Raw genomic sequence first — 107094 nt, 5'->3', positions numbered from 1 at the left:
AAACCCTGTCACCTGCACCATCTCGCCGCCCGCAGCCGACAGCAGCAGACTGTTCTGATCGGCGACGAAGCGATGCGCGTAGCTCAGTTTGACCGAGTCAATGACGCTGAAGTCCGAGCCACCTTGCGAGGTGAAGGTGAGCTGGTTGTTACCTTCTTGGAGCATTCGTTGGCTGATGTGAAACTGCGCCACCTGATGCTGCTGGCCGGTAAACGACATCGCGCCGATCTCCTGGCCGTTGAGCTGAAGGCGGACGGCGTGTTCGGGGCCGGTCGAAGAGCCGAGGCCCTGCAAGGCGACTTCGAGCAGGGCGTCATCCGAGGCTGCCTGGTTGAGCTTGGCGACCGAGATGGGTTGATTGAAGGGCGTCGGCGAAACGATGGCGCCGAACCAGTTTTCAGCCTCACCGTTGTTGATTGAAGGGAAGTAGAGGAAACGGTCGCGCCGCTCGACGGTTGAAGTAAAGCTGCGATTACGGGTTTCGCGGCCTTTGCCGACCGAGACGACTGAGATGCGGCGACCTGGCAGCGCGCCGTTGGTGAGATAATAAGCACGGCGATTGGTCGAAGGGGTATCGAGGCCCTGAGCGTAGAATTCGATGAAATCCGTTGGCTCAAGTCTGCCGCCGAGGCCGCCGCTGACGATGAGCGGGACTTCCTGGGCGTCGGTGAAGAGTTGCAGGAAGCGCGGGTCTTTTGAAGTATCAAAGCCGGCGGCTAGAAGTTGCGGCTGGGTGATGCGATACCAGCCGGGTTTGCCGATCAGAATCTTCGCGCCGGCCTTTGCGGCAATCCCCCATTGCGCATTCAAGCTCGCAGACGACAGGCGTGCGGCTCGGCTCTGTGTCGTCGAGCTTCCGACCGAGATGTTTTCGACGACGGCACCGGGCGCGTTGCTGCGCAATTGACTGAGCATGAGCGATTGCGATTGCGCCGGCAACTGGCTAACGTCAACCGGGCTGACCGGCCCGTGCATCACGCTCTGGCCGTTCGCGTCAACGTCTTCGAGCCAGTAGAGCGGCCAGTCTTTTGTCGAAGCGAGCTGATCCATCCAGGCATAAGCAAAGCCCGCGGTGAATGGCGCTTGCTCGCCACCCAGCAAGGCCGTGCCGCCGATCAGCGAGGTGTTGAGCCGCGTGCGTTTGCCGTCCAGGTCGCGATAGAGATTGAAGCCGAGATTGCTCACCTCATAGCCGGTCTGCCATTCGATGAGCGTGCGACCGTCGGCAGAGCGCTCGGCTTTAAAGTCGGCGAGGTCCACCCGTGTCACGATGCTCGGGGCCACGACGCTGCCGCAATTCGACAGGTCGATGCCATAACCGGTGGTGATCGTCGTGTTGCCCTGGTCGTCAACAATCACAATCTTGATCCAGTAAGTGCCGGCGGGCAGGCTGCTGGTGGTCCACGAAGTCGTCCACCGATTGACTGTGCCGGTGACCGGCGATGTCACAGGACTGTTGATCTGTGTCCAGGTCGTCGTGCCATTGAGCCTGTAGGAAAACGTTAGGCTGGCGATGGTGTCAATGACCGTCGCGCTAGCGCCGGAACCGGTGACGGTCAGGGTGTCAATCGTAGTGGCGGTCAACGCGACGGGGCTGCCGTTGGTGCCGCCGCCGCACGCCTTCGTGTAGCTGCTGAGGCGCGGTTTTTGTTCTATCGTGCCCGACAGCGTCACGATGTCGCTGAACGGCATCGGGGTCGTCGTCGCCATCGTGAAGTCGCCCAGGCCGACGAAGTCTTTCTGCGTCGGGTTCTGGGTCGTGGCCGAGGTCGTGAACGCCAGAGCAAAGGGCGTTGTCGGCGTGATCGCCTGCGCGCCGCTGCAATCCTTGAAGGCCGTCAGCGGCACTTGATAGTCGAGCAGGTAGCCGCCGCCGCTTGCTGTCACGTCGGTCACTAAAACATTGCCTGTGCTGCCAAGCGTGATGGCCCGGCTGAAGACTGTTCCCTGGCCATTGCTGGCGCAGCTTGAACCGTTCGGGATGTCCTGCTCGTTGGCGTCGCCGTAATAAACATAGATAGTCGTGCTGTTGCCGTTGACTTCGACGAAGAATTCTTTATAGCCATCGCCATCGGTATCTAATAACGTGCACCAGGTTTTCTGGACCATCACGTTGCCGCCCGTGCCGCGCGGGTCGCCGCGCAGCCGCAGGCGAAAGAAGAAGACATGATTGGTCGAATCATAATAGTAATAGGATGACCCAAGATTGCCCGACGTGCCGTTGAAGACATCGATGCCATCAGGATTGACGCCCGTGCCGCCGGTTGACAGATCGTTATTGGCCGTCGATTTGTCCTGTATGGCCTGGCCGAGCTGCGTATAGCCAATCCATGACCCTGACGACGGCCAGGGCGCGGGGTAGGTCTGCGCCGCCGCCGCGCCCGATATGAGTAATAGACAGACCGTCAGTCCCAACAGTCGCCTTGCGGGCGCGGCCAGGGCGAAAACCCGGTCAGAGTTGGCTTTGAAACCCGCCGTTAAGAGTCTGGCATAGAGCGCCATGGCGCGCTTCCCCCAGGCCCCCAGGCAGGGGTAAGACAGATGTGGCTTAAACAAGAGTGTTTCTCCTTACGCGTCGCCGTTCTAATTCTTGAAGACGGCTTTTTTTGAAAACACCGCAAATGCCAGCGCAGTATTTGGGCCAGCCGCGCGCCGAACAGGGCCAGAGATAGCGCGACGGCAAATCGGCTTAAGGGCAAGTGAGGAAGTCGGCAGACAGGTCTTCGATGTCGCTTAAGGTTCCGCTTGTGCATCAGGGGTGGAACCTGGCGAACCGCCGCCATTATCGCGCAAGCGCGACGACAGTCAATAGTTTTCTTAAGTGGCGCGCCTTTGGCTAACCGGTTTGGGTGGCGCGGCTCTGGAAGCATCCTGACCAGGCAGGCGCGCGGCACGCCTTGAATCGTTATGGCAATCCGTTGCGGCGGCGCGCGCGTATTAGGGGGCGGCAGTTCGTTAGAACCTGCCTCGGCAAAGCGTTGCGCAATCCGTTATCATGGCGTGGCTTTGCGCCATGAGACAACAATGGCGCGGGCTGCGCTGATCGGCTATTATTTCTATTTGCGTGGCCGAAACGAACCGGCAAATAATAAGAAGGTAGTAAATGGACGTTGTGACACCTATGCTGTGCTTTATCCCCCCATATCTTCGTAAGCTGACGCGGGCGCTCGTCGTGTTAGCGCTCGTGCCGGCGCTGGGCTTCAGCGTCATCGCCCGGCAAGCGCGCTCGACCGCGAGCCTGCGCGTCACGGCGCACGACGAAGCCGACCGCGCGGTCACCGCCGTCGTTGTCGAATTGAAACGCGGCGATGCCGTCGTTATCAAAACTGCAACCGACGAAAAAGGCGTCGCCGAATTCAGAAATCTCGCGCCGGGCACTTATGATGTCTTCATCTCGAAAGAAGGGCTTGAGACCCTCAATCAAACCGGAGTGACGGTGCAGGCCGGCGCGCCCGTCGAGATCAACTTCACCGTCGTTCCCAAAGTCAATCTCACCGACACAGTAACCATACAGGCCGGCTCCGACACGCATGTTGAAAAGACGGCCTCGGTCGCAAGCGAGCTGGCGCGCAACATAGTCAAAGAGCTGCCGGTCAAACCGGCGACCGTCAAAGACACGCTGCCGCTGGTTCCCGGCGTCGTGCGCTCGCCCGAAGGCGAGATCAAGATTTCCGGCCAGGGCGAGCACCGCAGCGCGCTGATCGTCAACTCGGCTGACGTCACAGACCCGGCGACCGGGCAGTTCGGCGTCACCGTGCCGGTTGATAGCGTCGAAACGATCAATGTCTTCAAGACGCCTTACCTGGCGCAATACGGTCGCTTCACCGCCGGCGTCGTCACGGTCGAGACCCGGCGCGGCGGCGACAAGTGGGACTTCGAGATCAACGACCCGCTGCCCGAGTTCCGCATCTGGAGCGGCCAGTTGCGCGGCGTCCGCGAAGCCTCGCCGCGTCTGGTCTTCAACGGCCCGCTCATCAAAGACAAGCTCTACTTCTCGGAAGGCGTCGAGTACGATCTGGTCAAGCGGCCCGTGCGGACGCTGCCCTTCCCGTTCAACGAGACCAAGAACGAGTCGGTGAATTCGTTCACGCAGCTCGACTACATCCTGTCGCCCGTGCATACGTTGACCGGGACATTCCACGTCGCGCCGCGCCACATGAGCTTCGTCGGATTGGAGTTCTTCAACCCGCGCGAGGTGACGCCGACCCTGAGCGCTCACGATTACACCGGCACGCTAATTGACCGCCTGGCGATTGGCGGCAACCTGCTTGAAAGCACGCTGGCCGTCAAGCGTTTCAGCGGCGGCGTCTGGGGCCAGGGGCCGCTTGAGATGACGCTCGCGCCGACGGGCAACAGCGGCAACTATTTCAGCGATCAGGCGCGCCGCGCGTCGCGCATCGAAGCGATTGAGACCTACTCGCTGGCGCCGATCCGCGCCATGGGCGCGCACAATCTGAAATTCGGCTTGACGTTTGCGCGCACGACGAACCGCGGCGACTTCCGGGCGCGGCCCGTGAATATCGTTGACGCCGAGGGGCGGCTGATTAAACACATAGACTTTGCCGGCAGCGGCCAGCTCTTTGACCGCAACGACCTGGAGGCAGACTTCTTCGCGCAGGATCATTGGGTGCTGAACCCGCGCCTGTCGGTTGATGTTGGCACGCGCTTCGAGCGCCAGGGGATCACCGAAACCATGCGCGTTGCGCCGCGCGTCGGCATCGCGCTGACGCCGTTCCGCAATCAGGAGACGGTGATTCGCGGCGGCTATGGCCTGTTTTATGACCGCGTGCCGCTGATGGTCTATTCGTTCAACCGCTACCCGGAGCAAGTAGTGACGACCTATGGGCCGGACGGCGAAATCATTGACGGCCCGCGCCGCTTCAGTAACATCACAGACCGCGCCGAGGACAGCAAGCTGCCGTTCATCTTCAGCAAAGATATCGCCGGCAACTTCGCGCCTTACAGCGCGACCTGGAACGTCGAGGTTGAGCATCCGGTCACCAAACAACTGCGCGTCCGCGCCAATTACTTGCAGAGCAACACCTACGGCGTCATCACGATCACGCCCGGCGTGGTGCAGGGCGAAGACGCGCTGGTGATGCGCGGTTCGGGACGCGCCGGCTACCGCCAGCTTGAGCTGACGGGGCGCTGGCAGATGCCCGAAGGGCAGCAGTTGTTCTTCTCGTATGTGCGCAGCCGCACGCAAGGCGACCTGAACGAGTTCAACAGCTACCTCGGCAACTTCCCGTTCCCTGTGGTGCGGGCGAACCAGTACACCAATCTTTCCGCCGACCTGCCGAATCGTTTCCTGACCTGGGGGCTGATCAAGCTGCCCGGCCATGTGCGCATCTCGCCGATGTTGGAATGGCGCAACGGCTTCCCCTACGCGGTGACCAACGCGGCGCAGGATTATGTCGGGCTGGCGAACACGACGCGCTTCCCGCCTTTCTTCTCGTTCGATTCAAGAGTCTCGAAAGACTTCAAGGTGAGCGACAAGTATGCGCTGCGGCTGTCGGTGAGCGGCTTCAACCTGACCAACCATTTCAACCCGTACAGCGTCCACGGCAACATTGACGACCCGCGGTACGGCGTCTTCTTTGGCAATTACAAACGTCGCTTCCGGCTGGATTTCGACGTGCTGTTTTAACAAGGCAAAAGTAAAAAGGCAAAAGGCAAAAGGGCGGAGCCGGAGTGAATAGATAATCAAGAGCTATCTATTCACTCCCCGTCTTACTTTTGCCTTTTTACTTTTTACTTTTTACTTCATAATCGTCGCCCGAAGGAGAACCCTATGACTGCCGCTTCATCCACGATTACGCGCCCGCGCCCGAAGCATTCTGTGCTGGCATGGCTCACGGTGTTGCTGTTGGCCGCCGTGATGCTGGCGATGGTCGCCATCCCTGTCTTTCTCATCATGCCGTTCAAGAGCCAGACGCCGCGCGCCCTTGACATCGCCTACCAGCTCAAACGCTGGTCGCCGCTGGCAACCATCTTCGGGCTTGTCGCAATGCTGGCGTTGAGCGTTTATCTCTGGCGCGGCGGGCGCTGGTTCAAGCGCACGGTGCTGATTCTGCTGGTCGCGCTCGCCGGCCTGTTGACATGGTTTGCGCGGCAGAACCACTTTGAGTGGATGTTCCACCCGCTGCCGGTGGCGGCTTTCGCTAACGTCAGCGACGCCGGCTTCATCAACAACGACGATCAAGTGATGGCCATAACCGTCAACGATGAAGCGGCGGCCTACCCGATTCGCCAGATGGCTTATCACCATGTCGTCGAGGACACGGTGGGCGGTGTGCCCATCGTGGCAACCTACTGAACGCTCTGCCACACCGGTCTGGTGTGGGAGCGCAACGTCAAAGGCCGCACGCTGAACTTTCACCTGAGCGGCATCAATAACCAGAACTTCATCATGCGCGATGAAGAGACCGGCTCGTGGTGGCAGCAGGTCAGCGGCCAGTGCATCGCCGGGCCGCTCAAGGGCGAACAGCTCCAGCTCGTCGCTCATGACGAGCTGCCGTTCGCGCTCTGGAAGCGCGAGCAGCCCGCCGGGCGCGTGCTGAAACCTGACGAGCGCGTCGCCGCGCAGTACGAGCCGGTAGACTGGGAAGACCGTTACGCCACGCTCCGCGTCGTCACGCCGGTCAACCCCGACGATCAGTTGAAGCCGCGCGATCTCGTCATCGGCGTCACCGCCAGCGGCGCCGCGAAGGCTTATTCGATGGCGCGGCTCGAACGACAAGCGCCGGTCAACGACACGCTGGGCGGCACACCACTGGTCATCATGCTCGACACCAGCAAGAAATCGGTGCGCGCTTTTGAAAGCACTGTGGACGGCCGCGCGCTCGCCTTCGTGGTGAAGCCGGGCACGGCGCAATTCACCGATGCCGAAACCGGCAGCACCTGGGAGTTCACCGGTCGCGCCGTGAGCGGCCCGCTCGCCGGTCGCCGGCTGCGCCCCGTCAATGTGTTGAAAGATTACTGGTTCGACTGGAAGATCTACCATCCTGACACAGCGATCTATTGACAGTGACAAGTGACGAGTGACAAGAGAACAGCGAATCCTTCTTGTCACTTGTCACTCGTCACTTGTCACCCTCTTCAATTTCTCTGCCGCCGCCCGCCGAATAATGCTAAAATGCCGGAACCGCAGGGGAGCCCCGCTGGACGGTCGAGGGAATGACTATGAATCGCATCGAGTTTACATTGAATAATCAACCGCGCGCGGTCGAAGTCGATACGGACGCGTCACTATTAGAAGTGCTGCGTGACCATTGCGGCATCATCTCGCCGAAAGATGGTTGCAGCCCGACCGGCCAGTGCGGCTGCTGCACAGTCATCATTGACGACCGCGCCGTCGTTGCGTGCGCCGTGCCGGCGAAGAACGCCGCCGGCAAGCGCGTCCAGACGCTCGAAGGGTTTTCAGAGCTAGAGCGCGAGACCTTCGCCGATGCGTTCATCACCGGGGGCGGCTTGCAATGCGGCTTCTGCACGCCCGGCATTGTCGTGCGCGCCAAGCATCTGCTCGACAAGACGCCGGAGCCGTCCGACGATCAGATCAACCGCATGCTGAGCATGCATCATTGCCGCTGCACCGGTTACGTCAAGATCGCTGATTCGATCAAGCTCGCGGCCTGCGCGCTGCGCGGTGAAGCGATGCCCGATTGCGATCACAGCGGCAAAGTCGGCTCCAGCCTGCCGCGTTACGAAGCGCGCGAGCTGGCGCTCGGCGAGCGGCCTTACGTTGACGACATGACGTTCCCGGACATGCTGCACGGCGCGGTTCTGCTTTCCGAGCATCCGCGCGCCCTGGTCAAGCGCATAGATACATCGAAAGCCGAAGAGATTCCCGGCGTCATCCGCATCGTCACCGCCGCCGACACACCGGGCCAGCGCCATCAAGGATTGATCTACAACGACTGGCCGATATTTATTGAGGAAGGCGAAGAGACGCGCTATGTCGGCGATGTGATCGCCGCGGTCGCCGCCGTTGACCGGCGCACGGCGCGGCGCGCGGCGCAGGCGATTGTCGTCGATTACGAAGTGCGCCCGCCGGTCGCGACGACGGAAGCGGCTTTGCAAACCGACGCGCCAAAGATTCACAAGAAGGGCAACCTGCTGAGCAAGTCCGAAATCCGCCGCGGCGATGTGGACGCCGCCTTGCGCGATTCGGCCTTTGTCGCCTCGCACACGTTCCAGACGCAGTTCATCGAGCATATGTACCTGGAGCCCGAAGCCTGCATCGCCATGCCTGAAGGCGACGGCTTGCGGGTCTACACACAGGGCCAGGGCGTCTTCGACGACCGCCGGCAGATCGCTTCGTTTATGGGGATGCCGCAGGAACAGGTCAAGGTAACGCTGATTACCAACGGCGGCGCGTTCGGCGGCAAAGAGGACATGAGCGTACAGGCGCAGACCGCCTTGCTCGCCCACCTCACAGGCAAGCCTGTGAAGCTGACCTTGAGCCGCGAAGAGAGCTTGCGCCTGCATCCCAAGCGCCACCCGATCAAGATGGACTACACGGTCGGCTGCGACTCGGAGGGCCGATTGACCGCGGTGCGCGCTTTCATGGTTGGTGACAAGGGCGCGTATGCGTCGGTCGGCACCAAGGTGTTGGAGCGCGCTGCTGGCCATTGCACAGGGCCGTACAAGGTGCCGAACATCGAAGTCACATCGCTTGCGGTCTACACCAATAATCCGCCGTGCGGCGCGATGCGCGGCTTTGGCGCTAATCAATCGGCGTTCGCGATGGAATCGATACTCGACATACTGGCTGAACAGGTCGGCATTGACGGCTGGGAGATTCGCTACCGCAACGCGCTCGACCTCGGCGACATCTTCTGCACAGGTCAGCCGCTCGAAGTCAGCGTCGGCATCAAGAAGACGCTCGAAGCGGTGCGCGATATTTATCGCGGTGCGAAGTACGCCGGCATCGCCTGCGGCGTCAAGAACACAGGCATCGGCAACGGCCTGCCCGAATACGGCAAGGCGATGCTTGAGGTACGCGACGACGGCACGGTGGCGATCTATACGGGCTACACGGAGATGGGACAGGGGTTGTTCACGGTCTTGCAGCAGACGGCCTGCGAAGAGACCGGCCTGCCGCCGAGTGTTTTTACCTTCGTCGCCGCCGACACGAAATACGACCTCGACTGCGGGCAGACGACCGCCTCGCGTGGCACGGTGCTCGGCTGTCGCGGCGTCCAGGAAGCGGCGCGCAAGCTGCGGCGCGATCTTGACGAGAAGCGCACACTGCGTGATCTGGCAGGCAAAACGTATTACGGCGAAGTGCTGATCGATGACACGACTTCGCTGGAGATGAACGCCGCGAAGCCAAAGACCCATTTCGCCTATGGCTTCGCCACACAGGTCGTCATCCTCGACGACGACGGGCGGGTCAAGAAAGTCGTCGCCGCACACGACGTCGGGCGCGTCATGAACCCCGTGCTTCTCGAAGGCCAGCTCGAAGGCTCGATTCACATGGGCTTAGGCTATGCGCTCACCGAAGAGTTCCGCGTCGAAGGCGGCGTGCCGCAGACGATGACCGTGAATTCGCAAGGCTTGCTGCGGGCGCGGCATATGCCGGAAGTCGAGTTGATCATGATCGAAGATCGACACCCCGACGGGCCTTATGGCGCCAAAGGCGTCGGCGAAATCGGCCTGGTGCCGACGGCGCCAGCAGTCGCCAATGCGTTGTACAGGTACGACGGCATTCGCCGCTTCACGCTGCCGATGAAAGATTCGCCGGCGGCGCGCGCCATCACCGGCAAAGCGGCGAGCCGTCAGGGGTGACTCGCCCCGCAAAGCGCCGAGTCTGCGCGGCGAATCGCCCGTTCTCAGCGGCGGGCGGACGAGAAACCTCAGGGTCGGCCTATTTGTGATTTGACACATATAACAAAACGATGTACCTTCTACTCGCGTCCTGGGTTTCGGCGAGAACGAGCCTCGGGGGTCTGCACGACAGCAAAATCTCCGCTACCTCAGCTCTTCTCGTCGTCAAGTAACTTCACAGCACTTCGATCAAGGGAACGAACATGAAATCAAAACGCGGCGTTGGCCCGGATGGGGCACTATTCAATCCACAGGAATCGTCGGAAGAACCGGCGGCCCCGGCCGGCAAGCCCAAAGAGGCGCCGGCCCCCGGCCTGCCTGTCTCCGAGGAAGAGTACCAACGCCTAAAAGAGGCCGCCAAACACGCGCCGCCGGCGCAAGTCGAGCATGCACAGGAAGACCGCCCGGTGAAGAACAAGAAAGGCGGGCCGCGTCGCCGCTAACGGCGGCGGATCCCACTTGAGTCCGGCCTTGGTAATTGGCAACGGGCTGAAATCCCGCATCTCCCACCTGCCTGAGAGACGAAATGCAGTGCTCGCCGCCGCCGCGGAATAGTCGGAAAAGGAGAACGCTATGGCAAAGAGCAAATCATCTGCTAAGAAAACATCGAGCAAGAAGACATCGAGCAAGAAGAGCGCCAGCAAACGGGTAGTCGGCAGTGATATTCCAGAGCTGCGCGGCAAGTCCGGCAAAGGCAAAGAATTTGAACCCACTCAGGAATCGCTGGAGGCTTTGAACGCCTCGCTCCCCGAACTGAAGGAGCCGCGCCCCTACACCAGCCGCTACCCTATCCCTGACGCGCAGTTCGAGAGACTCAAAGCGGCGGCCCGCAAGGCGAAGATACCTAAGGGGGCGGCGACCATCGCCAAGGATAGAGGCAAGAAGGAGGAAGTGGCGGCGGCGGCGGTCACCGAGCTCGCGCCTGCCGGCGGCCCGGTCGCCGCGGCGCCGCTGCCTTCGACCAACTTCGCAGGCTTTTCGGCGACCGGGTGGATCCCGCCCGACTGCACCATGGCGACAGGCCCCAGCCACGTCATGCTCTCGGTCAACTCCTCTGTGGCGGTTTACAACAAGACCGGCGGCGCCCCTGTCCTCGTGCGCACCCTGACCGTGTGGTTCAGTAACGTGATTTCAGGGGTCACAATCTTTGACCCCAAGCTTTTGTTCGATCAGCACACCGGGCGCTATGTGCTCCTGGCAGTCGCCGTCTCGCAAAACCCGAAGAAGTCGGCCTACCTGCTGTCGGTCTCTGCGACGACCAACCCGCTGGGGTCGTGGCGCAACTACAGCCTGAACGCCATGGTTGACGGCAGTACGCTGACCAACAACTGGGCAGACTTCCCGGCGCTCGGCGTCGACCCGAACAACCTCTACATCACCTCGAACCAGTTTGCCTTCGGCGGCGGCTTCCAGTATGCGAAGATTCGCGTCGTCCCGAAGGCGGGGCCTTACTCGGGCGGGGCGGCGACCTTCGTCGACTTCGTGAACATGAAGAACCCGAATGGCTCGACCGCCTTCACCATCCAGCCCTGTCACACGTTCGGCGCGCCGCAGGTGGAGTACCTGGTGAATTCGTTGTTCCCGAGCGGCAACTCGCTGACCGTCTGGCGGCTGACGCAATCCGGGAGCAGCTTTAGTTTGACGAAGGCGAGCGTCGCGACGGCGGCTTACAGCCTGCCGCCCAACGCCCCGCAGAAGGGCAACAATGCGCCGCTGAACACGGGGGACGTGCGCGTCCTGCACGCGGTCTTCCGCGGCGGCTCGCTCTGGTGCGCGCTGACGACGACTCACAACTGGGTGGCGGCAGCCAGCCAGGCGTCGATCCACTGGTTCCAGATACAGGCCGCCACCCCCTCGCTCGTCCAACAAGGCATCTACGGCGCTGCGAGCCTTAGTTACTTCTACCCGGCCTGCTGCCCGGACGCCAACGGCAACATGATCATGGTCTTCTCGCGCTGCGGCACGAACGAGTTCGGCTCCATCTTCTACACGGGCCGCAAGGCCACCGACCCGCTCGGCAGCTTGCAGGCGAGCGCGCTGCTGAAGGCCGGCGTTGCCAACTACGTCGCCCTGGACGGCGGCGGTCGCAACCGCTGGGGCGACTACAACGGCGTTTGCGCCGACCCCTCGAACCCGAAAGTCATCTGGTTCTACAGCGAGTTCGCCGCCGCCGTCAACACCTGGGGGACGTGGGTCGGCTCGTCCTTCTTCTAGGCGGCGAGTCGCGTCTGTACCGCCAGCCTGATTAGGCCGGCGGGCAGCGGGCTCAGACCGGCAGGCCCGCCCGCTTAGTCCGTAAGGGCGGGCCTGCCGCGCCGGCTGCGAAGATGGGCGCAGAGGATTGGACGGTGAACATGGTTTACCTGCTCCTGGCCACCTACGGCACGATCTTCATGGCCGAGTTAGCGGGCGACAAGAGTATCTATACGATCAGCTCTCTGACGCTGCGTTTCCGCTCGCTGTATGTCTTCTGCGGGTTCACCGCGGCTTTCATGATCAAGACGCTGGTGGCCGTGCTGCTGGGGCAGTTCATCGCCGATCTGCCGAGGTCGCTCGTGGTCGTCACCAGCACCGCTACCTTCTTCGCCACCGCGCTCGTCATCTGGTTCAAGAAGAGTGAGGGCGAGCCGGCACGGCGCGAGAAGGAGAACTATTTTTCGCGGGCCGCGCTGATTAGCTTCGCCGCCATCCTGTTTTCAGAGTGGGGTGACGTCGGGCAGGTGATGGCGGCCTCGCTGACGGCCCGCTACCAGGTGCCGCTGGTCGTCTGGATCGGCGCCACCCTGGCGTTGATCACCAAGGGCCTGCTCGCCCTCGCCTTAGGCCGCGGGATTCGCCAGCGCATCCCGCTGTCGATTCTGCGCCCGGTGTCGGCGAGCATTTGCCTGGTCCTGGGCGTGCTTTCGGCAATCGGGCTTGTGCTTTAAGACTGCGCAGCCGGCCCCGCTTCTTCGCCGCGCGACAAGGTTGCCTCATCCCACGACGAGTGATTCTCTCCTCGGTATGATTCACCTGGCCCGCGCGGGTGAGGCACGACGGCGCTCGCCGTACAATATTGTTGACTTCCGCCTTGCGGCATTCATAATGGCCGAGAGCGTTCCAAACAAACTCGGCTTCTACCCCCGGAGAAGTCCCAAACGAACCCAGTCAAGAGGCCGCTTATGAAAAGCTCCGGCGCGCTGCGCCCATCGGGCGACTTAAAGGCCGCGAGGCCGAAGGCGGGCAGCACCGCCAAGCTGATTAGCGCTCACTATCTGGAAATCGGCTACTTGCTCGAACGCCTCGACCAGGCCGTGACCTATTATCAACTGCTCGGCGTTGACCGCTCGGCGTCCGAAGACGAGATCGTCCAGGCTTACCACGACGCCATCGCCGTGCTCCACCCGACGTATCACAAAGTCCGCGCCGCCGTCCCTGACGAAATGCTGATGCAGGTCGACACGGCCTTCGACAAACTGTCGAAAGCCTTTCTGGTGCTGACCAACCCGCGCCTGCGCGCCGACTACGACGCGGCGCTCGGACACCGCAAAGCCGCGCCGCTGCCTGTCGAAACCATCAAGCCGAAGAAACGCACATCGGGCAGCCTCAGGCGCGCATCGGGCAGCCTGAAGCGTGACCGCGCCGAGCAAGAGCGCCCGGCGAAGCGTCACAGCGCGCCGCTTGCCATCAAAGTGCCGACGCCGCAGGTTCTCTTCACGCGGCCCGCCACCGAAGCGGCAGCCGTGGTCAACCGCCGCCGCGCCGAGCGCTTCAACCTCTCGGTGCCCATCTTTGTCAAAGGCTACGACCGCCAGGGCAATCGCTGGCAGGAGGTCACCAAAACCATCAACGTCAGCCGTCTGGGCGTCGCCCTGCGCTTGCAAGCTCGCCTCTGTCATGGGGCTGTCGTCCACGTCACGTTGCCGCTGCCGACCAAGCTGCGCAGTCATGGCTTCAGCGAGCCGGGGTACAACATGTATGCCATCGTGCGGCGCGTCGAGCCGGCAGACGGCGGGACACGGGTTGTCGGCCTTGAGTTCATCGGCAACCAGCCGCCCGCTGGTTATTTGCACAAGCCCTGGTCGGCCTTCCGCACGCAACCGTGGAATGGCCCCGACCGCCGCCGCGAACCTCGTGTCGAGCGCGCCGAGCGCGTCCTTGTAGAATACCTCGACGAGGCAAGAGCGTTGCTCGGGCGCGAAGTCGCGGTCACCGAAAATATCAGTCTGGGCGGCGCGCGCGTGCGTGTCAGGCAGGCCCCTGAGGACTTCGAGATGGTGCGCGTGACCAGCGGCAATCAGGATTTCAGCAGCCTCGCCCTGGTGCGTAATCGCTTCACCGCCAGGGGCGGCGAGGAGCGCCTGTGCCTGCAATTCATGGAAGCCCGATGGCCGCTTGAGTGAGCTTAATGTTTGCGCTGCTCGCCGAGGTTGGGTTCGAGCGATTCGAGGAGCTGATAGGCGGGAGGCAGTGTCTTATGCGGGCGGAAGCCGTGCGCCGGGGCGACCATGCCATCGCGTTCGAGCGCCGCGACGATGCTCGACGCCTGGCGGTAACTGATCTCCAGGCGATGTTGCAAGACCAGCGTCGAGGCATAACCCAGGCTGGTGATGATGCGCAGCACCTTGCGGTAGACCTCTTCGTCGGGTGCCTGCTCGCCCTGCGTGATCTCGGCAAAGAAGTTCGGCGGCGCATCAGTTGAAGCCGGCGCGGCGAGCGTTTCGCGCCCGTCATCGCCGGCATCGCTGGCATCCATGGAAAGCGCGCGCAGAATCTCTTCCAGCTCGCCGCGCACCGCTTTCAGCCCATCACGCAGTTTTTGTTTGCCCTCATCTTCAGCCATAAGCAAACCGCCCGCCCGGCTGAATAATATCTTCTACATTTTCCGGCATCTTGTCCACATTCGATTTCGCTGCGCTTTGCTCATCGTAACCGGTGACCTACACCGGCGAGCTGTGGTATACATCTTTGTCGTCGTAACCGAACTGTCCAGTTGTATCGGTCACTTAAAAAACTTCAGGAGGCAAGTATGTCGTCAACAACCCGGTTAAGCGGTATAGACGTTTCTTATTATCAAGAGACGGTGAACTGGCAGAGTGTGAAAGCGGCGGGCAACGCGTTCGCTTTTGCCAGGGCAACCTACGGCAGCTCGAAGGTAGACTCGAAGTTCAGCACCAACTGGCCGGCAATGAAAGCGGCAGGAATCATTCGCGGGGCGTACCACTTCTACGTTTCGGCAAATGACCCGGCGGCGCAGGCGAACCTTTTCCTCCAGACCGTCGGCCATCTGGAAAGTAATGATCTGCCGCCCGTCCTGGATGTCGAAGCCGGGGGCGGCACAACCAATCTCGTCAATGGCGTTCAGCAGTGGCTCGACATCGTTGAGCAGGGGTTGGGGCGCACGCCGATGATCTACACAGGCCCTTCCTTCTGGAATGACAATATGACCAGCGGCTTCGGCAGATACCCGCTGTGGGTCGCGGAGTACGGCGTCTCGACGCCGAAGAAGGTCAACGGCTGGAGCACCTGGGCTTTCTGGCAGTATTCTCAATCCGGGTCAGTGGCGGGGATGAATCCCGTAGACCTCGACTACTTCAACGGCTCGCTCGATGACCTGCTGGCTTTGATCGGGGCGACGGCCAGTGGCCCGTCCACCCCGCTCCTTCCAGAGTCATCGGAAGCGAACACGCCGCCCGCGCAAACAGCGCCGCCGCCAGCGGCCAGCACACAGACTTACACTGTGAAATCGGGCGATACGCTCGGCTCGATTGCCAGTCGCTATGACACGACGGTCGATGCCATCTGCGAAGCCAACGATATCGATAACCCGAATATGATTCAGGTGGGACAGGTTTTAGTCATCCCGGCGTGAAGCCGAGTCTGGCCCGACCGCATCACTGATGGCGCACGCGAAAACGATTGACTTGCCAGGTATTCTTCCCTAATCTTGCGCCTGCATTGATGGAACGGTCGGGCCATGAGCGATTCACTGTTAATCAAAAATGCGACCGTCGTGACGATGGATGCCGGCAACCGCACCCTTGCGGGTGACGTGCTGATCGAAGGCACCCGCATCGCGGCGGTCGGCGCGTCGCTGACGGCCCGCGCCGACGAGACCGTTGACGCGCGCGGTCGCGTGCTGTTGCCGGGACTGGTGCAGACGCACGTTCATCTCTGCCAGACGTTGTTTCGCGGCGCGGCAGACGACCTCGCCTTGATTGACTGGTTAAAGAAGCGCATCTGGCCGATGGAAGCGGCGCACACGCCCGAATCGCTCTATGCCTCGGCGCGGCTCGGCATCGCCGAGATGATCCGCGGCGGCACGACCACAGCGCTGACGATGGAGACGGTCAATCATACCGAAGCGGTCTTCCGCGCCGTCGAAGAGACAGGCTTTCGCGCCACCGTCGGCAAGTGCATGATGGACAAAGGCGACGACGTTCCCGCCGCGCTGCACGAAGAAACAGAGGCTTCGATTGCTGAATCGCTCCGCTTGCTGGAGCGCTGGCATGGCCAAGCCGACGGGCGCATCCGTTACTGCTTCGCGCCACGTTTCGCCGTCAGTTGCACGCGCGGCTTGCTCGAACAGGTGGCGCGGCTGGCGCGTGAGCGCGGCGTCATCGTTCACACCCACGCTTCCGAAAACCGCGATGAGATTGCCCTGGTCGAGCGCGAAACCGGCTTGCGTAATATTGACTACTTAAACGCGGTGGGCCTAGCCGGGCCACACGCGGTGCTGGCGCACTGCGTTCATTTGAGCGACGGCGAGATGGCCGTTCTCAAGCAGACCGGCGCGCATGTCGCGCACTGCCCATCGTCAAATCTCAAGCTCGGATCGGGCCTGGCGCGTGTGGCCGAGATGAAAGCGCAAGGCATCTCGGTGACGCTAGGGGCCGATGGCGCGCCGTGCAACAACCGGCTGGATATGTTCACAGAGATGCGGACGGCGGCTTTGCTGCAAAAAGCCCTGCACGGCCCGGAAGCCTTGCCGGCGCTCACGGTCTTGCGCATGGCGACGACGGACGGGGCGCGGGCGCTGGGGTTGGCCGATGAGATCGGCAGCATCGAAGCGGGCAAGCGCGCCGACTTGATTTTGTTGAATCTCGACCGCCCGCACACGACGCCGCGGCCTGACGTAGTTTCAACAATTGTCTACGCGGCGCAATCGAGCGACGTGGAGATGGTATGGATTGACGGTCGCCGCGTCCTGGACGGAGGCCGATTGACGACGATGGACGAGCGCGAAGTGATCCAGAGCGCGCAAGCCGAAGCCGCACGACTCGCTTCGGTTGTCGGACAGTAAGACGAAGCTGCTCAGGTCAATGACTTCTTTGCGCTGCCACTTCTTGCTCCGTCGCCGCAAAAAACAGCCTGACGGTATCATCCCCGCTCCCGCTGGCCAGCACTTTGCCGTCGGGCGAAAAGGCTACCGATATGACAGAGGCCGCGTGCCCTTGCAGTGTATCTAGCGGCTTGCCGCTGCTCACTTCCCACAGTTTGATCGATTTATCATTGCTGCCGCTGGCCAGCACTTTGCCGTCGGGCGAGAAGGCCACCGAGAAGACTTGAACCGCGCGCTCTTGAAGCGTGTTCAGCAGCCTGCCGCTGCTCGCCTCCCACAGCTTGATAGTAAGATCTTCGCTGCCGCTGGCCAGCACTTTGCCATCGGGCGAGAAGGCCACTGATTTGACAGGGGACTTGTGCCCTTCAAGCGTGTTCATTAGCTTGCCGCTGCTCACTTCCCACAGCTTGATCGTCGTATCCCAACTGCCGCTGGCTAGCAGCTTGCCATCGGGCGAGAAGGCCACCGATGAAACAAAGCCTGCGTGTCCTTCAAGCGTGCTCAGCAGCCTGCCGCTGCCCGCCTCCCACAGCTTGATCGTCTTATCGTAACTGCCACTGGCCAGGAGCTTGCCATCGGGCGAGAAGGCTACCGAGAAGACAGAATTCGCATGCCCTTGAAGTATATTTGGCGGTCTGTTCGTGTCCACCTCCCACAGCTTGATCGTCGTATCCCAACTGCCGCTGGCTAGCAGCTTGCCGTCCGGTGAGAAGATCACCGAGGGGATAGAGTCCGCATGCCCTTGAAGTGTACGCAGTAGCTTGCCGCTGCTCACTTCCCACAGCTTGATCGTCGCATCGTAACTGCCGCTGGCTAGCAGCTTGCCGTCCGGTGAGAAGATCACTGAATAGACAGCATCCGCGTGTCCTTGAAGCGTGTTCCGCAGCCTGCCAGTGCTCACTTCCCACAGCTTAATGGTGTTATCGTCGCTCGCACTGGCCAGGAGCTTGCCATCGGGCGAGAAGGCCACCGATGAGATAGGGGCTTCGTGCCCTCGAAGTGTACGCAGTAGCTTGCCGCTGCGCACTTCCCACAGCCTGATCGTCGCATCGTCGCTCGCACTGGCCAGGAGCTTGCCATCGGGCGAGAAGGCCACCGATGAAACAAAGCCTGCGTGTCCTTGAAGCGTGTTCAGCAGCTTGCCGCTGTCCGCCTCCCACAGCTTGATCGTCTTATCGTAACTGCCGCTGGCCAGGAGCTTGCCATCGGGCGAGAAGGCCACCAATGAGACAGCAGCCCCATGTCCTTCAAGCGTGCTCAGCAGCTTGCCGCTGCCCGCCTCCCACAGCTTGATCGTCTTATCACTGCTGCTGCTGGCCAGCACTTTACCGTCGGGCGAGAAGATCACCGATAAGACAGAATCCTCATGTCCTTGCAGTGTACCTAGCGGCTTGCCGCTGCTCACTTCCCACAGCTTGATCGTCTTGTCCTTGCTGCCGCTGGCCAGCAGCTTGCCGTCGGGTGAATAGGCCACCGATATGACAGGATCGGTGTGCCCCCGGAGTACGGCGGATTCGTCGTGATGCGACCGCCACAGGTAGTACCAATCGAAATCGCGCAAGTCCTCTTCGTCAGGGGCGGGCAGGTAAGTGTTTAACAACTTGTATCCCATCGCCTGATTCTTATCGTCAAATGCTTTTTGCGCGAGGTTCATGTCCGAGACGTAGAGCAGTTGGCGAACCGTGCGCCCTTGCTCGACAGCCTCATTTTTCTGCTGCTCGACCTCATTGGTCTTCTGCTCGGCAACCTTTTTTTGCTTCAAGGCGAAGACCGCCGCGACAATGGCAACCAGGGATAACAGGATCAAGCCGGCGATAGCCAGCCGGCGCCGAACCAGCAAGGCGGTGCGCTGCTGGCGGCTGGCGTCCAGAAACCGCATCGCTCGCTCAAACACCTGCTCAGGTTCGAGCGCCTGCTGCTCTTCTCCTTCCAAAGCGGCGCTCAAATCGGGATGATAACGCCGCGCCCAGGCCGGATTCGGATCGTTCTGCCGCCGCCAGTTCAAGGCGACTTGCAGGGCCGGATCGCGCAGCAGCCCTTCTTTGCCTCTCTCATGCAGCATGGCGGTTTCCGCCAGCCGCTGGTACTGGCGCGCCGACCGCGACTCTGCCTCCACCCACTCGCTCAATCGCGTCCAGACGCGGATCAAGCTTTCGTGCGAAATGTCAATCAAGGTGTCATCGGTCAGCGCGATGTCGGCGGGAGGCATCAGGAAAGACCGGCCCTGGCGGCGGAACGCTTCGATGACGGCGATCACATCCGGCGGCGGCGCAGAGACCGTTTCGCAGAGGTCGCGCAAGGCAATCGGGTTGCGAACCTCACGGTTATCCGGCCCCTTCTCGGTGAGCGCCTTAAAGGTCTTTTCCGCGACCTTATGAAGCGCCTCCGGCAATTCGTTGTAGGCTTCGTCGGCATGCCTGGAGAGCGCCTCGCTCATCCCGCCGATGGCTTCGTAATGACGCAGGTCAACCGGCTCGGCGGCGCGGCCTTCGGCCTGCCAGTTGTCCCAGGTGCGCATCAGCGCGTGTTGCAGGATTGGCAGTTGATCGGGATTATCGCCGACATCATTCAACAGGCGATTGACCAGCCGCGGCGTCATCTCGGCGCCGCCCATCTTCGCCGGGCCGGTGATCGCGGCGCGGCGCTGCTCGTAGGTGAGGCGCGGGACGAGGTACTGGCTCTCGTTGATCGCTTCCGGCAACTCCCAGAACTGCGCGCAGTCGCCCAGGTAGTCCGAGCGCATGGTGAGCACCACATAGATGTTCACCTCAAGCTGGCGCGAGGCTTCGAGCAGTAATTTGACGAAGGCGGCTTTGTCGTTCTCGGCGCTCTCCGGCTTCGTGCCCTGCGCGACTCTGAATAGCTCTTCGAACTGGTCGGCAATGACGATCAAGTTCTCGCTTTCCGGCATGCGGGCCTGGCGCACGGCTTCGACGAGGCCAAGATTGCCGCGCCGCAGCGTGGTTTCGGTGATCGCAATTTGCAGGCTGCGATTCTCTTCATCTTCCGAGCCGAAGGCATCAAGCGAGTTGAGCGCCGCGGCCAGATTGCCCAGCGGGTCATTGCCCGGGCGCATCAGAGCAACGCGCCAGGCCGAGCCCGCTTGCCGCATCATGCCGCCGATCAGCGCCGGCAACAGACCGGCGCGCACCAGCGAAGACTTGCCGCTCCCCGATGTGCCGACCACCGCGAGAAAACGCTGACGGCCGAGCTTCTCGACCAGCCGCTCGCTCTGGTCTTCGCGACCGAAGAAGAGGTAGCTCTCAAGGAACTCAAAGGGCCGCAGTCCGGGGAATGGGTTCGGCGGAATCTCCAGGTCGGCCAGTCTGTCGATACTTTCCTGGATCATTGCCGGGCCTCCCTCGCCCGTTCAATCTCCTCGATGAACGGGGCCAACGACGCCGGCGAGAAGGCGCCGAAGTTGCGGATGACGATGCCGTCCTGGGTTTTGAAGCGCTCCTTGCCGCGGGTCTGCGGCCCGCCCAGGTAGAAGCCTTTGGCGAGCATGGGCTTGGCGCGTTGGTCGCTCGACAGCTTGAGCAAGTCCATGCGCTTCATCTGTAGCCAGCCATCTGTGGTGTTGCCACAATAAGTCAATACGGCATCGCATTCCTGCAAGTATTGCCTATGCATGCTCGGATCGGCATCCTCGGCCATCGAGAACAGCTCGAAGCCGCGCTCGAAGAGGTAGTCTTCGAGCGGCCTGATGGCTTCATAATCCGGCTGATCGCAGATGAGGTAGACCAGCGCCGGAGAGAGGTGGCCATTGCCTGTGGCGGCTTTCCGCGGTTCGGGCGGCGGCGGCGGCGGGTCGAGCTTCTCGCCGATGAAGGTTTTCAGGTCTTCGAGCTTGAGTTGCAAAAGCACGGCCCCGGCGGGCAGGTTCCAGTGGTTCGACAAGGCGCTGATAAATTTTTGCTGGCGCTCGTCGGCGGAATCAAGCCCCTGCGGCATCCAGACGATTTGCGAGAAACCTGCCGCACCGCAGCGCGCCGCACCCAGCTCCTGCTGAAGCTCGACAATCGATTTGGACTCGCCTTCGGGAACAATGCCATAGTTGGCGCCGACCAGATGCACGGCGAGCTGGCTGGCGGCAAGATAGTCGTTCACCTCGTCGCGCAGCCGTTGATCGAGCGGCAGTGGTCGGTCAGGCAAAACGCGATGCCCGTTGAGCTCTAACTCGCGCCGAATGCGGTCGCGGTCGGCGATGAGGTCAGAGGTCGTCTCGGCGAGGTAGACGGTTTTGCCGGAAGGTTGGACGGCGGGCGTCTGCGGGTCGCGCAGGCGTTCGATCAATTCTTTGATGTCTTGCGCCAGGTCTTCAAGCTTGTCCCAGTAGCGCTTATCACGGTTCGGGCCGGTCTCGTGGCTGAACTCGCGGAAGCGGTTGGTCGCCTGATCCACCGCGAAGAATTCGTAGCCCAACAAGGGCTGTAACTCCGGCGGGTGCTCATCGCGGGGGATGGGCGTCTTAATGACCTTAAAGATTCTCGACTTATCATCAAAGCGGACGCCGCCGTTGGCCACCGCTTGCCGGTAAAACTCCCGCAGCTCTCTCTGGCACCATTCCGACTTCATGTAACGCGGCGAGAGAATGCTGATGATAGAGGCAACTTGGGCAAGTTTATCAAGCAAGGTGTCGCCGAAATAATCGTTACCCTGGAGCTTGGGGTCGCGCCAGATTCTCGCCGGGTCGCCGAGAAGCTGCGCCAGCCTGATCGCCAGCCTCTTGTGAAGAAGGTCGATCCATCCTTCCTCCGAGCCATCGAAAGTTTCATTATCGATATGTGTGTAGCTGATGAAGAGATCGTGCTCGAACACCAGACGGCTCCTAATCTATAACTGCTGCCAGTCGCCAAGAGACCCGCACAGGAAGAAATGACGGGCGGATTATAACGCAGATCAAGTTTGTTGTCTTAGAAAGAATCTACAAAAGCGGCGCGCGCTACAGATCGGTGTGGTGATTGAAAGTCGGGCCTGGCCGTGCCGGGATTTATAATACGACGCCGAACTGCTCGCGCAAAATCGCCGCGATCTCTAATTCGTCGGTTAGCTCGCGCTCCGTGCGCTCGCCGCCCGCCGTAGTAATCAAGCGATTGTTCGTCAGCGTCACGCGCCCGTCTACGGTTGCCAGCGAGCAAGTGCGCTTTTGCGTGAACGACGACAGCGGCGAGGTCTGATGATAGCGGCACATCTCCTGATAATCGCCGTACTCGTAAGCCTGCAAGGGGAAACGATACTCCGGCAGCCATCGGTCGCCGGCGCGCTGCTCAAGGATGTGATGCTCGCCGTCCTGACGTATGCGGTACGAGCCAAAAGCCTGCGCCTGCTCGCCCTCTTCAGCAAGGCGCAGCGGCTCGCGGAAGCCTTCGCCAAAACCGACGTCTGCAAGCCACAGCTCATCCAGCTCGACCAGCAGTGCCATGTGATCGAATAGCGGGCCGAAGCTACCATCAGCCCGTCCGACACCCGCAGCCAGCTTCTTGACGTTGAACCCCAGCTCGCTGAGCAGCGCCGCGAACGCGCCATTCAATTCGTAACAGAAGCCGCCGCGCCGGCGCTCGACCACCTTGGCATACAAACGCTCGTCGTCCAGCACGATCTCGCGCCCGAGATGAATGTCGAGATTCTCGAACGGCACCGCCAGCAGATGCGCGCGGTGCAGGTCGCGCAGGGTTGCGGCGGTCGGCTCAATCGCGCCGTGATAATTGATGCGCTCAAGATAAGCCGTTACGTTCATGCAAAGAAGGATTTCACGGCAGCCACAGCTTTTGCAACCGCAGGCTTCCTGGGAGCGCAGGCATCCTGCCTGCTGGCCTTACGCTTGCGAACGTATGCAGGCTAGAAGCCTGCGCTCCCAGGAGCTTGCAACCACCGACTTGTCAGTGTGAGGCCGGGCGCGTAAACTAGGGCGCATCTCTGGAGGCTTGTGAATGGCAGTCGGGCAAAATGTCTTACGCAAAGAGGGCGTCGAGAAGGTGACGGGCGCGGCCCGTTACATAGACGACATCGCGCTCGACCGCATGATGTACGGCAAGACGATTCGCAGCCGCGTCGCTCGCGGCCACATCAAAGCCATCACCTTTGATCCGAGCTACGACTGGTCACGCACAGTCATTGCCGATTACCGCGACATCCCCGGCGCCAACTATGTCGCGCTGATTGAAAACGATCAGCCGCTGCTCGCCGAATCCTTGATCCGCCATCATGCCGAGCCCATCCTACTGATTGCCGCCGAAAGCAAAGCCGAAGCCGAAGCCGCCGCGCGCCACATTCGCATCGAATATGATGAGCTGCCGCCGGTCTTGACTATCGAAGCGGCGCTTGCCGGCAGCGAGATAATCTACCCGCCCGACAACATCTTCAAGCGCTTCCTGATCGGGCGCGGCGACATCGATGGAGGCTTTGCGCGCGCCGACCTGATCGTTGAAGGCGAATACCGCGTGCCGCATCAGGAACAGCTCTACATCGAGCCGCAAGGCATGATCGCCATTCCCGACAATGGCGCGATGACGGTTATGGGCTCGATGCAGTGCCCTTACTATATTCACAAGGCGCTCAAGCAATTGTTCAATCTCGCCGACGAGCAGGCGATTGTCATTCAGACGACGACCGGCGGCGGCTTTGGCGGCAAGGAAGAGTATCCTTCGGTGATCGCCGCGCACGCCGCTTTGCTGGCGCACAAGGCGGGTCGCCCGGTGAAGCTCATCTATGACCGCGCCGAAGACATCGCCGCAACCACCAAGCGCCATCCCGGTATCATTCGCCACCGCACAGGCGTCCGCCGCGACGGCACGCTCACCGCGAGCGAGATAGACATCGTGATAGACGGCGGCGCTTACGTGACGTTGACCCCCGTCGTCTTGTCGCGCGGCGCGATTCACGCGCTCGGCCCCTACGCTTGCGACAACGTCCGCATCACGGCGCGCGCGGTCGCCACCAACACGCCGCCCAACGGCGCGTTTCGCGGCTTCGGCGCGCCGCAGGTCGCCTTCGCTTACGAGATGCACATGGAGAAGATCGCCGCGACGCTCGGCATCGCGCCGCTTGAGCTGCGCCGCATCAACATGCTCGGCGAAGGCGGCGTAACCGCGACGGGGCAGCGCCTGACGGTGAGCGTCGGCGCGCGTGAGGTGCTCGATGCCGCGATTGAAAGCTCGGACTATCACGAGAAGCGCGCCGCGGCTCACGCCTTCAATCAGCAAATGGAAGACGCATTACAATCCGCGAGCCCGCCGGCGGACAACAAGCGGCGCGGCGTCGGCTTGTCGTTCTTCTTTCACGGCGCGGGCTTCACCGGCAGCGGCGAAGCGCGGATGAAAGCCAGGGCCGGCGTCGAGATCACTCGTGATGGCGGCGCGCGTATCCTTACGGGCTCGACTGAAATCGGCCAGGGCGTGCGGACGATCTTCTGCCAGATCGTCGCCGACGAGCTCGGTATGGCTTTCGATCAAGTCGAGATCGAAGAGGCCGACACCTCGAAGGTGCCCGACAGCGGGCCGACGGTCGCTTCGCGGACGACGATGGTCGTCGGTCGCGTCGTGCAACTGGCGGCGCGCGAGGCGAAAGAGAAGCTGACGCGCTTTGTCGCCGAGCGCTTCGGCGCGGCGGAAGCCGCGTTGATTAAAGGCCGCTTTATGGCGGGCGATACATGGTTAGCCGACTTCGACGAGATGCTGCGCGAATACGTCGCGCAGCACGGCTCGCTGGTCGCTTACGCGCAATATGCCAGCCCGCCGGGCATCCATTGGGACGACGAGACCTATTCGGGCGACGCTTACCCGGTCTATTCCTGGGGCGCTGAAGTCGCCGAAGTCGAAGTCGACCTGGACACCTGCGAAGTCATTGTTACCCACATCACGACGGCGCAAGACATCGGGCGAGCGATCAACCCTGTGCTTGCCGCCGGGCAGATCGAAGGCGGCACATTGCAAGCGGTCGGCTATGGCTTGCTCGAAGAGGTGGTGTGGGACAAAGGCCGCGTCGTCAATAATCGCTTGACGAATTACATCATCCCGACCGCGCTCGACGCGCCGGAGATGCAAACGATCATCGTCGAGAAGGCGTACCCGCACGGCCCGTTCGGGGCTAAAGGCGTCGGCGAATTGCCGATGGACGGCGGCGCTCCGGCCATCGCCGCGGCGGTCTTTGACGCGACGGGCGCGTTCCTCAGCGAAATCCCCATCACCCCCGAACGCTTGCAGGCGGCGCTGGAAGAAGCATGAGAATCACGTTTCACATCAACGGCAGCGAGCGCGAGGTGGATGAGCCGCCAATGCGGCGCGCGCTTGACGTGCTGCGCGAAGCGTTGCGGCTGACGGGCACCAAGGAAGGCTGCGGCGAAGGCGAGTGCGGCGCTTGCTCGATTCTGGTTGACGGCGAAGTCGTCAACTCATGTCTCATCCCCATCTGCCAGTTGCAAAGCACACGCATCATCACGGTCGAAGGGCTGGCGCGCGATGATCGCTTCGACCCGCTTCAGCAAGCCTTTCTCGAAACCGGCGGCGCGCAGTGCGGCATCTGCACGCCCGGCATGTTGATTGCGGCGCGCGCCCTGCTTGATGCGCGCCCCAACCCGACACGCGACGAGATTAAAGAAGCCATTGCCGGCAATCTCTGCCGCTGCACCGGCTATGTAAAAATCATTGACGCCATCGAACAGGCCGCCAAAACAAAGAGGTAAGCGAATGGATGACGAATTACGAGAACTCCGCGAGCGCGTGACGCGGATGAGCGACGCCGAGTTGTGGCGCATGGTCGGCAAAGATCGTCGCGAGTACCGCGCCGAAGCCGTGCAGTTCGCCCGCGAAGAACTCGACGCGCGCCAACTCACCGAATCGGCTGAAGCCGATGACGATGAGGGTGACGACGAATCGAATGCGAGCGCGGCCAATGGCGCGGCAGTCGCGCATCAGCCGTGCAACGTTTGCGGCGGCATGATGCGCCGGGCGGCGCTGTTTGCCGACCGCGAGATCACCGTCTACTTCGACGACACCGAAGAAGAGCGCTTCGTCGAAGCCGAAGTGTGCAGCGCCTGTGGCAACGTGCGGCTGATGGTTGACCTGGACACAGACGTTCAGGAATGACGCTCGCCCGCTTGCGTGATGGCTTATGACCGAAACCCCGACCGCTTATTCAGTTGAAACGCTCGCCGAAGCTTACGCCGTGTTGGCCGAGCAAGGCAGCCGTGTGCGGGTGATCGCCGGGGGCACCGACCTGATGGTCTTGATGAACGCGCAGCAGCTCGCCGCGGCGAGCTTTCTCGACATCTGGCGCGTCGGCGAATTGCGCGGCATCAGCGACGAAGGCGACAACCTGCGCATCGGCGCGCTGACGACTTACACTGAATTGATCCGCTCACCGCTCATCCAAGCGCATGCCCCGTCACTGATCGCGGCATCGCGCACCATCGGCGCAGTGCAGATTCAAAATCGCGGCACGCTTGGCGGCAATATCGTCAACGGCTCGCCGGCAGGCGATAGCTTACCGGTGCTGGCGGCTTATGATGCCGAGCTGGAGATTGGCAGTATTCGCGGCGGGCGGCGCGTGGCGTTCAACACGTTTTACACGGGCTATCGCCAGACGGTGCTGGCGGCAGACGAGCTACTGGTCGCCGTGCGCTTGCCGAAGCTGACGGCGGGCGAGCGCGATTTCTTCTTCAAAGTCGGCACGCGGCGCGCCCAGGCCATCTCGAAAGTCGTGATGGCGGCCCGCGCCCAGGCAAGCGGGAGGGTGATCGAAGCGATTCGCATCGCCATCGGCAGCGTCGCGCCGACCGTCATTCGCGCGCCCCAGACCGAAGCCCTGCTTACGGGACAAACGATCTCACCCGACCTCATCAAGCGAGCGCAAGCGGCGATTGCCGGCGAAGTCTCGCCCATCACCGACCTGCGCTCGACCGAGTATTATCGCCGCACGGTGACTGGCACGGTGCTGGCGAAATACCTGAGGCGGCTCGGCAGTGATTGAGTGAGACCTGGGAGCGCGGGCGTCTCGCCCGCCGGTCTTGCGCTTGCGCGAAGCGGCGGGCGAGACGCCCGCGCTCCCAAGCTGCAAGCTAACCGCCTTGCGCGACAGCCGCTTTAATTATCCAGCCCTTTGACGCGATCAACCTTCCACGTGCCGGCTTCCTGCTTGAGCGTCAGTTGCAGGTGGCGGCTCATCTGCGGGCCGGTGAGCGCGACCTTCGCCGTCGCAATGGTCGTCTTGACGACGACGTTCGACACCGTGATGTTCTTCTCCCAATCCTTGTCCCAGTCCTGCGCGTCAATAAAGTAATCGCCGTCCAGCCCGTCCGGCCCTTTCGCCATGCGGTCAATCGCCGCGATCAAGCGCGCCGTCACATACTTGCGCATCACAGGACGCTCGCCGGTCAGCGGGTCTTTTTCTTGATTGAGCGCGTGAACGTACCACTGATAAAACTCGCGGATCACCACATCCGGCGTGCGTGCGGGTACGGCGACGGCTTGCGCCAGCGATGGCGCGGCAACAATCAAGGCAAACAGGACTAACATCATCACTCGCAATCTCATTAACGAAGCTCGCATTTCCCTGCTCTCCTATTCTTCTTTCAATGTCGCAACCTTGAGCAGCCATTCGTCGGGATCGATCACGACGCGCGGCGGCTTGCGGTCAAGCTTGAACGTGAAGGTCTGCTCGCGCTCCTTGACTTCGACGGTCTCGCGCCGCGCTTTGTTGTCTGCGGCGAATTCGATTTCCACAGGCATCTGAAAAAGCGCCGCCTGCTTCTGCGTGATGCGCAGCCGCAACTCGCCATTGTCCCAGTGCCACGCCGCATCATAGACCGGATAGCCCGCGCCGTAGATCCATTGCTTGAAAAACCAGTCGAGCTCGCGGCCGGCGGCGCGCTCCATGGCGCTCTGAAAGTCTGCGGTCAGCGCATTGCGGTCTCGATAAGCGCGGTAGTAGTCGCGTATCCCCGCGAAGAATTTCTGATCGCCCATCAGGTGCCGCAGCATATGCAAGACCCAGCCGCCCTTCTGATAGTTATTCGCATTCAACAGCGCGAACAGGTCGGTGAGGCTCGGATCATAAATCGGGCGCGGGTTGCTGCCGTAGGCTTGCAGGTAAGCCGCTTTGTCGTCGAGCATCTCGCGGACGAATCGCTCGCGCCCCTCGGCATGCTCGAAGAACAGCTTTTCAAAGTAGGTCGCAAAGCCTTCACTCAGCCACAGGTGGTGCCAATCGCTTTCGGTCACCGAATCGCCAAACCACTGGTGAGCGATTTCGTGGGCCACCGTCTTTTCCAGCTTGCCGCTGCCGTTGAAGGCTTTTTCGTCAAAGAAGATGGCACTCGAATTCTCCATGCCGCCAAAGCGCGTCGAAGATTCGACCAGCGCCAGCTTCTCGAACGGGTAAGGGCCGATCAGGTTTTCGTAAAACGCCAGCATCCGCAAGGCGCGGCCAAAGTCTTTCAAGCCGCCCACGCGGTCTTTCGGGTAGAGGTAATAAGTCAGCCGCGTGCCGTTCCACGTGCCGGCGTTGATGACAGCGAACTCGGTCGCGCCAATCACCATGCAGTAAGTCGGAATGGGCGTGGCTTCGCGCCAGTGCGTCAGCCGCGTGCCATCCTGATTGTTCGTCGTTTCGATGAGCGCGCCGTTGGCAATCACGTCGTAGCGCGCCGGCGCGGTGACGAAGAATTCGACCGTCGCTTTGTCGTAAGGATGATCTATGGCGGGGAACCAGTGGTGGGCGCGGTTCGGCCAGTTGTCGGCAAACGCCGCGCGGTCGCCGAATTTGTTGGCCTTGATAAACAGGCCGTCTTTCGGCGAGCCGTGATAGCGCAGGCGGACGCGGCACTGCTCACCCCGATGATACGCATCCGCGAGCTGTACCGTGAGCCGGTCGCCCGCTTGCGTAAACGTCGCGGCGCGGTCGCCGACGCTCACCGCATCAACCGCGAGGTCTGCAAAATCGAGCGTGATGCTTTTCAGGTTTTCTTCGTTGATGGCGAAGAGAATTTCGGTGTCGCCGCGAATCTGAGCACCGGCCTCTTGCAGCTCAAGCCGTATGCGGTAATCCAGGGCGTCAATGGCCGGAACGCGCGTGTAGGTGTCGCGCGCCGGCGCCGGCACGAGCGTCAGCCAAACCAGCGCCATGGCCAAACCGAGGAAGCGTTTCATTGCCAGGTGATCCTCCGAACCGTCAAAGCGTCTGCGCATCATAAGCCGCCGCGGTCGCCGCGCGCAACCACCCGGCAAACTCCGGCGGCGCGCCGGCGACGGAATGTTGCGCTGCCGGCCCGTCGTTTGCGATACTTGGCTCGCCGAACCGTTCGCCCCCGTGTCCAGAATTTGTCCCGACTTTCTCGTGTGCCCGGCGTCTAAACCGTAGACACAACAAAACGCTCCGCAGAGGTTACAAGGAATGAATCGAGCCAGATCGCTTGCGGTCGTCTGTCTCACGCTGATTGTCACCCTCGCCGGCGGCCTGTTCGACCTGGGCCGCGCCGCCAACCCACGCGGGCCCCTGCCGCGCTCGGCCGCCGCGACGCCTGTGAGCGTCCTGACTCATCACAACGACCGCCAGCGCACCGGCGCTAACCTGCTGGAGACGACGCTGACGACGGCCAATGTCGAGGTCAATCAGTTCGGCAAGCTCTTTACGCGCACGGTCAGCGGCTACATTTATGCGCAGCCGCTCGTCGCCACAAACGTCAACCTGCCGGGCGTCGGCGCGCGCAACATCGTCTACGTCGCCACCGAGAGCAACAACGTTTATGCCTTTGACGCGGACGATTCGGACGCCGCCTCGCCTTACTGGCAGATCAACCTCGGCGTGCCGATGCCGAGCGACGACATCTTTCCGGGCTATCACGACCTCACCCCTGAAATCGGCATCACCGCGACGCCAGTGATCGATGCGGCGAGCAACACGATCTACGTCGTGGCTAAGACCAAGGAGGTCGCAACCGCCACTTATCACCACCAGTTGCACGCGCTTGATCTGGCGACCGGCGGCGAGAAATTCGGCGGCCCGATTGAGATCAACGCCAGTGTCCCTGGCACCGGCAGCGGCAGCAAAAACGGCATGGTCGCCCTGGATCACCTGCACCAGTTGAACCGCCCCGGTCTGCTGCTGCTCAACAATGTGGTTTACATCGCCTTTGGCTCGCACGGCGACGCCGACCCCTATCACGGCTGGGTGCTCGGCTACGACGCGACGACCTTGCAGCAGGTAGCGGTCTTCAACACGACGCCCGACGGCGCCGAAGCCGCCATCTGGCAGGGCGGGCAAGGGCTGGCCGCCGACCCCACAGGCAATATCTATCTGGTAACGGGCAACGGCTCGTTCGACGTAGATCAGGGGGGCCGCAGTTACGGCAACGCCGTCATCAAGCTGAACGGCATGGGAGGGCTGACCGTCGCCGACTGGTTCGTCCCTTACAACGTTGATCAGCTCAAGTGGCAGAAGCCAGCAAGGGTCGGCAAGGCGGTCGCGCCGAAGAACCTTTACGACATTGATCTGGGGGCCGGCGGGCCGCTGGTGTTGCCGGGAACCAACCTGCTGTTGATCGTCGGCAAAGATCATGTGCTGCGGCTGTTCGACCGCAACAACCTCGGCCACTACTCCGCGGATCACAATGCGAATATGCAGGAGTTCTCGGCGACGAGCTCGCTTTTCATGGGCGCGCCGATCTACTGGAACGGCGGCGACGGGCCGCAGATTTATTTATGGGGCGCGGGCGATCACTTGAAAGCCTACCGCCTGATCGACGGCCTGTTCGAGACAACGCCGGCATCGCAAAGCACGTTTGCGGGCGTCTTCGGTTACTCGAACTCGGCGCCGCTGTCTTTAACGGCCAACGGCATCCAGGCGGGCAGCGGCATCGTCTGGGCGCTGTGCGCTTATAGCGGCGATGCCAACGGACAGACGGTGCCGGGCATCCTGCGGGCTTTCGACGCCACAGACCTTTCAAGAGAGTTGTGGAACAGCAAGCAGAACGCGGCGCGCGACGACATCGGCAGCTTTGCCAAGTTCAACCCGCCGACCATCGCCAACGGCAAAGTCTACGTGCCGACCTTTTCGGGCCAGCTTCATGTTTACGGCCTGCTGCCGGTGATCGCCCCGGTCGGCGCGGCCTTTGAGGAGTCAGGCGACGAAGGGCGCATCCAGGTCAGCGCGACGCCGGGGATTCACTGGACGGCGCAAACGACCGACCCCTGGATCATGCTCAAGACGGCGAGCGGCAACGGCGACGGCGAAGTCACCTACATCGTCAGAGACAACTTTGCCGGCAGCCCGCGCGCAGGAACGATCAGCGTCGCCGGCAGAACCTTTACGATTGAACAGGCGGGCAATATAGAGGCCGATTGCGCCTACGCGATTGCCCCGTCTTACACGACGGTCGCGGCGCAGGGCGGCGGCGGCGGCATCAATGTCTCTACGCAGGCGCATTGCAGCTGGCAGGCTGAGAGCAATGTGAGCTGGATCACTATCACCTCAGTCTGTTGCGGCATCGGCAATGGCCAGGTCACCTATACGGTCGCCGCCAACACCGGCGCGGGGGGACGAAAAGGCATCATCACCGTCGGCTCGCAGAGCTTCGCCGTCAAGCAGGCCGGCCCGTGAGCCGCGCCCCAATCACCTGATCCGTCAAATAATCCGCCTAGGCAGTCCGCGCCTCCGTCTGCTAGAGTAGCGCCGAAAGCAGCTCCTGAAGCAAGCAGCGCGACCGACAGAGAAAGGAACCCGCAAGCGGACGGCTTATGCTCAAATGGGACCGCAATCGCAAAACCGCCAAATCAATTCTCGACCGCATCGGCTACACGCCGATGGTGCGCCTGAACCGCGTCACCGCCGAGGTTGAGCCGGAAATCTGCGTCAAGCTCGAATACTTCAGCCCTTCGGGATCGCTCAAGGATCGCATCTACCTGAACATGATCGAAAAGGCCGAGCGCCGCGGCGACCTGAAAAAAGGCATGACGATACTGGAATGCTCGACCGGCAACGCCGGCATCGCCTGCTCGTTTGTCGCCGCGGTTAAAGGCTACCCGTGCGTCATCGTCATGCCCGAGGGCATGAGCGAGGAGCGCAAGAAGATGGCCGTAGCTTACGGCACCGAAATGGTCTATACGCCGGGCGGCGAGTCTGACGTTGATCTCGCCTTGCAACGGCTTGAAGAGATACGCCAGCAAGACCCCGCGAAATACTGGATGCCGTCGCAGTTCGACAACCCCAATAACATCAAGGCGCATTACAAGACGACCGGCCCGGAAATCTGGGAACAGACGCGCGGCAAGATTAACGCCTATGTCGCCACGCAAGGCACCGGCGGCCAGCTCACAGGCATTGGCCGCTACCTGCGCGAGCGGAAGAAAGGTGTGAAGCTCTATGCCGGCGAGCCTGCCGAATGCCCGCTGCTCTCCCGCCGCGAGTGGGGCGAGCACAAGATCGAAGGCATCGGCGACGGCTTTGTGCCGCGCGACCTCGATCTCAGCCTGCTGAGCGGCGTCGTCACGATCACTTCCGAAGAAGCGATCACTATGGCGCGGCGGCTGGCGCGAGAAGAAGGCATCTTCTGCGGCATCTCGTCGGGCGCGAATGTCGTCGCGGCGATCAAGGTGGCCAAGCGGCACCCGAAGATGCGGCGCATCGTCACCATGATCTGTGACACGGGCCAGCGTTACTTCTCGACCGAGCTATGCGGCTCGCCCAAGCATGTCGAGTCGCCCGTGCGCGAGCACCCGGTGGACGACTACACACGCGAGCAGTTGGACAAATATCAAAGCACGTGGGAAATCATTGAGTAGGAGGCAGGAGGCAGGAAGCAGGAGGCAGGAGGTGACGAACGATTTAGCATCCTTCAAGCCTAATGTTGCAATCTCAAAGACAAAGGCTCATTCTTTCCGTTACTGCTTCCTGCCTCCTGCTTCCTGCCTCCTGCCTCCTTGAGTCTCAGACCAGCATGAGCAACCTAATTGGCTTCAGATGCTTTGAATGTGGGCGGCAGTTTCGCCGGGATGAAGTTGAATACGTCTGCGCCGCGTGCGGCGGCAATCTCGACGTGCTTTATGATTATGACGCGGTCGGCGCGCGACTGACGAAAGCGCGGCTGGCGGCAAATCACGACTTCTCGATGTGGCGCTACCGCCCGCTCTTGCCAGTAGCTGATTCGTCACCTGTGCCGCCGCTCGCCGTCGGCTGGACGCCGCTCTACGATTGCCCGCCGCTCGCCGCCGAGCTATCGATCAAACAGCTCTTCATCAAAGACGACGGGCGCAACCCGACCGCTTCATTCAAAGATCGGCCAAGCGCGCTCGCCGTCGTCAAAGCCGTCGAAGCGCAAGCCTCTATCATTACCACCGCCTCGTCGGGCAACGCCGGCAGCGCGCTCGCAGGAATGTGCGCCAGCACGGGGATGCGCTCGGTCATCTTCGTGCCGGCCTCCGCGCCCGCGGCCAAGGTCGCGCAACTGGTCATCTACGGCGCCAGAGTGGTGCTGGTCGAAGGCACCTATGACCAAGCGTACGACCTCTGCCTTGCCGCCGCCGCTCGCTTCAACTGGTATCAACGCAGCACAGGCTTCAACCCCTACACGCGCGAAGGCAAGAAGACGGCGGCGCTGGAAATCTGCGAGCAGCTCGACTGGCAGGTGCCCGACAAAATTCTGGTCAGCGTCGGCGATGGCAACATCATTAGCGGACTGTGGAAAGGCTTCAATGATTTTCACCGCCTCGGCTTCATTGACCGATTGCCGCAACTGATCGGCGTGCAGGCGGCGGCCGCGCCGGCCATCGTTGACGCCGCGAATTCGGATGGCGTGGTGCGCAACGGCGCGGCGCACACGATTGCCGACAGCATCAACGTCGGTCAGCCGCGCGACGGGCGCGCCGCTGTGCGGGCGATTCGCGAGTCGGGCGGCTGCGGGGTCAAAGTCACAGACGACGAGATGCTTGCCGCCATGGCCAGGCTTGCGCGCGCCACCGGCGTGTTCGCAGAACCGGCTGCTACAGCCAGTTTCGCGGGATTGGTGAAGCTCTGTGACGCCGGCACAGTGGCCGCCGACGAGCGCGTGCTGCTGGTGATTACCGGCAACGGCTTGAAAGACATCGAGTCAGCGCGCCGCGCCGTGAGCGAGCCGCTGCGCGTGCGTCCCGATTTAGACGAGTTCATCGAGTTGTTTGCGCGCGGCTGAAACGATCATTCCTATGAGCCCACATCCGCCCAAAAGTTACCTGCTGAAATCCGCAACCCTGTTGAGGCTGGCGCCAGCCGCGGTCGAGCGCGCCGACCTGCGCATACGGGATGGTCGCATCGTCAAACGCGGCACACGCTTGCGCGCCAGCGCCGATGATGAAGTGATTGACCTGAGCGGCAAGCTCCTGCTTCCCGGCATGGTCTGCGCCCACACCCATCTGTATTCGGCGCTGGCGCGTGGCATGCCCGCGCCGCCGCGTGTGCCTGCGAACTTTCGCGAGATTCTTGAGCTGGTCTGGTGGCGGCTGGATCGCGCGCTCGATGAAGAGACGATCTATTGGAGCGCCGTCGCCGGCGCAATGGATGCGGCGCGCGCCGGCACGACCTGCCTGTTCGATCATCACGCCTCGCCTTCGCACATCAAAGGCTCGCTCAGCATCGTGCAGGAAGCCATGGCCGCCATCGGTCTGCGCGGCGCACTCTGTTACGAGATCACCGACCGCGGCGGCGCCCGCAAGCGCATGGCTGGCATCAACGAAACACGCGACTTCGCGCGCTGGACGAACGCGCCGGGGCAAGCATCGACGGCGACCCGTTCCGACCGTCAGTTTCGCGCCCTGGTTGGCGCGCACGCTTCCTTCACGCTGTCTGATGAAGCGTTGGCCGCCTGCGCCGAGATGATCCGAGAAACCGGCGCGGGATTGCACATCCACGTCGCAGAAGATGGCTATGACGTGGTACACGCGCGGGCAAACTATGGCCTGGGTGTGGTCGAACGGCTGGCCCGTTTCGACGCCTTGAACGATCAAACGATTCTGGCGCACGGCGTACACCTGAGCAAACGCGACATCCGCATCGCCCGCCATGCCGGCGCATGGTTTGCCCACAATCCGCGCTCGAACATGAATAACCAGGTCGGCTATGCGCCGGTCGCTGAGTTCGGCGAGCGCGTCGTGATGGGCACGGATGGCATCGGCGCGGATATGTTCGACGAAGCGCGCTTCGCTTTCTTCAAAGGCAGCGACGCGCGGCTGCCGCGTGGCGCGGGCGACTGGCTGTCGGTGCTGGCGAACAATCAGCGGCTGGCCTCGCAAACTTTCGGCGTCGAGATGGGAACGCTCGACGAAAATGCTGCGGCCGATCTTGTGGTGATGGACTATCGCAGGCCGACGCCGCTCACGGCTGAAAACCTCGCCGGGCATTTCATGTTTGGCATGAGCTCAGCGATGATCGAGAGCGTCATGGTCGCGGGACGTTTCATCATTCGCGACCGCCGGGCGGCTTACCCGGAAGCGGCGCTGTACGAACGGGCGCAACAGGCGGCGGCCAAGTTGTGGAAAAAACTACAGCGCTCGCGCCCGTGATAAGCGAGATGCGTTTGCTCCTGAAGGGTGTGATTAATCGCTAAACGTCCAGATGGCGGTGCGGTCGGCGTTGAATTGCAAGGCGGTCTTGTCGAAGCGGTAGCGTTGCTCTCCGGTCTTCGCGTGACGCAGCGAGAACTTTACGGCAATGATGCCGCGCGTCTCGGCTTTCGGCTCGACAAAGATGAAGGCGATGCCCGGCCCCTCGCATCGCATCTCGCCGGCGACTACGCGGTAGCCGAACGCCGCGCACATCTTAATCAGGTGGCGGCGTTCGGCTTCGGGCAGAGCGAGCGTGATCTCTTTCACATCTTCGAGGAGCTTCTGTCGGCGGTGATCGTCTTCGCCGATCTTGGCGGCGTAGCGTTCAAGAACCTCGGCGCGGGTGATGCCGCGCGTCGTCGGCTTAAGGTCGCCGTACCAGTCATCGAGAAAATGTTCGCGGTATTCCATCACCCAGGTTTGCAGCAGCGGCGAGGCTTGCCCGGCGTTCGTCATGTAGAACCAGTCTACGTCGCGGTCGCCCGTGCGCCTGGTGACGGGGATTATGGCGACCGGCAGGGCAAGCGTCTTTTCGAGGCGCGGCTTCAAGCGCAGGCTGGCGCCCGCTGCCTCGACGCCAAAGGCGACGCCGCTCGCTCCTACGCTGCGGCCCAGGCTGCCCCCGGCTTCGAAAAATTCGAAGTAGGTATGGGCGCCATAAAAATAACTACCGGTATAGGTCATGTCCTTACGCACAGTGGTGCGCTGCTCGAACGGCGCGAAGGCGTCGCGCAGGAATGGCGACGATTCAATCGCTTTATAACTTTCGGTGTCGAGCGTCAGGAAGAAGTGATTGAGATAAACCGTGTCCATCGTTTCACCGGAGGCCGGCGCGCGCCCTGTGGCCTGCGCCATCACTGCGCCAGCCGTCGTAACCAGCAGCAGCAACCGCGCCGCGAGCTTGATGAGTTGTCGCTTGCTCCACATCTGGCGATCCGCCCGGCTGACGATATGATTCGAAGCCGATTCGCGCATAGCATAACGCGACTTCGGCGAAACGCCAATCGGCAATGATGCGCTCCATTGCATGGCGAGGCGATTGGATTTGAGGTAACATAGCGAGCCATGACGGCAAAGCGGCAAAACCGATATGCAAGCTGGCGGGCGCTCTGGGCGACGCTGGCCCTGCTGTTCGGCGCAATGGCCGCGCCTGTGGCGCTTGCCGGCAGCTCGTCTGTTGATGTCTGCGCGATGGCCTGTTGCGTCGAGAAAGGCCATTGCTGCTGCACGCCACGTCATGCCTTCGTCGAAGGGCGGGCGGCTGACGGCAGGCCGCGCCTCGCCGCCACGGAAATCGCCGCCCCTTGCCCGGAAGGCTGCGCCGCGCCATCGGCCTCTTCCACTTTTTTAAAACGCCAGGCGCTCCGCTCTACTGACCATCGAATCGAATTTGTCGCCGCGTCGTTTAGCCAGATGCCCCTGAGTGGCGCACGGACGCAAGCGACCGCCAGCGCCAGCGCCGCGCCGCGTGCGCCGCCGCCCCTCTCCATCCGTCAAGCCGCGTAATTCTCGCGAATGAATGTTCGCTCGGCGGGCTGCCGAGGGCAGGGCTTTATGGCCTCGCCCGTGCAGTCACATTATCCTGCCTGCGGAGGGGTGCCGGCTGACAATGGCTTTGCCGCAGGATCATCGTTTGATAATGGAGAGACTATGCGCAGGAGAGTGGCCTGTTATTTGATCGTTCTTATTCTGATCTGTCCCTTGCAGACGCTGGCATCGATCTTTGGTGATGTGCGCGGCGTCGTGCGCGACCCGCGGCAGCAAGTGATTGCGGGCGCGACGGTGACGCTGCGCTCGCGCACCTCGGATTTTTCTCAACGCGCACAGACCAGCGACCGCGGCGAGTTCTTCTTTCGCGCCATCCCGCTGGGCGAGTACCTGCTGACTATCGAGGCCAAAGGCTTTCACGCCATCGAGCAGCCGGTCACGGTGATTTCCGGCAGCGCGCCCACGGTTGAGATTCAATTAGAAGTCGCGCCGCTGTCACAGCAGATCAACGTCACGGCCAATCCTGAACAGGTAGCCGCCGAATCGGTCACGCCGACGACGCTGGTCAACCGCGAGCAGATCGCCCGCACGCCCGGAGCCGACCGCAGCAACAGCCTGACAATGATCAGTAATTTCGTGCCCGGCGCGTACACGACGCACGACCAGTTGCACATCCGCGGCGGCCATCAAGTGACATGGCTGGTGGATGGCGTGCCGGTCGCCAACACCAACATCGCCAGCAATGTCGGCTTGCAGTTCGATCCTAAAGACATCGATTACCTGGAGGTCCAGCGCGGCGGCTATTCCGCCGAATACGGCGACCGCACTTATGGCATCTTCAACATCGTGCCGCGCACAGGATTCGAGCGCCACCGCGAAGCCGAGCTGGTGTTGAGCTATGGCAATTACCACCAGACCAACGATCAGATCAACTTCGGCAGCCACACCAAACGCTTCGCCTATTACGCCAGCGTCAATGGCAACCACAGCGACTTCGGTCTTCAGGCGCCGACCGCCGAAGTCTTGCATGACGAAGCGCACGGACTGGGCGGCTTCGCATCCCTGGTCTACGACGCCACGCCGCGCGATCAACTGCGACTGGTCGGCGCGCTGCGCGGCGATCATTACGAAGTGCCGAACGACCCTGAGGCGCAGGCCGCGGGCCAGCGCGACACGGAACGCGAGCGCGATGCGTTTGTGAATTTCTCCTGGGTGCGCACGATCAATTCCAGGCTGCTGCTGACGGTTTCGCCTTTCTATCACTTCAACCGCGCCGACTTTATCGGCGGCAGCACAGACACGCCGGTGATTCCGCAAGAGCGACGCCGCTCGCAGTATGCCGGCGCGCAGCTCACCTTCAGCGCCTTGACGCGCCGCCACGCCGCCAAAGCCGGCTTCTATGGCTTCGACCAGCGCGACGATCATTTCTTCGGCTTGCAGACGACCGGCGGCGAGCGCCCGCCGCTGGCCGAGCGCATCAAGCCTTCGGGCCATCAGGAAGTCGTGTTTGCCGAAGATCAATATAAGCCCGCCGACTGGCTGACGCTGACGGGCGGACTGCGCTTCACGCACTTTGCCGGCGCGCTTACGGAAAACGTCGCCAGCCCACGACTCGGCGCGGCGGTTCGGCTGCCGCGCTTGAACTGGGTCTTGCGCGGCTTTTATGGGCGCTACTATCAAGCGCCGCCGCTGGCGACGGTCTCCGGGCCGCTACTCGAACTGATTGCCGACGAGGGCTTCGCGTTTCTGCCGCTGCACGGCGAGCGCGACGAAGAACAGCAGTTTGGGCTGGCCATTCCCTTCAAAGGCTGGCTGGTGGATGGCGGTTACTTCCGAACTCATGTGAAGAATTTCTTCGATCACAGCGCGATTGGCGAGTCGAACATCTTCGTGCCGCTGACGATTGACCGGGTACGCATTCGCGGCGTCGAATTGACCGTCCATACGCCGAGCGCCTTCAAGCATGGCCATGCTTATCTGACTTACTCGCACCAGCGCATCGAAGGGCGCGGCGCGGCGACCGGCGGCCTGACGGATTTCGAGCCGGGCGACGAGACTTTCTTTCTCGATCACGACCAGCGTCACACGCTGAACGTTGGCGGCGACGTGGTGCTGCCGCGCCGCAGCTATCTAGCGGCAAGCGTGCATTACGGCTCAGGGTTCCTGAATGGCGAGGGGCCGGATCATTTGCCCGGACACGCGACGTTTGACCTATCGGCGGGCAAGACGTTCAGCGAAAGCTGGTCGGCGGCGGTTCACGCGGTGAACGTCGCGGACAATCGTTTCCTGCTCGATAACAGCGAGACGTTCGGCGGCAGACACTTCATGGAGCCGCGCCAGGTCTACGTCGAGCTGCGCTATCGCTTCCATTATTGAGCGAGGCGCGATGGCCCGCTCAGGCTTTGTTGCTGCTGAGCGGGCCGTACATATCGGGCCTACGGTCGCGGTAGAATTGCCAGTGGGTACGCACTTCTTTAATCTCGTCCAGGTCAAGGTCGGCGACAATCAGCTCGTCGCGGTCTTCGCTGCCTTTCGCCAGGATGCGCCCATCAGGATTCGCGAAGTAGGACGAGCCGAAGAACTCGCCGATGTTCCAGGGCGCTTCCCGCCCGACGCGGTTGATCGTGCCGACGAAATAGCCGTTGGCCACCGCATGGGCGCGCTGCTCCAATTCCCATAAGTAATCCGCATGACCTTTCGTCGTTGCCGACGGGATGAAGACAATCTCGGCGCCGTTCAGCCCCAGCGCCCGCGCGCCTTCGGGAAAGTGGCGGTCATAGCAAATGTAGACGCCGATGCGCGCATACTTGGTTTCGAAGGTCGGGAAGCCGAGATTGCCCGGCGTGAAGTAGAACTTCTCCCAGAAGCCCGGCAGACAATGCGGGATGTGCGTCTTGCGGTACTTGCCCAGATAGCTGCCGTCCGCATCAATGACCGCCGCGGTGTTGTAATAAACGCCGGTCATCTCTTCTTCATAAATCGGCACGACCATCGCCATGCGGTGTGTGCGCGCCAGCTCTTGCATCAGCCGCGTCGTCGGGCCGCCGGGGATGCGCTCGGTCAGGTCGTACCAGTGCGGGTTCTGCTCCGCACAAAAGTATGGGCCGTAGAATAGCTCTTGCAGGCAGATGATCTGCACGCCCTGGCGCGCGGCGTCTTCGATCATCGCGACATGCTTATCGATCATGGCCTGCTTGATTTTTTCAAGCGGGCTTTCAACAGGCTCGTTGTTGGCGGCCTGGATGAGTCCGCATCGCACGATTCGCGGCATAGTCGGTTCTCCTTGTGTTCGTATTAAAGCTTCGCCAGGTGCTCGCGCGCCGTGTTGGTATAGGCGTCCGCGGGCGCGACTTCGATGGCGCGCTGATAATTCTGCCGCGCCTGCGCTTTATCGCCTTTGCCTTCATAGCACAGTCCAAGCGCCGTGTAGACCAGGCGGTGTTGCGGCTCGCGGCGCGTCAACTGGTTGAAGGTCGTGATGGCTTCGTCGTAGCGACCCAGCCGGTAATACACATCGCCGAGCGCGTAAAGCATGATCGGATGGTCGGGCGCGTAACGCTGCGCCGTGACCAGTTGATCGAGCGCCTCTTTGTAGCGCCCTTGCTTGGTCAGCAGCACGCCAAGATTGATGCGCGGCTCCGGGTAGCTCGGCTTATAAGCGAGCGTTTCGCTGTAGGCTTGCTCGGCCTGTTGCGCCTTGCCCTGATTGTCGTAGACCCAGCCGAGGTTGTAACGCGCATCGGTCTTCGACGGCTCGATCTCAAGCGCTTTCAATAGCGCCTGCTCGGCTTCAGGCAAGCGCCCCTGCGCGGTGTAGACGACGCCGAGATTATAGTGCGTGTCGGCATACGGCGCGCCCGCGGCGATGGCTTTCAAATACATCTTTTCGGCGTCGTCGAGCCTGCCCTGCATGCGGTAAACGTCGCCGAGGTTCGAGAGCGAGTCATAGTAGTTCGGCTCGTCATTCAACGCTTCAAGGTAAGCCCGCTCGGCGTCCGTGTAACGCTGCTGCTCGAAGGCGTAAGCGCCGATGTAGTTGTGCATGAAGGGCCAGCGCGGCGTCACGCGCAGGGCGTTATCGGTCATCGCCGCTTCGCTCTGCCACGTCAGGTTTTGATTAAAAGTCAGCACGAACAGCGCCAGCGCCGCGACCGCGATTGCGCCGGCAAAGATTTGCCGCCGCCGCGCTGCCGACCGCGACGCCAGCCAGTCAATCGCCATCGCCATCAGGATGCAAAAGCCGACCGACGGCAGGTACAAATAGCGGTCGTGCAGCAACGATTCCTGCGGGCGAAAGGCTTTCAGGTTGAGCACCGGCAGAATGAAGAGAATCGTCAAGGCCAGCGCCCGCCGGCCCGTCGCCGAACGGCGCACCAGCCACACGGCAGCGCCGAGCCCTGCTGCGACCGCCAGCGCCGCGCCCCAGAAGCGCGGGTCGGCGGCGGATTCGACATACTTGTTGCCATAGACCACGGCCAGCGGGTAGGGCGCAAACAGCATCCGCGCATAACCGAGCAGCACCGAGGGAATCGTCAGCAAAACATTCAACTGCGTAAACTGCGCGGAGGTCACGTCGTCTTGCCGCACGAACCCAAGCACCAGGTAGCGCAGAACGATGTAGAGCACGATCACCGCAAAGTAAGGCGCGGCGCGCCGCACGGCCTGTACCGCTGCCTTGACCAGCGGCTCGCCCGGTGCGCGATCAAGCAGCTCGCGGGCGGCGAGGAAAAGCGGGAAGACGATGGCCACCTCTTTGCTCAACATGGCGCAGAAAGCCAGAAGGATGCTGAAGCCGAGCGTCACCTTGCTGCGGCGCTCGCCGTGATAATGCCGCTCGTAAAGCAGCAGCGCCGAGATCATAAAGACGGCGGCCAGCGGGTCGGGCAGCGCCGCGATCCAGGCGACCGATTCGCTGTGCGCCGGGTGTAAGCCGAATAACAGAGCCGCGGCAAGCGCCGTCTCGCGGCCGAGCGACCACTGCCGCGCCAGCCGGTAGACCAGCAAGACGACGCCCAGATGAACCAGCAGCGAGAAGAGATGCCAGCCGAAGCTTTGCAATCCGAAGAAGGCGTAGTTGAGGATCAGCGCGATGTTGAAGAGCGGGCGATAATATGGGCCGGCGGCGGCTTTGTCGGCTTCGTTGAGGAACTGCCAGACGCTCTGCACGAACATGCGGGGAATGTTCGAGAGCCGCGTGATCGTCGGGTTGCGGACAATTTGCAGGCGGTCGTCATAGACGAACTGGCCGTCGAGCGAGTTGAAAAAAGCGAATGCCGTGATCAGCAGCACACCGCCCAGTAGCAGCCACTCCTGGCGCTGCTGCCGTTTGCTTTCAAAGGCGCGCTCGCGGCGCGCTTGCCGCGCGGAGGTTGGCTTTGGCTGCGCCACGTCAGCAGTCGGCGCGGCAACCGACGGCGCGACCGACGGCTTCTTCTTTTTCTTGTGGGTCTGAGCCATTTCCTACTGCCCTGTAGCGCAATCTGTTAGATTGCGTGAGCCAATGCGCAATCTAACAGATTGCGCTACTCCCGAATGAAATCCACTAAGGGTTTCCTTTACCGAAGTCATTGCCAGCGCATGAGGTGCGAGATCACCGCCACCGCCTGCGGGTCGTCGGGGAACAGCACCGGCAAATCCTTGGTGCGCACGGTGCGGTCACCGACGCGTCGCACCATCGCTTTGACCGGACAGCCGCAGGCGCTATAGACGAAGGTCACTTCGCGCTCGGCGCCATCCGGCCAGACGTCTTTGACAAGCTGCGGGCGACCGTTGATGCCGGCATCGAGCACCGACGGCGGATTTTTCGAGCCGTCAACCAGAAAGGTCTTACCGGTGCCGGTGCCATCATCGATCATGATGGTCAGGTTCTTCTGCTTGCCGCCTTCGCTGCTCGGCATGATGCGCGCACGCCATAGCACGCGGCCCGTCGGCTTGAAGACCAGCTCGGCTAGCCCTGGCTTTTCGCTGCTGACATGCATGGAGATGTGCAGCTTGCCGTCGGGCGTCGGCTCGCCGTAGGCGTCAAGCACGGCGAAGGTGCGACCGACGCCATCATCCGGTCGGTAACGGCGCTCGATCTGCGCCAGGCCCTGCGGGATCGAAGGCACAGGCTTGCCGAGGTCGAGCTCTTCGGTGACCATCACGGCTTTGTTGACTTCCATGGTGGCCGTTTCCGGCTCGCCGCCCTGCGCCGGTGGCGTCGCAGGCGCAGGCGTCGCGGGCGCGGCGGGGGTTACAGGCGCGGCGTTCTTGAGCGCGCTGTTGTCGTTCGGCTTTGAGTTGCAGGCGACGACTGCCACCAGCAGCAGGGCAAACGTAATGAAACGAAATCTTTGATTCATGTCGAATGACAACCTGATATTTTGGAGTTGTTCTCGGAGCGAAGAATAGTAGCAAACGCACGCGCGGCGCGGCAACAGAAGGAATTTGAACCGCCAGGACGCCAAGAACGCCAAGAAGACCTTCGTGTCCTCTTGGCGTTCTTGGCGTCCTGGCGGTTGATCTACTTGCTTTCTGCGGTCAGTGTTAAGGCCAGCGCCATCGCCCCCCAGTTCGTTGCCGCCGCGACAGCAGTGCCGAGGCCTGAATCAACGTCCGGCGATCCGCGCCCGCCGCCAGCATCTCAAGACACTTCGCGCAACCCGCCCGGTTGGTATTCATTAGCGCCAGAACCCCGGCGCTCCGCACATCTGCGCCACGCTCGATCAGCAGGCGCAGAAGCGCTTCATCGCTGGTGCGCGCCGCCTCCGACAGCACTGTCTGGTAGCCGTTCGGCGCCGGCGACCGGGGCAGGGTGATGATACTGTCTGCGTGCGAATGCGCCCTATCTGCGGAGCGTCCAGCTTATCCCAACCGGCGACCCGAGTCAACCGGTGGGCATGACTATCAATGACGCGCCGATGATCGCAGCGCGGGACAGGGCAGTTGTGGACGGCGACATGACATAGAAAACGACGATGACTTATAATCCCTGCATCTTGATTCAGAGGGTTAATTGCATGAAGTTGAAATGGGCCATTCTTTTTACCGCTCTTCTGCTGGCCATCGCCGTGCCGCAAGCCGGCGCGCAAACTGAGCGCACGCTTGCAGGCGAATGGATCATGGTCTCGTCGCCGATTGACGGCCAGAACTTTTCGCGCCTCGGCAACTCGCTCGGCTTCCCTGACCGCGACATGGTCTTTACCCAGGAAGGCGGCCTGCGCAACGGCGTCGTCTTGCGCGAAGACGTCGGCGCCAACGTCCGCCCGCTCGGCTCGTGGCGCGTGATGGGCAACCGCTTCAGCGCCGCCTTTCAATTATGGTGCCCGGTCGCCGACGGTGCGTGCGGCTCGGTCATCATGCGCGGCCAGTTCCTGACGGACTCCACGGTCAAAGGCACGATGACGGTCTTTTTCGACCAGCCGGATGAAGGACGCCCGACAGGCTATGACACCTGGGTCTTTTCCTTCAGGGGCAGCCGCAAGGCGGAAGGGAGCAACTGATGCGCGGCAGAATTCACCAGTTACTCAGAGGCGCTGCGGCGGTCATGCTTTTGCTGCTGCTCGCAGGGATCAACGTACAGGCGGGTGGTAAGAACTTTGAGGGCCGCTGGCTGTTGACGATCACCATCCCCGAATCGCCGACGAGCAATAGCAAGCGGACGATTACGGTCACGGTTGAGGCCAGCCCGCGCGGCGACAGCCTGAACGGGCGGCTGACGGCCACTGACGACAACAACCGCACGGTGAGCGGCGCATGGCGGCAGGTCGGCAAGCAGGTTTCGATCACCTACGAATTGCCCTGCGCCGATGACGGCAGCACCGTGTGTGCGTCACTGGTCATGCTTGGCAAGGTCAAAGGCGAGTTCGTCAAGAAGGGCAAGGTCATCGTGATGTGGGACACGCAGAGCGACACCAACCCGGCGCTCTACGACACGGCGAACGGCAGCTTCAACGGCGAGCGCCTGCCCTGACTAGCGCTTGCGAAGCTCGATAATCACCAGCCCGTGAGGCATCTCTTCGACGGTAAAGCTGACGCGGTCGCCCGGCGCAATCTGCTCTAGCAGCGCCGGGCTTTTCACTTCAAACGGCATGCTCATGGCCGGCATCAAGTCCTTGATGTCTTCGTGATTGATCTCGACGGTGGTGCGCGGCCCGTTGATCGATTCAACGACGCCGACGCCGTAATAGACTTTTGCGCCGCTCGCCGCCGCCTTGATGCCCTGCAAATCAGCGACGATTTCGGCGGGCTGCCAGTCGTTGCCGCGATAGAGCTTCACCAGTCGGCCATCGGGCGCGATCACCGCCGTGCGCAGCGAGTGGACGATCTGCCCGCCTTCCGGCCAGTACTGTAAGCCGAACCCCGTCGCGACTTTCTTCACCTCGTCCGGCTTGCCGGTCGCAAACCTCCAGTGGCTGAAGTCTGTCGCGCCCATGTACTTTGCGCCGTACTCGCGCAGCACTTTCGGCGTGTCGTATTCGGGGTCAACGGTGACGCTGAGGAGGCGTGTCGCGTCATAGAGCGCGGCGTCGTCTTTGAGCGCCCGGCTGATTGCGGCAAAGTGATTCGTCATCAATGGGCAGTAATCCGGCACAGGGCAGCGCGTGTAGATGAAGGTGACGACCAGCGCCCGGCCACGATAATCGCCGAGCGTGATCCGTTTTCCGTCTTGATCGGTCAGCGTGAAATCGGGCACCGCCGCGCCCGGCTGCGGCTCGGGGTTGCTGGCGGGCGCGGCGTTGTCGGTCGTCTCCTGCGTGATGAGGACGTCTTCGAGCCACGAGCGCAAGCCGTCAACCACCAGCGTCGCTTGAATGCGATTGCCCGGCTGGGCCTGATCAAGCACCCAGTTGTCTTTGGGCTTGAACGGCATGGCCATCGCTTCCATGTAACCGGGAATCTCTTGATGCGCGATGGTCACAGTTTCGCCGCGCCGGTCAATGCTGACGACTGTGCCTTTTAACTCGTACCGCTGCGCGTTGCCGGCGCGGTGACTGCATCCGGCAAGCGCAAGAATGATGATCGAGACAAGCAGAAGAATGCCGTGGCGATTCATAGGCGTTGAGATTCAATTCTGTCTTAACCGGGCGCGGGCGACAAATCAAATCGCGGGGCGAAAGCATAACATCCGTGAGGGGGATTCAACACAAAGACACGGCGACACGGCGACGCGGTGAAAGGAAGACAAGCTATTAGCCTCTGTCTCTTTCCCTCTCCGCGTCGCCGTGTCGCCGTGTTTTTCTTTCTTCTTTACCGGCTATCGGCGGCGGGCGTGGCGCGAGCTGCCGGCTGCCGGCTGCCGCTTGGCGACTTTCGACTGGCTGGTCAGCGGCTCCATCTTGCCGGCGGCGAGCGCATTGCCTGATGACAGATCGCTGACGTTAACGGCGAACAGCTGGTTGGCGTTGGCGCGGTCGAGCATCTGCTTGAGCGTCGCGTCGTCGAGCCGCGCCGCGTCAACCCCGGAGCTTTGCAGCTCGGCGCGCAGGTTCTCGACCGTGTTGGTGTTGCGGCCGTAAACGTCCGGGTAGATGCGCAGCACGCCGCCTTCGATCACCTGCGTGTCATAGTTGATATCAACCGGCAGCGGCGGGCTGAGTTTGCCGATCAGGCGGTCGGTGTTGTTCTTAGTCTGCTCGATCTTCTCCCGCGACACCGGCCAGCCGCGCGCTTCCATGATCTTTTCGGTCAAATCATAAAGATCGCTTTGCAGCATGCGAACGCAGCCGTGCGAGACCAGATGGCCGAGATCGCCGGGCCCCTTCGCCTGATGAATCAGGAAGGCGTCGCCGAGCGGGACTTTGACTTTGCCGAGCGGGTTGCGCGGGTCGTCGGCGTCAATGTGCTCGCCGGGCTCGACGTCGCTGTGCGATTCTTCGACCCAGTCGCTGTCGGGCGGCACCCATTCGGGATTCCAGATGATCTGCGTGGCGCGGCGCATGCCGATGGCCAGCGGGAATTCTTTGCGCCCGACGCCGATCTCATAGGTCTTCACCTCTTTGCCGTTCTGCCAGAGGGTCAAGCGAAACGCCGGCACGTCAACCGTGATCTTGATGTCCGGTTGATTCTCGACCAGCGCGGCGGTTTGAATCTTGCCGTTGGTGTACTTGTCTTCGCGCTCCGACTCGTCGGCGTGCGCCGCGTCTTTGGCCAGGGCTTCGGCGATGGCGGCGTTGTCGGCGGACGACAGCTGAATCGGCTTCGTCTGTTTCTTCGAGCCGTCGCTGTAAGTGACTTCGGCCCAGACCTCGCCGGCGAAATCGGGCGACATCTTGATCTGTGTCGTGAATGCCCCCTCGGCGTTGTTGGTCGCCGGGCTCTTCTTCAACGCCACGACGTGGTCGCCGGCATCAACCGGGCGGTAGAGGACGCGCGACGATTTAGCGCCGAGCGCCGTGATGTTGAGCGTCACCGTGTCGCCAGTGGCAACCAGCCAGTTGCTCTCGCCTTGCTTGACCGGCGTGGCTTCAATAGCCGGCTCCTGCTTGCCGGTCGCTGCCGTTTGCGATGGCGGCGACTGGTTCGAGTTACTCGCAGGCATCGGCCCGCAGGCTTGTATCGAGAGCGCCGCGAGAACCGTGGCGATCAAGGCAAGGAGCTTTTTGGATGAATAAACCATTCTCAGTCCTCCTGAAAGTGACAAGACACCTGCCCCGTCCATGTTTACAACTCGAATGCCACACCTCGACAGCCCAACGTCGCGCCGAATCAGCGAACATAGGCCTATCTGGCCGGCAGCCGGCGCACCGCATCCGTACGCGCACGTTTGCAAAGCGAACATGGCCAATTTTTTTGGAGTGCTGTGACTTGTCACCGCTTTTTGATAGCGCCGACAAGTCGGCGCACTCCAAACAAGCCTTCTTACGCGGCTTCTGCTACAATCCACGGCGCAACCCCGCTCACAGACAGGAGAGACGCATGATTGAACTGGAGCCGCGCTACCTCGTACAGATGGCGCACCTGACGACGCCTGCGACCGTCTGGAAGTATGTCGAAGGCGCGGCGACGCGCTCGCAAGCCAACCTCGTGATGCTCGACCTTGAAGACTCAATCCCGCGCGATAATCCTGAGCTGCTTGAACAGGGGCGCGCCAACATCATTCGCGCTTTCAACGAGCTGGACTGGGGCCGCCGCTTGCGCTTCTTCCGCCCGCGCGGCGTCGAGCTGGACCCGGCGCACGAAGACGTCGCGGTGATCGTCGAGCATGCCGGCGCGAAGCTTGACGGCTTGATCTATCCGAAGATCGAAGACGCCGACGAAGTGCGCTCGATTGACGCGGCGCTCACGGCGCTTGAGCAGCGCTACGGCCTGCCGGCGGGCCGCATCCGCATCGAAGCGTTGATCGAATCGGCGCGCGCCGAAGAGAATGTATTTAAAATCGCCTTCGCCTCGAAGCGCCTGGTCGGCCTGGTGCTGGGCACCTATGATTACTGGGCGAGCCTGGGATTGCGAGGGTCGAGTTATCGCTACGACCACCCGCTCATCGATCAGGTGCGCGGGCGGGTAGTGAAGGCGGCAGCCGCCGCCGGCATTCCGGCCATCGCCGAGATGACGACCAACTACCCGACGCGCGACAAGAGTGAAACCGAGCGCCGCGCCGCCCTCGAAGAGTTTCGCCGCGATGCGCTCTACGCCCGCGACTTCGGCTTTGCCGGCAAGTGGACGGGCATCCCCGAGCAGACCGCGATGGCGGTCGAGATTTTCCAGGTTCCCGACGACGAGATCAGCCGCGCCATTGAAGAGGCCCGCCGATTTTTAGAAGCCGAGGCCGAGGGGCGCGGCGCTGTGATGATTGAGGGCCGTATGGCCGACCGCGCCACAGACCGCGTCAACCGCAACACCCTGAAGATGGCTTACGCGCTCTCGCGCATTGACGAGGCGATGGCGCGCGAGCTGCGCTTGATTTGAAGCAAAGGAACGGTATGAGCAGAGAGGAAAAACCGCCGCGCGTGATCGAGCCGCAGTATGGGCGCAAGCTCGACGATTTCAAAGTCGGCGAGGTCTATCAGCACCCGTGGGAAGTGACGATTGATGAAGGCATGATGGCGATGTTCGCGGCGTCGTTCCTCGATGCCAACCCGCTCTATTCGAGCCGCCGCTTTGCCCGCGATCTCGGCTTCCGCGACCGCGTCGTCCACCCGCTGCTGCTCTTGAACCTGGCGCTCAGCTTCACTGTGCATGACGTGTCGGAGCAGGCCATCGCGCATCTCGCGTACATGGATTTGAAATTCCCGCACGCCGCGCACGCGGGCGACACGCTCTCGGCGTCGTCCGAAGTGCTAGGCGCGCGACTTTCGGCGTCGCGTCCCGGTCGCGGCATCATTCACGTTCGCACGACCGGGGTTAATCAAGACGGCTTGCCGCTGGTCTACTTCGAGCGCAAGGCGCTGATCCCCACCGGCACGCTCGCAGACCGCGCACACCCGCCGCACAGTCATGCGGCGACCAACCCGCCGCGCGCCAGCGGCCCGCTCAGTCAGCCGCCGCAGGCGATGAAAGAGCCGCTACCGAAAGAGCTGGCCCTGATGATTCGCGCGCCGCGCTGGGCGGGCCGCCCGGCGGGACTCTTTGAAGATTTTCACGCCGGCGATGTGATTCTACACAGCGGCGGTCGCACCGTCGGTCACAGCGAGCATATGCAACTGACGATGCTGACGCGCAACAGCCACCCGCTGCATTTCGATGAAGTCTATTCGCGTGAGCGCAGCTTTGCCCGTACTCGTGTGGTCGAAGGCGGCCTGGTCTTCGCGTGGGCGGCCAGCCTGGCGAGCCGCGACACGTCGGCCAACGCCTTATGGGAGCTTGGTTATGATCGCGGCAGCCACCCGAACCCTGTGCTGGGCGGCGACACGATCTATGCCGCCTCGCGGGTCACCGACACACGCGATCACAGCGCGCGCGCCGGCGTCGTCAGGTTCCACCTGGTCGGTGTGAAGAATCGGCGACCCGCCGCCCTCATCAAAGACGGCGTGGATTTATTCACTGACAGCTTCGACGAAAAAGTCTTCGAGATCGAGCGCGCCGTGCTGCTACCCAAGCGGGCCTTCTTAAGCTAAAGCCAAAACCGCGGGGCGCTCTATTTGTTGGCCATCTCGCCGCTCAGGAACTTCATGACGGCGGCGTTGAACTCGGCGGCCTTTTCGAGCTGCGGCACATGGCCGCATTTATCAAGGACTACCAGCTCTGAGCCGGCAATCTCTTTCTTGAAGCGCTCGGCCATCCACATTGGCGTCAACTGGTCTTCCCTGCCCCAGAGGATCAGCGTCGGTTGCTTGATGCCGCCCAGCCGCCCGTCCAGCACGTCTTCACCATGAGCAATCGAATCGATGAAGCGCTGAATGGTGTAGCCGTCGCCCGCCGTGACGCGTCGGGTTAGCATCGTGTCAACCGCTATGTCGCTGCTGAGTGCCTTGTTGTAGAAGATCATCGAGAGGATGGTCTTCGCCTGCTCGCGGGTCGAAGGGTTCAGCGCGCTCAGCGTGCGCGGGTCAAAGTCTTTCGGCATGGCAAAGCCCGCGGCATCGACGAGCACCAGGCGGTCTACTTTTTCCGGGTGCGCCAGCGCGTAAGCCGCCGCCGTAAACCCGCCGAGCGAATTGCCGACCAGCGAAGCGCGCTCGATGCCGACTTGCTTCATGAAGCCGTCGAGGAAATCGACCAGCGTGGCGACGCGGTAATTGAGCATCGGCTTGTCCGAGCGCCCGAAGCCGATCTGGTCGGGGACGATGACGCGGAACTTCGCCGCCAGCGGCGCTACGGTCGTCGCCCAGTTCGAGGAGTCGCCGCCGAGCCCGTGCAGCAGAATCACCGCCGGGCCGCTGCCGGATTCCAGGTAATGAATCTTGGCGCCGTAGACGGTCGCCGTCTTATCGGCAGGCTGGGCCGCGGCCTGCGCGAAAGTTGTAACGGAGGCTACAAAAAGCAGCGCCGTAAGCAGCGCCTGCCGTCTCAGTGAGCGCGTCCAGAGTTTCTGCATAACATTTACCTTTCCGAGAGGTGATGGGTGTTGGGGAAGAAAGCGCCGCGTGATCTGGCCTGACACCCGACACCCGGCACCCGGCACCCAATCAGTACCAGACTTTTTCAATCGGCTGGTTCGCCTTACAGCTCGGGCAATCGCCGGGCGAGTGGAACTGCGTGTCAACGTTGAGCAGCGAATAATAGGGGATGCCGCCGGTATCGATATGCGCGTCTTTGAACTGCACCAGCGAGCCGATGGCGACGACTTCGGCGCCGACTTCCTTGATCAACGCCAGCATCTCGGTGATGACGCGGCCCGAGCGCACGATGTCGTCAACCAGGATGCATTTGATGCCGCGGGCGTCGAGGTACTGGCGGAAGTGGTAGCGTCTTTCGGTCTTTTCGGCCCAGAAAATCTGGTCGGCGTTGAGCGCGGCGCGGATGCCGAAGGCGACCGGGATGCCGCCCGCTGCCGGCGCGACGATGGCGCAACTGGGCAGCGCCGCCAATACTTCGGGCTCGCGGCGCAGCAAGCGCGACAGCGCGACATTGAGGACGCGGGCGTTGTCGTGATAGCGCATCGCCAGCGGCATCTGAAAGTAATGCGTCGAATGAAAGCCTGTGGGAAACTCGAAGTGGCCTTCGCGCAACGCGCCGGTCTGTTTCAACAGCGCCTCGACCTGATCGGCGGAAGGGATGAGTTGCGGTTTGGGAACGAGCATACGACCTCCTGTTGAGCCGTCGAACGCCCGTATGGTGTAAGGTCTGGATGACGTTCGCGCTCTGAAATGCAATGCAATGCCACCGACTGCATTGAAGCCGCATTATAGGGTCTCGCCGTGGCGGATTCAAGAAATCCGGCAACCATCGCGGCGTCTGCTGTCGCCACGCTTGACCTGTCCTCAACCTTGAAATAAAATTTCTTCGTCCGGTTGAGCAATTCTTCATGACCCCTGAAGCGCAATGAGGCGTAACCCACGAGCTTTGTAAAAGCTGGCGGCGATCACCCCCTCAGTGTGCCGAAGGGGCATAAAGAGAGCGCCAGGCGCGCTCAACAGGGTTGTAGTAGCGCCCCTATCTTAATAAGTGGAATTTTAATCAGGCTCCTGTTCTAAGCACCTCCCTACTTAGCACATGGCGACACGCGCCGAAGGCTGCGGCGGCAAGGCGGCAGCTTTGGAAACGAAAGGATTGTAGATCATGAGGAGCAAACCGGGGCGCACCCTGCCGCCCGCTTCGTCAACGACCGCGAAAGCGCTGGCCCGGCGGCTGGCCGCCGCCCTTTGCCTGATTGCTTTGATCGTCGGCGCTATGTGGCTGCGGGCGGCGCGACTGAATCGGCATGATGCGGCAGCCGTAACCCAATTGCCGGCAACCGGCGTGGCGGAACAATCGCCGCCCGCCGCGCAAGCCGCTGCACCGGCGGCAAGCGACGCCAGGCCAACGGCTGTGGCTACGATGAAGCCACAGGCCGGCCCGCAAACCGGCGCGCGGGTCATCTCGAAGCGCGTCAAGCTGCGACTTCGCGCCATCACGCCGGCTGCGGTTGCGCTCAAAGATGACGCGCCGGACGCTCAGCCTCCGGCGGCTAAAATAGAAACCGCGGGCGCTGAAGTTGACCCCTTGCCGTTGCGGCTGATGACGCCCGCCGTGACGCCTTTCAACGTGACGCCGCCCGCGCCCGTCGCGCCCGCCACGTCCATATCAACGGTTGAGCCGAGCCTGATTGCCGAGCGCGAAGCGTCTGCCCGCGAAGTGTTTGCCGATGACGAATCCAAAGAACCGCATGCGGGCGCGGCGGGCGGACGCCGCATGCACCGCGCCAATGGCGCACAGGAGTCCGGGCAATCATCGCAAGCCGCGCAGGGCGAGCGCGTCGCCGCGCAAGGCGAGCGCCCCAGCGGCCCCGAAGTCGTCCAGATGGTCGGGCCGGTATCACAAGACCTCGACCTCAGGCAACTGGCCAACATTCCCGGAAAGGGCGAGGAAGACGAGGTGCGCCGGACGCGTCACCCGATGGTGCCGAATCAGCAGGCTCAGGGCATGGATGACCCTGAGCTGACGTTCAGGCCGCAAGCGCTTTCGAGCATGCCTGCGACATCTGTGTCGTTTGATGGAATAAACCAATTCAATAGCTCTTGCGCTTGTCTGCCGCCGGACACCCACGGCGATGTCGGGCCGAATCATTACATCCTTTCCGTCAACTCATCGATTCAAATCTACAACAAGAGTGGCACGACGCTGTCCGGGCCGACGAACTTCAATTCATTCTTTTCGGCGCTCGGAACCAGCACCCCCTGCGGCAACAATCAGAATGAAGGCGATGGCTTCATCCTGTATGACCATATCGCCAACCGCTGGGTGATCAGCGATTTTGCCTTCACTGGGAGCGGCAGCGTCAATTATCAATGCGTTGGCGTGTCGAAGACCGCCGACCCGGTTTCGGGGGGCTGGTGGTTATACGCGGTACAGGTTGATCCATCAAATCCGACATGGCTCGGCGATTATCCGAAGTTCGGATTGTGGCCCGATGCTTACTACTTCTCGGTGAATCTGTTCGATCAGAACGATGATTTCCAGGGCGTGCGCGTCTACGCGCTCAACCGCAGCCAGATGATTAATGGCACGGGCGCGCCCGCAGCCGGTGCGGTCGCCTTCACGATCTTGCCGGCGGCTCTGGGCGATACCTACAGCCTGGTGCCGGCGACCTTCCGCACCGGCAGCACACCACCGGCAGGCGCGGCTGAATACTTTATGGCAATCGATAGCCCGGCAACCGGGGGCACGATTCTAAATAAAGTCTACACCTGGCGCTTCCATGTTGACTTTGCGACCCCTGCGAATTCCACTTTAGGGGTCGGGGCAACGCACACGCCGAACGGCACGACGACCGTCGACAACTTCGTTGACGCCTTCACCTCGACCAGCTCTCTTGTGCCGCAGAATGGCACGAGCCAGAAGCTCGACACGCTCGGCGACAAGCTGATGACGCCGCTGGTCTATCACAACCTGCTCGGCGTCGAATCGCTGTGGGCATCGCACACCATTAACAACAATCAGAACGGCACCGGCCCGACGGCCATACGTTGGTATCAGTTCAACGTCACCGGCGGCACGATTCCCGCAACGCCGCTGCAACAGCAGACCTTCAACAACGGCGCTGACGGCTTGTGGCGCTTCATGCCGAGCATTGCCGTTGATGCCCTCGGCAATATGTCTATCGGCTATATGACGTCGAGCAGCACGACCGAGCCGAGCATCACATACGCCGGACGATTGGTCTCCGATCCGCTGAACACGCTCGGGCAGGGCGAAGCGCAGCTTATCGCCGGCGGCGGCCACCAGACCAGCGCAAGCGGGCGCTGGGGCGATTACAGCTCCTTGAGCATTGACCCGTCCGACAATTGCACCTTCTGGCATGCCAACGAATACTACTCAGCGACCAGCACCTCGTCGTGGAAAACCCGCGTCGGGGCGTTCAAGTTCCCCACCTGTTCGGGCGGCACACAGGCGAAGGTGAAGACCTTTAACGCCAGCCGCGCCGCCGACGGGCGCGTCCTGTTGCAGTGGAACTCGTCTGTCGAAGTAGATAACCTCGGCTACCATGTCTACCGCGAGCAGAATGGCGTCCGCACGCGGATCACGCCGCAACTGGTCGGCGGCTCGGCGCTGCTGGTCGGGCCGGGCAAGTCTTTGCTGTCAGGTCACTCGTATAGCTGGGCCGACACGCCGCCGGCGGGTGCGGCGCGCTATTGGCTCGAAGACGTTGATCTGAATGGCAAGAGCACATGGCACGGGCCGTTCGTCGCGACCGCCACGCCGGCCAAGAATTCGGCAGCCGGCCTCGGCCAATCGCTGATGCTGAGCCAGCTCGGGCTGCGCGAATCGATGCTCGTTAGCGGCACCATTTCGCAGGCTGCCGTCAATGCCGCGCCGCTCGCGCCGCTCACGCCCGTGGCCTTGAAAGCGCAGTCGGCGCTGGCCGCACGGCCGGCGGTGAAGATGGCCATCAAGCAGGAAGGCTTCTATCGCGTCACGCAAGCGGAACTGGTCGCGGCGGGGCTCGACCCGCGCGTTGATCCGCGCTCCTTGCAATTGTTCGTTGACGGCGTCGAGCAGCCCATCAAGGTGCGCGGCGAGCAGGATGGGCGCTTTGACGCGGGCGACGCTATTGAATTTTATGCGACGGGGCTCGATGTCGCTTCGACAGACACGCGCGTCTACTGGCTGGCCGCCGGCGACGCGATGGGCAAGCGCATCAATACCGCCGTCGCCAAAGGCAAGCCGGCGGTGGCGAGTGATTTCCCTTACACGATTGAGCGCAAAGACCGCAGCGTCTATTTCACCGTGCTGCGAAACGGCGAGGGCGAGAACTTCTTTGGCGCGACGGTGTCGGGCCAGCCGCTCGACCAGTCGTTGTGGGTTCAGCATCTGGCGGCAAAGAAGAACGACACGGCCACCGTCGAGGTGTCATTGCAAGGTCTGACGCATCTGCCGCACACGGTCGCCCTGCAACTGAACGGCGCGGAGATCGGCACACTCGATTTCACCGGCCAGTCCGCCGGTAAAACGAGCCTGGCCATCCCCGCATCGTTGCTCAAAGAGGGCGAAAATCATGTGCAACTGGTGGCGCGCGGCGGACCGAGTGATGTCAGTCTGCTAGACGCTATTCGCATCACCTATCCGCACAGCTTCGTAGCCGACAACAACGCTTTACGGCTGACGGCGCAGGGTGGCCAGCAAGTCAGCATCGCGGGCTTCACGGGCGCGGCGGTGCGGCTGATTGACGTCACCGACGCGAACGCCGTGCAGGAGATTCAAGGCGCGGTCAGCGGCGGCAAAGGCGGCTATGCGATCACGGCGGCGGTTCCGGGCGCGGGCGAGCGGCGGTTGCTGGCGCTCAGTGATTCGCAGATCAAGAAGCCTGTGACCACCACCGCCAATCAACCTTCGAGGTGGCGGCGCGCGGCGAACGGCGCGGACCTGTTGATCTTCACGCGACGCGACTTTGCGGCGGCCTTACAGCCGCTCGTCGCCTTGAGGCAGAGCCAGGGGCTGAGCGTCGCGGTCGTTGACGTCGAAGACGTCTATGACGAATTCAGCTTCGGCAACAAGACGCCGCAAGCCTTGAAGGACTTCGTCAGCTACGCGGCAAGCCACTGGAAGCAGGCGCCGCGTTTCCTCTTGCTTGCCGGCAGCGCCAGCTATGACGCGCGCAACTATCTCGGCTTCGGCGACAGCGATGTGGTGCCGACCAAGCTCATCGATACGGCAGAGATGGAGACCGCCAGCGACGACTGGTTTGCCGACATCGCCGATGACGGGCTGGCGCGGCTGGCCGTCGGCCGTCTGCCGGCGCGCACGCCTACGGAAGCGGCGGCGCTCGTCGCCAAGATCATCGCCTATGAGCATTCCAGCCCGGCGCGGGAAGCGACACTGGTGGCCGACGCCAACGATGGCTTTAACTTTGAGACGGCGGCGCGGCAGCTTGCGACATTGATGCCCGATACACTGAAGGTCAACCAGATCGCCCGCGGCGCCGGCGACAGCACGGCTCGCGGCGAACTGCTGGCGGCGCTTAGTCGCGGGCAGAAGGTGGTCAATTATGTCGGTCACGGCAACGTCAACCTGTGGCGCGGCGACCTGCTGACGAACGAAGACGCCAGCCGTTTGACGAACGCCGATCACCTGCCGCTGTTTGTGATGATGACCTGCTTGAATGGCTACTTCATAGACCCGGCGCTCGACAGCCTGGGCGGCAGTCTCTTGAAAGCCGAGCGCGGTGGCGCGGTGGCGGTGTGGGCGTCGTCAGGCATCACAGGCCCGGCAGACCAGGCGCAGATGAACCAGCAGCTCTATCGCTTGCTGTTCGGCGATGCCGGACTGCGAATGGGCGAAGCGGTGACGAAAGCCAAAGCCGCCATCAGCGACCGGGACGTGCGCCGCACCTGGATACTGCTCGGCGACCCGACGATGAAGCTGCGTTGATGTAACCGCGGTCAGCCCTGAAAGGGCTACAGTCCATAGCCGTGGGCAACGCCCACGGAACAAAGGCCGGAAGATTCCCGACTCTGAAAGGGTCGCCGTGGCCGCAGACAGCGACCCCTTCAGGGTCGGACTGGTTTTCGACGTTGACCGTTGGCGTTGCCACCGGCTATTGATTCCCGGTGGCGTTGCCACCGGCTATTGACTTCATCCCCTCCGGGGATAGCGAAGACGCATTCTCAGAAACAGCAATGGGCAAGAAGTTCACAATCACCGAGCCTGTGCGCTGGTCGGACATTGATCGCGCAGGGATTATCTACTATGGCCAGTTCCTGCGCTTTTTCGAGATTGCCGAAACCGAGCTGTTCCGCGCCGTCGGCCTGCCCTACTCGGTTGTCTTTGACCGGCTGGACATCTGGCTGCCGCGCGTCCAGATTCACTTCGACTTTCGCAAGCCGCTCCTTCTCGACGACCTGATCGACGTCTCGGCCTACGTCGCCCGCCTCGGCAACAAGTCGCTGACCCTGCGCTTCGAGGTGAACAAGCAGGGCGAGAACGACCTGGTCGCCGAAGGCCACGTTGTTCTCGCCTGCGTTTCGCGCTCGACTTTCAAATCGGTCTTCGTGCCCGCCGAAGTCATCGAAGCCCTGCGCCCCTACCTCGCCGAATGACTAGGGCGCTACGGGGCGCTGGCGGACGCCGCGGCTTTGCACGTTGTCAGAGAAGAGGACGTGCCCGCCGGCGTCAAGGACTTCAAACACCGCGTGACCGGTAAAGCGATCCGGGTTCGCTCCCACAGAGATGGCGTGGCGGAAGCCGATCTTACCAAAGGGCGCTAAATCCTCCGTATACGAATAGCCAAAGTAAGAGGTGATGAACTGTGTGCCGCCGACGTATTGCCACGAGCCCTGCTCAGGCAGCGTCGGGTTGGGAGGCGTGAACGAGAATTCGCTGGCATGGATGACCGATCCCTCACCGTCGGCGGGGCCGGGGAAGACTTGCAGCGTAGATTTCACCTCTGAGCCATCACTGAAGGTTATGATGACATCCCAGGTGCCGATCAGCGCCTGTCGCTTGGGGAAGGCGGCCTGTGGGCCGACCTCTTTCATAATGGACGGTTCCGTGGTCAGGGACGCCGCTTCGACCGGCTCGACCGCTTGCCGGTGCTGGCCGGAAGCGATTTCCGCGAAGATGCGCTTCTTGAGTTCAGCCGCGCCGCCGGTCTGCGCCTGGGCGCTGACGGCGGAGAGGATCACCAGGGCGGTGAAGATGAGCGTTGAAAAGATTCTGTGTGCTTTCATTATCGTTCTCCTTCTTCTGTTTGAAATATGGACTTTGCCATCCGACAGGTCGGGACTATAATCGAGGCCACTCCTGGGGTAATGATGGCGGCCTGTTGAATCCGTGATTTTTCCCTGCCGCGTAGTACCGGCGTGACGATTCGGTGACGGTTATGGCAACCCCTAAACAGGATGGCCCGATGACTTACGCTTTCGACGACGTGGTGGTGGACCGTGAGAGCTTTCGTGTGCTGAAAGCGGGCGAGAGCCGCGCCCTTGAGCCGCGCGCCTTCGACCTGCTGCTCTACCTGATTGACCATCGCGGGCGCGTCATCGACAAGCAGGAGCTGTTCGAGCAGGTCTGGAAGCAGGCGTTCGTCACCGATAATGCCCTGACGCGGGCGATCAAAGAGATTCGCCGCGTCATCGGCGACAACGCCAGCGCGCCGCGCTACATCGAGACCCTGCCCAAGCGCGGCTATCGCTTCATCGCCGAAATTAAATCGGCAAACGAGCCGGCGGCAGATTCCGGGCAGGCCACCGGGCGCAGGCCGGAAGAGGTCGCCGCGGGAAGAAAGCGCCTGATGCCGCGGCAGGCCGCGCTGCTTGCCGCCGCTGTGATGATTCTCGCGGCGGCAGCCGTCTGGTTTTTCATCGCCGCCGCCAATCGCCGCTGGGCGAGGGCGCAGGTGCCGCGCATCGCGCAACTGGCACAGGAGCGGAAATCGTTTGAAGCTTTCGACCTGGCCGTAAAAGCGCTGGCGTATTTGCCGGGCGACGTGGGCCTCGTGGCGCTGCTGCCGGAAATCTCCGATACGATTACGGTGACGACCGAGCCGGCGGGCGCGCGCGTCTACCTCAAGCGATATGCGCCGGACGCCACGGGCGGGTTTCCGCCGCGCCAGTTGATGGGCACGACACCCATCGAAAACCTGAGAATCGCGCGCGGCGATTACATCCTCACCATCGATAAAGACGGCTACGCCCCGGCAGAGCGCACCATCTCAACGGCGTTGAGCCGGTTTGGAAACTCGGTCGCGCCCGTCTCATCCCTGCTCAATCGCATGCGAGAAACGGAAGAAGAGGTCGCGGAGCCATCCGTCATCAAGCAGACGCTGGTCGAAGCCGACCGCGTCCCGCCGCGCATGGTCATGATCCCCGGCGGCAGTTACCGGCTAGTCGGCTGGGGGAAGCCGACCGAGGCGCTCGTCCGGCTCGACGATTACCTGATTGATAAATACGAAGTGACCAACAGCGAGTACAAAGCCTTCGTTGACGCCGGCGGTTATCTCAAGAAGCAATATTGGCAGCCGCCGTTCATCAAAGAGGGGCGCGCGATTTCCTGGGAAGAGGCGATGCGCGGGCTGAAAGACCGCACAGCGATGGCCGGGCCGCGCGGCTGGGCCGGGCAGACTTTCCCCGAAGGCAAGGCCGAGCACCCGGTCACAGACATCACCTGGCACGAAGCCGCCGCCTACGCCGCCTGGCGCGGCAAGCGGCTGCCGACGATCTTTGAATGGGAGAAGGCGGCGCGCGACGGCCTCTTCACTCACTCGACGCCGATCACCATGCCCTGGGGGCCGGTTGACACGGGGCAATCAGCCGAAGGGCGGGCAAATTTCAAAAGCGACGGCGCGGTGCCGGTTGACCGCTTCGAGTTCGGCATGAGTCCGTACGGCTGCTACCAGATGGCGGGCAATGTTTCCGAGTGGTGCCGGAACGAAACCGGCGAAGGGTTCATGACAGCGGGCGGCTCGTGGGGCGACCTCTCCTACCTGTTCGGCTATGTCGGGGCGTTCCCCGGTGTCTACAGCGCCGGCACGCTCGGCTTCCGTTGCGCCATGAATGCCGGCGAAGCGGCGGGCGATCAAGGCGCGATGCGCATCGAAAGCGCCGGCCAGGTCCCGGCTTACGCGCCGAGCGGCGACGCCGATTTCAAGAGCCGGCTGAGCCATTACCGCTACGACAAAACGCCGCTCGCGGCGGAGGTCGTCGAGGTGAAGGAGACGCCGGAATGGCGACGCGAGCGGATCACGTATGCGGGCGCAGGTGACGAGCGCGTCATCGCCTACCTCTACCTGCCGAAGAATTTTCGCCCGCCATTTCAGGTGATCCAATTCGTCCCCGCGGGCGACGTCTATGGCCGATACATTACCATCTCGGAATCGGTCGAGATGATTCTGACGCCGCTCATCAAATCGGGCCGCGCCGTCTTCGCCGTGGTCTTCAAAGGGTTCAAGGAGCGGGAGCGGCCGCCGGATTACAAAGAGACGCCCTACGCCTCCGTCCGATGGCGCGACGTGATGGTTGGCCGTTCGACCGACCTCGCCCGCGGCCTCGACTACCTGGAGACGCGGGGCGAGGTTGACGCCAGTCGGGTGGCGTATTACGGCTACAGCGCGGGCGCGGAGGACGGCTTGATTCTCGCGGCGGTCGAGCCTCGCTATCGCGCGGTGGTGCTGGTCGCCGGCGGGCTGCCGCGCGATTGCAAGCAGCGGATCGCCGAAGCCAACCCGGCGAACTTCGCGCCGCACATCCGCGCGCCGAAGCTCATGCTCAACGGTCGCTACGACGAAGCCTACCAGTTCAAGACGGAGATCGAGCCGCTGTATAAATTGCTGCGCGAGCCGAAGCGACTGGAAGTGTACGACGCCGGGCACACGCCGCCGATTGAAACGGCGGTGCCGGTCGTCAACCGGTGGCTCGATGAAACGCTCGGCCCCGTGAAAGTTGATTGATCGCTGCCCACGGCGCATGGTCGCGGTTGCATCCCCGCGCGCTTGCCCGTAACCTACTCCTTTAATCCATCGGAGGTGACTCTTGGCAAAGCGACATCCGTTTCTGGGCGGCGCGCCGATTGACCCGCAACCGGTCAACGGCCAGATGACCGTAGCCGATCTGGTCGAGCAATCCTTCCTGGCCTATAACGCGGCGCGGCTGCGCGAAGGCTGTCAGTTGTTCGTCGAAAAAATGTTGGCCGACGACGTGACCATCGGCATGAGCCTGACCGGGGCGTTGACGCCCGCCGGATTAGGAATGTCGGCGATCATCCCGCTAATCGAAAACGGCTTCGTGGACTGGATCGTTTCGACGGGCGCGAATCTGTATCACGACACACACTTCGGTATCGGTCTGAAGATGCACCGCGGCAACCCGCAGACCTCTGACCTGGTGCTGCGCGAAGAAGGCGTCGTGCGCATCTACGACATCTTCTTTGAGTATGACGTCTTGCTTTCGACCGACGAGTTCTATCGCCAGATGATCGCGGGGCCAGAGTTCCAGCGCGACATGAGCACGGCAGAGTTTCATTACCTGGCGGGCAAGTACGTCGCCGAGCGCGAGCGCGTGCTGGGGCAAGGGCGCAAGAGTCTGTTGGCGGCGGCTTACGAGGCAGCCGTGCCGGTCTACACCTCATCGCCGGGCGACAGCTCTATCGGCATGAACGTCGCGGCGAAAGCGCTGACCGGCAACCGCCTGCGTTATGACGTGACGGCGGATGTCAACGAGACGGCTGCAATCGTGCTGGGGGCCAAGCGCGGCGGCGGCAAATCGGCGGTCTTGATCTTCGGCGGCGGCAGCCCGAAGAACTTCATGCTACAGACCGAGCCGCAGATCCAAGAGGTCTTGAAGATCGAAGAGAAAGGCCACGATTATTTCTTGCAGGTGACCGACGCCCGGCCCGACACCGGCGGGCTTTCGGGCGCAACCCCGGCAGAAGCCGTCAGTTGGGGCAAGATCGATCCCGACCGCCTGCCCGACGCCGTCGTCTGCTATGTGGATACGACCATCGCCTTGCCGATCATCGCGGCGTACGCGATGGCCCGCCACGCGCCGCGCCCGCTCAAGCGGCTCTATGATCGGCGCGAGGCGATGATGAGCCTCTTGAAAGAAGAGCACGCGCGCGCCGCCGCAAGCGCGCCCGCCGCGCCAGAAGACGCGCACAGCCTTGATCGCATACGGTAGGCGATTGTCATTGGCCCATTCGGAGAATTGTTTATGCAATCTGCTTTGTCGCTTTCGCCGTCAGACATCGAACAGTTGATCGCCGACCGGCGCGACCTTCACATGCACCCTGAGCTGGGTTACAACGAGCAGCGCACCGCCGGTCTTATCGCGGAGCGGCTCGCGGCGCATGGCTACGAAGTCAAGCAGCGGGTCGGGCGCACCGGCGTTGTCGGTCTGCTTGAAGGCACGAAACCGGCTTCGGAAGCCGATTTGACGGAAACGGGTGGCAAAGCGCGGGGGCTGCTCTACCGCGCGGACATGGATGCCTTGCCGGTGCAGGAAGAAAACGCCGTCGCCTACCGCTCGCAAAACGACGGCGTCATGCATGCCTGCGGGCATGACGCGCACGTTGCCATCGCGCTGGCTGTCGCCCGACGCATGGCCGAAGAGCGCGACACCTTTTGCGGCCCCTTGAAGTTCGCTTTCCAGCCCGCCGAAGAAGGCGGCAACGGTGCCGTGGCGATGATCGAAGACGGCGTGCTTGCCGCGCCCGACGTGACGGCGGCCATCGGCCTGCACGTCTGGAATAACTTTCCTGTCGGCACGGTCGGCGTCTATGCCGGGCCGATGATGGCTGCCGTCGACGAGTTCACTTTGCTGATTCAGGGGCGCGGCGGTCATGGGGCCATGCCGCAACAGACGGTTGATGCCATTGTCGTCGCCGCGCAGGTCGTCACCGCTTTGCAAACCATCGTCAGCCGCAATGTCTCGCCGCTCGACGCGGCGGTTGTCACCGTCGGCAAACTGACGGGCGGCTCGGCCTTCAACGTCATCGCCGGCAGCGCCGAGCTGCGCGGCACGGTGCGCACCTTTAACCGCGAGACACATACGCGCATCCCCGAAATGTTCGAGCGCGTCGTGCGCGGCGTCTGCGATGCGATGGGCGCGAGCTACACGGTGGAGTACAAACGGCAGACGCCGCCGCTGGTCAACAACGCCGTGGTCTGCGAGCTGGTCGCCGACTGCGCCGCCGAAGTCGTCGGGCGCGAGCAGGTCATTCGCGACGACAGCGTGCGAACGATGGGCGGCGAAGACATGAGCTATTTTCTTGAGCGCGTGCCCGGCTGTTATTTCTTTTTGGGGACGCGCAACGAGACGCGCGGCCTGACCTACCCGCACCATTCGCCGCGCTTCGACATAGACGAATCGGCGCTGGCCTCAGGCGTCGAAATCATGACGCGCGTCATCAAACGCTACCTCGCCTGAGCCGAAGGATCACTGTGCAATTTGTTGATCGTCACTTTGCTCACCGTTTGGAACTGACGGACGCCGAGGGCGGCGTTGCCTTCGCCCGCGCTTACGCCGATCTGTTTCTTGAGTCAGAAGCGACGGCAGAGTCATTCGCCGGCGGCTGGGCGACCTTTGCCGGGGTTGATTCGCCGCTCACACAAGCCTTCGCGCTCGGACTCGCGGGGCCGGTCGAGGAGGCCGAGATCGAACGCATGGAAGATTTCTTCCGCAGCCGTGGTGCCGCCATCAACGTCGAGCTTTGCCCCTACGCCGATCCGTCCATCATCGAAATTTTCCAGCGACGCGGCTACACGCTGATCGAATTCTCAAACGTCCTGGTACGCCGGCTCGCGCCCGAAGACGCCAAGCTGTCCATCGATCAATCGGTGCGCGTGCGCCGCGCCGAAGCCCATGAAGCCCAGTTGTGGGGCGAGACCGTGGCGCGCGGCTTTTTCACCGAAGGCGAGCTGCCGCAGTCGTTGATCGATCTGATGAGCGCCTCGTTCCGCAGCAGTGCGGGGACGCACTTTCTCAGCGAGATTGATGGGCAGATTGCCGGCGGCGGCGGACTGGTGAGGCGCGAGGGCATCGCCTCGCTCGGCGGCGCAAGCACGCTGCCGGCGTTTCGCAATCGCGGCGGACAGACCGCCCTGCTCCGTGCCCGCATCGCGTTTGCTGCCGAGCGCGGCTGCGAGATCATGATGGTGACGACACTGCCCGGCACCGTGTCGCAACGCAACGTCGAGCGCCAGGGCTTCCGCGTTGTCTACACACGATCCAAGCTCACCAGGCCGTAGGGAGGAAGCAGAAATCCGGTGACGATTCATGTTTGGCAGGGCGTGATTATTTTCAGCGCGGCGTTCGTCGCCGGCATGATGAATTCGGTGGCCGGCGGCGGCACGTTGCTCACTTTCCCGGCGCTCATCTGGATGGGGATTGACCCGAAAGCCGCGAACGTCACCAGCACGATTGCGCTATGGCCCGGCTCGCTCGGCGGCATGGTCGGTTATCGCCGCGAGCTGCGCGACAGCCGCCGCTTCATGCAATGGCTGGCGCCGTCATCGGTCGCCGGCGGACTGGTCGGCGCGCTGCTCTTGCTAAAGACGCCGTCCAGCACATTCGCCGCCATCGTGCCTTTCCTGATCCTCTTCGCGACGATTCTTTTTGCCGCGGGCGAGCCCGTGATGCGCTGGCTGCGCCGCCAAAGACATGACGAAAAGCGCGCCGCGCCGCATCACCCGGCGACAAGTGCAGCAGAGCCCTTGCCGCCGGCTTCCACGGAGCCGGGGCGGGCGTGGTGGGCGGGCGCGATCATCCTGCAATTCTTCTCGGCGACCTATGGCGGTTATTTCGGCGCGGGCAATGGCATCGTGATGCTGGCGGTGCTTGGCCTGCTCGGACTCACGGACATTCATCAGATGAACGGCTTAAAAAACTTCTTCGCCGTTTGCATTAACGTGATCGCCTCGTTTTACTTCATGATATGGGGGCCTGTGCAGTGGCCGGCGGCCCTGGTGATGACGGTCGGCGCGATTGCCGGCGGCTACGGCGGCGCCGGATTAGCGCGGCGCATGGGTCGGCGCTTTGCGCGCGGCGCGGTCATCTTCATCGGCCTGGCGATGACTCTATCGTTACTGTTTCGCCGCTGAGTGAACGACATGAATCAAGTGCTGCTCTACGACGGGGTCTGCGGTTTCTGCGACCAGATGGTGCAGATGATCTTGCGCCATGACCGCCGCGGCACGCTGCGCTTTGCGGCCTTGCAGAGCGCCTATGGCGAAGCGATCAAGACACGACACCGCGAATTGGACAATATAGATTCAGTCGTTCTGGTCGAAAGCTCACCCGATACCAACGAGGAGCGCATCTTCATCCGCTCTGCCGCGGCGTTGCGCGTCGTGGCTTACTTAGGCGGTTGGTGGAAGCTGCTACTCGTCTTCCACGTTTTGCCGCGCCCGGTGCGCGATTTCTTCTATGACCTGTTCGCGCGTTACCGTTACCGGCTGTTCGGCAAGCACGATAGCTGTCCGGTGCCGTCGCCCGACGTGCGCGCGCGCTTCGTTGATTCAATGTAATCTCGCCCACACAGAACACTCATGAAGCAAGCGCCGGTTTTTCTCACAGGCCAGTGGAAGCAACTGGCGATGCTCAATTACGAAATAGACCCACGGCTGCTGGCGGCGCGTCTGCCGCGTGGCACAGAGCTTGACAGTTGGCAGGGCAAGACGATGGTGAGCGTCGTCGGCTTCATGTTCTTAGAGACCCGCGTGCTCGGCATCAAGATTCCGTTTCACGTCCGCTTTGAAGAAGTGAACCTGCGCTTCTATGTGCGGCGCAACAGCGAAGACGGCTGGCGGCGCGGCGTCGTCTTCATCAAAGAGATCGTGCCGCGCCGCGCCGTCGCGCTCGGCGCTCGGCTGTTTTATAACGAGAATTATACGGCCTGGCCGATGCGTCATCACACGGAGCTTGACGAATCAACGACCGGCCGCGGCGTGGTCGAATACGGCTGGCGAACCGGGGGACGCTGGAACAGCTTGCGCGCCGAAACCGTGGGCGCGGCCCGCCCGCTGGTTGACGGCTCGGAAGCCGAGTTCATCACCGAGCATTACTGGGGCTATGCGATGCAGCGCGACGGCGGCACGGTCGAATACCGCGTCGAGCACCCGCGCTGGCAGGTCTGGGAGGCGAGCGCCGGCGCGCTCGATTGCGACGTGCGCGGGGTGTATGGCGCGGAGTTCGTTGATGCCTTGCGCGGCGAGCCCAGCTCGGCGTTTGTCGCCGCGGGCTCCGAGATCATCGTGCGGCGCGGCGCGCGCATCGCGTGAGCTTGATGCTACGCTTTCATTCTTGACCGAGCGGCGACTCGTCGTAATGCGCCAGCAAGTCTATCGGACCATCGTAAATCGCCATCGCGCCCTTCAGCCCTGTGTCGTCCCAGCCGCCCGAGCGGAAGGCGATCACGCGGACGCCGGCCCGCGTTGCCGCTTCGATGTCGTAAGGCGTGTCGCCCAACATCACCGCTTCGTCCGCGGAAAAGTCCGCGCCATCGAGCGCCGCCTCGACGATATCCGGGTCGGGCTTGGAATGATCGGCATCATCGGATGAAGTCTTCTCTTCGATCAAGTCCGCCGCGCCGGCAATCTCTAAGAGCGGTTTCAGCTCGTCCTCTTTCGCAGAGCTGGCGACGACCAGCTTCAAGCCGGCGTCGCGCATGCGTTGCAATAAGGCTCTGGTCTGCGGGAAAGCTTTGATGTGGGGCAGGTGGCGAGCCTTGAATATCTCGCCGCGCTTCCGGCTGATGGCCTGGCCTTCGGAACTGTCTTCCTTGATGCCTGATACCTTCGGCATCAGCTTGTCGCCGCCCATGCCGATCAGCCAGCGCACCTGCTCAAATGTAATGTTGATATCAAATTCGGCGAACGCTTCGACCCAGGCGCGGGCGTGCGCGTCGTTGCTGTCAACCAGCGTGCCGTCAATGTCAAGGATGATGCCGCGAATCTTACTCAACGTCGGGAGTCCTCGTTTCCTTAGCTACTCCACAAACGTCCGCCATGGAGCCTAACGCAAGGGGCGGCGATAAAACAATCCGCGCCGGAATGTTTATAATTCCCGCGCGTACGAGGCGGGATGGCGGCGCGCCGCCATCCCGCCTGATCGAAGCCCGCGCCGGGTCGCGGCTTAGCGCCCAAACCACTGGTGCAGCAAGTCGCGACCGCCGCCGAGCGCAAAGACCTCGATGGTGCCATTCGGGTCAATGCCCACCGCCGCGTCGCTAGTGAAGCCCACGCCGATGGTCGCCCAGTTCGTCCAGTAAGGGAACCCCGACATCTGGTGAATGTTCATCAGCTCGCCGCTGCCGGTCCTGACAAAGACTTCGAGCTGCCCCGAATGGTTGGTCGCGGCGACGATGCTCGCGGACGCGGCCAGGTAGGCTTGCGGGCGGCTGCTGTCGTTCAAAGGCTGCCAGTCGCTCCAGTTCCCATTAGGCGTCGTCTGCCAGCGGTGCCAGACGCGGTTATCCATCCCGTGGGCGAACAACTCCAGTCGCCCGTCAATGTTCTTGGCGAGCGTCACGTCGCCTTGCACCTGGCCATTGAAGGGGACCCAGCCCGACCAGCTGCCGCCGCGAGTCACCTGGTAATTCACCCAGACCGAGCTGTCCAGCGCGCGGGCGGCGACGTGCATCCTCCCGGCGGCGTCGGTGGCGGCGGCGACGCGGCCACTGAAGCGTTGGCCGGGCAGCGCCTCCCACCCGGACCAGGGAGCCCCGAAGGCGTCGAACCAGCGCTGCCAGATGTGGTAGACCTGATTGTCAGAGGCCACGGCGAAGACCTCTATGCGGTTGTCCCAGTTCAGGCAGGCGGTCGGGTCGCCCTGCATCCCTGCGGCGGCCTGGCCGAGGCTCGACCACGAACTCCAGTGCGAGGCGTCGCGGGCGTTCGGCTCGTTCTGCCAGCGGTGCCAGATGGCGTTGTCACGACCGAGCCCGAAAATCTCCAGCTTCTGCCAGTTGTTTTTGACGACCGCGACCGGGCCGCGGAACGTCTGATCGCCCGGCAGTTGCTCCCAGCCTGAGCAGTTATTGGGCACGTTGGCGGCGCGCTGGTAGAGATTCCAGACGCGGTTGTCCATACCGCGCGCGAAGACCTGTAGCCTGCCATCCTGATTAGTGCCGACCGCCGGCGGCGAAGTCAGGACGCTGCCAAGCGAATACCATGTCCCGACGGGCGGCGGCGGGCTTACGGGCCGAACGTCGAGCGGCACTTCCGACCGCGTGCCGCCGGCGACAGGCGGCAGGCTGACCCACTTCCCCTGAGCCGAAAGGTAGCTGACGCCGATGCGGTAACTGCCGGGCACTTCGCCGAAGCGCTCGCTGACGCGGCGGATGCGCCGCTCGCCGCCGGGCGGGATGGGGCTGGCGTCGCCATCGCCGCCTCCCAGCAGCTCGTCGTGATTGTTGCCCATGGGGTCGCGCACGTAGATGTAGAGCTGGCTGACGTGGGCCGGGTAGTCGCCATAGTTGCGCACCAACACTTCGACTTCCAGGCGCTCGCCGACGCGCGGCGTGGCGCTCGCCGTCCGCAGGATGAGTCCTTCCTGAAGGCCCAGGTCGATGTAGGTCGGGCGCTCGGCGGGCACGGGGCAGCCGGTGATGAACAACGAAGCGTACAGGTCGGCGTTCGCCCCGCTGCCATCCGAGCGCGAGTGGACGAGCCGGCGGCGGGCTTCGTCGAGGCAAATCATCATCTCGACGTCCGGGTAGTTGGAGTCGTACAGGTAAACCCGCCTGGGGTTCTCGTCATAGCCGATGGCCAGCACCTGATGGCCGAACGGGTCGCCCTCGCGGCGGCCGCGCAGGCCCAGCACGAGCGGCTGCTGAGTGGCGTCGAGCTGTTGCTTGATGCGCGGGAATTCATCCTTCAAGCTCCAGTCGAATTGCGTGTCGAAGGTCACGCCCGGCAGGGTGACCCAGTTGGCCGCGCTCAGCAGGCCGAACGGGCCATAGCTGATCATCTGGTTGTCGTAAATGAATTGCCGCAGCCGCGAGCCTTCGGGCGGCACGGTCAGGCCAGCGCCGAAATCCGCGCCCGTATGCGTCGGGACCGACAATCGGTTGATGTAGTACCGCAAGGCGGCCAGCGCCATGCCGCCGCACAGGCCATAGGTTTCTAGCCGCGGGTATTTGAGGATCGTGTTGACGAAATCGTTCCTGAAATGGAATCCATGCTGTGATGGAATAAACTGTGTTCTCGGCATTGTCATTCTCCTTTCAATTGCCCTCTAATTGGCCGGGCGGGTGCCCGGAAAGCGGGGCGCGGGAAGCGGCGCGGCCCTCGGGCCACCGGCCATCTCCGCGCCCGTGTCTGCCGTTTACCGGGCCGTTGCCTTCGCTTCAGCCTGGTGCTAGACTGGCGCTACTCCCCAGCCGGGCGAGGTCGGCTGGAGACGCGTCACAGCTTGTCCCGGCGGCCCACAAGGAGTCTTCAAGCGGCGCTCAATTTTTTCTCAGGAAGTTTTCAAGATGTCCCGAAGTACCATAAGAAGTAACTTTTATGACTTCGGCCCATTCCGCCTGGACGTCGAGAATCGTTTGCTGCTGCACGGCGGCGACGTGGTGCCGCTGCAACCCAAGACCTTCGACATTCTGCTCTTGCTGGTTGAGAACCGGGGCCGGGTGGTGGAGAAGGACGAGCTGATGCGCCGGGTCTGGCCCGACACGGCGGTCGAAGAATCCAACCTGACACAGAACATCTACGTGCTGCGAAAAATCTTCAGCGCCGGGGCCGACGGTCAGAAGTACATCGAGACGATGGCCAAGCGCGGTTACCGCTTCGTCGCGCCGGTCAGCGAAGGCAACGGCGCCCATGCGGCGGTGACGGCTCAGCCGACCTCTAGCGAGCCGGTCGCGCCCGACGCGGCCCTCGACGCATCGGCGGGCGGCCAGGCCAGTCACAGCCGACCGCGCGCGGCGTTGAGGTGGGGGCTGCCGGCCTTCTTGATCCTGCTTTCGCTGGGGATCGCCGCTTACCTTGCGAAGCGACACGGGCCGCCGCAAGAGCCGATTCGCTCAATCGCCGTGCTGCCGCTCGCGCCGCTGAATGCCGATGCCGATCAGGAGTACCTCGGCCTGGGGATCGCCGACGATCTGATCACGCGGCTCAGCAGCACGCGCCAGATCGTCGTGCGCCCGATGAGCACAGTGGTCAGGCAGGCGAGCCATGAGTCAGACCCGGTGGCGCTCGGGCGGGCCTTAGCCGTCGACGCCGTCCTGACCGGCTCTGTGCGCAGAGCGCAGGACCTCATCCGCGTCAACGTGCGGCTCATTCGAGTGGCGGATGGCGCGTCGCTCTGGGAAGACATCCTCGACGTTAAGCTGGCCGACATCCTCGCCATGCAAGATCAGGTTTCCGAGCAACTGGCGCGGACGCTGACGCTGGAATTGAGTGGCGAAGCGCGACGCCTGCTGACCCGACATTACACAGAGAGCGCCGAAGCCTATCAGCTCTATCTGAAGGGCGCCTATTATCTGAAAAAGCGGACGCGCGAAGCCTTCAACACCAGCATAGACTACCTGCGACAGGCGCTGAAGAAAGACCCGCAGTACGCGCTGGCTTATCGAGGGCTGGCCGCCGCTTACAGCTTGCAAAGCCTGTTCGGCTTCGTCCCGTCAAAGGAAGCCATGCCGCAGGCGGAAGGCATGGCCCGGCATGCGCTTGAGATCGAGGCGACGCTGGCCGGCGCGCACGTCGCCCTTGGCACCGTGCGCATGTACTACGACTGGAATCTGGCGGAGGCGGCGGGCGAGATTCAACGGGCCATCGAGCTCGACCCCAACCTGCCGGAAGCCCATCAGCTCTACGCGCTGTGCCTGGCCGCTCTGGGCCGCTTTGACGACGCGCGCAAACAGTTGCAGGCGGCGCGGCAGCTCGACCCCGGCTCGCAGGTCATCGAGAGCTCGGCGATCTGGGTCGCCTATCTGGCGGGCCAGTACGACGAAGCCATCAGCCTGGGCAGGCAGGCCATAGAGTCCGATCCGGGCTTCTATCTCTTTTACCAGCACCTGGGATGCGCCTACCTGGCCAAGCAGATGTACGAGCCGGCGATTGCCGCCTTGCGACGGGCGCGCTTGCTGTCGGCGAACGCGCCCGGAACGCTGGCGCGGCTCGCCTACGCCGAGGCCGTCGCCGGCAACCGGCAAGAGGCGCGGCAGGCGCTCGCCGAGTTACAGAAGGCGGCGGCGCCAGCGCAGGTGATCCCCTATGTTTATCTGGGCTTGAGCGAAGACGCGCGGGCGCTCGAATGGTTACAGCGGGCTTACGAAGAGCGCGCCGGCGATTTGATTTATCTGGCGACGGACCCGATCTACGACCGCCTGCGCGCGACGCCGCAGTTCAAAGCCTTGCTTAAACGCGTCGGGTTTGCGCCGTAATTTATCGGCCCACCGCTCAGAACTTGAAGTGATAGCCGACGATCCACTGATTATTGTTCCGGCGCGCCGCCCGGTTGTGCTAGGCTTCGTCGCATCAGCCCTCGGCTATCATCGGGTGTGACGGTGAACCGCTTATGATGAATGTTGACTATGAAGCGCAGCAGACGGCGCAGGCGCAGCTCGACACGGGCGAGCGCTTGCTCTGGCATGGCCGTCCTGACCCGAAGCGGCAAATTCTCGGCGGGCTGGCGATTATGCTTTTCGGCATTCCGTGGACGGCCTTCGCGCTCTTCTGGACGGGGGCGGCGTCGGGACTCTTCTGGGGCGAAAGGGAGATCGGCTGGCCGTCACTGTTCGGCCTGTTCGGCGTGCCGTTCGTGCTGGTCGGGATCGGCATGCTCCTGTCGCCTTACTGGGCTTACCGCCGAGCGCAGGGCACGGTGTATGTCATCAGCAACCGCCGCGCAATGATTATCACAGGCGCGCGCGCCCGCAAGGTTCAATCTTTTGCCGCGCCCGACATCGGGCTGATCGAGCGCACCGAACGGAGCAACGGCAAAGGCGACGTGATGTTTGCGACGGCGACCATGAACCGCAACATCCAGCGCATCGGCTTCACCGGCATCACCGAAGCGCGGCGCGTCGAACGGCTACTGCTTGACACCTTCAAACACGCGGAAGCAGACCGACCGGCGGAAGACTCGGCCGGCCGCGGCTTCAGTCCATTCTGAAAGCATAAGACCATCGCCGGTTGTTTAGAGGCGATCAATGGGCGTCGTTAATCAAGGTAGCGGGTTCGCAGAATCTCCAGGTGGTAGCGTTCGTGGCCGACCATCGCATAAGCCAGCGCCCGCACCGTGAACTCACAGTCGCTGGCCGTGCCGCGCCGCAGCCAGGCGTCGGGCGCAAGGTGCTTGAAGAAGTAAAGACTGCCGCGCCGCACATACTCAAACTCATCGATCAGCTCAGCAAGCGGCGCGGCGTCAAAGCTCGCCGCACTTACCCAATCGTCCTGCTCAAATCCCGGCAGCGCCGCCGTGTCAAGGCGCGCGAAAAACAGCGCCCGCAGCCCGAAGACGCGCTCGGCATCGGTCATGTGGCCGATGACTTCCTTGATGCTCCACTTGCCCGGCGCGTAACGTCGCTCGCCCGCGTCGGCGGGAAGCGCCCGCAGGAATTCCAGCGTCGTCTCGGTCTGTGCCTGCATCGCCGCGCAGAGATCAGCTTCGGGCACCAGGCCGATGTAGCGGCCATAGTATTCGGCATGCTCGGTCGGCTCTGGCCGACCGGTGAACGAAACGGACATAAGTTGTTTTGCTCCTTTGGAAGTGGCGCAAGCTGTTAGCTTGCGCTTGGACTCGCAAAAAGACGAATCTCGCGCAAGCTAACAGCTTGCGCCACATGAGCCGCCTTATGATTCGCTGCCCGAAGCGTTGAGCTTCCAGCCGCGATCATCGGCGGTCGCTTCGCGGGCCAGGGCCGTGTCTTCTTCGGGGTCGTTGCTCGCTTCGTCGCGCAGGCGATGTTCATACGCCGCTTTCACGAACGACACGAACAGGGGGTGCGGGTCGAGCGGCTTCGACTTGAACTCCGGGTGAAACTGACAGCCCAGGAACCACGGGTGGTCAGGCAGCTCGACGATCTCGATGAACTTGCCATCGGGCGATTTGCCGGAGAAGACCAGCCCGTGCCCGCCAAGCTCATCTTCATAGCGCGGGTTGAACTCGTAGCGGTGACGATGGCGCTCGCTGATTTCGGGCGCGCCATAAATTTGCGCCGCCAGCGACCCTTGCTTCAGATTGCAGGGATACGCGCCGAGCCGCATCGTGCCACCCATCTGCTCGACGCCGATCAAATCGCGCAGCTTGAAGATCACCGGGTGCGGCGTGTCGTCATCGAATTCGGTCGAATCGGCGCCGTCGAGGCTGGCGACGTTGCGGGCGAATTCAATCGTCAGACATTGCATGCCGAGGCAGATGCCGAAGTACGGAGTCTGCTCGCGGCGCGCGTAATTGATCGCCCGCAGCATCCCGGAAATGCCGCGCTTGCCGAAACCGCCCGGCACCAGGATCGCGTCAAAGTCGCGCAAGCGATCTTCCCAGTTCGGGTCGTCCATCAGCTCGTCGGATTCGAGCCAGCGCACCTGTACGCGCAAACGATTGGCGACGCCGCCATGCACCAGAGCTTCGTGCAAGCTCTTGTATGAATCTTCCAGCTCGACGTACTTGCCGACGATGCCGATGCTCACCGTCGCGTCAGGGTTCTTGACGGTTTCGACCAGCGCCGTCCATTTCGTCAGGTTGCGCTCGCCGGCTGCCAGTTGCAGCTTCTTAACGATCATGTCATCAAGGCCCTGGTGCGCAAACATCAGCGGCACTTCATAGATCGTCGGCACGTCCTGCGCGGTGATAACTTCGTTTTCGCGGACGTTACAGAACAGGGCGATCTTCGCCTTCATGTCGTGTGGCAGCGGGCGGTCGCAGCGGCACAAGAGCAGGTCGGGCTGAATACCGATCTCGCGCAGCTCTTTAACCGAATGCTGCGTCGGCTTGGTCTTCAACTCGCCCGACGCGGCGATATAAGGCACCAGCGTCAGGTGAACGAAGAGCGCGTTTTCGCGCCCGATTTCGTTGCCCATCTGGCGAATGGCTTCCAGGAAAGGCAAGCTCTCGATGTCGCCGACGGTGCCGCCGATTTCGACAATCACCACGTCCGGGCCCTCGGCGACGGCGCGGATGGCGTCTTTGATTTCGTTGGTGATGTGCGGGATGACCTGAATCGTCTTGCCGAGATAATCGCCGCGCCGCTCTTTGTTGATCACCGACAGGTAGATGCGCCCGGTCGTCCAGTTGTTCGATTGCGTCAACTGCGCGTGCGTGTAGCGCTCGTAGTGGCCGAGGTCGAGGTCGGTTTCGGCGCCGTCGTCGGTGACAAAGACTTCGCCGTGCTGAAAAGGCGACATGGTGCCGGGGTCAACGTTGATATAAGGGTCGAGCTTCTGTAAGGTGACGCGCAGGCCGCGCGCTTCGAGCAGGCAGCCGATAGACGCCGCCGCCAGCCCTTTGCCGAGACTGGAGACGACGCCGCCGGTGACGAAAATGAACTTGGTCATACCTGATCCTCCTCAATCATCCTCTTGACTCGTTGATAATCCTGCTCGGTGTCCACGCCAATCGAGCGATGCTCGACCGCGACGACGCGTATGGGGTAGCCGTGTTCGAGCACGCGCAGCTGTTCGAGCTGTTCCAGGCGTTCGAGCGGCGACGGCTGCATGCGGGCAAAGGCTTGCAAGAACTCGCCGCGGTACGCATAGAGTCCCGAATGCTTACGATAATGATGAAGCAAGCTCGCATCCATGCGCAACGCTTGCTCCAGGGTGTGGCCGGGGGTGGGCCGGATGTGCGGCACGGGCGAGCGCGAAAAATAGAGCGCGAACCCCTGATGGTTTGTAACCACTTTGACGACGTTCGGGTTGAACACATCTTCGACATCGGTGATGGGCTCTGAGGTGGTGCTGATGTGAAGCTGTGAATCGGCGATGAGCGGCGCGATGGCCGCATCAATGGTTGCCGGCTCGATCAACGGCTCGTCGCCCTGCACGTTGACGACGATTTCGGCATCAAGCTGGGCGGCGGCTTCGGCGATACGGTCGGTGCCCGAGGCGCACGCGGCACTGGTCATGACTGCGGCCGCGCCGTGCGCCGTGACCGCTTCGAAGATGCGCTGGTCGTCGGTCGCAACGATTACGCGCGCGACAGACTGCGCTCGCGCGGCGCGCTCGACGACATGCAATATCAAAGGAATTTGCTTGATGGGGAGGAGGGGTTTGCCCGGCAATCGTGTCGAGGCGTACCGCGCAGGGATGATCGCAATCGCTTCTCCCTTCACGGGCCTTCAGAGTATCCGAAACTAGGGCTCAATGTCAAACAGGCAAACCTATCAACCGCCAAGACGCCAAGAACGCCAAGAAGAGTAAATCTATCTTGGCGTTCTTGGCGTCTTGGCGGTTTACTGCGCCGGCGTCAGGACGATGTTGCGGAACATGACCTTGCCGTGGTCGCCCTGGAGCATCAGCGGGCCGGGCGCGCCTTCGTCGCTTTCGAGCGCGCCGCCGGTGATACCCGGTATCTCGGCGTTGTCAACGATGGTCTTGCCGTTCAGCACCACCGTCACGCGCCGCCCGATCAAAGTGATGTCGTAAGTCTGCCACTCGCCCGGTCGCCCCGAGGCGTTGACCACCGGGCGCAGAAAACCGTAGACGCCGCCCATGCGCAAACTGTCAGAGGCTTTGCCAAAGCTGTCTTCAATCTGCACCTCGTGGCGTCCGCGCAGGTAAACGCCGCTATTGCTCTCGGCGACGATGTTGAATTCAAGATGCAGCTTGAAGTCTGTGAATTTTTGTTCGGTGATGATGTCAACACAGGGGACGTTGTTGGTCATCGTGCCGTTTGTCGCGCTCCAGCAGTTGCCGCGTTCGGTTGAGCGCAGCCGCCATCCCGTGAGGTCTTTGCCGTTGAACAGGTGAATCGGCTTGCCCCAGCGCGGCGCGGCGGTGCGTATCATGTCGGGCGCGCGCACGCCCGTCCAGTGCAAAGTCTTGCCGTCGGCGCTTTCGGTCGTGCCTTCCAACCGGTCGCCGTTCAGCCTGCCTTTGAAGACCAGGTCGTGGGCGTTCGTTTCGTACTGCACAGGGATTCTGAAGAGCAGCTCGCCACTTTTATATTCGATCTGCGCGATGTGGCGATTGCTGCCAAAGCGCCCGACGAAGCGGCCCATCAGCTCGGTCTCTTTGCGCAGCGAGATTTCAACCCACGACGGATATGAGCCGTTGGCTTCCTGCACGGTCAAGTCCCAGCGGCCCAGCAAGCCGTCGGCGAATCCCGGCTTTGGCGTCTGCGCGCCGGCAACCGACGCGAGCAGCATCAGCAGACAGAGCAACAGCGGTAACAACGCGAGGCGGTATTTGCTCATGATGTCCTCTCTTTTGAAGATGTTTTGATCGGCAACGGCCAGAAGATAACATGACCGCGAGCGGTCTGCCATGCCTGGCGTCGAGCGCAGCCGCCAGCATTGCCTTCCTTCGCCTTTTATGATGTGATGCCTTCCACGGAGGTCGACGGATGGCAGGTCAAAGCATCGAGCGCCGCGACGTGCTGCGCATTCTCGCGCTCGCCGCGACAGCAAGCCAGTTTCCGGGGTTTAAGCAGTGGGCCTTCGCTCACGATCACGCCGCTGATGGGCAACACGTCCACACGATTCAGCAAAAGCCGGCGGCAGCGGCGCAGCATGAAGCCTACAAGCCGCAGTTCTTCACGACGGATGAATACCGCCTCGTGGCTCGCCTGAGCGAGTTGATTATTCCGACCGACGACACGCCCGGCGCGCGCGAAGCCGGCGTCAGCGAGTTCATCGATTTCATGGTTGCCAGCGACCCGCCGCTACAGCCACAGTTTCGTCGCGGCCTGACCTGGATGAACGCACACGCCATTAAGGTCTATGGCGCGCACTTTCTCGACCTCAGCGCCGAACCGGCGACCGAGATGCTCAGTAACCTGGCCTACAAAGAGCGCCACCGCCTCGGCGAAGAAGACGGGCAGGCATTTTTCCGCCTGATGCGCGAATACACGCTGATGGGGTTCTATACGTCGCGCGTCGGCATGCAGGTGCTCGACGTTCCGGCGCTGAAGCAGTATTACGCGGCGTCGCCGGCCTGCCCGCACACAGACAATCGCGCCCACCTCGGATTGAAGCCGAAATATTGACGAGCTTATGCAGATCAAAAAGCCCAGGAAAATCTATGACGTTATTGTGATTGGCACCGGCGCGGGCGGCGGCATGGCGATCAAGACGCTGTGCGAAGCCGGGCTCAATGTGTTGGCGCTCAATTCTGGCCGCCGCCTTGACCCGGCCAAAGATTTTCGCAATCACAAGCTGAGCTACGACATGAAGTATCGCGGCTTTGGCGACCCCAAACGGCGCGACCAGTATTACCACATCGAGAACGAATACACCGATGGCCTGTGGGAACACGGCATCAGCTACACGACGGCGCCAGGGACGCAGTGGGAGTGGCCGCGCTGTCATGCGGTCGGCGGCAAGACGAACTTCTGGGGGCGCTCATCGGCGCGCATGGGCGACATTGATTTTCGCGCCGCCAGCCTGGACGGCTTCGGCGTCAACTGGCCGGTGACTTATCAAGAGATCGCGCCCTACTACAGCCGTGTCGAGCGCATGATCGGCGTTTGTAGCACGGTGCAGAACCGCCCAAGCAACCCCGACGGCGAGTACCTGCCGGCGTTCAACTTTCGTTGCATTGATTACATTCTGCAAGCCGGCTGCGAAAGGGTCGGCGTGCCTTACCTGCCCGACCGCCACGCACAACTGACCGTCAATCATAACGGCCACCCGAAGTGCCACTACTGCGGCAACTGCACGGAAGGCTGCGACACCGGCTCGTTCTTTTCGACGCCCTGGTTCCTGTTACCCCCGGCAGAGAAAACGGGCAAACTCGAACTGCGAACGGATGCCGTCGCCAAGAATATCATCGTCAATGATCGGGGCATGGCCGCGGGCGTTGCTTATGTTGATCGCAAGACGAAACAGGAAGTCGAAGTCTACGGCAAGGCGGTGATCGTCGCGGCTTCTTGTGTCGAGACGGCGCGCATTCTGCTCAACTCGAAATCGCGCCGCTGGCCGACAGGGGTCGCCAATTCAAGCGGTCAGGTGGGGCGCAATCTCTGCGACCATCTCTACGGCACGACCGGCAACGGTTACCTGCCGCAATTGATGGGGCAGCCGAGTTTTCCCGACAACGTCTCGGCGGCGCAAGTGGCATGGATGCCGCGCTGGCAGAACCTCAAGAACCCGCGCGAAGAGAAATTCATCCGCGGCTACTCGGTCTACCCTTATGGCGGCTGCGGCGATTATCCGTGGTATTCAAACCGGCTCGAAGGCTTCGGCTCCGACTTCAAGCGCAACATCAAACGCTACTACCCGACGCCCGTGGGGTTCTATTGCCAGATTCCAACGCTCGCGTCGGCAACCAACTTTGTCGAGATAGACCCGGAAGTGAAAGACCGCTATGGCATCCCCGTGGCGCGGCTGCATTTCCAGTGGGGCGAGAACGAATTGCTGATGTGGGAGCATGCCAAAAACGTCTGCCACGATGTCATCAAAGCGGCGGGCGGCGAGTACTGGGGCGCGGCAGAGCATCCCGAAACGCCGGGCTTCAGCCTGCACGAAACCGGCACCTGCCGCATGGGCGATGATCCGAAAAAGTTTGTCACGAACCGCTTTGGCCAGACCCATGAAGTGCCGAACCTCTACTGCTGTGACGCCAGCGTGTTGCTCTCTTGCACGGACAAAACGACGACGCTGTCGATACTCGCCTTCACGCTGCGGACTTCGGAATACGTGATTGAAAACTTTCGCGCCGGGAAACACTGAGCCGCGCGAATCAACGACTGTGTCGAAAACCGACGAGATCAAAAACCGGTCAGCCCGCGGCATCCAATGGCGCGGCGCGGCTACGGATCATGAGGCGATGAGCCGCGAGGCCGCCGAGTTGATCGTCGAAGAAATCCGCCGTCAGCCCGACCTGCTGTTATGCGCCGCGTCCGGCTCGACCCCGACTCGTTGTTATGAATTGCTCGGCGCCAAACGACAAGCCGAGCCGCGACTGTTTGAGGGCTTGCGCGTCTTGAAGCTCGACGAGTGGAACGGCTTGCCGATGGATGACCCGGCGACCTGTGAAGCGTACATTCGCCGTCTGCTCGTCGGGCCGCTCGGCATCGCAGGTGATCGTTACCTGACCTTTCGGAGCGACCCGCTCGATGCGCAGGCGGAGTGCCAGCGGGTTCGCGCCTTGCTGGCCGCGCAAACATCGATTGATCTCTGTGTGCTGGGAATTGGCGTGAATGGACACCTGGGTTTGAACGAGCCCGCCGATGCGCTCGAACCGTTCGCGCACGTTGCCAGGCTGGCTGAAAGCTCCAGGCGGCATTCGATGTTAGGCGCAGCCGCGCGAGCGCCCGAATATGGCATCACGCTCGGCATGGCCGAGATACTGGCGGCCCGCAAGATCGTCCTGCTCGTCAGCGGCGCAAGTAAACGAAAGCCGCTCGAACGTCTGCGGGTGCCGCAAGTCTCGACAGCGTTCCCGGCTTCATTCTTGTGGCTCCACGACGACGTGACCTGTTTCTATGACCGCGAGGCGGCGTCCGACTCATAAGATAGGCGCAAACATCAGCCGCCTCGCTTGAAAGGTAGAGCGCATGGATAAGCCCGTACGAGTTGGCATCATCGGTTCGCAGTTCATCTCGACGATTCACGCCGAAGCCTTGCGGCCCTGCGCCGCTGCCGAGTTGTTTGCCGCCGCCTCGCCCAACCCGGAACGCAGCTCGGCCTTTGCCGGGCGCTTCGACATCCCGCATCACTTCACGGATTATCGCAAGCTGCTGGAGATGGACGAGGTTGACATGGTTGTGGTCGGTGTTCCCAACGATCTGCATTGCCAGGTCGCCGTCGACGCCGCGGCTGCCGGCAAGCACGTCGTCATGGAAAAACCGTTGTGCCTGAACCTCGCGGAGGCCGACCGCATGATCGAGGCATGCCGCCGAGCCGGCGTCAAGTTGATGTATGCCGAAGAGCTCTGCTTCGCGCCAAAATATGTTCGTCTCAAGCAACTGTTGGATTCGGGGGCGCTCGGCAGGCCCTTGCTCATCAAGCAGTCCGAGAAGCACGATGGGCCGCACGCCGCGCACTTCTGGGATGTCAATCGCGCCGGCGGCGGTGTGACGATGGACATGGGCTGCCACGCCATCGAGTTCTTTCGCTGGATGCTTGGCCGGCCTAAGATCAAATCGGTCTACGCGCACATGACGACCGGCCTGCACGCAGACAAGACGCGGGGCGACGATAACGCGATCTTGATCCTTGAATTTGAAAATGGCGTGACGGCGATGGCCGAAGAGAGCTGGACCAAGCTCGGCGGCATGGATGATCGCGCCGAAGTGCATGGCTCGGAGGGCGTTGCCTACGCCAACCTGCTGCAAGGCAATTCGATTCTGACCTACAGCCGCACAGGCTATGATTACGCGGTTGAAAAAGCCGGCTCGACGACGGGGTGGAGTTTCACGATCTATGAGGAGGCATGGAATTACGGCTTCCCGCAAGAGATGGCCCACTTCGTTGACTGTGTGCGCCGAGACCTTGAGCCGCTGGTCACGGGCGACGATGGCCGCGCCGTGCTAGAGGCGCTGTTTGCGGCTTACCAATCCGCCGGCAGCGGGCGTAAAGTCGAGCTGCCATTCCACACAGGCGCGCAAAAGCCATACGACCTGTGGCGCAAGACAGAGCCTTAGCGAATCACCTTGATTGCGGTGACCGGGTGAAGTTCCCAGGCCGTCGCGCGCCAATTCTTCGCGCCCCCGGAGTTGGTGTTTTCTGATTCGTTGTCATGTCCTGTGTCAAACAACAGCCACCCTTCGAAGGAACACCAGTGGCCCGGCAACTCGCCCGCCAGCGCCTCGGTAGACCAGTCCCAGCCTTGCGCCCTGGCCCACTCTCTGATGCGCGGCGTGACTTCCAATTCGACGCGCCCGCGCGGCGCGGCTTCGGGGGCGAGCGCCACCTCGATGTGCGTATCACGCCGCAGGAACGAGTAGCAGTTGGCCGATTCGACGCTGCCCGCCATGACCCTGACGACGTAGCCTTCGAGCCGCGCCGCCGACGCCTCGGACCAGCGACCGCGGTCGCCGCCGGGCTGTAGCAAGGCGTCGAGCGTGACCCGGTCGTCGAAGTCCGATGGCTGCGGCAGCCGTGTGCGGTTCTTGAGCCGGTTGATGGCGCGCATTCGCGGCGTGAAGCTGATGCCGTTGGGCAGGCTGTTCGACTGCGTGACGATCAGCAGCGCGGCGATCAGGAGCAGTAGCGCGATGTGTCTCGTATACCTCAAGCCGGTTGGCTTCATGCGTGAATCCTCGGCGCGGTGTTTCGGGGCGGCCACGAATCGTTTATCATATCAGCTAATGGCGCCGGGCTTCTGAGTTCGAACCGTCGCGCCCGCCCGGTGAGCTTGTGACGGTTGCGTTTAATCCGGACATCTTTGACCGTGTGCCTTTTGCGATTCACATTACATGCACGAAGAGCGAAGAACTAAGCCCGCCGCCAGCCCTCGCAAAAGCAACTTCGCAGCGAAGCACAAGCCCCGCCGCCGGCGGCGACCGAAGGGCGTCCCCGGCTGGTGGGGGCGGCTGCGGTCGCTCATCTGGTCGTGGTGGCTGTGGGCCGCCGCCGCCGCCTTCTTTTATTTCGATCACCACTCAGGGATCGCGCTCGCGCTAATCATCACCGCCTTCTTGATGTACCTGTCCACGCCCAGAGAAGGCTCGCCGGCTTACGGGCTCGAACACGAGTTCGCCATCGAGTCAGAAGAATTCCTGAGCACGGTGACGGGCGCGACCGGCGCGGCATTCCTGCGCGGCAACACCTTTGCCATCTTTAACAACGGCGACCAGTTCTACCCGGCGATGATGGAGGCCATCGAGCAGGCCAGGCGCTCGATCACCATCGAGGCTTACATCTACTGGGAGGGGAAGATCGGCAAGCGCTTCGCCGACGCGCTGGCGGCCCGCGCGCGCGAAGGCTTGCCGGTCAAAATCCTGCTCGACGCGGTCGGCGCTTCAAGCATCGGGGCCGACATCTTGAAGACGCTGGAAGCGGGCGGCTGTCAGGTCGAGTGGTATCACCCCGTGCGCTGGTACAGCCTCAACCGCGTCAACAACCGCACGCACCGCAAGTCGCTGATCATCGACGGGCGCACCGGCTTCACCGGCGGCGCCGGCATCGCCGACCACTGGCTGGGCAACGCCGAGGACGAACACCACTGGCGCGACATCCAGGTGCGCATCGAGGGGCCGGCGGCCATGACTTTGCAGACCGGCTTCGCGCGCAACTGGCTCGAAACGACCGGCGAGCTGGTATCGGGGCCGGACTACTTCCCGCCGACCGAAGAGGCGGGCGAGATGGAGATACAGTCCATCCTCAGCTCGCCGGAAACCGGCTCCTCGACGGTGCGCGTCATGTACTATCTGTCCATCGTCTGCGCGCGCCAGTCCATCCTGATCGCCAACCCTTACTTCGTGCCGGACCGGGCGGCGCTCGACATTCTCATCGATGCGCGGCGGCGCGGCGTGGCCGTCAAGATCATGGTCGCGGGCCGCCACAATGATACGCGGCTGGCGCGGTTCAACAGCACACGACTGTACGGCCCGCTGCTCAAGCACGGCATCGAAATTTACGAGTACAACCGCACCATGCTGCACCACAAGTACATGGTGTGCGATGGCGTGTGGTCTACGGTGGGGACGACCAACTTCGACAACCGGGCCTTCGCGCTCAACGACGAGAACAACGTCTGCCTTTACGACCGCAAGGTCGCCGCCGAGTTCGAGGCGATCTTTGCCCGCGACCTTGCGGCTTGCGACAAGGTCGAGCTCGCCGAGTGGCGCAGGCGCGGCGTGATGATGAAGGCGGCAGAGGCGTTCGCCTCCTTGCTGAAGGAACAGGTGTGACCGCCCGTCGTGTGTGATCACCGGCGCCGATGTGGCACGATCTTTGATACGAATTGTCAGAGTGGGCGCGCCGATTCGGTAATAATCTTTACTTACCCGGAGGGCTCTCATGGCTGAAGAGGCAACGTCGAAAAGCAATGACGAGATGACCGACGAAGAGAAGCGCGAGCGCGTGGTGCGGCTGGCGTTCGGTGGCGACCCGCGCCGCTTTGAAGCGTTCTGTGACGCGGTGCGCGCGGAAATACCGGAAGGCACCGGCGCGGTGCTGCGCGGCAGTTCCGTCACCGGCGTGCGCTACGACGATGGCGCGCCGTTCGATGCCGACGGGCCGGGCACCAGCGACCTCGACCTGACGCTGGTGGGCGACGAAGTCATGGACCTCTACATCCTGGACGGCTTCTACATGCCGAAGATTCACTCGAAGCCGCTCAGCGACAAGGACCCCGACATCGCCCCGGCGCTGGTGCCGCTGCGCGAGAAACTGCAACGCATGGTGGGACGCCCGGTCAACATTCAGGCGTCGAGAGAGTTCGTCATCAAGCTGCGCGGCGACATCGCCGGCCAGCCTTACCTTACGCTGATCGAGAAGCCCGAAAAGTGATGCCCCTCAAGCTGCTCAGTTACAACATCCGCTATGGCGGGGTCGGGCGGGAAGCCTATCTCAGCGCGGTCGTGCGGTCGTGCAACCCTGACCTGGTGGTCTTTCAAGAAGCGACGCGGCCCGCCGTCATCGAGCGCCTCGCCAGTGACACACAGATGCCGGTGTGGGCCGCGCGTGACGGCCATTCGCTCGCGTTTATGAGCCGGCTGCCGATCACGCACTATGAATGGCACCGCCCGCCGCGCACGCGTCATCCTTATCTTGAGATCGTTCCCGCCGACACCGGGCTGCGCGTCTTCGGCCTGCATCTCAGCGCCATTCATTCCAACCTGGCAGAGTGGCGGCGGATCAGAGAATTGCGCGCCATGCTCAAAGACATCGAGCAATACCAGCAGGGCTATCACGCCCTGGTCGGCGATTTCAACACGCTGGCGCCGGGGGCGATACTCGATACGCGACGGCTGCCGCTGCGGTTGCTACCGCTGCTCTGGCTCGGTGGCGGTAAGATACACTGGCGTGTGATTCAGATTATGCTCGACGCCAAGTATACGGACGGCTACCGCAGTCTGCACCCGGCGGACGCGGGATTCACCTTTCCGACCTGGGGCGCGAACATTCGCTTTGACTACATCTTCCTGCCGCAAGCCTTCGCCAATCGATTGACCGCTTGCGAAGTCTTTCGTGACAGCCTGGTCACGCAGGCGTCGGATCACTTCCCCTTGCTTGCCCAGGTTGAGGTCGGATGAAGCGGCGACGCCGGCGCGAGAAATCCGCGGCAAAAAGTGATAAAGTCTTCGCTGCAAGACCGACAAATTTCCGAGGATGGTGAGAGCATGAAATCATTGAGACCCCCTTTATGGCTCCTGCTTGCATTGAGCGTGTTCATCGCAAGCTGCCAGCAACCGCAGCCCACGCAACCGGCAAAGGAGAGCGCCAACATGCCCGATCAGGCACAACTCGAACAGATGATCGCGCGCTTTGCGCCGACCGATGTCGCCGCCGACACCGCGAAACTTTCGGCGGGCGATCAGCAGGCGCTCGCCAAGATCATTCAGGCGGCGCGTCTGATGGATGACATCTTTCTGCGCCAGGTCTGGAGCGGCAACGTTGATCTTAAAACCCGGCTCGACGCCGACACCTCGCCGCTCGGCCAGGCGCGGCGGCATTACTTCATGATCAACAAAGGCCCGTGGTCGCGGCTCGATCACAACAAGCCGTTCATCTCCGGCGTGCCGGCTGAAAAACCAGCCTACGCCGGCTTCTATCCCGACGACATCACCAAAGACGAGTTCACCGCCTGGTCGCAGTCGCTCTCTGCCGCCGACCGTAAGCAGGCCGAAGGCTTCTTTACAGTCATCCGCCGCGATAATGCGGGCAAGCTCAAGCTGGTCCCTTACAGCCAGGAGTATCAGCAGTTCCTGGCGCCTGCCGCCGCCGCCTTGCGCGAGGCCGCCGGGCTGACGTCGAATGCGACGCTGAAGGATTTCTTGACCAAGCGCGCCGATGCGTTCCTCTCCGATAATTATTATTTGAGCGACGTGGCGTGGATGGACCTCGACGCGCCGCTTGACATCACCATCGGGCCGTACGAGACCTACGAGGACGAGCTGTTCGGCTACAAAGCGGCTTACGAGGCGTTCGTCACTTTGCGCGACGACGCCGAATCGGGCAAGCTGGTGAAGTTCAGCAGCTACCTGCAAGAGCTCGAAAACAACCTGCCGATGGAGGCGCGCTACCGCAACCCGAAGCTCGGCGCGGCTTCGCCGATTCGCGTCGTTGACGTAGTCTTCACTGCGGGCGACGGCAACCGCGGCGTGCAGACGGCGGCCTTCAACCTGCCGAACGACGAGCAGGTCGTCAAAGAGAAGGGCTCGAAGCGCGTGATGCTCAAGAATATGCAGGAGGCGAAATTCAACAAGGTGCTGATCCCTATCTCGAAGGTCGCGCTCGACCCGGCGCAGTCATCACAAATCTCCTTCGACGCCTTCTTCACGCACATCCTCATGCACGAGCTGTTGCACGGCCTCGGCCCGCACAACATCACGGTCGCGGGCAACGCGACGACCGTGCGCGGACAGCTCAAGGAACTCTATTCGGCGATTGAAGAGGCCAAGGCCGACATCACAGGGTTGTGGGCGCTACAATACTTGATCGATAAGGGCGCCATTGATCCGGCGATGGAGCGCGACCTCTACACGACTTACCTGGCCAGCTCGTTCCGCTCTGTGCGCTTTGGCACCACCGAGGCGCACGGCAAGGGGCAGGCTTTGCAGTTCAATTACCTGAGCGACGAAGGCGGCATCAAGTACAACGAGGCGGCGGGAACTTACAGCATTGACCCGGCGAAGATCAAAGACGCGGTGCGCAAGCTGACGAATGAGATTCTCACGCTGCAAGCCGAAGGCTCTTACGAGAAAGCCAAAGCGCTGCTCGATAAGTACGGCGTGATTCGCCCGGAGATGCAGAAGACGCTCGACAAGCTGGGAAACATTCCCGTTGACATCGAGCCGCGCTTCACCGCTGCCGAGCGCGCTCAGTAATCGCGACAGCAAGCGGCGCTGAAAAACAAAAGAGCGGGCCGGACTTCACGTCCAGGCCCGCTCAATCTATTTAAGGCTCGCGTTAATTACCAGCGGCCATAACCGCCATACTGGCGATAGCCTTGCGCGTAGCCTCTGCGGAAGCCTTCGCGGTAGGCCGCGTTGCCGCTGCGATAGTGGCTGGAGTTGTTCGGATTGAAGGAGCGCCGGTCGCGCACATCTTCCTGTCCGCGATTCAGCCCGTCGCTGAACCCTCTCTGCTCCTCATACGAGCCGCCATAATTGCCATAGCTACCGTAGTTGCCGTAACCGCCATAATAGCCCCCGCCGTTATAAACGCGCGGCACGACTCGCGGAGTCACATAAACATAGCGGTTATTCTGGCGCTGACGGGCAGCCCATTCACGCTCGCGCTCGGCGCGCCGGCGCGCTTCCTCGCGTTCACGCTCCGAACGATAATTATCTCGGTCGCGCCAACGACGGTCTTGCGCCTGCGCCGTCGTGCTTAGCACGGTCGTGCTGCCGATGCCCAGGATGAGCGCCAGCGCCGTCCCTGCCAAGCCTTTCTTTATCCACTGTATGTTCATATTCATTCCTTCCTTTCCCTAGAAAGCATCCCCCATCTTCCTTCCGGAATCCCTCACCCTTTATGATTACAACCCCTATGCCAAAGGTGGCCTGCCGTTTGAAGAATTATTTTGCGGCGGCGCGGCCGGCTTAATCAGCAGGGATGGGCTCGCGACCGGGCAACCCGCCCGGTCCCAGGAGAGATTCAAGCCATTTAGGGACACCACTTGAACGGATTCGAGACGTTGCCGGACGGCGGCTTTTGGATCACGCGAACGGCCTATTTTCGCGCCTGCATACGACTGCGAATCATATCAAGCTCTTTCTGCAACGCCATGTACTCGGCGTTGGCGCGTTCGACATCACGCCGCTTGCGCAGCAATCGCGCACGGATGCGCGAAGGCGGCACCTGCTCGACTCGCGCGCTGGCGCGCTGCGTTTCGCGGTACTCGCGCAAGACGCGCTTGACGTTCTCGGCGTATTCTTTCACCTGGCGCTCCAATTCGGCGGCGCGCTTTTTGAGACTCTGTGGCACCACTTACCTCTCCTTCGAAGGCTAAGACGGCTTGCGATCCGGGAGAAGGCGACCCGGCCAGCCGGCGGCGCAAAACAGTTAAGGTAGATTCTTAACTTTGCTGTTGCAACCGACTGAAATACTATGATATTGTCCGTGACGTGGGAGTAAAGCCTCCGGGCCATGGGTGGGGCCACAGCCCGGATGAGGTAATGGTGGTGCGCAAGACGCTGGAATATCGAAGCTGTGGGGAGCCGAAATATTCCGAATTTGCAGTTCGCTCTAGCGCACCACCTTTATACTTCAACCGCTTGTGGGTGTCAACAAATTAAGCTGCGCCCGACAGCCGCCGGCGAGATTCAGGCAGGAAGGTCCCATGTTTTCAACCGAAGCCCTGAGCCGTATTCTCACCGAAGCCGAGCGCATCGTTCAGGATGCGCAAACTCTCCTCGATAAAGCCGCCGCCACGGGCGAAACCGAACTGATCGAAGCCGCCAGCAACAACCTCCGACAAGTGATCGAGAACCGCGACCGCCTGAATCGCGTCTTCGCGCTGCGGCTGGCCGGTGCCGAGGTGTCGGTCTGAGCCTGATCCATAAAGAATCCAATCCCGCCGCCGCTTACTCGCCTGCCGCTCACTGATCTCTTGAATTGTCAGTGTGCCGACCTTGCAAGCTGTACTTGAAGGGGCGAGCACCGACCACACGAGGCGCGACAGGCGCTCGATTGCTGCACCCTGGCCGCCCTCTTATACTTTGAATATGAAGCCCGCGCGCAAGCCTGAGCGAGCCGTCAAGCTCACCGTCATTCAGCCACGGTCGGTGCTGAATCGTTCCGGCATGGGCGGCTTCACGCTCAACCCTTACCAGGGATGCACAGTAGGCTGCGCCTACTGCTACGTGCCGCACATGAAGCACAAGCAGTTGGAAGAGCGGAAGTGGGGCACGTATGTTGACGTCAAAGAGGGCGTGCCGGAACTGCTCGACAAACAACTGGGGCGCTTGCGCCAGCCGACGCGGGTTTTCATGTCAACCGCGACCGATCCTTATCAGCCCGTCGAAGAGCGCTACCAGATCACCCGCCGCATTCTTGAAGTCTTCGAGCGCCACCCGCAGCACAGCCTCTTCATTCTGACCAAGCAAACCCTGGTCGAGCGCGACGCCGACTTGATCGCCCGCCTGCCGCGCGCCGCCGTTGGCATGAGCATTTCGGTGATCGATGACCGGCTATCAGACATTATTGAGCCGTGGGCCGCACCAACCAGCGGGCGGCTGGCAACGATTCGCCGTCTGTCGGAGCGCGGCATTGCGACTTACGTGTTGTGGGCGCCGGCCTTCGTGCCCGTGCCGATGAGCCGCGAATTCGTCCGCGACGCCATGACGAAGATTGCCGAAAGCCGGACGCAGGCGTTGTCGCTCGACAGCCTGAATTATCGCTCGCGCCAGCCCGCGGGCTTGCCGCGCCGTCTGGCTCGCGACGGCCACGCACCGGCGACCGCCGCGCAGGTCGAGCTGCTGCGCCAGGAAGCCAGGCGGCACGGCCTGGCACGCCGCCTCGATCTGGTCGCGCCGGAATCAGAGATCGCCGAGCTTCAGCCGCTGCTGCCGTTCGAGTAACCCGGCAGCGGTGCCAAACGTGGATGTGGTTAACCGGAGGTGAAAGGTAAAGATGGCAGCCAGTCATATTGTTATTGTCGGCGGCGGATTCGCCGGACTCTATACCGCGCTTGAACTGGAAAAGCGACTGAAGCGCGAGCGCGATGTCACCGTCACGCTGCTCAACGGCGAAAACTTTTTCCTGTTCACGCCGATGTTGCCGGAAACCGGCGCAGGCAGCATCGGCACGCGCCACATTGTCAGCCCCTTGCGCAAGCTCCTGCGCCGCACGCGCTTTGCCGAAGTCGAAGTATCGGGCATCAATTTTGACGCGCAGGTGGTCTCGGCGCGGCACAGCCTGACGGGCGCTGAGCGTGAGTTCCATTACGATTATCTGGTGCTGACGCTCGGCGGCGTCATCAACTATTTCGGCATTCCCGGCGCGGCGGAATTCGCCCTGCCCTTCAAGACGCTGGGCGACGCCATCTACGTCCGCAACCACGTCATCGATATGCTTGAAGAAGCTGCGGTCGAGCCGGAGCGTGCCGACGAGCTGCTGACCTTTGCGGTCGTCGGCGGTGGTCTGACGGGCGTCGAAGTCGTCGGCCAGATCAATGACTTCGTGCGCGAGGCGGCCGATTATTATCCAGAGATCGACCGCCGTCGCATCCGCGTGCTGCTTATCGAAGCCGGGCCGCGACTGATGGCCGAGATGAACGAGAAGCTCGCCGCCTTTGCCGAGCGCGTGCTGGTCAAGCGCGGTGTCGAAGTCCGCACCAACACCGCCGTCACTCGCGTCGAGCAAAATGGCTTCGCGTTGTCGGGCGGTGAACAGGTCGCGACACAAACGGTCATCTGGGGCGCGGGAGTTGCGCCCAATCCGCTCGTCGCCGGCTTCGAGCTGGCAAAAGAGCGCGGGCGCATTCGCGTCAACGAATACTTTGAAGTCGAGGGCCGGAAGAACGTCTGGGCGCTCGGCGATTGCGCTCACATTCCCAATCCGAAGACCGGCAAGCCGCACCCGCCGACGGCACAGCACGCCGTCCGCGAAGGCAAGCGCGCGGCGCGCAACATTGCGGCGATCTTTGGGCGCGCTCGGCGGCAGCCGTTTGATTACGACACCATGGGACAGATGGCGATTGTCGGCGAGCGCACAGGCGTTGCGGATTTGATGGGCCTGCGCTTTTCCGGCTACTTCGCATGGTTTCTCTGGCGAACCTATTACGTGATGCGCATCCCGCAGCTCGAAAAGCGGGTGCGCGTCATCCTCGACTGGACGCTCGACCTCTTCTTCGAGCGCGATCTGGTACAACTGGCGGTTTCGCGTGAGCATGAGCTAGTCGCCAAAACCACGCCGGGCGCTCAGACACCGCGCGTGAAATAGCCTGGCGCTGGGCGCATTTCAAAGATCGAGCGGCCGCAAATCGGGCTCGACCCAGCCGTGGCGCGCTTCCTCCGATTGCAGCCGCTCGCGTGTGTAGTAAGCGAAGATCAACTGCGAATCGCCGAGTTGCGCTACCACTTCGTTGACGAGCATAAATGCGGGCCGCGCCCGATCCATGCCCGCCACCGCCTTGCCGATCATCCTGGCCCAGAACAGCGTGATGGTCTCGTTATAGATAGTGATATGGTGCCACTCGACGTAGCGCCGCAGATCATCACGGATGCGCCCCGCGGCTTCCCGTTCGGGCGACTTCAGAAAACACCACGCGCTCATGGCGACGTGGACGCGGTGCGAGACGTCGTCGGGCGGCAGTTCGCAAGCCGCAAAGCGCGCGACCAGCGCCTCGATCTCGGCGTCATTCGTGTACGGCACAGGCTCCGGGTTACTCATATTTCCTCCGCATCAACACGGGCACAAATGAAAGCGCCTGCGCCCATCGAGCGCAGGCCGTATTTTATCCAAAAAGAAATCCGCCGGCGCTGCTGGCACCGGCGGATCGTTTCGCTTGCTTGTCGAAGAAGAGTATACGCCGGCGCGAACCGTCCATGCAACCGCCGAGATTTGCCGCCATAGGCGCGGCGCATCGCGCTTTCACATTCGCGCTGCTGGCGTGTAGAATGATGATTCGACTATGCCAGCCTCAGTGACGCCTTTCAAAGTTGGTGACGTAGAGCTTGGCGGCGGTGAGCTGTTCCTCATCGCCGGCCCGTGTGTTGTCGAAAGCGAAGCCCACGCTCTGAAGATGGCCTCGGCCATCAGCCGCATCACCCGTCAGCTCGGCGTCCCGTATATTTTCAAAGCCTCTTACGACAAAGCCAACCGCACTTCGGCGACGGCGCATCGCGGGCCGGGGATCGAAGAAGGCTTGCGCGTGCTGGGGCGCATTCGCAGCGAGTTTGGCTTACCGGTGCTGACCGACGTACACGAAACCGCGCAGGTGCGCGCCGCCGCCGAAGTCGCCGACATCTTGCAGATTCCGGCGTTCCTCTGCCGGCAGACCGATCTGATTGTCGAAGCCGCGCGCACGAATCGTGCCGTCAACATCAAGAAAGGCCAGTTCCTGGCACCGCACGACATGAAGAACGCCGTCGCCAAGGCGGCTTCGCAAAACAACCGACGGGTGATCATCACCGAGCGCGGCACGAGCTTCGGTTATAACAACCTGGTCGTAGACTTTCGCGGCCTGCCGGTGATGCGCGGCTTCGGCTACCCTGTGGTCTATGACATTACTCACAGTTTGCAGCGGCCCGGTGGCCTGGGCACGGCGACCGGCGGCGACGCGGAGTTGATCGAATACATGGCGCGGGCCGGCGTCGCCTGCGGCGTGGACGGCGTGTTTATGGAAGTTCACGATAACCCTGCGGCGGCGCTTTCCGATGGGCCGAACAGCCTGCCGCTCGAACGCCTCGCGCCGCTGCTCGAAAAGCTCAAAGCGATTCACGCGCTGGTGAAAGATCAGTTGTAAGCACAGGCCATGTGGCAGCCCAACCGCGAAAAGGTTTCAGTCGTAATGCTCAAAAAGTTTTCATTCGCTTTTATCGTCGGGCTTCTGCTCGCCGCCGCCGCGGCGGCGCAGGAAGTCGAAGTGGATCGCTATCAGATCAACGTGCGCCTCGACCCCGCGGCGAGCGCCGCCGATTGCCGCGCCGCCATCACGGTCGTCAATCTCGGTCAAACGCCAAAGACCAGGCTCTTCTTTCGCCTGAGCAAACTTGCGAAAGTCACGTCGGCCACTGTGAACGGCGCGACCGCGCAGATCGAGACAACCGAAGACCGCCGCGTCACGACGCTCAATCAAATCGTCGTTTCCGCAGACGCCGGCATCGCCCCGAACGCGACCGCCAGGGTTGAATTCGCTTACCGCATCGAAGCGCCCGAATCCTCGGCCTTGATTCACATCTACCCCGGCGAAGTGCTGCTCGCGCCCGAAGCCATCTGGGTGCCGATGCCTTCAACCGTCTTCACGCCCTATGGGCCGACGACCGCGCCATTCACGCTCGACGTCACTGTGGCCTCGGCTACAAACAACTTTCGCGGGCTGTCGGCAGGCGCGGTGAAATCCGCCGGGCCGGCGTTCGCCTTCGAGCAGTCGCTCAATTCCCTGCCCCTGCTGATTGCCGGCAATTACGATCAACCGCTCGGCAGCGATGCCGGCGGCGTGAAGATCGAAGTCTACACCCCGCCCGGCCTGACCCTGGCGGCTGCTGCGAAGGCCGCGGGCCCGGCGATCAGCAAGCGCTTGAGTGATGAAGCCGGGCGCGCGGTTGATTTCTTCACGCGCCTGCTCGGGCCGCCGCCTGCGGGCGCGACCTTCCGCATCATCTCGTCGGCACGCGCCGGCAATCTGGCCGTGCCGGGGGCGCTGGTCCTAAACGAGCAAGTGTTCCGCCGCGACGTGGTCACCGAGTCAACCATTGAAGCCGTAGCCGATGCCGTCGCCAGAATGTGGACGGAAGGCCGCGCGCGGATTCGCGGCATCGAAGCCCGCAGCGGCCAGCGCCCCCGCAGCGTCGCTTTCCTGCGCGATTCGCTGCCGCGTTACCTGGCGGCGCTCTACTTCGAAGATCGCTTCGGCAAAGAGGCAGGGCGCGACGCCTTCGAGCGCATGCGCTGGAGCTACACGCCGGTGGCGCAATCGGGCCGCGACGCCGAGCTGGGCTTGCAGACCATCGCGCTGCCGAATTACAGCGCCGCCATCTTTGGCAAAGGCCCGCTGGTGCTGCGGCTGATGGCCGAGACCGCGGGCCGCGACAAAATGATCGCCGCGATCAAGACGACATTCGCTGTCGCGCAGACGAAGGTGGTCACGCCGGATGACTTTCGCGCCGCCGTCGTCAAGAGCACCAGCCCGGCTGTCGAAAAGCTCTTTCAGCAATGGCTCGACTCGATCACCGAGCCGGACCTCATCGTCGGCGCGCCGCTGCCGTCGGACAAGCCCGACACGCAGCGCCTCAACCTGCGCAACCTGGGCACAGGCGACGTGACCGTCAAAGTGCTGGCGACGACCGCTTCGGGAAAGCCTGTGACGATCAGCGTCGCGGTGCCGTCGGAAAACATCGCGACGGCGGAAATCCCGACGGCGGAAAAGATCACCGCCATCGAAGTTGATCCCGACAAGCTGATTATCCAGACGAACTATGACAACGACGCGCGCGACGGCGATATGAAACTGCCGCGCCCGTCGGCGCAGACGCTCTTCAATCAAAGCATCGCCGCCTTCAACAAAGGCGATTATGCCGAAGCCGAAGGCAAGCTGCGCGAGGCGGCGCGCCGCGACCCGACCAACGCGCTGATCCATGCGTGGCTCGGCCGCACGCTTGCCGCCGAAAAGAAGTTCGACGAAGCGACCACTGAAGCCAACGCCGCGATCAAGATCGAGCCGCCGGTCGGCTCGGCGCTGGCCTGGGCACATGTGACGCTAGGGCAGGCGGCGATGGCGCGCAATCAAGCGGCAGAGGCGGTCGGGGCGCTACGCCGCGCCGTCGTCGAAGCCGAAGAAGCGCCGGCGCAGGTCGCGGCGCGTGCGGCGCTGATTCAGGCCGAGCGCGCCGCCAATCAGTTGCCGCCGGTTGATGCGGCGATCCGCTCATTCATCTCGCAGCTCGACGCGGTCATCAAAGACCCTTCGTCTGACAAGCTGACGCCGCTGGTCGTGCGCAACAACCTGAAACGCTTCATTCAAGGGCTGACCGTCACCCGACCGAGCGCCTGGGCGACCGAGATTCTCCGCGTTGACCCGATGGATGCCAATCGCGTCGCGCTCGACGTGGCGCTCACGGCGCGGGCCGAGAACCGTGACCAGTCGGGCACGGCACTTTACATCCTGAGCCGAGCCGGCGGCAACTGGGTACTCGAAGACGTGCAGTTGTTCAACGTGAAGTGACAAGTGACGAGTGACAAGTGACAAGATCGCTTGTCGGTAGGTACATCGTTCCTCGCAAGATGATCTGCGCAGCGTCACTTGTCACTTGTCACTTGTCACTTGTCACTTGTTATGAAAAAAACTTTCTACGTCACGACACCGATCTATTACACGAACGCGAGGCCGCACATTGGCCATGCCTACACGACGCTGGTCGCTGATACGCTGACTCGGTTTCACCGGCAGCGCGGCGTCGATGCTTTCATGCTGACGGGCACAGACGAGCACGGTATCAACATCGAGCGCGCCGCCGAAGCGGGCGGCGTGCCCATCAAAGCATACGTTGACCACATCTTCGAAGAATTCCAGGCGGCGTTCGCGCCGCTCGGGGTTAGCTATGACCGCTGGATTCGCACCACCGACCCGGCGCACGAAGCGGCTGTGCAAAAGCTCTTTCAGATTCTTAGTGATCGTGGCTACATCTACAAAGGATTTTACGACGGCTGGTTCTGCGGCAACTGCAACGAGTTCAAAGAAGTGGAGGGAGATGCCGAGAATCCCATCTGTCCGGTGCACGAGCGCCCGCTGGATCGCGTCTCGGAAGAGAGCTACTTCTTCAAGCTCTCTGAATTTCAACAGCCCTTGCTCGACCTCTACGAATCGCGGCCCGAGTTCGTGCAGCCCGAAGCGCGGCGCAACGAAGTGCGCTCGTTTGTCGCCGGCGGCCTGAAAGATTTGTCGGTCAGCCGCGTGTCGGTGAAGTGGGGCATCCCTGTGCCGGGCGACCCGAAGCACACGATTTATGTGTGGCTCGACGCGCTGTCGAATTACATCACGGCGCTCGGATGGGGCAACGACACCTACGATGGCTTCGAGCGCTACTGGCCGGCGCTGCATCTGGTCGGCAAAGACATTCTGCGCTTTCACGCCGTCTACTGGCCGTCGTTTCTGATGGCCGCCGGCATCGAAGTGCCGCGCACCGTTTATGCGCACGGCATGTTGCTGTCGGGCGGCAAAAAGATGTCAAAGACGCTCGGCAACGTCCTGCGCCCGGACGAGCTGCTGCGTTTCTACACCGCGGACATGGTGCGCTACTTCATCCTGCGCGAAGTGTCGTTCGGGCAGGACGGCTATATCAGTTACGAAGCGATCACCGACCGCGTGAACTCTGACCTGGCCGACGGGCTGGGCAATCTGGCGAGCCGCACGCTGACGATGGTGCGCAACTATTTCGCCGGCACGCCGCCGCGTCCATCACCAGATGACGAATTTGCGGCGGACGTGCGCGAGCGCATCAATGAAGCGAAGGTGCGATTCGATGCAGAGTTTCAATCATTGAGCTTCTCGCGCGGCCTTGAAGCGGCGTGGGCGGGCATCGCGCGCGTTGACAAGTTCATCACCGAAAACGAACCGTGGAAGCTCGCCAAAGACCCTGCGTCGCGCGGCAAGTTGGAAGCGGTGCTGGCGACGGCGTACGAAGGCTTGCGTCACCTGGTGCTGCTGGTTGCGCCGGCGATGCCGGAAAGCGCCCGCCACATCTGGCGACAGATGGGGCTGGCGGGCGACCCGCTCACAATCAGCCCGAATGGCGCGACCTGGGGCGAGGCGATTGACGTGGCGAAGATCGAGCAGATCAGCCCGGCATTCCCGAAATTGAACAAGGAAAAAATCATGGCAGAGATCGAACAGCAGGACGACGCCGCGCAAACGGCGACGCAACCCGCAGACACAACAACGCAAGCCGCCGCGCCGACCGCGCCCGCGACAGGGCCAACGGCCACAGCGCCGTCCGAAGCCGCGCCTCAGGGTGCCACACAGGCCGCCGCGCCGCCTACGAACGTCATCTCGATTGACGATTTCATCAAGGTTGAGCTGCGCGCCGCTACCGTCCTTGAAGCCGAGCGTGTGCCGAAGGCCGACAAGCTCTTGCGGCTGGTCATTGACATCGGGGAAGAGAAGCCGCGCCAGATTCTTGCGGGCATCGCCGAGCATTACGCGCCCGAAGAAGTGGTCGGGCGCAAGATCATCGTCGTGGCGAATCTCGCGCCGCGCAAGCTGCGCGGCCTGGAATCGAATGGCATGCTGCTGGCGGCGTCGGCCGGCGAGGCCGGCAAGCCCGTGCTTGCGACCTTTGGCGAAGACGTGCCCAACGGCACGCGCTTGAAATAGAGCGGTTTGTCACGTGGCGCAAGCTGTTAGCTTGCGCTCTTCAATGCGCAAGCTAACAGCTTGCGCCACATTCAACGGGCCGGCGGTCGTTTATGAAAGACAACCTTGAAATCGAGGTCAAGCTGGCTTGCGATGATCTCGGTCGCCTGACGCGCGCCGGCTTCGAGCTGGCGCTCTCCAGGCCGCGCCACTTTGAAGACAACTGGCTGCTCGACGACGCCCGTGGGACACTCTTCGAGCAGGGCGCGGCACTGCGCGTTCGCTCGGTCGAAGGTCGCGGCTGGATCACTTATAAAGGCGTGGCGCAGGAAACCGCCGCATCGCCTTTGAAAGTCCGCGAAGAGATTGAATCGGCGGTCAGCGATCCCGAAAAACTGATTGCGCTGTTTGAGCGGCTGGGGTATCATCGCGCCTTTCGCTATCAGAAGTACCGCACGACCTATAAGATATTGCTTGACAACGCGGCGGTCGAAGTCGCATTTGACGAAACGCCGATGGGCAATTTTATCGAGATCGAAGGCGACGAACCGCGTGTGCTGGGCATCCTAGAACGGGCCGGGTTCACCGCCGCCGATTCGCTCCGCGAGAGCTACCCAGAGCTTCAGGCAAAGCGCTGTCAGGCGCGTGGCGTGCCGCTCGAAGATTTGGTCTTTTAGAAGTCAGGAGTCAGGAGTCGGAAGACAGAATGGAAGAGGAGGTGCTGCAAGTGTACTCACTGCCGCCGACTTCCTCTTTAATTCTGACTCCTGACTCCTGACTCCTGACTCCCGATTCCTTATGAAAGCAGTCATACTCGCAGCAGGGTTCGGCACACGGCTATGGCCGTTGACCGAAGATCGCACCAAGCCGGCCATCCCGTTCCTAAACCGCCCGCTGATCGCTTATACGGTCGATTATCTGGCGGCGCTCGGCGTCCGCGACATCATCGTCAACCTTCATCATCAGCCCGATTCGATCCGCCGGGCGCTCGGCGACGGCGCGGCGTTGGGCGTCAACATTGAATATTCATTTGAAGAAGAGATACTCGGCACGTCGGGTGCGATTGACCGCGTCCGCGATCAGTTGATGGATGACGATTTCATCGTCATCAACGGCAAGATCGTCACTGATATCGATTTGCAAGCGGCGATCCGCGAGCATCGAGAGCAGGGCGCCATCGCCACGCTGGTGTTGAAAGAGAACGTCGCGCGCGAGCATTTCAGCATCGTCGAAGTTGACGCGCGGCGCCGGGTCACGCGCTTTGCCGGCTTTCCCGATGCCGTGAGCGCCGAAGCCGGAGCGCCGGACGCCGGCGGCAAGGTCATGACCAGCGACCCTGCGCCGCTGATGTTCACCGGCATTCAGGTGTTGTCGCCGCGCATCTTTGATTACGTGCCGCGCAATTGCTTCTCGCATTCGACTATGCACGTCTACCCGCGGGCGATTGCCGAAGGCGAGCCGGTCATCGCGCACGTCACGCAGGGCAACTGGTTCGAGATGAGCACGCTCGACCGCTACCTCGAAGCGAGCATGATGTTCATGAAAAAAGCCGGGGCCGCCGTCATTCAAGGGGCGGGCTGTTCGATTGCCCCCGGCGCGAGCGTCGAAGGCTCGGTGTTGTGGGAGCGCGTTCAGGTTGAAAGCGGCGCGCGATTGCGCCGCGCCGTCATCGGCGATGACGTGCGTGTGCCGGCGGGGGCGGTCATCGAAAACGCCGTGGTCGTGCGTCGCCGGGTCGTCCACGAAATCGAGCGCGGCACCTTCGTCGGCGACAACCTCATCGTGCCCCTGTAAAGACAATGATGAAGTATGAATGATGAATGATGAACTGCCGGAGCGAGCCCCCATCGCGATGGCAGACGTCCCCTAATTCATCATCCATCATTTCTCATTCATCGTTTATGGAAAGTACCTATCCACCTGCAATGTTAGAACTGGCGGCGCGTCACCTTGACGCGGCGGCGGATCAGGTCCGCATCACGCCGTTGACGGGCGACGCCTCGACACGAGTTTACCTGCGCGCGGCTGCCGCGGGACGGACGCTGGTCGTCTGCCTCTACGGCGAGCCGTTCGATGAGTCGGAGCGCGCGGTTGACCGGCTGGCGCGGATGGAAGCCGTGAACCCATCGGCGCGGCTCACCTATCACAGCAATGCGCTGGCGCACATCGAAGCGACCCGGCTGTTTATCGAAGCCGGCCTGCCGGTGCCGCGCATCTTGGCGACATCAGGGGCCGACGGCCTGATGCTGTTTGAAGATGTTGGCGACATGCGCTTGCAGGATTGGATGACGAACCGCCCGGCGGCAGAGGTCCGCGACGCCTACCGCCGCGCCGCCGATTTGATCGTTGATATTCAGAGCGCCACGAAACTGGCTCTGGAAGCCGATTCGATCTGCTCGCACATGGCTTTTGACGAGGCGAAGCTACGCTGGGAGCTGGGCTTCTTCTTTGCCAACTTCATCAACCGCTATTTGAAGCTGAAGCTCGATCCGGCGACCGCCAACGCCATGCAGGCGGATTTCAAGTCGCTCTGCGGCGAGCTGGCCGCCTGCCCGCGTGTGCTGGTCCACCGTGACTACCACGCGCGCAACCTGATGATGAAAGACGAGCGCATGTTCATCATCGATCATCAGGATGCGCGCATGGGGCCGGCGAGTTATGACGTCGCCTCGCTGATCAGCGACCCCTACGCGACGCTTGATGCGGAATTGATGAGCGAGCTGGTCGAACGTTTCATCGAAGGTAAGGCGAGGTCGGCGCAGCCGCTCGACGCCGTAACCGAATTCCGCCGCGAGCTACGATTGATGACCGTGCAGCGAATGCTCAAGGCGCTCGGCACCTATGCGTCGCAGGCGGCGCTGGGCAATATGACTTATGTTCCTTACATCGGGCCGGCGCGCGACCGCGCCCTTGCGGCGATGCGCGAGCTTGACCGCTTCGCGGCAACGCGCGCTTTGCTGGAGCGAGCCGAGGCGTAGAAGCTGGTTCTGCGCCCCTAGCGGAGCGTGGGGCGGCTTACCAACGCGCTACTGATTAGCCGCGTTCGTCTATCGGCGTGTATTTCAGGTCGCGCGGGCCGACGTATTCGGCGCGCGGGCGGATCAAGCGGTTGTTGGCGTACTGCTCTAAAACGTGCGCCGTCCAGCCGGCGATGCGGCTACAGGCGAAGATCGGCGTGAACAGGTCGGTCGGGATGCCGAGCGCGTAGTAGGTCGAAGCCGAGTAGAAATCGACATTGGCGTTCAGATGCTTCTCGCGCTTAACGACCTCTTCCATCTTGCGCGACATGTCGTACCACTTGCTCTCGCCCGTGCGCTCGCCGAGCTGCCGCGACATCTCGCGCAGGTGCGTGGCGCGCGGGTCTTCCGTGCGATAGACGCGGTGGCCGAAGCCCATGATCTTCTGCTTGTTGGCAAAAGCGTTCATCACCCACGGCTCGACGTTATCGGGGCTGCCGATTTCGAGCAGGTTCTTGATGACGCCTTCGTTGGCGCCGCCATGCAACGGGCCTTTGAGCGTGCCGATGGCCGACACGATTGCCGAGTAGATATCCGACAGCGTCGCCGCCGTCACTCGCGCCGCAAACGTCGAAGCGTTCAATTCATGATCGGCGTGCAGAATCAAAGCAACGTCCATCGTCCGCGTCGCCACTTCGTCCGGCTCTGTGCCATTCAGCGTGTAGAGAAAGTTGCCGGCAATCGTCAGGTCAGGGCGCGGCGTGACCGGCTCCAGCCCGTTGCGCAGTCGCTGAAACGTGGTGACGATGATGGGGAATCGAGCCGTCAGGCGGACCGCTTTACGCAGATTCGCGGCGCTCGACATATCGCCGGCCTCTTCGTCATATAGAGCCAGCGCCGAAACCACCGTGCGCAGCATATCCATCGGGCTTGCCGATGTCGGGATGGCGCGGATCAGTTGTTGAATCCCTTCGGGGAGCTGACTCTCGCGGCTGATCTGCTGCTCCAGCTCATTGAGCTCGCTGCGGGTGGGTAGGCGCAAATTCCAGAGCAGGTAGATGACTTCCTCGAAGGCGGCGTGCTGGGCGAGATCGTGTATGTCATATCCGGCGTAGATCAGGCGGCCTTCAATGCCGTTCACGTCGCTGAGCGAAGACTGCGCCGCGACGATGCCTTCGAGGCCGGCTTTGGCCACATTGGCTTCACTCGACATCTTCTTTGATTCCTTTCGCGTTGCATGGTCTGAGTGTGTAAGTGACGCTGGTTCGATCCAAATTGAAGGATAAGCGACGCGCCGAGGGCTGTCAACGAAGGCGCTAAAAACGCCTGGGCAGGGCCCGGTTCGCCGCCAGGAGCGCCTGGGAGCGCGGCCAGGCTAGCGTGTTGGAGGAGCGGCGGGCTCGTCGCCCGCGCTCGCGGCTCAACTCAGGGAAGTAGGACTTCGACTTCAAGACCGCGCCGCGCTTCGATCATACGGGCGGCGTGCTGGCGCGGCGCGGCCAACTCCAGAAACCCTGCGCTGCCGAAGTAGGCGAAGAGCTCGCCCGGATTGGCTTCGGCATAGGTGTTCAGAACGCGCGCCGCTTCGTGCTTGCCGACGCGAATGCGGGCGCCGGCGCGGGCACGCTCCACGGGCAGCTCGGCAGTGGTGATGTTGGTGATGAGATTGCCGAAGCGATCAATGTGCAGCACGTGGCCGCGAATCTGTTTGTCGGACGCCACCACCGGCGTCGGCGTGTTGAAGCGCACGGGGTCGTTGATTTCGACCCCCATCTTGCTCCAATCAACCATCCTCGAAACGTAACCGGCACTCGGCGCAAAAACGTCGCGCCCGTGAAAAGTGTTCGACACCGGCTGGCGGAAGTAGTGCGTCTCGCTCAGGTGAACGATGCGGTTGATGTGCTCGCGCTGGTAGATATAACTGAACACGCCATTGTCGGGGCCGATGAAGTTATAGTTGTCGGTCATCACCAGCAGAGGCCGGCGCTCGGTGCCGACGCCCGGATCAACGACGACGACGTGCAGCGTCATCTTCGGGAAGTCTGTGTAGCAGCAAAGCAGCATGAAGGCCGCGGCGTAAAGGTCGTGCGGCGGAACCTGATGCGTCAGGTCTATAATCTCGGCCTGCGGGTTGACCGTCAGGATCGCGCCTTTCATCGCCGGCACGTAGTAATCGGCTTCGCCGAAGTCTGTCGTCAAGGTAATCAGCGGTTTGCGTTCAGCCATCAACACCTCCCATGTCGTCGTCGAGGGGCAAAGCCATTCTACTCGAAGGCCCGGACGTGTGAAGATAATTCTTCAGGGGGTGCGCCGGGCCGGGTCAAACAGCGCCGTCAGTATCTGGCGGTCGTGATCGTAACGCAGGCGCGCCATCGCGTCGCTCACCGTACACCAGCGGGCCTCGTCTATCTCGTACATGTTCACATGAATCTCGCCGCCGGTTACTTCCATCAAGTAGTAATGCACAACCTTGGGCCGCGTCTCGCCGCCGCGCCCGCGATACAGGTAATGCACAGACGTCAGCTCGCGAATGATGCGACAGCGCAGGCCGGTCTCCTCTTCGACTTCGCGCAAGGCGGCGGCTTCAATCGTTTCCCCCGGGTCGAGCTTGCCTTTTGGATACGACCAGTCATCGTACTTCGGGCGATGCACCAGTAAGACGCGCGGCGTCTGCTCGTCGCTTGCATCAATGACGAGGCCGCCCGCCGCGACGATTTCATCCCTCGGTTCCATATGAGCGACAGTAGCACCGGAAAAAGGTAAAAGTAAAAAGTAAAAAGGTAAAAGTGCAGAGCCGAGCTAGAAATAGGACTGGTTATCTATTCAATTTCCTGCCGACCTTTTACCTTTTTACTTTTTACTTTTACCTTCCTTCTGGATTAGGCTGATGGGGTATGAGCGAATCGAAGACCGGATTTGAATACAACATGCCGGGGCGCGAGCCGGCCATCCGCGTGGTGCTGATGCCCAAAGACACCAACGCGCACGGTACCATCTTTGGCGGCGTCATCTTGAGCTACATCGATATTGCGGCGGCGATTGAAGTGCGCCGCCACACTTTGAAGAAGATCGTTACCAAGGCCATGCGCGAAGTGGTCTTCGTCGCGCCGGTCTTTGTCGGCGACCTGGTGAGCTTTTACACCGAGCTGGTGCGCGTCGGGCGAACGTCGATCACCGTCAAGGTGACGGTCGAAGCCGACCGCGTCTCGAACCCCGGCCAGCGCGTGCGCGTCACCGAAGCCGAGGTCGTCTACGTCGCCATTGATGACGACCGCCGCCCTGTGCCCATTCGTGATGAAGCGTAAATGAAAGCCTTCTATTCGGATCGCTATGTCATCCCGCTGCCGCCGCAGCACCGTTTCCCCATCGTCAAATACTCGATGATTCGCCAGCGGCTCGACGCCGAAGGCGTGTTGCGCCCGCATCATCTCTTTCATTCGCCGCTGGTCGGGCGCGACGAGGCGCTGCTCGTCCACACGGCGGATTATTATGACCGCCTGGTCGCGGGCCTTCTGACTGACCGCGAAGTGCGCCGCCTCGGTTTGCCCTGGAGCGAACTGCTGGTCGGGCGCTCGCGGGTCTCTGTAGGCGGCACGCTCGCCGCCGCCCGCGCGGCGCTCGCTGATGGCGTGGCGGCCAATCTCGGCGGCGGCACGCATCACGCTTTCTCCGGGCACGGCGAGGGCTTTTGTGTCTTTAATGACATTGCCATCGCGATTCGCGTGCTGCGCGCCGAAGGGGTGCTGCGTCGCGCCGCGGTGGTCGATCTCGACGTGCATCAGGGGAATGGCACGGCGGCGATCTTCGCGGACGACCCCGAAGTCTTTACGCTGTCGCTGCACGGCGAGAAGAATTTCCCGCTCGTCAAGCAACAGAGCACGCTTGACGTGGGGCTCGCCGACGGCACGGATGACGAGGAATACCTGTATGCGCTGGCGCTGCATCTGGCGACGACCCTTGACGGCTTCCGCCCCGACATCGTTTTTTATCAGGCCGGCGTTGATCCGTTTTTCGATGATCGGTTGGGGCGGCTCGCTTTGACGCTCGCGGGTCTCAAGCGGCGCGACGAGATGGTGCTGACCGCTTGCCACGCCCGCCAGGTGCCGTGTGTAATTACGCTCGGCGGCGGTTATGCGCGCGACGTTGCCGATACGGTCGAAGCGCATTGCAATACGATTCGCGCCGCGCGGGCGATCTTCGGCGCGTGAGGAACAGACTTTTATCAGGGTGCGTATGAGCTGTTGGCTGTCCAACGCTTCCGCATCAGGGGTAAGATAAATCGTAAGGAGTAAGTCATGCCGAGCAAGCTGGATGAATTGAAACGCCGCGCGCAACAGACGGCGCGCGAGCTGGACGAGAAATACAAGCTCAAGTCGAAGCTCGACGAAGGCACGCGCAAGACCACCGAGGCGCTGCGCAAGGGCGCCGACGTGGCGACCGCAACGCTCGACGACGCGCGCCAGGAAGCCCGCCGCATCAACCGCGAGCATCACATAACCGAGCGCGTCACCGACACGGCGCGGCGCGCCGTTGACACCGCCGACGATGCGCTCAACAAGGCCGGCGTTAAAAAAAAAGTCGGTGAGGTCGTAGACACAGGCGTCGCGGCAGCCAAAGATGCCGCCGCCGACGCCAAAGATAAAGCCGGCGATTTGTTCGGCGAAGCGCGCCGCTATTACGAGCAAGCGGCGGACGCGGCGCGCACCACGGCGTCGGCGGCGCGCCTGCCTTCCTCGCTAACCAGTGCCGTCGCCAGCGCCCGCCGCTGGGCCAAGCGTAATCCCGGCAAAGCCGCTGTTGTTTCACTCGGCTTCGTCGCCGGCACGCGCATGGGCGCGGCCTTCGCGTCGCTCGACGTGACGTTGTTGGGCGCGGGCGGCGCCGGCAGCTGGCTCTTTCATTCGGCGCTCGCGCCTTATGGTTTAAGAAAGCTCGCCGAGCGCTACGAGAAATTCTTAAAGAAGCAAGAAACACTGGTCGCTGAGGGCAAGCTCTCGGATGCCGAAGCGGCGCGCGTCCGATTTCAGCGCGACGCCGCTAAATACGTCGGCGCGCCGTTGCTCGGCGCATTCAGCATTGCCGCCGGCGCCGGCTTGATCGCCGAAGCGTTGACCGGCGGCGTCGTCACCGGCCTGCCCATCAGCCTGGTGCTCGGCGGCAACCCGATGCTTTCGAGCATCTGGCTTTTCGGCAACGGCCTGATCTGTTTTCACAACGGCTATAAGTTTTTCATGATGGCTATCGGCGACAAAGAAGAGGTCGCCCGCGTCGTCCGCGACATCAAAGGCTTGTTGCCGGAAATCGTCGTCGAAACCGTCTGAACCCGTGCGCGACCGCGAGCCGATCCAGTCGCTTATGCATCAGGTAGACGTCGCCCTGCTCGGATTCGGAAACGTCGGGCGCGCATTCGCTGATTACATCGGGCGGATGGGCGATCCGCGCATCCGCTTGCGCGTTCGCGCCCTGGCCGACCGCAGTGGCGGCACCCTGGTCGAATCCGATCAAGCGCTTCAGCGTATCATTGATCACAAAACCGTGGGCCGCCCCCTCCGCGAGTTTGCCGGCTCATCCACGCTCACTGACTCGCGCGCCTTCATTGATCAGCTTACCCTGGCCGGCGTTCGCGTGCTGGTCGAATCATTGCCGACGAATTTAAAAGACGGTCAGCCGGCGCTCGATCTAAATAGCGCCGCGCTCCGTGCGGGCCTTCACGTCGTCACCGTGGACAAGGGGCCGCTCGTGCATGGCTTCGCGGCGCTGCAACAGGCGGCACAGACGGGCGGCGCGCGGCTCGGCTTTACCGGCACGACCGGCGTGAGCATTCCCGACGAGCTGGCGGGCGAGCGCCTGATCGAGATTCGCGGCGTTCTGAATGGGACGACCAATTACATTCTCACAGAGATGCGGGAGCGCGGCGCGTCGTTCGACGAAGCCTTGCGGAGCGCGCAGGCGGCAGGGGTTGCCGAGCCTGATCCGTCGCTCGATGTTGACGGCTGGGACACCGCCGTCAAGACGTTGATACTGGCGCAGGCCTTGATGAACGCCGACACGCGGCTTGATGAAGTGACGCGCATCGGCATCAGCCAGGAGACGGACGATTTGATTCGAGTTGGCCGCGAGAGTCATCGCGTCGTTCGTCTGGTGGGCCGCGCCCGCCTCTATCAAGGGCGAGCGCGAGTCAGCGTGGTGCCGAAGCTGGTTGGTGAGGAGTCGCCGTTTTATGCGGTCAATGGAACGTCGAAGCTCGCCGTCTTCAGAACCGCGAGCCGGCGCGAAGTGATCTCGGCGGCGCGTTCGGGCCGCGACGCCATCGCGCAAACGATTGTCGATGACATCGTGAAAGTTATCGCTCGATGAATTCCGCGAAGAGATCGTCGAACGAGAGTTGCGCCGTCGGCTCGTCATCCTGAGGCGCTTCGCCGTCGTCGTGAGGCCGCGCCGCCTGCATCGCCTTCAATGCCTTTTGCACGTCGCGCAGGCTGAAGCGGATCAAGCGCCCGGTCAGCTCGACCGCCGGAATGCGCCCGGCGCGGCGCAGGCGATGAATGGTGGACTGGCTCACCTGCAAAACCTCCGCGAGTTGCCGCGCCGTCAGGTATTCGACGCGCTTTTCCTTCGCAGGCTCGCCCGCGTCGGGCTTGTCGGAGGCCGTCTCAATCGTTGCAAATTTGCGGCGGTTACTGGTCATGTCACCTCGCGTTGCGGTGGCCGAACTGGGGCGCCGCTCAAGCCGCGCGCCCGGCTGGCCGTTGAGTGTATCACAACCCGCGCCTTCTCTCCCACCGCCTTCTAACTGCTCAACTCAAAGAACTACCCGGCCTTGCTTACTCTGGCCGGAAAATCGATTGTGACATTTTCTTGACCAGCTTTGCTCGCCTGGCCGTTCAAAGCGACGATTGCGCGCCGTTTGCCGTCGTCGGTCGGATGTGTGTAGCGTGCCGTCATCGCCAGCGTTTTGTGGCCGAGTAAGGCCGCCAGCGTGAAGGCGTCCGTGTGCGGCGCCAGTCGGGTCGCGAAGGTATGGCGCAGGTCATGGAACTTGAAATCCACGAGGCCGGCGCGGGCGGCGAGCCGACGAAATGCCTCACTCGCCCGGTCGGTGTTATCGTCGAAGACATGCGCCTTTGAGCGGTCGGCTTCGCGCCACAGCCCGACGAGCAAATCTTTTACGGCTTCGGTCATCGGGATAAGGCGATCAAGGCCGGTCTTGGTGTTGGTGACGACGATGAGGTTGCGCTGCCAATCAATCTGCGGCCAGGTCAGGCCGATGATCTCGCCTTGCCGCATGCCGGTGTTGAGCGCGAGAATGATCAGCGGTCGCAATCGCTCGTCGTTTTTGGTGATGGCGGTCATCAGTTGTTGTTCTTCGGCGTTGGTCAGGTATCGCGTGCGCTGATTGTCTTCACGCAAGAGCTTTACCTTGCTGCACGGGTTGGCCTGAATCAGCCCGTTGTCAACAGCCATCGAGCAGATGCGCGAGAGACACGACAGCTCGCGGTTGACCGATGCCGGCTTACGCGGCTTGTTACCTGCCTTGATCGGCGTAGCAAGCCGCTCTCTTTTGAAGCGCTCGACGGCCAACGGCGACCTCAAGTGCGAAAGCCTGGATGATACGGTGATTGTCGGCGAGCTGTCGCTCGATGGCCGCGTGCGGCCCATCAAGGGCGCGCTATCGATTGCGGTGGCGACGCGGGCGGGCGGCGCGCGTCGTTTGCT

Annotated in this window: 87 protein-coding genes; 56 read left to right on the top strand and 31 right to left on the bottom strand. The window is 62.2% G+C overall.

Annotated elements, in window-relative coordinates:
* The coding region (locus tag VJ464_16730) for a hypothetical protein (protein HKQ06782.1) at positions 1-2556 on the bottom strand (2556 nt) is incomplete at its 3' end.
* Positions 2557-3103: 547 nt separating this feature from the next.
* On the opposite strand from VJ464_16730, the gene VJ464_16725 reads away from it, so the two are divergent.
* The 7 genes from VJ464_16725 (at position 3104) to VJ464_16695 (ending at position 14210) form a co-directional block, all read left to right on the top strand.
* Positions 3104-5647, top strand: coding sequence for a TonB-dependent receptor (locus VJ464_16725; protein HKQ06781.1), 2544 nt, complete (start codon positions 3104-3106; stop codon positions 5645-5647).
* 144 nt (positions 5648-5791) lie between these two features.
* On the top strand, positions 5792-7024 hold the full coding sequence (locus tag VJ464_16720) for a DUF3179 domain-containing (seleno)protein (protein HKQ06780.1): 1233 nt from the start codon (positions 5792-5794) through the stop codon (positions 7022-7024).
* 158 nt (positions 7025-7182) lie between these two features.
* Positions 7183-9789: a selenium-dependent xanthine dehydrogenase gene (xdh, locus tag VJ464_16715; GenBank protein HKQ06779.1), complete on the top strand. Its 2607-nt coding sequence runs from the start codon at positions 7183-7185 to the stop codon at positions 9787-9789.
* A 242-nt stretch (positions 9790-10031) separates the two neighbouring features.
* Complete coding sequence (locus VJ464_16710) at positions 10032-10271, top strand: hypothetical protein (GenBank protein ID HKQ06778.1); 240 nt, start codon at positions 10032-10034, stop codon at positions 10269-10271.
* Between the two features lie 130 nt (positions 10272-10401).
* Complete coding sequence (locus VJ464_16705; GenBank protein HKQ06777.1) at positions 10402-12042, top strand: hypothetical protein; 1641 nt, start codon at positions 10402-10404, stop codon at positions 12040-12042.
* 140 nt (positions 12043-12182) lie between these two features.
* Entirely contained in the window at positions 12183-12755 is a 573-nt protein-coding gene (locus VJ464_16700; GenBank protein HKQ06776.1) for a TMEM165/GDT1 family protein, read from the top strand.
* A gap of 234 nt (positions 12756-12989) precedes the next feature.
* Positions 12990-14210 (top strand): PilZ domain-containing protein, encoded by a 1221-nt coding sequence (locus tag VJ464_16695; protein HKQ06775.1) that lies wholly within the window; start codon positions 12990-12992, stop codon positions 14208-14210.
* A 2-nt stretch (positions 14211-14212) separates the two neighbouring features.
* Here the strand turns inward: VJ464_16695 and VJ464_16690 are convergent, their stop codons facing one another.
* Positions 14213-14650 carry a DNA translocase FtsK gene (locus VJ464_16690; protein ID HKQ06774.1) on the bottom strand — a complete coding sequence of 146 codons (438 nt, stop codon included), beginning with the start codon at positions 14648-14650 and terminating at the stop codon, positions 14213-14215.
* Positions 14651-14836: 186 nt separating this feature from the next.
* On the opposite strand from VJ464_16690, the gene VJ464_16685 reads away from it, so the two are divergent.
* A complete protein-coding gene (locus VJ464_16685) occupies positions 14837-15679 on the top strand; it encodes a GH25 family lysozyme (protein HKQ06773.1) in 843 nt (280 codons plus the stop codon).
* 105 nt (positions 15680-15784) lie between these two features.
* Entirely contained in the window at positions 15785-17110 is a 1326-nt protein-coding gene (locus VJ464_16680) for a 5'-deoxyadenosine deaminase (protein HKQ06772.1), read from the top strand.
* A 16-nt stretch (positions 17111-17126) separates the two neighbouring features.
* Here VJ464_16680 and VJ464_16675 read toward each other — a convergent pair whose 3' ends face one another.
* The 3 genes from VJ464_16675 to VJ464_16665 form a co-directional block, all read right to left on the bottom strand.
* Positions 17127-20498 (bottom strand): hypothetical protein, encoded by a 3372-nt coding sequence (locus VJ464_16675; GenBank protein HKQ06771.1) that lies wholly within the window; start codon positions 20496-20498, stop codon positions 17127-17129.
* Positions 20495-21970: a toll/interleukin-1 receptor domain-containing protein gene (locus tag VJ464_16670; GenBank protein ID HKQ06770.1), complete on the bottom strand. Its 1476-nt coding sequence runs from the start codon at positions 21968-21970 to the stop codon at positions 20495-20497. The genes VJ464_16675 and VJ464_16670 overlap by 4 nt, the downstream gene beginning before the upstream one ends.
* 172 nt (positions 21971-22142) lie before the next feature.
* Positions 22143-22889: an arylamine N-acetyltransferase gene (locus VJ464_16665; protein HKQ06769.1), complete on the bottom strand. Its 747-nt coding sequence runs from the start codon at positions 22887-22889 to the stop codon at positions 22143-22145.
* Positions 22890-23082: 193 nt separating this feature from the next.
* Between VJ464_16665 and VJ464_16660 the strand changes: the two genes are divergently transcribed.
* From VJ464_16660 to VJ464_16645, 4 genes are read left to right on the top strand one after another with little or no spacing between them, the layout of a single operon-like run.
* Positions 23083-25374, top strand: a complete 2292-nt coding sequence (locus VJ464_16660) for a xanthine dehydrogenase family protein molybdopterin-binding subunit (protein HKQ06768.1) — start codon at positions 23083-23085, stop codon at positions 25372-25374.
* The gene (locus VJ464_16655) at positions 25371-25832 is read left to right on the top strand and encodes a (2Fe-2S)-binding protein (GenBank protein HKQ06767.1); all 462 of its coding nucleotides are present in this window, start codon (positions 25371-25373) and stop codon (positions 25830-25832) included. The genes VJ464_16660 and VJ464_16655 overlap by 4 nt, the downstream gene beginning before the upstream one ends.
* Positions 25833-25836: 4 nt before the next feature.
* On the top strand, positions 25837-26235 hold the full coding sequence (locus VJ464_16650; GenBank protein ID HKQ06766.1) for a hypothetical protein: 399 nt from the start codon (positions 25837-25839) through the stop codon (positions 26233-26235).
* A gap of 25 nt (positions 26236-26260) precedes the next feature.
* Positions 26261-27118, top strand: a complete 858-nt coding sequence (locus VJ464_16645; GenBank protein ID HKQ06765.1) for a xanthine dehydrogenase family protein subunit M — start codon at positions 26261-26263, stop codon at positions 27116-27118.
* A gap of 113 nt (positions 27119-27231) precedes the next feature.
* Here VJ464_16645 and VJ464_16640 read toward each other — a convergent pair whose 3' ends face one another.
* Positions 27232-27666 (bottom strand): DUF3828 domain-containing protein, encoded by a 435-nt coding sequence (locus tag VJ464_16640; GenBank protein ID HKQ06764.1) that lies wholly within the window; start codon positions 27664-27666, stop codon positions 27232-27234.
* Positions 27667-27708: 42 nt separating this feature from the next.
* Positions 27709-29295, bottom strand: a complete 1587-nt coding sequence (locus VJ464_16635) for a M1 family aminopeptidase (protein HKQ06763.1) — start codon at positions 29293-29295, stop codon at positions 27709-27711.
* A gap of 244 nt (positions 29296-29539) precedes the next feature.
* Between VJ464_16635 and VJ464_16630 the strand changes: the two genes are divergently transcribed.
* From VJ464_16630 to ssnA, 4 genes are all read left to right on the top strand, one after another.
* Positions 29540-31744, top strand: a complete 2205-nt coding sequence (locus VJ464_16630; GenBank protein ID HKQ06762.1) for a BACON domain-containing protein — start codon at positions 29540-29542, stop codon at positions 31742-31744.
* A gap of 137 nt (positions 31745-31881) precedes the next feature.
* On the top strand, positions 31882-32925 hold the full coding sequence (gene cysK, locus VJ464_16625) for a cysteine synthase A (protein ID HKQ06761.1): 1044 nt from the start codon (positions 31882-31884) through the stop codon (positions 32923-32925).
* A gap of 155 nt (positions 32926-33080) precedes the next feature.
* Positions 33081-34310: a threonine synthase gene (locus VJ464_16620; GenBank protein HKQ06760.1), complete on the top strand. Its 1230-nt coding sequence runs from the start codon at positions 33081-33083 to the stop codon at positions 34308-34310.
* Positions 34311-34323: 13 nt separating this feature from the next.
* The gene (gene ssnA, locus VJ464_16615; GenBank protein HKQ06759.1) at positions 34324-35676 is read left to right on the top strand and encodes a putative aminohydrolase SsnA; all 1353 of its coding nucleotides are present in this window, start codon (positions 34324-34326) and stop codon (positions 35674-35676) included.
* 33 nt (positions 35677-35709) lie between these two features.
* On the opposite strand, the gene VJ464_16610 is transcribed toward ssnA, so the two are convergent.
* On the bottom strand, positions 35710-36729 hold the full coding sequence (locus VJ464_16610) for a DUF5829 family protein (protein ID HKQ06758.1): 1020 nt from the start codon (positions 36727-36729) through the stop codon (positions 35710-35712).
* Positions 36730-36783: 54 nt separating this feature from the next.
* On the opposite strand from VJ464_16610, the gene VJ464_16605 reads away from it, so the two are divergent.
* Positions 36784-37224: a hypothetical protein gene (locus VJ464_16605; GenBank protein HKQ06757.1), complete on the top strand. Its 441-nt coding sequence runs from the start codon at positions 36784-36786 to the stop codon at positions 37222-37224.
* Positions 37225-37368: 144 nt separating this feature from the next.
* Complete coding sequence (locus tag VJ464_16600; protein HKQ06756.1) at positions 37369-39582, top strand: TonB-dependent receptor; 2214 nt, start codon at positions 37369-37371, stop codon at positions 39580-39582.
* A gap of 19 nt (positions 39583-39601) precedes the next feature.
* Here the strand turns inward: VJ464_16600 and VJ464_16595 are convergent, their stop codons facing one another.
* From VJ464_16595 to VJ464_16585, 3 genes are all read right to left on the bottom strand, one after another.
* Positions 39602-40477, bottom strand: a complete 876-nt coding sequence (locus tag VJ464_16595; protein HKQ06755.1) for a nitrilase-related carbon-nitrogen hydrolase — start codon at positions 40475-40477, stop codon at positions 39602-39604.
* A gap of 23 nt (positions 40478-40500) precedes the next feature.
* Positions 40501-42663 (bottom strand): tetratricopeptide repeat protein, encoded by a 2163-nt coding sequence (locus VJ464_16590; GenBank protein ID HKQ06754.1) that lies wholly within the window; start codon positions 42661-42663, stop codon positions 40501-40503.
* A gap of 107 nt (positions 42664-42770) precedes the next feature.
* Positions 42771-43547 carry a hypothetical protein gene (locus VJ464_16585; protein HKQ06753.1) on the bottom strand — a complete coding sequence of 259 codons (777 nt, stop codon included), beginning with the start codon at positions 43545-43547 and terminating at the stop codon, positions 42771-42773.
* Between the two features lie 657 nt (positions 43548-44204).
* Here VJ464_16585 and VJ464_16580 point away from each other — a divergent pair.
* Both VJ464_16580 and VJ464_16575 read left to right on the top strand, forming a co-directional pair.
* Positions 44205-44687 carry a hypothetical protein gene (locus VJ464_16580; protein HKQ06752.1) on the top strand — a complete coding sequence of 161 codons (483 nt, stop codon included), beginning with the start codon at positions 44205-44207 and terminating at the stop codon, positions 44685-44687.
* The gene (locus tag VJ464_16575; GenBank protein HKQ06751.1) at positions 44687-45157 is read left to right on the top strand and encodes a hypothetical protein; all 471 of its coding nucleotides are present in this window, start codon (positions 44687-44689) and stop codon (positions 45155-45157) included. The genes VJ464_16580 and VJ464_16575 overlap by 1 nt, the downstream gene beginning before the upstream one ends.
* Here the strand turns inward: VJ464_16575 and VJ464_16570 are convergent, their stop codons facing one another.
* Both VJ464_16570 and VJ464_16565 read right to left on the bottom strand, forming a co-directional pair.
* On the bottom strand, positions 45158-46240 hold the full coding sequence (locus tag VJ464_16570) for a copper-binding protein (protein HKQ06750.1): 1083 nt from the start codon (positions 46238-46240) through the stop codon (positions 45158-45160).
* Between the two features lie 201 nt (positions 46241-46441).
* The gene (locus VJ464_16565; GenBank protein HKQ06749.1) at positions 46442-47803 is read right to left on the bottom strand and encodes a L,D-transpeptidase; all 1362 of its coding nucleotides are present in this window, start codon (positions 47801-47803) and stop codon (positions 46442-46444) included.
* 299 nt (positions 47804-48102) lie between these two features.
* On the opposite strand from VJ464_16565, the gene VJ464_16560 reads away from it, so the two are divergent.
* Both VJ464_16560 and VJ464_16555 read left to right on the top strand, forming a co-directional pair.
* Positions 48103-49092 carry an aldolase/citrate lyase family protein gene (locus VJ464_16560; GenBank protein HKQ06748.1) on the top strand — a complete coding sequence of 330 codons (990 nt, stop codon included), beginning with the start codon at positions 48103-48105 and terminating at the stop codon, positions 49090-49092.
* A 14-nt stretch (positions 49093-49106) separates the two neighbouring features.
* On the top strand, positions 49107-50240 hold the full coding sequence (locus VJ464_16555; GenBank protein ID HKQ06747.1) for a MaoC family dehydratase: 1134 nt from the start codon (positions 49107-49109) through the stop codon (positions 50238-50240).
* A 20-nt stretch (positions 50241-50260) separates the two neighbouring features.
* Here the strand turns inward: VJ464_16555 and VJ464_16550 are convergent, their stop codons facing one another.
* The gene (locus tag VJ464_16550; protein HKQ06746.1) at positions 50261-51160 is read right to left on the bottom strand and encodes an alpha/beta fold hydrolase; all 900 of its coding nucleotides are present in this window, start codon (positions 51158-51160) and stop codon (positions 50261-50263) included.
* 91 nt (positions 51161-51251) lie between these two features.
* Positions 51252-51866 carry a phosphoribosyltransferase family protein gene (locus VJ464_16545; GenBank protein ID HKQ06745.1) on the bottom strand — a complete coding sequence of 205 codons (615 nt, stop codon included), beginning with the start codon at positions 51864-51866 and terminating at the stop codon, positions 51252-51254.
* A 478-nt stretch (positions 51867-52344) separates the two neighbouring features.
* On the opposite strand from VJ464_16545, the gene VJ464_16540 reads away from it, so the two are divergent.
* On the top strand, positions 52345-57132 hold the full coding sequence (locus VJ464_16540; GenBank protein HKQ06744.1) for a C25 family cysteine peptidase: 4788 nt from the start codon (positions 52345-52347) through the stop codon (positions 57130-57132).
* Between the two features lie 248 nt (positions 57133-57380).
* Complete coding sequence (locus tag VJ464_16535) at positions 57381-57800, top strand: thioesterase family protein (GenBank protein HKQ06743.1); 420 nt, start codon at positions 57381-57383, stop codon at positions 57798-57800.
* Here the strand turns inward: VJ464_16535 and VJ464_16530 are convergent, their stop codons facing one another.
* Complete coding sequence (locus VJ464_16530; GenBank protein HKQ06742.1) at positions 57801-58430, bottom strand: hypothetical protein; 630 nt, start codon at positions 58428-58430, stop codon at positions 57801-57803.
* Between the two features lie 152 nt (positions 58431-58582).
* Between VJ464_16530 and VJ464_16525 the strand changes: the two genes are divergently transcribed.
* The 7 genes from VJ464_16525 (at position 58583) to VJ464_16495 (ending at position 66472) form a co-directional block, all read left to right on the top strand.
* The gene (locus tag VJ464_16525) at positions 58583-61147 is read left to right on the top strand and encodes an SUMF1/EgtB/PvdO family nonheme iron enzyme (protein ID HKQ06741.1); all 2565 of its coding nucleotides are present in this window, start codon (positions 58583-58585) and stop codon (positions 61145-61147) included.
* 82 nt (positions 61148-61229) lie between these two features.
* Positions 61230-62372, top strand: a complete 1143-nt coding sequence (gene speY / locus VJ464_16520; GenBank protein HKQ06740.1) for a deoxyhypusine synthase — start codon at positions 61230-61232, stop codon at positions 62370-62372.
* A 33-nt stretch (positions 62373-62405) separates the two neighbouring features.
* The gene (locus VJ464_16515) at positions 62406-63620 is read left to right on the top strand and encodes an amidohydrolase (GenBank protein HKQ06739.1); all 1215 of its coding nucleotides are present in this window, start codon (positions 62406-62408) and stop codon (positions 63618-63620) included.
* 14 nt (positions 63621-63634) lie between these two features.
* Complete coding sequence (locus VJ464_16510) at positions 63635-64441, top strand: GNAT family N-acetyltransferase (GenBank protein ID HKQ06738.1); 807 nt, start codon at positions 63635-63637, stop codon at positions 64439-64441.
* A gap of 18 nt (positions 64442-64459) precedes the next feature.
* Positions 64460-65293 (top strand): sulfite exporter TauE/SafE family protein, encoded by an 834-nt coding sequence (locus VJ464_16505; protein HKQ06737.1) that lies wholly within the window; start codon positions 64460-64462, stop codon positions 65291-65293.
* Positions 65294-65719, top strand: a complete 426-nt coding sequence (locus tag VJ464_16500) for a DCC1-like thiol-disulfide oxidoreductase family protein (GenBank protein ID HKQ06736.1) — start codon at positions 65294-65296, stop codon at positions 65717-65719. It abuts the gene before it with no gap.
* A 21-nt stretch (positions 65720-65740) separates the two neighbouring features.
* Positions 65741-66472, top strand: a complete 732-nt coding sequence (locus tag VJ464_16495) for a DUF2071 domain-containing protein (GenBank protein HKQ06735.1) — start codon at positions 65741-65743, stop codon at positions 66470-66472.
* Positions 66473-66488: 16 nt separating this feature from the next.
* On the opposite strand, the gene VJ464_16490 is transcribed toward VJ464_16495, so the two are convergent.
* Together VJ464_16490 and VJ464_16485 are read right to left on the bottom strand one after the other, a co-directional pair.
* On the bottom strand, positions 66489-67154 hold the full coding sequence (locus VJ464_16490) for an HAD family hydrolase (GenBank protein HKQ06734.1): 666 nt from the start codon (positions 67152-67154) through the stop codon (positions 66489-66491).
* 171 nt (positions 67155-67325) lie between these two features.
* Complete coding sequence (locus VJ464_16485) at positions 67326-69404, bottom strand: hypothetical protein (GenBank protein ID HKQ06733.1); 2079 nt, start codon at positions 69402-69404, stop codon at positions 67326-67328.
* 265 nt (positions 69405-69669) lie between these two features.
* Between VJ464_16485 and VJ464_16480 the strand changes: the two genes are divergently transcribed.
* Both VJ464_16480 and VJ464_16475 read left to right on the top strand, forming a co-directional pair.
* The gene (locus tag VJ464_16480; protein HKQ06732.1) at positions 69670-71577 is read left to right on the top strand and encodes a winged helix-turn-helix domain-containing protein; all 1908 of its coding nucleotides are present in this window, start codon (positions 69670-69672) and stop codon (positions 71575-71577) included.
* Positions 71578-71711: 134 nt separating this feature from the next.
* A complete protein-coding gene (locus VJ464_16475) occupies positions 71712-72308 on the top strand; it encodes a hypothetical protein (GenBank protein HKQ06731.1) in 597 nt (198 codons plus the stop codon).
* A 47-nt stretch (positions 72309-72355) separates the two neighbouring features.
* Here VJ464_16475 and VJ464_16470 read toward each other — a convergent pair whose 3' ends face one another.
* From VJ464_16470 to VJ464_16455, 4 genes are all read right to left on the bottom strand, one after another.
* Positions 72356-72883 (bottom strand): DinB family protein, encoded by a 528-nt coding sequence (locus tag VJ464_16470; protein HKQ06730.1) that lies wholly within the window; start codon positions 72881-72883, stop codon positions 72356-72358.
* Positions 72884-72988: 105 nt separating this feature from the next.
* On the bottom strand, positions 72989-74689 hold the full coding sequence (locus tag VJ464_16465) for a CTP synthase (protein HKQ06729.1): 1701 nt from the start codon (positions 74687-74689) through the stop codon (positions 72989-72991).
* The gene (kdsB, locus tag VJ464_16460; protein ID HKQ06728.1) at positions 74686-75450 is read right to left on the bottom strand and encodes a 3-deoxy-manno-octulosonate cytidylyltransferase; all 765 of its coding nucleotides are present in this window, start codon (positions 75448-75450) and stop codon (positions 74686-74688) included. The genes VJ464_16465 and kdsB overlap by 4 nt, the downstream gene beginning before the upstream one ends.
* A 135-nt stretch (positions 75451-75585) precedes the next feature.
* Entirely contained in the window at positions 75586-76548 is a 963-nt protein-coding gene (locus VJ464_16455; protein ID HKQ06727.1) for a DUF1080 domain-containing protein, read from the bottom strand.
* Between the two features lie 149 nt (positions 76549-76697).
* Between VJ464_16455 and VJ464_16450 the strand changes: the two genes are divergently transcribed.
* From VJ464_16450 to VJ464_16435, 4 genes are read left to right on the top strand one after another with little or no spacing between them, the layout of a single operon-like run.
* Positions 76698-77339: a gluconate 2-dehydrogenase subunit 3 family protein gene (locus tag VJ464_16450; protein ID HKQ06726.1), complete on the top strand. Its 642-nt coding sequence runs from the start codon at positions 76698-76700 to the stop codon at positions 77337-77339.
* Between the two features lie 7 nt (positions 77340-77346).
* Positions 77347-79023, top strand: coding sequence for a GMC family oxidoreductase (locus tag VJ464_16445; protein HKQ06725.1), 1677 nt, complete (start codon positions 77347-77349; stop codon positions 79021-79023).
* The gene (locus VJ464_16440; GenBank protein ID HKQ06724.1) at positions 78995-79807 is read left to right on the top strand and encodes a galactosamine-6-phosphate isomerase; all 813 of its coding nucleotides are present in this window, start codon (positions 78995-78997) and stop codon (positions 79805-79807) included. The genes VJ464_16445 and VJ464_16440 overlap by 29 nt, the downstream gene beginning before the upstream one ends.
* Positions 79808-79850: 43 nt before the next feature.
* On the top strand, positions 79851-80939 hold the full coding sequence (locus tag VJ464_16435; protein HKQ06723.1) for a Gfo/Idh/MocA family oxidoreductase: 1089 nt from the start codon (positions 79851-79853) through the stop codon (positions 80937-80939).
* Here the strand turns inward: VJ464_16435 and VJ464_16430 are convergent.
* Complete coding sequence (locus VJ464_16430; GenBank protein HKQ06722.1) at positions 80936-81547, bottom strand: hypothetical protein; 612 nt, start codon at positions 81545-81547, stop codon at positions 80936-80938. The genes VJ464_16435 and VJ464_16430 overlap by 4 nt on opposite strands.
* Positions 81548-81713: 166 nt before the next feature.
* Between VJ464_16430 and VJ464_16425 the strand changes: the two genes are divergently transcribed.
* The 4 genes from VJ464_16425 (at position 81714) to VJ464_16410 (ending at position 86291) form a co-directional block, all read left to right on the top strand.
* Positions 81714-83150, top strand: coding sequence for a phospholipase D-like domain-containing protein (locus VJ464_16425; protein HKQ06721.1), 1437 nt, complete (start codon positions 81714-81716; stop codon positions 83148-83150).
* Between the two features lie 109 nt (positions 83151-83259).
* Positions 83260-83751, top strand: a complete 492-nt coding sequence (locus VJ464_16420) for a hypothetical protein (protein HKQ06720.1) — start codon at positions 83260-83262, stop codon at positions 83749-83751.
* Positions 83751-84497: an endonuclease/exonuclease/phosphatase family protein gene (locus VJ464_16415; GenBank protein HKQ06719.1), complete on the top strand. Its 747-nt coding sequence runs from the start codon at positions 83751-83753 to the stop codon at positions 84495-84497. The genes VJ464_16420 and VJ464_16415 overlap by 1 nt, the downstream gene beginning before the upstream one ends.
* Positions 84498-84689: 192 nt before the next feature.
* A complete protein-coding gene (locus tag VJ464_16410; GenBank protein HKQ06718.1) occupies positions 84690-86291 on the top strand; it encodes a hypothetical protein in 1602 nt (533 codons plus the stop codon).
* An 86-nt stretch (positions 86292-86377) separates the two neighbouring features.
* Here the strand turns inward: VJ464_16410 and VJ464_16405 are convergent, their stop codons facing one another.
* Positions 86378-86884, bottom strand: a complete 507-nt coding sequence (locus tag VJ464_16405; protein ID HKQ06717.1) for a hypothetical protein — start codon at positions 86882-86884, stop codon at positions 86378-86380.
* Positions 86885-87138: 254 nt separating this feature from the next.
* Positions 87139-87393: a hypothetical protein gene (locus VJ464_16400; protein ID HKQ06716.1), complete on the bottom strand. Its 255-nt coding sequence runs from the start codon at positions 87391-87393 to the stop codon at positions 87139-87141.
* A 355-nt stretch (positions 87394-87748) separates the two neighbouring features.
* On the opposite strand from VJ464_16400, the gene VJ464_16395 reads away from it, so the two are divergent.
* The 3 genes from VJ464_16395 (at position 87749) to VJ464_16385 (ending at position 90351) form a co-directional block, all read left to right on the top strand.
* Positions 87749-87958 (top strand): hypothetical protein, encoded by a 210-nt coding sequence (locus tag VJ464_16395; protein HKQ06715.1) that lies wholly within the window; start codon positions 87749-87751, stop codon positions 87956-87958.
* A gap of 82 nt (positions 87959-88040) precedes the next feature.
* The gene (locus tag VJ464_16390) at positions 88041-88988 is read left to right on the top strand and encodes a DUF5131 family protein (protein ID HKQ06714.1); all 948 of its coding nucleotides are present in this window, start codon (positions 88041-88043) and stop codon (positions 88986-88988) included.
* Between the two features lie 52 nt (positions 88989-89040).
* Positions 89041-90351 (top strand): NAD(P)/FAD-dependent oxidoreductase, encoded by a 1311-nt coding sequence (locus VJ464_16385; protein ID HKQ06713.1) that lies wholly within the window; start codon positions 89041-89043, stop codon positions 90349-90351.
* Between the two features lie 18 nt (positions 90352-90369).
* Here the strand turns inward: VJ464_16385 and VJ464_16380 are convergent, their stop codons facing one another.
* Positions 90370-90801: a hypothetical protein gene (locus VJ464_16380; protein ID HKQ06712.1), complete on the bottom strand. Its 432-nt coding sequence runs from the start codon at positions 90799-90801 to the stop codon at positions 90370-90372.
* A 241-nt stretch (positions 90802-91042) separates the two neighbouring features.
* Between VJ464_16380 and kdsA the strand changes: the two genes are divergently transcribed.
* The 6 genes from kdsA to VJ464_16350 all read left to right on the top strand — a co-directional run bounded on the left by kdsA (position 91043) and on the right by VJ464_16350 (position 99399).
* Positions 91043-91876 (top strand): 3-deoxy-8-phosphooctulonate synthase, encoded by an 834-nt coding sequence (kdsA, locus tag VJ464_16375; GenBank protein ID HKQ06711.1) that lies wholly within the window; start codon positions 91043-91045, stop codon positions 91874-91876.
* Between the two features lie 45 nt (positions 91877-91921).
* Entirely contained in the window at positions 91922-94294 is a 2373-nt protein-coding gene (locus VJ464_16370; protein ID HKQ06710.1) for a tetratricopeptide repeat protein, read from the top strand.
* Positions 94295-94405: 111 nt separating this feature from the next.
* Positions 94406-96442, top strand: coding sequence for a methionine--tRNA ligase (gene metG / locus VJ464_16365; GenBank protein ID HKQ06709.1), 2037 nt, complete (start codon positions 94406-94408; stop codon positions 96440-96442).
* A 92-nt stretch (positions 96443-96534) separates the two neighbouring features.
* The gene (locus VJ464_16360; protein ID HKQ06708.1) at positions 96535-97098 is read left to right on the top strand and encodes a class IV adenylate cyclase; all 564 of its coding nucleotides are present in this window, start codon (positions 96535-96537) and stop codon (positions 97096-97098) included.
* A 121-nt stretch (positions 97099-97219) separates the two neighbouring features.
* A complete protein-coding gene (locus VJ464_16355; protein ID HKQ06707.1) occupies positions 97220-98215 on the top strand; it encodes an NDP-sugar synthase in 996 nt (331 codons plus the stop codon).
* A 107-nt stretch (positions 98216-98322) separates the two neighbouring features.
* On the top strand, positions 98323-99399 hold the full coding sequence (locus VJ464_16350; GenBank protein HKQ06706.1) for a phosphotransferase: 1077 nt from the start codon (positions 98323-98325) through the stop codon (positions 99397-99399).
* A 55-nt stretch (positions 99400-99454) separates the two neighbouring features.
* Here the strand turns inward: VJ464_16350 and VJ464_16345 are convergent, their stop codons facing one another.
* The 3 genes from VJ464_16345 to VJ464_16335 form a co-directional block, all read right to left on the bottom strand.
* On the bottom strand, positions 99455-100591 hold the full coding sequence (locus VJ464_16345) for a citrate synthase (GenBank protein ID HKQ06705.1): 1137 nt from the start codon (positions 100589-100591) through the stop codon (positions 99455-99457).
* A 212-nt stretch (positions 100592-100803) separates the two neighbouring features.
* Positions 100804-101604, bottom strand: coding sequence for an SAM-dependent chlorinase/fluorinase (locus VJ464_16340; protein HKQ06704.1), 801 nt, complete (start codon positions 101602-101604; stop codon positions 100804-100806).
* A 72-nt stretch (positions 101605-101676) separates the two neighbouring features.
* Positions 101677-102111, bottom strand: coding sequence for an NUDIX hydrolase (locus VJ464_16335; protein HKQ06703.1), 435 nt, complete (start codon positions 102109-102111; stop codon positions 101677-101679).
* Positions 102112-102272: 161 nt separating this feature from the next.
* Here VJ464_16335 and VJ464_16330 point away from each other — a divergent pair, with 161 nt between their 5' ends.
* From VJ464_16330 to VJ464_16315, 4 genes are all read left to right on the top strand, one after another.
* Positions 102273-102683 carry an acyl-CoA thioesterase gene (locus VJ464_16330; GenBank protein HKQ06702.1) on the top strand — a complete coding sequence of 137 codons (411 nt, stop codon included), beginning with the start codon at positions 102273-102275 and terminating at the stop codon, positions 102681-102683.
* Complete coding sequence (locus tag VJ464_16325) at positions 102684-103586, top strand: histone deacetylase (GenBank protein HKQ06701.1); 903 nt, start codon at positions 102684-102686, stop codon at positions 103584-103586. It begins immediately after the preceding gene.
* 87 nt (positions 103587-103673) lie between these two features.
* Positions 103674-104699: a hypothetical protein gene (locus VJ464_16320; GenBank protein ID HKQ06700.1), complete on the top strand. Its 1026-nt coding sequence runs from the start codon at positions 103674-103676 to the stop codon at positions 104697-104699.
* A gap of 34 nt (positions 104700-104733) precedes the next feature.
* A complete protein-coding gene (locus VJ464_16315) occupies positions 104734-105735 on the top strand; it encodes a hypothetical protein (GenBank protein HKQ06699.1) in 1002 nt (333 codons plus the stop codon).
* Here the strand turns inward: VJ464_16315 and VJ464_16310 are convergent.
* Together VJ464_16310 and VJ464_16305 are read right to left on the bottom strand one after the other, a co-directional pair.
* Positions 105722-106066: a helix-turn-helix domain-containing protein gene (locus VJ464_16310; GenBank protein HKQ06698.1), complete on the bottom strand. Its 345-nt coding sequence runs from the start codon at positions 106064-106066 to the stop codon at positions 105722-105724. The genes VJ464_16315 and VJ464_16310 overlap by 14 nt on opposite strands.
* Positions 106067-106188: 122 nt before the next feature.
* Positions 106189-106842, bottom strand: coding sequence for a site-specific integrase (locus VJ464_16305; GenBank protein ID HKQ06697.1), 654 nt, complete (start codon positions 106840-106842; stop codon positions 106189-106191).
* Between VJ464_16305 and VJ464_16300 the strand changes: the two genes are divergently transcribed.
* Positions 106829-107094, top strand: a 266-nt coding sequence (locus VJ464_16300; protein ID HKQ06696.1) for a magnesium chelatase domain-containing protein, incomplete at its 3' end; no start/stop codon positions are given. The genes VJ464_16305 and VJ464_16300 overlap by 14 nt on opposite strands.

This window comes from Blastocatellia bacterium (assembly GCA_035275065.1).
GTDB lineage: Bacteria > Acidobacteriota > Blastocatellia > UBA7656 > UBA7656 > DATENM01.
This window is presented reverse-complemented; position numbering and strand designations above follow the sequence as displayed.

Excerpts from the sequence above, each read along its gene's own strand:
- VJ464_16725 (HKQ06781.1), top strand. The coding sequence starts at position 3,104 with ATGGACGTTGTGACACCTATGCTGTGCTTTATCCCCCCATATCTTCGT.
- xdh (HKQ06779.1), top strand. The coding sequence starts at position 7,183 with ATGAATCGCATCGAGTTTACATTGAATAATCAACCGCGCGCGGTCGAA.
- VJ464_16710 (HKQ06778.1), top strand. The coding sequence starts at position 10,032 with ATGAAATCAAAACGCGGCGTTGGCCCGGATGGGGCACTATTCAATCCA.
- VJ464_16705 (HKQ06777.1), top strand. The coding sequence starts at position 10,402 with ATGGCAAAGAGCAAATCATCTGCTAAGAAAACATCGAGCAAGAAGACA.
- VJ464_16700 (HKQ06776.1), top strand. The coding sequence starts at position 12,183 with ATGGTTTACCTGCTCCTGGCCACCTACGGCACGATCTTCATGGCCGAG.
- VJ464_16695 (HKQ06775.1), top strand. The coding sequence starts at position 12,990 with ATGAAAAGCTCCGGCGCGCTGCGCCCATCGGGCGACTTAAAGGCCGCG.
- VJ464_16690 (HKQ06774.1), bottom strand. The coding sequence starts at position 14,650 with ATGGCTGAAGATGAGGGCAAACAAAAACTGCGTGATGGGCTGAAAGCG.
- VJ464_16685 (HKQ06773.1), top strand. The coding sequence starts at position 14,837 with ATGTCGTCAACAACCCGGTTAAGCGGTATAGACGTTTCTTATTATCAA.
- VJ464_16680 (HKQ06772.1), top strand. The coding sequence starts at position 15,785 with ATGAGCGATTCACTGTTAATCAAAAATGCGACCGTCGTGACGATGGAT.
- VJ464_16675 (HKQ06771.1), bottom strand. The coding sequence starts at position 20,498 with ATGATCCAGGAAAGTATCGACAGACTGGCCGACCTGGAGATTCCGCCG.
- VJ464_16665 (HKQ06769.1), bottom strand. The coding sequence starts at position 22,889 with ATGAACGTAACGGCTTATCTTGAGCGCATCAATTATCACGGCGCGATT.
- VJ464_16660 (HKQ06768.1), top strand. The coding sequence starts at position 23,083 with ATGGCAGTCGGGCAAAATGTCTTACGCAAAGAGGGCGTCGAGAAGGTG.
- VJ464_16655 (HKQ06767.1), top strand. The coding sequence starts at position 25,371 with ATGAGAATCACGTTTCACATCAACGGCAGCGAGCGCGAGGTGGATGAG.
- VJ464_16650 (HKQ06766.1), top strand. The coding sequence starts at position 25,837 with ATGGATGACGAATTACGAGAACTCCGCGAGCGCGTGACGCGGATGAGC.
- VJ464_16645 (HKQ06765.1), top strand. The coding sequence starts at position 26,261 with ATGACCGAAACCCCGACCGCTTATTCAGTTGAAACGCTCGCCGAAGCT.
- VJ464_16640 (HKQ06764.1), bottom strand. The coding sequence starts at position 27,666 with ATGATGTTAGTCCTGTTTGCCTTGATTGTTGCCGCGCCATCGCTGGCG.
- VJ464_16635 (HKQ06763.1), bottom strand. The coding sequence starts at position 29,295 with ATGAAACGCTTCCTCGGTTTGGCCATGGCGCTGGTTTGGCTGACGCTC.
- VJ464_16630 (HKQ06762.1), top strand. The coding sequence starts at position 29,540 with ATGAATCGAGCCAGATCGCTTGCGGTCGTCTGTCTCACGCTGATTGTC.
- cysK (HKQ06761.1), top strand. The coding sequence starts at position 31,882 with ATGCTCAAATGGGACCGCAATCGCAAAACCGCCAAATCAATTCTCGAC.
- VJ464_16620 (HKQ06760.1), top strand. The coding sequence starts at position 33,081 with ATGAGCAACCTAATTGGCTTCAGATGCTTTGAATGTGGGCGGCAGTTT.
- ssnA (HKQ06759.1), top strand. The coding sequence starts at position 34,324 with ATGAGCCCACATCCGCCCAAAAGTTACCTGCTGAAATCCGCAACCCTG.
- VJ464_16605 (HKQ06757.1), top strand. The coding sequence starts at position 36,784 with ATGACGGCAAAGCGGCAAAACCGATATGCAAGCTGGCGGGCGCTCTGG.
- VJ464_16600 (HKQ06756.1), top strand. The coding sequence starts at position 37,369 with ATGCGCAGGAGAGTGGCCTGTTATTTGATCGTTCTTATTCTGATCTGT.
- VJ464_16595 (HKQ06755.1), bottom strand. The coding sequence starts at position 40,477 with ATGCCGCGAATCGTGCGATGCGGACTCATCCAGGCCGCCAACAACGAG.
- VJ464_16590 (HKQ06754.1), bottom strand. The coding sequence starts at position 42,663 with ATGGCTCAGACCCACAAGAAAAAGAAGAAGCCGTCGGTCGCGCCGTCG.
- VJ464_16585 (HKQ06753.1), bottom strand. The coding sequence starts at position 43,547 with ATGAATCAAAGATTTCGTTTCATTACGTTTGCCCTGCTGCTGGTGGCA.
- VJ464_16580 (HKQ06752.1), top strand. The coding sequence starts at position 44,205 with ATGAAGTTGAAATGGGCCATTCTTTTTACCGCTCTTCTGCTGGCCATC.
- VJ464_16575 (HKQ06751.1), top strand. The coding sequence starts at position 44,687 with ATGCGCGGCAGAATTCACCAGTTACTCAGAGGCGCTGCGGCGGTCATG.
- VJ464_16570 (HKQ06750.1), bottom strand. The coding sequence starts at position 46,240 with ATGAATCGCCACGGCATTCTTCTGCTTGTCTCGATCATCATTCTTGCG.
- VJ464_16565 (HKQ06749.1), bottom strand. The coding sequence starts at position 47,803 with ATGGTTTATTCATCCAAAAAGCTCCTTGCCTTGATCGCCACGGTTCTC.
- VJ464_16560 (HKQ06748.1), top strand. The coding sequence starts at position 48,103 with ATGATTGAACTGGAGCCGCGCTACCTCGTACAGATGGCGCACCTGACG.
- VJ464_16555 (HKQ06747.1), top strand. The coding sequence starts at position 49,107 with ATGAGCAGAGAGGAAAAACCGCCGCGCGTGATCGAGCCGCAGTATGGG.
- VJ464_16550 (HKQ06746.1), bottom strand. The coding sequence starts at position 51,160 with ATGCAGAAACTCTGGACGCGCTCACTGAGACGGCAGGCGCTGCTTACG.
- VJ464_16545 (HKQ06745.1), bottom strand. The coding sequence starts at position 51,866 with ATGCTCGTTCCCAAACCGCAACTCATCCCTTCCGCCGATCAGGTCGAG.
- VJ464_16540 (HKQ06744.1), top strand. The coding sequence starts at position 52,345 with ATGAGGAGCAAACCGGGGCGCACCCTGCCGCCCGCTTCGTCAACGACC.
- VJ464_16535 (HKQ06743.1), top strand. The coding sequence starts at position 57,381 with ATGGGCAAGAAGTTCACAATCACCGAGCCTGTGCGCTGGTCGGACATT.
- VJ464_16530 (HKQ06742.1), bottom strand. The coding sequence starts at position 58,430 with ATGAAAGCACACAGAATCTTTTCAACGCTCATCTTCACCGCCCTGGTG.
- VJ464_16525 (HKQ06741.1), top strand. The coding sequence starts at position 58,583 with ATGGCAACCCCTAAACAGGATGGCCCGATGACTTACGCTTTCGACGAC.
- VJ464_16515 (HKQ06739.1), top strand. The coding sequence starts at position 62,406 with ATGCAATCTGCTTTGTCGCTTTCGCCGTCAGACATCGAACAGTTGATC.
- VJ464_16495 (HKQ06735.1), top strand. The coding sequence starts at position 65,741 with ATGAAGCAAGCGCCGGTTTTTCTCACAGGCCAGTGGAAGCAACTGGCG.
- VJ464_16485 (HKQ06733.1), bottom strand. The coding sequence starts at position 69,404 with ATGCCGAGAACACAGTTTATTCCATCACAGCATGGATTCCATTTCAGG.
- VJ464_16480 (HKQ06732.1), top strand. The coding sequence starts at position 69,670 with ATGTCCCGAAGTACCATAAGAAGTAACTTTTATGACTTCGGCCCATTC.
- VJ464_16475 (HKQ06731.1), top strand. The coding sequence starts at position 71,712 with ATGATGAATGTTGACTATGAAGCGCAGCAGACGGCGCAGGCGCAGCTC.
- VJ464_16470 (HKQ06730.1), bottom strand. The coding sequence starts at position 72,883 with ATGTCCGTTTCGTTCACCGGTCGGCCAGAGCCGACCGAGCATGCCGAA.
- VJ464_16465 (HKQ06729.1), bottom strand. The coding sequence starts at position 74,689 with ATGACCAAGTTCATTTTCGTCACCGGCGGCGTCGTCTCCAGTCTCGGC.
- VJ464_16455 (HKQ06727.1), bottom strand. The coding sequence starts at position 76,548 with ATGAGCAAATACCGCCTCGCGTTGTTACCGCTGTTGCTCTGTCTGCTG.
- VJ464_16450 (HKQ06726.1), top strand. The coding sequence starts at position 76,698 with ATGGCAGGTCAAAGCATCGAGCGCCGCGACGTGCTGCGCATTCTCGCG.
- VJ464_16445 (HKQ06725.1), top strand. The coding sequence starts at position 77,347 with ATGCAGATCAAAAAGCCCAGGAAAATCTATGACGTTATTGTGATTGGC.
- VJ464_16435 (HKQ06723.1), top strand. The coding sequence starts at position 79,851 with ATGGATAAGCCCGTACGAGTTGGCATCATCGGTTCGCAGTTCATCTCG.
- VJ464_16430 (HKQ06722.1), bottom strand. The coding sequence starts at position 81,547 with ATGAAGCCAACCGGCTTGAGGTATACGAGACACATCGCGCTACTGCTC.
- VJ464_16425 (HKQ06721.1), top strand. The coding sequence starts at position 81,714 with ATGCACGAAGAGCGAAGAACTAAGCCCGCCGCCAGCCCTCGCAAAAGC.
- VJ464_16420 (HKQ06720.1), top strand. The coding sequence starts at position 83,260 with ATGGCTGAAGAGGCAACGTCGAAAAGCAATGACGAGATGACCGACGAA.
- VJ464_16415 (HKQ06719.1), top strand. The coding sequence starts at position 83,751 with ATGCCCCTCAAGCTGCTCAGTTACAACATCCGCTATGGCGGGGTCGGG.
- VJ464_16410 (HKQ06718.1), top strand. The coding sequence starts at position 84,690 with ATGCCCGATCAGGCACAACTCGAACAGATGATCGCGCGCTTTGCGCCG.
- VJ464_16405 (HKQ06717.1), bottom strand. The coding sequence starts at position 86,884 with ATGAATATGAACATACAGTGGATAAAGAAAGGCTTGGCAGGGACGGCG.
- VJ464_16395 (HKQ06715.1), top strand. The coding sequence starts at position 87,749 with ATGTTTTCAACCGAAGCCCTGAGCCGTATTCTCACCGAAGCCGAGCGC.
- VJ464_16385 (HKQ06713.1), top strand. The coding sequence starts at position 89,041 with ATGGCAGCCAGTCATATTGTTATTGTCGGCGGCGGATTCGCCGGACTC.
- VJ464_16380 (HKQ06712.1), bottom strand. The coding sequence starts at position 90,801 with ATGAGTAACCCGGAGCCTGTGCCGTACACGAATGACGCCGAGATCGAG.
- kdsA (HKQ06711.1), top strand. The coding sequence starts at position 91,043 with ATGCCAGCCTCAGTGACGCCTTTCAAAGTTGGTGACGTAGAGCTTGGC.
- VJ464_16370 (HKQ06710.1), top strand. The coding sequence starts at position 91,922 with ATGCTCAAAAAGTTTTCATTCGCTTTTATCGTCGGGCTTCTGCTCGCC.
- metG (HKQ06709.1), top strand. The coding sequence starts at position 94,406 with ATGAAAAAAACTTTCTACGTCACGACACCGATCTATTACACGAACGCG.
- VJ464_16360 (HKQ06708.1), top strand. The coding sequence starts at position 96,535 with ATGAAAGACAACCTTGAAATCGAGGTCAAGCTGGCTTGCGATGATCTC.
- VJ464_16355 (HKQ06707.1), top strand. The coding sequence starts at position 97,220 with ATGAAAGCAGTCATACTCGCAGCAGGGTTCGGCACACGGCTATGGCCG.
- VJ464_16350 (HKQ06706.1), top strand. The coding sequence starts at position 98,323 with ATGGAAAGTACCTATCCACCTGCAATGTTAGAACTGGCGGCGCGTCAC.
- VJ464_16345 (HKQ06705.1), bottom strand. The coding sequence starts at position 100,591 with ATGTCGAGTGAAGCCAATGTGGCCAAAGCCGGCCTCGAAGGCATCGTC.
- VJ464_16340 (HKQ06704.1), bottom strand. The coding sequence starts at position 101,604 with ATGGCTGAACGCAAACCGCTGATTACCTTGACGACAGACTTCGGCGAA.
- VJ464_16335 (HKQ06703.1), bottom strand. The coding sequence starts at position 102,111 with ATGGAACCGAGGGATGAAATCGTCGCGGCGGGCGGCCTCGTCATTGAT.
- VJ464_16330 (HKQ06702.1), top strand. The coding sequence starts at position 102,273 with ATGAGCGAATCGAAGACCGGATTTGAATACAACATGCCGGGGCGCGAG.
- VJ464_16325 (HKQ06701.1), top strand. The coding sequence starts at position 102,684 with ATGAAAGCCTTCTATTCGGATCGCTATGTCATCCCGCTGCCGCCGCAG.
- VJ464_16320 (HKQ06700.1), top strand. The coding sequence starts at position 103,674 with ATGCCGAGCAAGCTGGATGAATTGAAACGCCGCGCGCAACAGACGGCG.
- VJ464_16315 (HKQ06699.1), top strand. The coding sequence starts at position 104,734 with ATGCATCAGGTAGACGTCGCCCTGCTCGGATTCGGAAACGTCGGGCGC.
- VJ464_16310 (HKQ06698.1), bottom strand. The coding sequence starts at position 106,066 with ATGACCAGTAACCGCCGCAAATTTGCAACGATTGAGACGGCCTCCGAC.
- VJ464_16305 (HKQ06697.1), bottom strand. The coding sequence starts at position 106,842 with ATGGCTGTTGACAACGGGCTGATTCAGGCCAACCCGTGCAGCAAGGTA.